A 114455-nucleotide genomic window follows, 5' to 3' on the forward strand; every position below is an offset into this window, starting at 1 on the left:
CGGTTTCAGCTGCTTGCCGAAATGCGCGACTTCCTTGTCGGTTATCGGCACGAAACCCCAGTTGTCGCCCCAGGCGTCATTGAGGATGCTGAGGATGATCGCGGCCTCTTCGTAGAACTTGCTCTTGTCGACCCGGCGGATACGGATGCGGTCATTCTTTTCGCCGGATTGGACAATGCGCTGGATCAGCGGTGGAAAGTCGGTCGTGATATCGAGCTCATAGGTGCGCAGCTCTTTCACCGGCTTATAGTCAACCCCCTCGACCCATGGCTGATACTCCGGCCTATGATGCCCCATCATCACGGTCGGCGGATGGTCGAAGCCCTGCGTCAGCAGCCCTGGCTCCTCCCAGATCGAGAGCGACATCGGCGCGACCACCCGGGTCATGCCTTTCGCCCGCAGCCAGCCCTCGGCGGTGGCGATCAGCGCCTTGCCACTTTCCTCGTCCAGCGCGTCGAAAAAGCCCCAGTTTCCCGTGCCCGGCCCCATGCCTTGCTCGGGCGGCATGGTTAGCGCAAGTTTGTCGAAATGCGCGGAAATCCGCCCCGTCACATTGCCGCCCCGGCGCGCGAGGAAAAACTGCGCCTCGGCATGCTCGAAAAAGGGGTTCCTGCTATCGAGGATGATGCCATAAACCTCCTTCTTGAGCGGCGGCACCCAGTTTGGGTCTTGCCCATACACCTCCCACGCAAAATCGACGAAGGCCTTGAGGTCGGCCTTGCCGGAGACGGGCGAGATCACTAGGTCTGTCTGGGTCACGGCATGGCCCTTTGTTGATTGGGAACAAGGAAACGGTCGCCCGCCCTGTTAAGGCGGCTGTGCGGTGCCGACAATGATTATGTCACGTTGCTGCCATGATCCGCGCGCAATTTGGCTTTAGGAGTTTTCGGTGTCAGCCCTCTCCCCCACCCAACCTCCCGATATTGTATCCTATGGGAGGTCGGGTGGGGGAGAGGGCCGGTGCGGCACTCCACGAAGTGGAAAAGAATAATCATGACGGCACATCAAAAGATCATTGCGGACAAGAAATCCGCCATTCCGGACGACGCGGCGATGTTGCGCGCGGCGGTGGAACTGACCAAGGATATTTCGGCTGCGCGCGCCGTGATTTATTGGCCGGATTGCTTTGTATCCGCTGCCGTGGGGTATGTCGCGCTGGCGGCAGCGATCTTGGTGCGCGAGCCTTGGCTGGCGGTGGTGTGCGGTCTGGTGGCGGCGCTGGCACTCTATCGCGCGCTGCTGTTCATTCACGAACTCACGCATATTCACAAGAACGCGCTGCCCGGCTTCCGCTTTGCCTGGAATGTTGCGGTGGGCATACCGATGCTCACGCCGAGCTTCATGTATGAGAATGTCCACACGCTGCACCATGCGCGTACCCGTTATGGCACGGCGGAAGACCCTGAATATCTGCCGCTTGCCCTGATGAAGCCATGGTCGCTGCCCGCCTTTGTGGCGGTTGCCGCGCTGGCGCCGGTGGCACTCCTGTTCCGTAGCGCGGTGCTGGTGCCGCTGGGCGCGATCTTTCCGCCGCTGCGCACTGTGGTGTGGGAGCGGTTTTCCGCACTCTCCATCAATCCCGGCTTCCGCCGCCGCCCGCCCGAAGGGGCGTTTGCCCGCATGGTCTTGTGGCAGGAGCTCGGCGCATCCGCGTGGGCGCTCACGCTGCTTGCCAGCACGCAGGTCATCGGCTGGCGACCGCTGGTGATCGCGCTGGCGGTCTTCTCGCTCACGGCAGTGTTGAACCAGCTGCGTACGCTGGTCGCGCACCTGTGGGAGAATGACGGCGAGGCGATGACCGTGACCGCGCAGTATCTCGACTCGGTCAACGTGCCGCCGCCCGGCTGGCTCGCGCCGTTGTGGGCGCCGGTGGGGCTGCGCTACCACGCGCTGCATCACCTGTTGCCGAGCCTGCCCTATCATTCCCTCAGCGAGGCACACCGCCGCCTCTCGGCCCACCTGGGTGACGGATCGACCTATGCTGGCGCGCATTATGGCGGGATGATGCCGCTGCTCGCGAAGATCGCGCGCAGCACGATGGTGCGGCGCTAGGGGCTGTGGGGATTCAGTTCAGATGGAGCCGGGGCCGCAGGCGACCGCAGGGCAAAAGGGGGATTTTCGAGCATCGGAGCGCAGCGTACTCAAAGGTACGTGAGCACCGAAGCGCAGAAAATAGCGCTTTGCAGGCCTATATGGACTGAATCCCCGCAGCTCCTAGTCTATTCCTCGGTGCGGATCAGCACCGCTTCACCCAGCAGCAGGAACAGCAGAAACGGCGCCCAGGCCGCGAGCAGCGGCGGATAGGCGCCGATATTGCCCATGGCGAGCGCGAAGTTGTCCGCCACGAAATAGGCGAAGCCCAGCGACATGCCGATCACCGCGCGCACGAACAAATGGCCGGAGCGCGCAAGGCCGAAGGCGGCGACCGAACCGAGTAACGGCATGAGTAGCGACGACAAAGGCCGCGCGATCTTGTGCCACAGGCTCGCCTCCAGCGATCCCGTAGGCCGCCCGGCATCGCGCAGGTCCGCAATCGCCTGTCTCAGCGCCATGAAATCGAGCGCGTCGGCATCTACCTTGGCGAGCGTGAACTGATCGGGCCGGATCCCCTCGCCGTTGCGGATGGTGCCAAGCCTTTGGCTGGCTCCGCTGCGCACGTCGAACCGGCGCGCATCCTCCAGCACCCAGTTCTTGTTCGCGGGATCGTAAGAGCCGCGCGGCGCGCGCACGATATCGACGAGATGGTTGTCCACCCGGTGGAAAATCTCGATCTGGCTGAGCTTCACTGCGGTGCCGCGTCCGGATACCATCCCTGCTGTGATGAGGTTGTTGCCCTCGCGCACCCAGACATTGGTCTTGATGCCGCTGTCCCTTGGAATGTCGCCATAGCCGACGGACTTCCAAGCATCGAAAGCGGAGCTGGCGCGGGTGACGATGCGCTCGTTGAAGGCGAAGCTCAGCACCGCGATTGCCGCCGCAGCAGCGATCAGCGGCGCGAGGATCTGGTGCGCGGATAGGCCCGCTGCCTTCATCATCACGATCTCGCTGTGCTGGTTCATCGTCGCGAGTGTGATGAGTGTGCCCAAGAGCACCGAAAATGGCAGGAATGTGGCGACGATCTGCGGAAGGCGCAGGCCTACATAATGCCACAGCTCCGCCTCGCCATTACCGGGCACGGCGAGGATGTCGCCGCTCTCCCCCAACAGGTCGAGCGTCATCAGCACGATCGCCAGCATCGCCAGCACTGCAAAGCTGCGGACAAGGAAGGCGCGGGCCACATAGATGGCGAGGCGGCGTGAAGGGAAGAACTGAAGCTGCATGACAGTGCGTGCCTATAGCGCGTGGCGCATCTTCTGGCGACCCAGCCGCAGCCATTTGCCGATCCATTTCGATGCCTTGGCGAAGACCATCTCCAGCGCGCCGATCGGCTGGCCGCCGGGCCGGTGCGCGGCGACATGATACATCCAGAAAATCAGCGCCGCGAACAGCAGGAACGGTGTCCATAATGCGAGCAAGGGATCGACCCTGCCGGTCGCACCCATCGCTTCGGCATATTGGTTGATCTTGTGATAGGTCACAATGAACACGATCGAGAGGAACACGCCCAGCGCCGAGGTCGACCTTTTGGGCGGGATCGCGAAGGCCAGTGCTGCGAGCGGCAGCAGAAACATCATTGCAACCTCGACAAGGCGGAAATGCATGTTGGCGCGCACCTCGTTGCGGGTCTTCGGCTCCGTCTCGTCCGCTGCGCCCACGCGCACAAGCTCGGGCAGGGTCAGCTCCCGGTCCGCGCCGCCTCGGTTGCGGAAGGATTCGATGCGCGGCAGGTCGATCGGCAGGTCATGCCCGGAAAAGCTGAGGATGCGCGGGCTGGCGAGCTTCGCCGACCGCTGCACCAGCACTCCGTCAGACAGGCGGAGGATGATCGTGTCGGGATCGTCGGTGCGCAGGAAAGTACCGCGCGCCGCCGTGACGGCGAGCGACTGGCCCTTGTCCTGCTCCACCCGCACGAAGATGCCGCGCAGGTCGCGCCCGCTGTCAAAGCTCTCCTCGATCCTCAGGGTCATGCCCTTGCCGACATTGGCGAATTCTCCGATCTTGATCGAGGCGCCGAGCGCGCCGGAGCGCAGCTCATATTGCAGGCCCTCATAGGCATAGCGAGAATAAGGCTGAATGAAGCCGACGATAGCCAGGTTCACCAGCGCGAGGCCTGCTGCATAAAGATAGGGCACCCGCATCATCCGCCCGGGGGATAGTCCCACGCCGCGCAGCACATCGAGCTCCGACGACAGCGCCAGCCGCCGGAACCCCAGCAATATTCCCAGCATCAGGCCGATGGGAATGCCCAGCGCCAGATATTCGGGCAGCATGTTGGCAAGCATCCGCCACACGACGCTGACCGGCCCGCCCTGGGCAGCGACGAAATCGAACAGGCGCAGCATCTTGTCGAGCACCAGCAGCATCGCCGCAATCACCAGCGTGCTGGTGAGCGGTATGGCGATGAGGCGCGCGATATAGCGATCCGTGGCGGTGAGCATTTTCAATTTATCGTCGTCCCGTCACCATTTTTTGGCCGCAAATGTCTCTCATATCAATGTCGGGGCAACCTAGTGACCCGAATCTGAAGTTCGTCGCGCGTTGGATCGAGATTGAACGAACTTCAGATTCATAAGGGTCACTAGCAACTTTGTGATTCTAGTGTGGTTTAAGGATTTGAAACTCGCTCCGCACCATGCGGTTTAGCATAACGAATTTCAAATCCACCACACTAGGGCCACCTGGGCAGGACGCATATCCTGCACGGGCTATAGCTTCGAGGAGACAGTTGGTCATGCGCAAAATTTCGGGTGCATCGCGCAAGGGAGCGGTCATCGCCGCGCTTGCGGCGCTCGCGATGGCAGGATCGGCGACGGCCCCGGCGCGCGCTTACGCCCAGCGCCAGCATATCGACAATGATCTGGCGCGTTGCCAGGCGAGTGCAGGTCCGGCAATCCTTGTGGAGGTTTCAGGCTTCGAGGCTGCGCGTGGTGTCGTGCGCGTTCAGTCATACCCCGCCACGCGCAACGCCTGGCTGGAAAAGGGTGCGTGGATCAACCGCATTGAAACAGCGGTGAAGCCGGTCAACGGCAAGATGCGCTTCTGCGTGCCGCTGCCCTCTGCGGGCCGCTATGGCATCGCGGTACGCCATGACCTCAATGGTAATGGCAAGACAGACCTTGGGCGGGACGGCGGCGGGTTTTCCAACAACCCCAAGCTGAGCATATTCAATCTCGGCAAGCCGTCGGCAGACAAGGCTGCAGTGCCGGTGGGCAGCGCGCCGGTCTCCATCGCCATTTCGCTTCAGTATATGTGATCCATGGTTCTGGTCGCGCTTCTCTCCAATCCCAGGTCAACCGGCAACCGCCAGCTATTGCCGCGCGTGCGCAGCTATTGCGCGGGCAATCCGGACATCTTCCACTATGAGGTGGAGAGCGTGGACCAGATCGGCCGGGCGATGCAGATGATCGCGCATGTCAAGCCAACGGTCATAGTCATCAACGGCGGGGACGGCACGGTGCAGACCGCGTTGACCGAGCTGTATCAGGGCAGCTATTTCGAGGGCGCGACGCCACCACCGGTCGCGGTGCTACCCAACGGAAAGACCAACCTCATCGCGCTGGACCTCGGCATCAGGGGCGATCCGATCAAGGCGTTGGAGCAGATCGTCGGCATCGCGCGCAACGGGGTGGAAAGCCATGTCGTCGCGCGGGAGCTTATCTCACTGTCGGACGGTGCGCCGTCTACCCGCCCCGTGCTCGGCATGTTCCTCGGCGGGGCGGGGCTGGCCGACTCGATCCTCTATTGCCGCAACCGCATCTATCCACTTGGCCTCTCAAACGGCATCTCGCATTTCATCACCGCGCTGGTGGTCGTTGCGGCGATCTTCTTCGGCATCAAGGGTAGATTTATGCCACCGGCGGCGCGTCCGGTATCGATCTCGATGATGCGCAATGGCCAGCTTGCCGGGCGCTTTGCCGTGCTGGTAGTGACCACGCTGGAAAAGCTGTTGCTCGGAGCGCGCCCGGCTGGGGGGGCTGCGGGCGGCCGGCTCAAGCTTCTCGCGGTCGATCACAGCCCGGCGGCGATGCTGCGCATGATGGCAATGAGCGCGTTGGGGCGGTTTGGGCGTCAGAAGATGGAAGGCATTCATCTCGAACATGGCGATGAAATCCGCATCGAGGGCGAGAACAGCAGCGTGATTCTCGACGGCGAGATTTTCCATGCCGACAAGGGGCGGCCGATCGTGCTCACCTCCACTCCGCCGGTGCCGTTCCTGCGTCTGGCAGCGTGAGCGTCGGTTCAGCGGTTGCGGCACTGGTCAGCGCGGAGCTGGCCCAACCGGTCGATCCGCGCGTCGTTGAAATGGCGGCGGCGGTCGCCGCGCAGCACGGGGCAGCCGCGCGCGCAGTGTTGTTTTACGGCTCCTGCCTGCGGGAGGCCCAGCTCGATGGGCTGATGCTGGATTTCTACCTCATCGTCTCGGATTATCGCGCGGCTTACGAACGGCGCTGGCTCGCCCATGCCAACCGTCTGATTCCGCCCAATGTCTTTCCTTTTGCCTACAAAGGGTTGAGCGCAAAATATGCCGTGCTGTCCGAAATGGATTTTGCGCGGCTGTGCGGCGTGCAGGCAGATAATGTTTCGGTATGGGCGCGGTTCGCACAGCCTGCGCGCCTCGTCTGGGCAGCGGACGATGCGGCGCGGGCCAGCGCTGTTTCGGCTGTCGCCCAGGCGGGGCCGACCCTGCTTGGCCTTGCGCTGCCTGGCGTGGCGGCGGAACGGCGAGGTGACGCGCGAGCGGTTTTCGATTTCGGATTTTCAATGACTTACAAGGCTGAGTTGCGAGCCGAGCGCAAAGGGCGGGGCGGCTCAATCATTGATAGCGCCCCGGACTATTATGACGCGCTGTTCGATGCCGCGAAGGCTGATGGCCTGATAAACCCTGCTGCGCCCGTCAACGCCCGCGAGATGGCGGCGGCGGAGCGACTCTGGCGGCGGCTACAAAGGCGGGGCAAGTGGCTCAGCGTCATTCGGCTGATCAAGGCGAGCTTCACCTTCGCGGGCGGTATCGACTATCTTGCATGGAAGATAAACCGTCACGCCGGTACGCAGATCGTCATCCGGCCGTGGCAGAGGCGGCACCCGCTCATCGCGGCTATAATGCTCCTTCCGCGTTTGATGGCAAGCCGGGCAGTCGGCTGATCGCTTGCCCGATCGTCTTTTCAAGGCTGGCCAGCGTATAGGGCTTGCGCAGCAGCAAATGCCCGTCGAACAAACGGTTGTCGGCGACGTCGCCTGCATAGCCGGTAACGAACATCACCGGGATAGCGCGGAATTTGGCAGGCAGAGAGGCTATCATCTCCGGCCCGGTCATGTCCGGCATCAACACGTCGCTCAGGATGATGTCGATGTCGGGGTTTGCCTCCAGCATCGTCACGGCCTTGGACGGATGGTCGCAGCAGACGGCCTGATGGCCCAGGTCTGCCAGCGCGGATCGAGTCTGTGCCAGCACGCGCGGGTCGTCTTCCACCACCAGCAGCGTGAGCGAGGAGGGCGGCGGGGCCTTGCTCCCCTCTTGGGCGTTGGCGGTGGCGTGGACCAGATCGGGCACATCCACTTCGATGCCGAACGCAGTCATGTGGCGCGGCAGGTAAAGCTGGACCTCGGTGCCCGTGCCGGGCGATGACAGTATATTGACCTCGCCGCCACACTGGCGGACGACACCGAAGACCTGGCTGAGCCCCAACCCGGTGCCCTTGCCGATCGGCTTGGTGGTGTAAAATGGCTCGAACACACGTTGAAGCACTTCGGGCGTCATGCCGCAGCCGGTATCGATGACAGAAAGGCGCACGAACTCGCCCGCCGGGCAATCGCCGACTTCCCGAGCTCGCAGCCGGGCCTGCGCGGTTCGTATAATCAACGTGCCGCGCCCGTCCATCGCGTCGCGCGCATTCACCGCAAGGTTGAGCAGCGCGTTTTCCAGCTGGTGCCGATCCGCAAATATGGGCCAGTCGCCGCTGTCCAGTTCCATCTTGACCGTGATCTGGTCGCCGATCGCGCGATCGATCAGGTCGACCAGGCCGGTGACCACCTCGTCGGGCGATTGTGGTTCGGGCATATTGGGTTCGGATCGGGCAAAGGCAAGCAGGCGGCGGGTGAGGGCGGTGGCGCGGTTCGCCCCGTCGAGCGCATTGTCGATATGGCGGATAGCCTCCGGTTCGTCCGACACTCTGCGCCGCGCCAGCTCAAGCCCGCCGACAACAACGGCCAGCATGTTGTTGAAATCATGCGCAATGCCGCCGGTAAGCTGGCCGACTGCTTCCATTTTCTGCATCTGGCGCAGGCTTTCCTCTGCCTTGCCGCGTTCCTCGCTTTCGCGCTGCAGCTTGGCATAGGCGTGCCGCAGCTCCTCCGTCCGGTCAGCCACGGCAGCTTCAAGCGCCAGCGCGCGGCGATATTCTTCATCAATCTGCCGCTGCTCCTGCCGCCGCTCCTTCATGGCCGCGCGCGCGACCCACGCCATCAGCAGCAGGGCGGTCAGCAAGCCAAGCCCGAACAAACGGTACGTCGTGGTCGCCTGCGCCATCAGGTCTCCCGCGCGCGCCACCGCGATGTTGCGCTCGTCCAGCCGCTTGTTCTCTTCCTCGATCACCTGGTCGAGCAGCGAGTTGATGCGCTTGAGGCTGCGCGCCTTGCTCGCCTGATAGAAGGTACCGAGCGAGGTTTCCTTCTGATCATAGGTGGTGCGCAGCGCGATGTCGCTGAGCGCGGATCCCCGCTCCTTGAAGGCGGCCTCCAGCTGAGAAACCAGCTCTGACTCGACGCGATCGTTCAACGTCACGCGCTTGAGCGTCGCCAGCTCCTGCGCGGCGCGGTCCCACTCGGCCTGATATTGGCGGCCGATATCCTTGTCCATGCTGATGACATAGCGGCCGAGCGAGGACTCCGCCTTCGCCACCGAAGCATCCAGCTGGTGCGCGAGGACCACGATTTCGTAGCTGCGTTGTTGCTGGAGCAGCGCCGTTTGCTGTTCCCGCGCCGCCGTGCCCGCGAAGTAAAGCAGCGCACTTACCGTCAATGCGAGCGAGATGCCGATTACCACCGGCAGCATGCGGTCCACGCGCACCCGCCACAGCGTGCCGTCTTCAGCCATCACCGCGGAATGTTCGTTCATGAGTGAAGGCTATACCATCTGCCGTCCCATGAAAAGTGCGCGCAGTTTGGCTGGCCGCGATCACCCGATGATGCCGGTTGTCCGGCCCGCCCGGGTGAACATGCCGATGATCGTCTGCACCTGCTCCGCGCTATGCTCGGCGCACAGCGAGCAGCGCAGCAGCGTCATGCCCGCAGGGGTCGCAGGCGGGCGGGCGAGGTTTACATACAGCCCCTCGTGCAACAGCGCCTCCCACATCGCCGCGCCGCGTTCCAGATCGGGCATGATGACCGAAATGATCGCGCTCTGCGGTTCCGTGGTGCCGAGCTGAAAGCCCGCATCGCGCAGGCCCTTGTGCAGCGTCCGGCTGTTTTCCCACAGGTGCGCGCGCTTGTTTCCAGCGTGCATCAGCTTGCGGATCGAGGTGGCTGCGGTCGCCACCACGCTGGGCGGCAGGCTCGCCGTGAACACATAAGGCCGGCACACCAGGCGCATGATCTCGAACTTGGGGTGGTTCGACACACAGAACCCGCCCACCGTGCCGACGGACTTTGAGAAGGTGCCGATCACGAAATCGACCTGATCCAGCACGCCCTGATCCTCGGCGACGCCGCGTCCGTTGGGGCCGATGAAGCCCATCGAATGCGCCTCGTCCACCAGCACCATCGCGCCATGCGCCTTGGCGACCGCGATCATTTCCTTCAAGGGCGCGATGTCGCCCAGCATCGAATAGACGCCTTCGAGCACCACGAGCTTGCCTGCGCCCTCGGGAATGCGCTTCAGCCGCTTTTCCATCGCGTCGAGGTCATTGTGCTTGAAGGGGACCACCTCGGCATCGCCCATCTTGCACCCGTCCCAGATGCTGGCATGGCTGTCGATATCGAGCACGATATAGTCGCCCTTGCCCGCGATCGTGCTGATGATGCCGAGATTGGCCTGATAGCCGGTGGAAAAGACCATCGCATGGTCCATCCCGTAAAAATCCTTCAGTGCTTCTTCGACCGCCTTGTGCCCGGCATAGGTGCCGTTGAGCACGCGGCTGCCGGTGGTGCCGGAACCGAACTGGTCGAGCGCATCCTTGCCCGCCTGGATCACGTCCGGGTCGAAGGTCATGCCCATGTAATTGTAGGTGCCGAGCAAAATCGTCTCGCGCCCGTTGCAGATGGCGACGGTGGGTGAAACCACCTTTTCCATCACCAGGCCAAACGGGTCGGTTACGCCTGTTTCCAACAGGTTGGCGCGCATTTCGATAAGCGGATCGAACTTCGAAAACAGATCGGTCATGTAATGCTCTTCACCTTAGTCCCTCGTCACCCTGAACTCGTTTCAGGGTCCATTCCTCCCCGCAACCCGCCGCTCCCGAAGGCGCAATGCGCAGGCGAGTCACGTGCCCCGATTGCGCTGAAACGGGTTCAGCATGACGGGGGAGGATTACCCCCGCAACTTCACCACGGCATCCACCAGCTGGCCGACCGTCTCGATCTCCGCCTGCATGTTCATGCTGATGATGATGTCGAATTCGTCCTCGATCGCGGCGACGAAATCCATCACGGTGAGACTGTCCCACTCCAGATCGCCCGCGAAGGTAGTGCCCTCGCTCAGTTTCACGCCCTTCTTGTTGAACGGCGCGATTTGGGCGACAACCTGATCGTATATTTCGGAGCGGTCAGTCATGCTGGGTCTTTCCTGTAGTCCTGCGCGGCTCATGCCCTCGGTCAAAGGCGTTTGGCAAGGGAATATGGCGGCAATTGGGCGGGATCAATGGCGCAACGTGGCGGCGACTTCCGCCAGACCCTCGTCGGCGGAAATGCGCGGGCGCCACAACTGGCTGGGAGGCCGCTTCGCGGGGTCGATCACCCAGTCGGGATGGCACATATACCGCACCCGGTCTTTGGTTAGCTTGGCTTTGGGGCCACGAACCAGTCTGTCGGCGTGCGCGAACAGCATCAGGAGGGACTGGGGGAGGGGGAGGGGTATCACGCGCCGCTTCAATGCTCGACCGAAGGCAGCGGCCAGTTCGATATGGGAGATGCCATTGGGAGTGCCGTCGTCTACCTCCCAGATTTCGCTATAAAAATCATCTCCCGTTTCGCCGCAAAGCAATACCAGGGCACGGGCGAGGTCGGCGACATGAATGAGCGACTCCCTTCCCTCGGTGGGAACGGGCATGATCCCAAAGCGGGCCACCTTCATGATCTCCACAAATTCCGTATCGTTCGGGCCATAGACGGCAGGCGGACGCACCATCGTCCAATCGAGGCCCGAGGCGCGCACATTCTCCTCGGCGAGATGCTTGGACCAGCAATAATCAGACAGCCATGGATTGCGCGCGGCGAACGACGACACATGGATGAGACGCTTGATGCCCGCCCGGTGCATCGCCGAGATCACATTGGCCGTGCCGATGCCATTTCCCGCTTCGAAGCCTGCGCGGTTGGGCGCGTTCACCACGCCCGCGATGTGAAGCACCACATCCGCACCTTGCATAAGCATATCCAGCGCGCCGACATCATCGAGCGCCCCCGCAATCCATGTCACCGCATCCCGCTCCGGCTGCGCCCGCCGCGCCAGCGCACGCACCGTAAAGCCTGCCGCCAGCAACTGATCCAGCGTCTCGCTGCCGACGAACCCGGTCGCGCCGGTAACGGCAACGGTGCGCATCAGAGCATCACCATATGATCGCGATGGACCAGCGCGGGGCGCACCGCCTCGCCAAGCAACGCCGCGATCTCCTCACTGCGTCTGCCCGCGATGCGTACCGCGTCATCCGCATCATATTCCGCAAGGCCGCGTGCAATGGCCCGGCCTTCCGCATTCAAAACATCGACCACATCGCCACGCGCAAAGCGGCCTTCCACTGCCGTCACGCCTGCAGGAAGAAGGCTGTTGCCGTTCGCGAGCGCCCGCGCCGCGCCCGCGTCCACCGTGATCCGGCCCTTGACGACAAGCCTGCCCGCGAGCCAGTTCTTCCGCGCGCGATTGCCGGTTTGCGCGAGGAATATGGTTCCGTTCGCGCCCTGCTCCCACGCCGAGAGCGGCCGTTCCGGCTCGCCTGAAATGATGGCGAGGTGCGCACCTGCGCTGTTTGCAATCCGCGCCGCCTCGATCTTGCTTGCCATCCCGCCCGATCCCATGCCGCTGCCCGATCCGCCATCGGCCATGGCAAGTATATCGGCGTCGATGCGCTTCACCTCGCGCACCAGCTGCGCATCCGGGTTGCTGTGCGGGTTGGCGGTGTAGAGCCCGTCCACGTCCGACAGCAGCACCACGGCATCCGCGCGCGCTGCCTGCCCGATGCGGGCGGCGAGGCGGTCATTGTCGCCAAAGCGGATCTCGGTGGTGGCGACGCTGTCATTCTCGTTGATGACAGGGATCACACCCAATGACAGCAGCCGCTCCAGCGTGGCGGCGGCATTGAGATAGCGGCGGCGGTTCTCCAGATCGTCGAGCGTCAGCAGCATCTGCGCGGCAGTGAGCGCTTGCTCACCCAAGAGCTGCGCCCAATGGCCGGAAAGCGCGATCTGCCCGACGGCGGCGGCGGCCTGCGCGTCGTCCAGGCTGCCCCGCCCGCCCTTAGGGAGGGAGAGCCTGCGCGCACCCAGCGCAATCGCGCCTGATGATACGACGATGATCTGCTGCCCGGCCTTGGTGCGCGCCGCAATGTCCGCCACAACGCCAGCAAGCCACTCGGAGCGGATCGCGCCCGCCTTGTCCACCAGCAGCGCAGAGCCGATCTTTACGACGAGGCGTTTGATCAGGGCAGGGGGGAAGCCGGTCAGAGTGGTGACCATGGCTTGTCCTCCTGCTCCGGCTCCTCCTCCTCTTCGGCAAGAGCTGCAAGAGCCGCGCCGTCCTCATCCAGCATGGGGAACACGGCATCGAGCAGCGCGGGTACGCCCTCGCCGGTCGCGCCAGAGATGATGAAAACCTCTTCCACTCCCGCCGCGCGAAGCTGCCCAGCGATGTCTTCCATGAGTTCCGGCCCCAACAGGTCGCCCTTGTTCAGCGCGATGATCTGCGGCTTGTCCTCCAGCCCTTCGCCATAGGCTTCCAGCTCGTTTTGCACGATCTCCCACGCCGCGACAGGGTCATCCTGCGTCGCGTCGATCAGGTGGATGAGCACGCGGCACCGCTCGATATGGCCAAGGAAGCGGTCGCCTATGCCCACGCCTTCCGAGGCACCCTCGATCAGGCCGGGGATGTCGGCGATCACGAACTCGCGCTCGCGGTGGGAGACGACGCCCAATTGCGGTTTGGTGGTGGTGAAAGGATAGGCACCGACCTTGGCCTTGGCGTTCGTCACCTGATTGATGAAGGTCGATTTGCCCGCATTGGGAAGGCCGACGAGGCCCACGTCCGCCAGCAGCTTGAGGCGCAGCCAGACCCACATTTCCTCGCCCGGCCAGCCGGTGCCATGCTGGCGCGGCGCGCGGTTGGTGCTGGTCTTGTAGCTCAGGTTGCCGCGTCCGCCGTCGCCGCCGCGCAGGAATACCTGTCGCTGGCCCACCTGCGTGAAGTCGGCCAGCAGCTCGCTATAACCGTCCTCATCCGGCTCGGAAATGATCTGCGTGCCGACCGGCACTTTTATGACGCGGTCTTGGCCGCCCGCGCCCGTGCGGTTCTTGCCGGCGCCGGGCATGCCGCGCTGCGCCTTGAAATGCTGGGTATAGCGAAAGTCGATGAGGGTGTTCAGCCCCGCCACCGCCTCAAAGATGATGTCGCCACCCTTGCCGCCGTTGCCGCCGTCCGGCCCGCCATATTCAATATATTTCTCACGCCGAAAGCTGACCGCGCCGGGGCCACCACTGCCGGATTTGATGAAAATCTTCGCCTGATCGAGAAAGTGCATGGCAAGCGCGTTTATCGCGCTTGCCCCGGTTTAGCCAGCACTGATGCGGATCAGGCTATCTTCAGACGCTCCTTGCGGTTCCGGCGCAGCGCCGCGCCGATGCCGCCAAAGCCGACGAGCATCAGCGCCCAGGTCGTGGGTTCCGGCACAGTGGGGGCCTGATAACCGTCGGTCAGCGTGCCGAGGAAGGCGACAATGTTTTTCTTGTCCCACTTGTTGAGCGGCAGGTTGCCGAGTTCATCAACATTCATTTGTTCGGCAAACTCCGCGCCCGGCCAACATCCGGCGGCCACCGCGGCTGAGGAGCTGAGCATCACGGATGTACATACCGGCTTGGTGTCGCGCGTGGCGTAGAAATCGACCACATCCTCTAGGTTGTCGAACCAGCCATTATGTCCGTATGGCCCGGTGAGGGCGACATTGCGTAGGGTCGATACCTTGAATGCGCCATAAAGGCTCTCGTCGCCGACAATTCCGCCCAGCCCCAGATCCACGAATGAGGTGCCGTCGGGGTTGAACTGCGTAGGCAGGTTCAGGAAGTCGCTTGCGAGGTTCTTGGGGATGCCGATATTGTCATACGTGAAATCGGTGAACAGCGCGGGCGTCCCATCGTCGCTTGGGCTACTGATGTGGCAGGCGGCGCAGTTACCCTTCATCGGGTCATTAAAGGCGGCAAGGCCACGCTGCTCCTTCAGGGTCAGCTTCGCCTGGCCCTTGTTGTAATAATCGAACTTGGAGGTGAACGGCGATACCTCCGACGACCGCTCATAGGCGGCAATCGCGGTAGCCAGCTTTTCATAGGCCTTGGTCGGCGTGTCGAAGATGTTCGCGCCATAGACCTGTTTGAAGGCTGCGGCATTGCTGCCGTTTTTCAGCGTGTTGAGGACATAGGATTTGGACGGATTGCCCATCTCCAGCTTGTTGAGGAACGGTCCCTTGGCCTGCACCTGCAAGGTAGGTGCCCGGCCATCGAGGAACTGCCCGCCAACCCAGAGACCTTCCGTCTCGTCGTAATGGAACTCGGGGCTGAAAGCGGCATAAGCAACGGTCGGAGTGTTGCGGTTGCCGAAGAGCGAGGGATTGTCGCCTTTCGAAGTCGGGTGATTCTTGTCGGGGTCAGTGAAAGCGGCGCTGGGTGCGTGGCAAGAGCCGCAGGCCTGCGTCCCGTTTTTTGAGAGAGTCTTGTCGAAGAACAGCGCCTTGCCAAGGGCCTGCTCTGCCGTCAGGCTGCTGGCAAGCGCAGGCTGCTGGGTGCCGAAGGCAAGAGCGCCGAATGCGGCCAATCCAACGCCACCCAGACGGCCAGATAAAGGAAGCTTGCTGCAAAATGCCATGATATCCCCCTGAAAATCAGCGATATTTTGCGCGATTCCGGGTGAAATTTCAAGGTTGTTAACTAACAATACTTGCAATACTTGATTTGTAGTGTGCCAGTTAGAGACGGTAAAGGAGAAGAGTTTATGCTGTCTCTTCCCCCTTACGTATCAGGCTGCAATGGCAGCGTGGTCGCGGTACAGCTCAAGCGACGGATCTGGCCGTTTCGGGCGCATATCCGCGTCTTCGAACAATGCGCATTCGGCCGCCTCGCCGCGCGCCGCGCTATGGCGCCGTTCCGTGCGGCCGGTTGCGCGAAAGCCGAGCTTGCGCAACACGGCGGCTGAGGCCGGGTTGTCGAGGAAGTGGCTGGCCCGGATGCCTGTCAGTCCGGTCGCACGGGCAATATGCATCACCGCGCTCGCCGCCTCGGTGGCAAAGCCCAAGCCCCAATAGCGGCGCGCGATCCAGTAACCCAGCTCAGGCGTGCCGTCTTCCCGCGCGCTGATGCCACAGCCGCCGATAAGTTGCGGCGCGCCGCGCGTCCGTTTGACGATCAGGAAATCGGGCAGCGGCCCTGGCTGCGGCGCTTCCAGATAGGCGCGCGCATCCTCTTCCGAATAAGGCCACGGTGCGCGGGTCAGATTGCGCACAATCGCCGGGTCGGCAATCGCCGCCGCAAGGGCGGGTGCATCCTCCGCCCAGCCCGGGCGCAGCAGCAAACGCGCTGTTCTTGCAAACATTTCTCTTTCCTCTCGTGCGATGCTGTTATCGCAGACTATGGTGACAGCTTGACGACATTATAGGACAATTCCGCCCCATCTGTTCTCGGTCGTGCAACGCTTGGGTCAAAACGATGTTCCGGCCTGCGCGGGACGACAAAAAGCGGGGCAAACCCTGCCCGGGCGCCCCGCTTTGATGACTCGCTTTTGTTCAAGCGATCCCCGGTCCGGAGCGTCCCAGATGGACGATCCGGTCAAAGGATCGTCCTGTTATTCGGCGGCTTCCGCCATTGCGTCTACCGACACATATTTGCGGCCGAGCTTGCCATCGTGGAATACCACGCGGCCTTCGCCGAGCGCGAACAATGTGTGGTCCTTGCCCATGCCGACATTGCGGCCCGGATAGACGCGGGTGCCGCGCTGGCGGATGATGATGTTGCCGCCGATCACGTGCTGACCGCCGAACTTCTTGACGCCGAGGCGTTTCGACTCTGAGTCGCGGCCGTTGCGCGACGAACCGCCAGCTTTCTTATGTGCCATTTTCTATGACTCCTTAAATCTTGTTCGCGCTTACGCTTCCGTGGCCGGGGCGGCTTCGGCTGCCTCTGCCTTCTTGGCGGCCTTCTTCGGCTTGTCTCCGCCGATCGCCACGATCTTCAGGATCGTGTGGTTCTGGCGGTGGCCGTTGCGGCGGCGGTAATTGTGGCGGCGGCGCTTCTTGAAAACGATGACCTTCTCGCCCTTCGCCTGCGCGATGATCTCTGCAGAGACCGTCAGCCCCTTGGTGTCCTTGAGGTCTGCGCCTTCGCCCGCGAGCAGGACATCGTCCAGCGTTACGGTGTCGCCGGCGTCACCCGCCAGCTTCTCGACGACGATCTTGTCTCCGGCGGCGACGCGATATTGCTTGCCGCCCGTGCGCACAACAGCGAACATGGCTTTATCTCTTCATCCAAAAATGCTTGGCACAATGCCAACGGAGCAGCGCCCCATGACCCTGCGCGGAATGTGGCCCGTTAGTGGATAGGGGTCGCACTGTCAACCGGATTCGGGAAGGGAAGGGCCGGTAAAGGTCGGCCCATCATCGCGGCAGGGATGCCAGCAGTATGGACAGGGTCACCACTGAAATCAGCGTCGTCATGAGGATGGTGCCGGATGTCACTTTGCCGTCGCGCGCATAGAAGCCGGCGACCATGAACGGCCCCGTTCCTGTGGGCAGCGCGGCGATTGCCACCGCCATGAAGGCGGGCAGGCCGCGCATGCCCAGCAGCCCATAGGCCATCAACGCGGTGATGAGCGGGTGCGCCACCAGCTTTGCGCCCGTCAGCGCGAGCACGAACCGGTTGCCGACCGCCTCTGCCAGCGGACGCTCGGCAAGAAAGAGACCGATGGCGACGAGTGCGGCCGGGCTGGCCGCACCCCCCAGCAAATGAGTAAACCGTTCGGCCACGTCAGGCAGCTTCACGCCGGTGAGCCACCAGGCCACGCCCGCCAGCGAAAGCGCCAGCACGGGGTTCTTGATCACACCTGCGCCCGCTTTGGCGAGGGCATGCAGCACGCCCTGGCTGCGGTGATGGCCCAGCTCGATCGTGCCGACCGCCAGCGCGAAAAGGCTCATCAGCGTCAGCGAGGCGGCAACAATGACATAGGGTGCGCTCATCGGACCGATGGCAAGAAGAAAGAGCGGCAGGCCGAGATATGCTGCGTTGGAATAGCTCGCATTGAGGCCATCGACTGCGATATCGGCAATAGGCAGGCCGCGCAGCCGCCCGATACCCAGGCCGATGATGTAAAGGATCACGCTGCCCAGCAGGGAAACCAGAACGAACTCATTATCCCACACTGCCCGCCAGTCGGTCGTGGCGGCGATATGAAACATCAGAACCGGCAGAGCGATCCATGTCACGAAGCGGGTCAGCAGCGCGCCCGAGCCCTCCGGCATGATGCCCAGCCTGCGCGCCGCATAGCCCGCCGCGATCATCAGGAACACCGGGGCAATCGTGGCGAGCGTGGTCAGCATGGTCGCCCGCATAGGCGTTTTGGCCTGCGCGGGCAACGTCAGCCTCGGTTGCGCAGTTGGTCGTACGGCCCTACATGGCAGGAACGATGCAAAAACGCCTTCTCGCCAGTCTTACCCTGCTCCTCTCCGCCTGCGCCAGCATGACGCAGGACGGGCGCGGTTATCCATCGCTCGCCCGCCGCCCGGCCGAAACCGCGCGTGTAGGCGGCGAGGTGGTGCCTGATCCGGCTGCCCAGCCTGTGCAGGCGCAGCCATCCCCAGCCGATTCGGCATTGCTCCAGCAACTGGCTGCGCTTTCAGCGCAGGCGGACAGAGGCAAAGGCGCATTTGACCGGATCTATGCCGAAGTCGCTCCGGGGATCAGCGCTGCGTCAGGCGCCGCGGTATCGAGCGAGGCGTGGGTGGGGGCGCAAGTCGACCTCGCCCGGCTGGAGGAAGCACGCTATGACAGCGTCTACGCACTCGCCAGCCTGGATACGCTCTATGCGGACAGGATGAAGGCTCAGGCGGAGGGGTCTTCACAAGGCGGCATCGCGGAAATATTGGCGGCACGGCGCATGGCGCTGGCCAATGTCGATGCCCAGAATGACCGGATCGACGCGCTGAAGGCCGCGCTCAGGCAGCCTTGAAGCTCATTCCATCAGCCGCGCGGCGTGAAGCGCGTGGTAGGTCAGCACCCCGGTGCAGCCTGCCCGCTTGAAGCTCATCAGCGTTTCCAGCACCAGCGCATCGCGGTCTCCCGCGCCTGCCGCCGCCGCTGCCTCGATCATGGCATATTCCCCGCTCACCTGATAGGCGAACACCGGCACGGCAAACCGTTCCTTCACCGCGCGCACGATGTCGAGATAGGGCAGGCCGGGCTTCACCATCACGCTGTCCGCGCCCTCGGCAAGGTCCAGCGCCACCTCGCGCAGCGCCTCTTGCGCATTGGCGGGGTCCATCTGATAGGTTTTCTTGTCGCCCTTCAGCAGCCCGCGCGAGCCCACGGCATCGCGGAACGGGCCATAAAAGGCGGAGGCATATTTGGCGGCATAGGCCATGATCTGCACGTCCTGATGGCCGTTTTGCTCCAGCGCCGCGCGGATCAGGCCGACGCGCCCGTCCATCATGTCTGATGGTGCGATGATGTCCGCTCCCGCCGCCGCCTGATTGAGCGACTGGCCGATCAGCACGTCGATTGTTGCATCATTCACAATGCGGCCACGGTCATCCACCAGCCCGTCCTGCCCGTGCGCGGTATAGGGATCGAGCGCGACGTCCGTAAGAACGCCTATGTCCGGAACCGCATTCTTGAGCGCGCGGATGGCGCGGCACATCAGATTATCCGGGTTAAGTGCTTCCTTGCCGTCATCGGAGCGACGCTCCGCCTGCGTATTGGGAAACAGCGCGATGCAGGGGATGCCCGCTGCCATCGCCTCCTTTGCGCGGGCGACGATCAGGTCCACAGACCAGCGCGACACACCGGGCAGCGAGGATATCGGTTCCTCCACGCCGCTACCCTCGGTCACGAACAGCGGCCAGATGAGGTCTGACGGGTGGAGGCGGTTCTCGGCGAACATGGCGCGGCTCCACGCATGGGCACGGGTGCGGCGCAGGCGCAGCGCGGGGTAGGGGGCGGTGGGGATCGTCATGGCGCGGGTTTTAGGAGGTTGCCCGCTTCCTCGCAAGCAGGTCAGCGCGAGGCGATCTTGCGCGCCTGCTCGGCCTTGAGCGTGTCTGCTGAAACTACTGCTACGTCGCTGCCGCGCGCCGTCGCCTTCAGGCTGCTCAGCCTGGCGCGAAACGCCTTCAGCTCCCGCCCGCCGAGCAGCGCTGTCTGCTGGAACTTGACCGACAAGGGGTTCACTGTTCTGCCGTTCTGATACACTTCATAATGAAGATGCGGCCCGGTCGAGATGCCGGTGGATCCGACATAGCCAATCACCTGGCCCCGCCGCACACGCTGCCCCGCATAGACGGCGATGCTGCTCATGTGCGCATAGCCTGTGCCGAGGCCGCCGCTGTGGGCGAGCTTCACGAAATTGCCGTGCCCGCCATGCCGCCCGGCATAGCTGACCACGCCGTCCGTCACCGCGTGGATCGGCGTTCCGGTCGAAGCCGCGAAGTCCACGCCCTGATGCATGCGTGAATAGCCGAGGATCGGGTGAAAGCGCATGCCGAAGCCTGACGATATCCGCCGCGCCTCCACGGGCTGGGCGAAACCGTCGCGCTTCTTGCCGACGCCCGATGCCTCGAACCACTGCTCGCGGCCCTCGTGCGTCCATTTCAGCATGTCGAGTTTTTTGCCGCTTGCGGTCGTCAGCCCACCATAAAGCAGCGCGCCCGGCTCGGCCATGCCGTCTGCCGCGCGGCGATGGGCGATGATGATGTCGAAGCGGTCACCCGCTCCGATCCGCTCCAGCGATATCTGCTGCCCGATCACGCGAAGATAGGTCTGCGCCGTCGCCGGGGTGGCCCCTGCGGCGCGCGCCGCCTGATAGAGACTGTCTGACACCACGCCCCTGATGCGCAGCGGCGTATCATCCACGGCAATCGGCGTGCGGTGCAAAGTGAGTGCGCCGTTCTCGCGCTTCAGGTCCACCGCTAGGTCAAGCCGCGCCCTGAACGAGAGCGCATCGAGCGGGCGCATGGCCTTCGGGTTCGGGCGGCGGCCCAGCGTGATGTCGAGCCGCGTGCCGGGGTCGATGCTGCCGGGGCTGATCTCTTCGCCCAGCGTGCGCATCACCTCGCGGCTGTCCGCGCTGGAAACGCCTGCACGCGCAAGCGCGCGAGACAGGCCGCCGCTCTCGCCTACTGACGAGAACAGCTGGATCATCGGGCGTTCCGGCGTGCTGGCGAGCGGCGAAACAAGATCGGTCGGCCCCATGTGCCGCCCGCTGTTGCTGCCATAGGCCAGCGGTGTGATCATCTGCGAGCGAATCTCGTCATAGCTTGCGGCCGTCATCGGCGCTTCGGCCAGGCCGGGCAGCGGCGCGAGATCGGGCGCGAGCTTCACGGTCACGAAACAGAGCGCAGCGCAGGTGGCAAGGCCGCGCCACCATGTCCGGCTGCCGACATCGCGTCCCAGATCGGGAACGAGATCGATCTCTTCGGCCCAGTATTTAAGGCTTTCGCGCCAGTGCTGGGTACGGGCGGGGGCGGGGGATGCACGGCCGAAGCCGCGCGGTGCGCTTGCTCCAGGTCCTGGCACAGGCAGAGGCAATGCCAAGGCCGCAGCGCCTCCTGCCGTGCCATTGTGATCATCGTTCAAAAACAAATCAGGCCCATCCCCGAACCAGAGCGATTTCCAGTCAAATGGCATCATTTGACGATTCAGAAATCGCGGTAAACCCAAACCAGAGCGGTCAGTCTGATCCAGTCAGACTGAAAACCGCTCGCTCCGCGCAGCCCGCTTCCGCGCAGATATGCGGCACTTTTGTGAAGGCTGAGGGTTAATGTCAAATTAAAGCGGCGGATTTCCGCCACACTTCGAGGTGAGACGTGTCCGTTGACCGACCAACCGGCCCGAGTCGCGGTCTTGCATCTCCTGTCCCCATGCACGACAAGGCGACCATGGCCCAATTTTCCCGCGCTCCGGTTACGGCGGTGCTCGGTCCCACCAACACCGGCAAGACGCATCTCGCGGTAGAGCGGTTCTGCGCGCATTCCTCCGGCATGATGGGTTTTCCGCTGCGGCTGCTGGCGCGCGAGGTCTATGACCGGGTGGTGGCGCTCAAAGGCCCCAAGGAAGTTGCGCTCATCACCGGCGAGGAGAAGATCGAACCTCAAGGCGCGCGCTGGTATCTCTGCACGGCGGAGTCGATGCCCCTCAACAAGGATTTCGCGTTCGTCGCGCTCGATGAGGCGCAACTGGGCACCGATCCTGAGCGCGGGCACATCTTCACCGATCGCATCCTGCGCGCGCGTGGGCGGGAGGAGACGATGATCCTCGGCTCGGGCGCGCTTTCCGGCATGGTGCGCGCGCTACTGCCGCAGGCGGAGATCATCTCGCGCCCGCGCTTTTCCACACTGTCCTATGCCGGAGCTAAGAAGCTCTCGCGCCTGCCCAAGCGCTCCGCCATCGTCGCTTTCTCGGCGGAGGAGGTCTATGCAGTGGCGGAGATGCTGCGGCGGCTGCGCGGCGGCGCGGCGGTGGTGATGGGCGCGCTCTCGCCCTCCACCCGCAACGCGCAGGTGAAGATGTTCATGAACGGTGACGTCGATTATCTCGTCGCGACGGACGCGATCGGCATGGGCCTGAACCTCGATGTCGCGCATGTCGCCTTTGCCTCGCTGCGCAAGTTCGACGGGCATCGCACCCGCCGCCTGACCATCGCCGAAATGGCGCAGATTGCCGGGCGGGCAGGAAGGCATCAGAAGGATGGCACCTTCGGCTCGCTCGGCGGGGAGGAGGGCGAAGGCGCGTTCCGGCCCGAGGAGATCGAGGCGATCGAGGCGCACGAATTTCCGCGCATCGAGCATCTCTACTGGCGCGATGGCGCGCCGCCGCTGGATGCGGGAATAGATGCGCTGATCGCCGCGCTGGAAGCCCGGCCAGACCGGCCAGAGCTGCGCCCCGCGCCCCAAGCGGTGGACCTCGCCGTATTGAAGGCGATGGCGGACGACGCGGAGGTGCGTGCCCGCGTCCGCTCCACCGCGCAGCTCCGCCGCTTGTGGGATGTGTCCGGCCTGCCCGATTTTCAGAAGCTGGGGCCAGAGCATCACCGCGCCAGCGTCGCCCGCCTGTGGCGCTTCCTCTCCGAAGGCAACGGCCATATCCCGCAAGACTGGTTCGCGGGACAGGTCGCCCGGCTCGACAATGCGCAGGGCGATGTCGATACCCTCTCCGGGCGCATCGCGGCGGCGCGCACCTGGAGCTATATCGCCCACCGGCCGGACTGGCTGGCCAACCCCGCCGACATGGCCGAACGCACGCGCGCGCTGGAGGAAAAACTCTCTGACGCGCTCCACGCCGCGCTTACCCAGCGGTTCGTTGACCGGCGCACCTCGGTGCTGCTGCGTGACCTGGGCCGCAAAAATGAACATTTGCCGGTCGATATCGATGCGGATGGGTCTGTGCATGTCGATGGCGAGCCGCTAGGAAGCCTGAAGGGATTCCGCTTTCACGTCGATCCGCAGGCGCGGGGCGGGGACAGGAAATTGCTGTTGGCCGCGGCGGAGCGGCGACTGGGAAAGATGTTGACCGTGAAGGCCGAGGAACTGATTGCCGCGCCGGATGGCGAATTCGCGCTGAGCGCCACGCCGGGCGAGACGCCTGGCCTGCTGTGGCGCGAGGAAAAGGTCGCGATGCTGCACGCCGGCCCCGCGCTGCTCCACCCGGAAGTGCGGGTGGACAAGACAATCGTCGCGCTGGGGCAGGATGTCGCCAACCGCGTCACCGCGCGGCTCAACGCCTGGATGCAAGCCCAACACGAACGCCACCTTGCGCCGCTGCTGAAGATTGCGGAGCTTTCGACGCAGGAAGACACCCCGGCGGTCGTGCGGGCGCTGTTGATCCAGCTCGGCGACGCGGGCGGCATCATCGCGCGGGTCGACCTTGACGACGCGCTCAACCGGCTGGACAAGGACCAGCGCCAGATCGTCCGCAAGGCGGGCTTCACCATCGGCGTGCTCGATATTTATCATCATGCGCTGTTGAAACCCGGAGCGGCCCTCTGGCGTTTGGCTCTCATGGCACTTCAACGCAACAAACCGATGCTGCCCCTGCCTCCGGCGGGCGCGGTGGTGCTAACCCTCAAAGCGCGCGAGGAGCAGATGGGCGCCGCGCGCGCGGGCTATCGCAGCTTCAACGACACGCAGATCCGCATCGACATGATAGAGCGCATCGCGCGCGGCGGGCATGAGGCGATCGCCAAGAACGAGCGCTATGACGCGGCATCGCCGTTCATCGTCTCGCTGGGTCTGGCGGAACCTCTGTTCAACCAGATCATGCGTGGCGCGGGCTTCCGTCCTGTGATCCCCAGGCCGGTGGAACCTGTGACGGAACAGGCGGCGGACGACCCTGAAATGCCGAAGGAATTGCCGCCCATCCCGCCTTCCGAAGACGAGCCGGGCGAAACTCCGGCAGAAACGCCTCCGCTGCCCGACGATCCGGCCCCAGCCGCCCCGCCGCAGGAGTTTCCCGCCGGTGAGCCGACAGAAATCCCGCTGTCAGACCCAGCCCCCACTCCGGATTCAGCCCCGGAAGCCGCCAGCCCCGCCGAGGCTCCACCTCCTGCGGGCGCGAACTGGGTGTTTCGCGGGCGCTACAAGCACAAGGACCGGCAAGAACGCCGCTTTGGCGGTGCTCAGGCCAAGGGGGCTCAGCCCGGTCCGGCGCGCAAGCCCCGGCAGGAGGGGCAGGAAAAACGCTCTGGCCCGCCGCGCGAACGGCCAGACCGTCGTTTCGCCCACAAGGATGCCGCGCCTGCCCGCCCGGCTGGCGGCGGCGCTTTCGCCGGTCTTGCCGATTTGCTGGCGGGCAAGGAATAAAAGGCTTTGGCCAGCAGCTCGCCAGCCGCATCTTCCGCTCCCATCCCCCAGCATGGCCCATCCATGCGGATCGACAAATTCCTCTGGTTTTCCCGCCTCTCGAAAAGCCGCAGTACGGCACAGGCAATGACAGAGCAGGGGATCATGCGGCTGAATGGCCGCCGGGTAGACCGCGCGCACAGCCCCATCCGCGTTGGCGATCTCGTGACTCTCGTGCAGGGGGATCGCATCCGCGTGGTGCGCATCCTCGCGCTTCCGGTCCGGCGCGGTCCGGCACCGGAGGCTCAGGCGTGCTATGAGGATCTGACCCTGTCCACGGAGCATACATCCCAGGGAGCGTAACTTGATGTTGACGCGGCCGCAGGGCGGGAATAGCAGGTCTGAACAGCATCATAACTGCGTCTTGCCGACGTGAGTGAACAGGGAAGATAACGATGACCTATGTAGTGACCGAGGCCTGCATCCGCTGCAAATATATGGACTGCGTGGAGGTTTGCCCCGTCGATTGCTTCTACGAGGGCGAGAATATGCTGGTCATCAACCCCAATGAGTGCATCGACTGCGGCGTGTGCGAACCGGAGTGCCCGGCCGAGGCGATCCTGCCCGATACCGAAAACGGCCTGGAAAAGTGGCTGGAGCTGAACACCAAATATTCCGCTGAATGGCCGAATATCACCAGCAAGGGCGCCGCGCCAGATGATGCCGACGATCACAAGGGCGAGGAAGGCAAGTTCGAGAAATATTTCTCGGAGGCGCCCGGCGCAGGCGGCTGAATACCCACCCCATAAACTGGAAATTTTCAGTCTTAACAACCAGCTGGAGCGGATTTCCGCTCCGGGCTGGTAATTTTGTTACGAATCTGTTAAAAGGGCAACGAGGCGGGGAAGTCGCACCTCGTCAGGAGTAAATTCGTAATGCCCCAAGCGTCTCCGCGCGCCGCTCCGGAAACACCGAGGTTCTGGTGCCATGTCGCGGCCTGATGCTCCCTTTGAGATTATGGAAAGGTTTCCAATGGCTGCAAAGGCCCTGTCTTTCGATGTCGGCGATTATGTTGTTTATCCCAAGCACGGTGTTGGTCGGGTGATCGAGCTGCAAAGCCAGCAGATCGCCGGAATGGACCTCGAATTGTATGTATTGCGCTTCGAGAAGGAGCGGATGACCCTGCGTGTCCCCACCAACAAGGCGGAAAGCGTGGGGATGCGCAAGCTCTCCTCCAACAAGACGCTGAGTGAGGCGCTCGATACGCTGAAGGGCAAGCCCAAGGTCAAGCGCACCATGTGGTCGCGCCGCGCGCAGGAGTATGAAGCGAAGATCAACTCCGGTGATCTGGTTTCGATTGCCGAGGTGACGCGCGATCTGTTCCGGCCTGATGACCAGCCGGAGCAGAGCTATTCCGAGCGCCAGATTTTCGAGGCTGCGTCGAGCCGGCTCGCGCGCGAACTGGCGGCGATGGAAGAGACGGACGAGCGCGCAGCGCTCAAGAAGATTCTGGACATCCTCAATGAAGCCGCGCCGAAATATGCGCGCGACAAGGCGGAATAAACTCCACCTCTCATTGTAATCAACAAAAGGGCGCCGCGATTGTGGCGCTCTTTTCTTGTGCCCTCAGCCGGCTAGCCCGCACTATTCATGAGGCCTCCGCTCCGGGTTCGTGCGAGCATGGTTTGTCGGTCGCCGGGTGATCAGAGCAAGCTCCTCCGGCGGTTTTTTCACCGCGTCAGGATCGATGGGCTTTTCGAGGTTGAAGGACGAGGGCTCGGGCTTTGGGCGGCACTGCCGCGCTGGTTATGTGGGTGCCGGCCGGAGGCCGGTGGCAATGGTTCTGAACAGGCTGGCATCGGGACAGGCTGACGCGAAGGCGACGCGGATGCGCGTAGCGGTTTCGATGATGCGGGCGGCGACCTTGAGCAACCGCAGGCGCAGCGTTGCGAACTCGGCGGTGGCGAGCGCGGCAGCCTTCGGGATTTCCTGCTGGATGCGCCACACGAGCCAGTAGGCGGCGGTGTGCAGGATGAGGCGCATCTGGTTAGCATTGGCTGAGCGGCACGAGGTACGATCGCTGGCAAGCTGGGTCTTGTGGCGCTTGATCAGGTTCTCGGCGTTGCCGCGCGCGCAGTAGAGGGTGTCGTAGATATGCTCAGCCGAACCTTCGGCCAGCGAGGTGACGACATAGCGGATGTCCATGCCCAGCGTGCTGGCCTCGATCCGGGCGACGACGCGGCGCTGGCACTTCCAGCTCTTCGCGCCGTAGCGGGTCTCGGCATAGTTGCGCAGGACCGGATATTGGCGCTGAGCCCGCTTAACCGCGCAGGCATCGGCGGCAGCGACGATTTCGGGATCAGCACGCAGCGCGGCGTTGGTCGGCAGGCCGAACACGTAGTCGACGCCGGCCGCCTCGCAGAAGGCCATGACCTCGGGCCGGCCATAGTGCCCGTCGCCGCGGATGGTGATGTGCGTTTCGGGCCAGTGCCGGCGCAGATGGCGCACCAGGCGCCGGATGTGGCCGGCAGCTTCGGCGCCCGACGGTGTCTTGCCGGTGCGCAGCAGCATCGCCACCGGTCGGCCGGTGGCAGTGTCGTAGACATGGATCGGCAGGAAGCAGCGCTCGCCATGATGCCCGTTCCAGAAGGAGAGCTGCTGATAGCCATGAACAACGTCACAGGTGTCATCGATATCCAGCGTCACCGCCGCCGGCGCGGCGGGGTAGCTGGTGCAGTAGATGTCGATCATCGCGGCCATCATCCTGGCCAGCTCGCGTGTGGTCGGCGCATTTTCCCACCGGCTCATCGTCGGTTGGCTGGCCAGCCCCGCGCCCGATCCCGGCAGCTTGCCCAGCGCCAGGCGGAAGCCCGGATCGTCGCGCAGAGCGTCGAGATCATCGGCGTCTTCATAGCCGCAGGCGATCGCGAACACCCGGGCACGCAGGATGTCATCAAGGCGATGGATCACCCGCACAGGGTCCCGCGGATCGGCAATGCAAGCCGCAAGCCGCCGGCAAAGCCCCATCGCGCGCTCGGCCTGTGCCAGCAGCAGAACACCGCCATCCGAGGTGAGCCGACCTCCGTCGAACGCGGCTGTGATCTTCTTGCGCCCGATCGCTGGAAACGAAAATCCCGGCGCGCTATCATCGCTCCCGGCGGGTGTGGCCCGTGGCATAAATTGCCTCGCTGCAGGACTGGTCTAGACACCCATTTTCCTACATCAAAGCAATCGCTTACACCACTCCCGCCAACCCTTCTGACCAAGCCCGATGAATAAGCCGGGCTAGGCTCTTGCTCACCTGCTCGGTCACGTCTTTCGAAAGGCCTGGCTGCGCGAGGATCCGCTCAAGCGCCTCGCGCATCCGTCCCGCGCGCGGCTCGGCAAAGCGGCGGTGCCGGCCCAAGGGGGGCACCATCCGCGCCGCCGTCTGCGGGTTGATGGGATCGAGGGCGAGGATCAGGTCTGCCATCAGGCGATAGCCCGCACCCTCGCCCGAATGAAACGCCCACTGGTTTGCACCGAATGCGCCATAGACTGCGCGCACGCGGTTGGGGTTGGAGAGGGTAAAGTCCGGGTGCTGGCCCAGCTGCGCCACAATATTCACCGTGTCGGGATGGAAGGCCAGCGCCTGAGTCTGGAACCATTTGTCCAGCACCAGTGCGTCCTTGCCATAGCGGGCATAGAAATCGTCGAGCGCCGTCTGGCGTTCCGCGCACTCGATGCTGGCAAGCACGGCGAGCGCGCCTTGCCGCTCGGTCATGTTGTGCGCTTGGCTGTATTGCGCATAGGCCAAGGCCGGGCCATCCTCCGCGCCGGACGCGACGATATAGCCCAGTGCGACGTTCCGCAGCTTGCGCGCGCCCTTGTCAGCGCCCGAAAGCGAAAACGCATCGCGCGCCGTGCGGTCATGCACCTCGCGCCACAGCGGCAACAGGGCTTGCCCGACCTCGCTCAACAACGCCTCGCGCGCCGCGTGGATTGCGTCGGGGTCGACCAGCGCCATCTGGTCTCCCACATAGGCCTCGCCCGGCAGGCGCACCGCCTCGGCAATGAAGGCATCGTCGAGCGCCCTATTGGTGAGAGCTGTGCGGATCGCATCGATCACCGCGCCGCTCTCGGGTTCGCCGTTCGCCATGCCTTCGGTCAGCGCGCCGAGCATCAGCAGCTGCATCGCCTCATAGCGCGCGAAGGGGTCGTCATCGCTCGCCGCGAGAAACGCCAGCTCGTCCGGGCTGCGATGCATGTCGACGATCACCGGCGCGGAAAAGCCACGGTTGATGGACAGCACCGGCGCTGCGCGTACGCCCTCGAACACAAAGCTCTGCTCGGCCTCATTGAGCACCAGCAGCCGTTCCTCAATCCGCCTGCCCGATTGCCGGTCGAACAAAGCGGTGCGCAGCGGCAGCACCATCGGCGCCTTGTTCACCTGCCCCGGCGTGTCGGGCACGGATTGGCTCAGCGTCAGCGTGGCGGATTGGCTTTGCGCATCATGGCTCAGCACGGCGGCGACGCGTGGTGTGCCGGCCTGGGCGTACCACAGGCGAAACTGGGATAGGTCGATAGCCCCGCCTTTCTCCATCGCCTTCACGAAATCCTCGCAGGTCGCCGCCTCGCCATCGTGCCGTTCGAAATAAAGGTCAGTGCCCCGCCGGAACCGCTCATCGCCCAGCAGGGTCGCCATCATGCGGATTATCTCCGCTCCCTTGTTGTAGATGGTGGCCGTGTAGAAGTTACTGATTTCCATGTATGATTCAGGGCGGATAGGGTGGGCGAGCGGCCCCGCATCCTCCGGGAACTGCGCAGCGCGCAGCGTGCGCACATCCTCGATCCGCTTCACCGCTTCGCTACCCATATCGGCGGAAAAGCACTGGTCGCGATAGACGGTGAAGCCTTCCTTGAGGCTCAATTGAAACCAGTCCCGGCACGTAACGCGGTTGCCCGACCAGTTGTGGAAATATTCATGGGCGACCACGCCTTCCACCGCGTCGAAATCGAGGTCGGTCGCGGTTTCGGGGTCGACCAGGATGTAGCGGCTGTTGAAGATGTTCAGCCCCTTGTTCTCCATCGCACCGAAATTGAAATCGGCCACCGCGACGATATTGAACACGTCGAGGTCATATTCCCGGCCATAGACGCGCTCGTCCCACGCCATGCTGTCTTTCAGCGCCTTCATCGCGTGGCTTGTGCGCGGCAGGTCGGCCTCGCGCACCCAGATGCCGAGTTTCACTTCGCGGCCGCTCATCGTGGTAAAGTTGTCGGCGTTGCAGGCAAGGTCGCCCGCCACCAGCGCAAACAGGTAACATGGCTTGGGGAAGGGGTCGTTCCAGCGCGCCCAGTGGCGGCCATTCTCGCTTGTCCCGCTTTCCACCGGGTCGCCATTGCTGAGCAGCACGGGGTACAGCGCCTTGTCCGCCTCCATGCGCACGGCATAGCGAGAGAGGACGTCGGGCCGGTCCGGGAAAAAGGTGATGCGGCGAAAGCCTTCCGCTTCGCATTGGGTACAGAGCAGGCCGCCGCTGGCGTACAGCCCCATCAGTTGGCTGTTCCTGGCGGGAGAGATGGCGACGATTGTTTCTACAACATGCGCCTCGCCGATCAGAGGCACGGTGAGCGGCGCATCGCCCTGCGGCCAGATTTCCCTGGGCAGTGGGGTGCCGTCAACGCTGACCGACATCAGTTCCAGCGCCTCGCCATCGAGCACCAGCGGCCTGTCATGCGCGCCATTGCGGGTAACGGAAAGGCGGGCGGTGACTATCGTGCGCTCGGCATCGAGCGCGAAGTCGAGCGCGATGTCCGGCACCAGCCAGTCCGGCGCGCGATAGTCTTCGCGGCGGATCACGGTCGGGGTGGCGGGGGCTTCGGCAGGGGCGGAGGCGGTCTGGATATCGAGCATGGCCTCTATCTAGGCGCGGGTGCGGCGCTGCACAATCGCCTTGCATCGGATCTGAACTGCTATTCTATGGCAACATGACGCAGGAAATGCTCATTTTTGGCATGGGATACACCGGAACGCGCCTTCGCGACGCACTTTTGGCGCGCGGCTGGCGCGTAACCGGCGTGCGGCGAGAGGCAAGCGAGGGGGTATTGGCATTCGACGATGTCGCGGGCATCCGCGCTGCATTAGCCCGCGCCACCCACATCCTCTCCTCCGTCCCGCCCTATCCAACAGGCCAGGATCCGGTGCTAGAGCATTTCCACGTGGAAATAGCCCTCGACAAGCGCTGGGTCGGCTACCTCTCTTCCACCGGCGTATATGGCGACACCGGCGGTGCCTGGGTCGATGAAAGCGCGCCCATCGGCACCGGCCGCCGCTCCGCGCGCGCTTCGGCAGACCGGGCCTGGCAGGCCTTGCGCGCAGATATACGCGTTTTCCGGCTGCCAGGAATTTACGGCGCGGGACGCAGCGCGCTGGACCGGGTACGGGAGGAAAAAGCCAATCGCATCGACCTGCCGGATCAGATCTTCAGCCGCATTCACGTGGATGACATCATCACCGCCGTCCTTGCCAGCTTCGATGCGCCCCCCGGTGTTTACAACGTCGCGGACGACACGCCTGCCTCGCAGAACGCGGTGATAGAATATGCCTGTGATCTGCTCGGCTTGGCCGTGCCGCCGCTGCTTCCCCTGGAGGAGGCAAAGCTCAGTCCGCAAGCGCGCGCCTTTTATGCCGAGAATCGCCGCGTTGCTAACGGCAAGGCCAAGCGCCTGCTACGGTGGCGTCCGGCCTTTCCCGATTACAGGGCGGGATTGGCGATGTTGTTGGCGGCCGAAAGGTTATCCGCGAGATTTGCCCCCGGCGCATCGCCAGCGAAGCTGTATGCGGAATAGAGCACGCCGGCCGCCCATAACAGCGCGGCCCAGCGACTCCTGAACAGACGAGATAAACCGATCATGCCAACCAAAATACCGTCGCCCGGTTAAAGTGACGTGCCCGCCGATAGTTAACACCTACAGCGCGGGCTTCAGAACGGTACTTCGTCGTCCAGATCATTGCTGAAATTCGGTTCAGGCGAGCGGTCACGCACCGAGCTGCCGCCGGAGCGCCCGCTGCCATAGTCGTCATAATCACCTCCGCCATAGCCGGAGGAGCCTCCAGACCAGTCATTACCGCCTCCGCCGGAGCGTCCGCCGCCACCGCCGGGCGCGCCATCGAGCATCGTCAGGACTGCTCCCGGTCCCTGCAAGACCACCTCGGTCGTGTAGCGGTCATTGCCGGACTGGTCCTGCCATTTGCGGGTGCGCAGCTGCCCTTCGATATACACCTTGCTGCCCTTGCGCAGAAAACGCTCCGCGACTCCCGCCAGCCCTTCGGAGAAGATCGCCACCGTATGCCACTCGGTGCGCTCTTTCTTCTCGCCGCTGTTGCGGTCTTTCCAGCTTTCAGAGGTGGCGATGCGGATGTTGCAGACTTTGCCGCCATTCTGAAAGCTCTTTACCTCGGGGTCCGCGCCCAAATTGCCGACCAGAATGACCTTGTTGACGCTGCCTGCCATGGAATGACTCTCTCTTGGAAATGGGATGGCAGTCCTTATAGCCCCAAGCCGACCGCCGTCCAGTAGGTGAGGCCAGCTGACACGTAGGCGAGCACGAAAAGATACCCCACCATGAAGGCGGGCCACTTCCAGCCGTTTGTTTCGCGGCGTGTGACCGCGATGGTTGAGATGCATTGCGGGGCAAACACGAACCAGGCCAGGAAGGCGAGGGCGGTAGGCAACGACCACTTGCTTTTGAGACGATCGCCGAGGGACTGCTCCAGCCGCGCCTCGTCATCTCCCGCGTCGATGCTGTACGTGGTGGCGAGAGCCGAAACGGCCACCTCACGCGCTGCCATAGCAGGGATGAGGGCGAGGGAGATGTCACGATTGAAGCCGATCGGCGCCAAAACGACATTTAGTCCCTCGGCTATACGCCCGGCAGCGCTATAGGAGACCGGCGAGATACTTGATCCTGCGGGCGGCTTAGGGAAGCTCAGCAATGCCCACAATATGATGGTGGAGGCGAAGATGATCGTGCCCGCGCGCTTCAGGAAGATAATCGCCCGTTGCCACAGACCAAGCGCGATGTCGCTCAACCGCGGCCACTGATATTTCGGCATCTCCATCAGGAACCCGCTGCTCTTGCCCTTCGCCACCGTGCGGCGCAGGAGCAAGGCCGCGACCATCGCGCCCACAATTCCCCCGACATACAGCGCAAACAGCACCAACCCCTGCAATCCTATGCCATAGCCGATGGTGCGCGACGGGATAAACGCGCCGATGATGAGCGCATAAACCGGCAGCCGCGCCGAGCAGGTCATCATGGGCGCGATGAGGATCGTGGTCAGCCGGTCCTTTGGATCCGAGATCGAGCGGGTGGCCATGATACCCGGCACGGCGCAGGCGAAGGAGGAGAGCAATGGAATGAATGCCCGGCCGGATAGGCCAACACGCGCCATCAGCCCATCCATGATGAAGGCCGCACGGGTCATATAGCCGGTAGCTTCGAGCATGAGGATGAAAAAAAACAGGATGAGGATCTGAGGCAGAAAGACGATCACCGATCCGACACCGTTGATCGCGCCGTCTACCAGAAAAGACCTGAGATAACCCGGACCGGTCGCTTCTGTAGCCAGATCGCCCAGCGTTCCAAACCAGCCCTCGATCATCGCGATTGGCGCCTCGGACCAGGCGTAAACACCCTGAAACATCACGAAGAGCAGCGCAAAAAGCAACAGCGGCCCCAACACGGGATGCAGGGCCACACTGTCGACCGCGTGGGTAAGTCGCCGCGAAGGTGTTTCACTCACGATTGTGGCAGCGGCCAGCTTTTTCGCGTAGCTGCGCCGTTCTTCGAAACTCATGCGCGCCGGCTGGGGCCTGAGTTGCACGGCTCCGGGGCCAACCAACAAGGTCAACGAACCGATCAGATGGTCTAAGCCACGCTTGCGCACCGCAACCGTGGGGACAACGGGTACGCCTATTGCCTCGGAGAGAGCGTCAGGGCTGAGCTCAATGCCGTCGCGGGCCGCGAGATCGACCATATTGAGGGCGAGCACGGTTGGCAGTCCAAGCTCCAGCACCTCCAGCGCGAAACGAAGGTTGTTTTCCAGATTACTTGCGTCGGTTACGATGATGAGAGCGTCGGGTAATCGTTCTCCCGCTTGTTTACCCATCAGGACATCGCGCGTCACCTGCTCGTCCGGACTGGCGGGGGTGAGGCTGTAGGTGCCCGGCAGGTCTACTAGTTCAATCGGGCGGCCATCGGCCAGGCTCATACGCCCGGACTTGCGTTCCACGGTTACGCCGGGATAGTTGCCCAACTTTTGCCGAGCACCTGTCAACGCGTTGAACAGCGCGCTCTTGCCGGCATTGGGATTGCCGATCAGTGCGACAAGCGGCGCGGGCGTCATGACGTGGCAGATGCCTCGTTTGATTTCGCCGCGTCCGGGCCTGTACGCACATGGATGGCGGCCGCATGCTCGCGCCGCATTGCGATAGTCATGCGACCGACCTGGCACGCCAACGCACCACGCCCCAGCATGCCGCCTCGATGCAATGTCTCGATGGTGGAGCCTTCGTCCACGCCAAATTCCCGCAGCCGTTGGGCTTCGCCGAGGGAGAGAACGTCCCAATCCACTCGATCTACATAGGCGGCGCGTCTCAGAGGAAGGGTGTCAAGTCGCAAGGGTGTTTCCTGTTTTGCGAACGATTATCAATATCTCTGGAAAAAATCGAGTCCTTTTTGCCGATGCGACGAGTTGAAGCGAATATTCTGTACGGGGGCGAGTTCCACTCTGGCTTTCCAGGCATGCTCGTTCATAAGGCACGGCATCATGATTTCTCCCGATCCACACCCTCCCCACAGTCTGCATCTTCATCTCCCCGGCGCTCTTGGCCTGCGCGAGTTCGTGTTGATGATGTCGGCGCTGATGGCGATGACGGCATTGTCGATCGACACGATGTTGCCGGCTCTGTCCGACATCGGCCGGGATCTCCACGTCTCCAACGCAAACAACCGGCAGTCGGTCATCACGCTGTTCTTCATGGGAATGGCGTTCGGTTCACTTTTTTACGGGCCCTTGGCGGACCATTTCGGGCGCAGGCCAGTGCTCATCGGTGCGCTGGTGCTCATGTTGATTTCGACGCTTTTGTGCACTTTCGCGCCTTCGATGGCACTGTTGCTGGTCGGTCGGTTCATGGCCGGATTCTGCGCGGCAGCCTGCCGAGTCATCGTCTTGAGCGTGGTGCGGGACTGTTATCGGGGTGACATGATGGCCCGCATCATGTCGCTCATCATGTTTACCTTCATGATTGTGCCGATGGCTGCACCTTCGTTGGGCGCGTTGCTCCTGTTTATCGCGCCGTGGCGATTTATCTTCGGCTTATTGGCGATCCTGATCGGCGGGATGCTGGTGTGGCTTGCGCTGAGACTGCCGGAGACGCTCGATCCCGCACACCGGATCCCTGTCCATCCGCGAGAGCTTGCTCATACTTTCGTCCGGGTGATCAGTAACCGAAGCTCGCTGGGCTATATGCTGGCGAGTGGCGTGATGATGGGAGGGCTCTTGGGTTTTCTCGTTTCTGTGCAGCAGATATTCTTCGACGTATTTCACGCGCCTGGGCTGCTTCCCCTGGGATTTGCGCTGATCTCCGCATGGATGGCGGCGGGCAATCTGCTTAACGGAAAGATGGTGCAACGTTTCGGCGCCCGGCGCATGAGCCAGAGCGCGGTGATCGCGGTGATCCTGCTTTCGGCGGTGCATTATTTCATCGCGAAAGCGGAGCTGGAGAATGTGTGGATTTTCATCCTGATCCAGGGGATGACCACATTGTGCTTTTCCTTTGCGGGCGTAAATTTCAGCGCCATCGCCATGGAGCCTTTTGCGCGGGGGGCGGGGTTTGCGTCGTCGTTTCAGGCGTCGTTGACGACGTTTATCTCGGTCATATTGGGTGGGGTGGTGGGAGCCGCGTTTGACGGCACCACATTGCCCATAGCCCTGGGTTTCCTTGGTTTCGGATCCGGCACGCTGCTGCTGATCCTGTGGGCGGAGCGGGGCAAGCTGTTCACGCGGCCCCGCCACGCCCATTTGAGGGTTGGTCAGTAGAGGGCTTTTTCCACGTGGAAAGCATGTTTCGGATCGGCAACGATCAGACGCCGTTTCCGATCAAAATAGCCTTTTTACAATGACTTATGCGTCATTTCCGCCTGGAGTATGCGCTCCTGGCAATGGCGGCACCGGCTGGGGTGGGACATCGGCGTCATCCTCGTGCACGTCGACGATTCCGCGGCCCACGAAGCTGTGGTTGCGGCTGTAGAGGAAGTAGACGAGCAAGCCGATGACGGCCCAGCCGACGAACATCATCTTGGTCTCGTAGCCTAGCGACCAGAACAGATAGACGCAGCCGACTATCGCGACCGGCGCGGTAAACGCGATCCCCGGTGTGCGAAAGGGGCGCCTGCGCGCCGGGTCTGTCCGCCTCAATACCAGCACGGCGATCGAGACGGCGGCAAAGGCGAACAGAGTGCCGCTGTTGGAAATGTCCGCCAGCTTGCCCACCGGGAAAAACGCCGCGAACAGCGCCACGAAAATGCCGGTAAGGATCGTCACCACATGCGGCGTATGAAATTTCGGGTGAATCTTTGAAAACATCTGCGGCAAGAGGCCATCGCGGCTCATCACGAAGAAAATACGCGTCTGGCCGAACATCATCATCAGGATGACCGAGGGAAGGGCCAGACCCGCCGCGAGGCCGATGAGGTTGCCGATCTGCGGCCAGCCAATCGAGCGCAGGGTCCAGGCCAGCGCCTCCTTCGAGCAGACGACGGCTGCATCGCCGATGGCCGCGCACTGCTGGCTCAGCTCCATGCTGCCGGGTGCCAGAGCCGCGCCGCCCGCGCCTGATACCGGTTGCGCGCCCACGCTGCCGATCACGCCTGCCGCCACGAGAATATAAAATACCGTGCAGATGCCGAGCGAGCCGATCAGCCCGATCGGCATGTTGCGCTGAGGGTTTTTCGTTTCCTCCGCCGCCGTGGAGACCGCGTCGAAGCCGACATAGGCGAAGAAGATCGACGCCGCCGCCGCCGAAACGCCTGCGAAGCCGAGCGGCATGAATGGGGTGAAATTGTCCATGTTCATCACAGGCACGGCGAGGACGATGAACAGCGAAAGCGCCGCAACCTTCACACACACCAGTACCGCATTGACGATAGCGCTCTCGCGCGTGCCGATAACCAGCAGCCAGGTGACGAGCAGGGCGATGCCGAAGGCGGGGAGGTTGACGACCCCGCCGTCATAAGGGCCGCGCACCAGCATGTCTGGAATATCTATCGAAAAGGCGTTCTCGATCAGGCCGACGACATAGCCTGACCAGCCGACAGAAACCGCGCCTGCCGCCACCGCATATTCGAGGATCAGCGCCCAGCCCACCATCCAGGCGATCAGTTCGCCCATGACGGCATAGCTGTAAGTATAGGCAGAACCGGAAACCGGCACCATCGCGGACATCTCGGCATAACACAGCGCCGCCACCGCGCAGACAAAACCCGCGATCACGAAGCTGAGCATCATGCCGGGACCTGCCTTTTGGGCGGCCTCGGCAGTCAGCACGAAAATGCCGGTGCCGATCACCGCGCCGATGCCCAGCATGGTGAGCTGGAATGCACCCAAAGACCGGTTGAGAGACTTCTTCTCTGCCGTCGCCAGAATCGAGTCCAGCGGCTTGATACGGCCAAAGATCATAGAGATGTGTCCTTTATGTCCAGCGCACCCACCACGCACATGAAGCGGCGAGACTAGCCGCTTCTGCGCATCGTGCAAGCAAAACGCTCTGACCAAATCTGGCGCCCCGGCGAACATATCCTATTGTCTATTTATTTAGTTGAGATAAGAGTGGTGCTTCGAACAGCCCAGTATGGCGGAGAAGGCGCATGAGCAGAGAATTTTGGCTTGCCGAGGTGGCGCACAGCAAAGTCGGACTGAGGATGCCCCGCCGCATCTCTTCCGGCCTTGGCTGCATCGAGGGGCTGATGGTGGGCCTGCCGCTCAGCCTGCTGTTCTGGGTTGGGGCTTATATGCTGGGCGATATCTGGTTGTGAGCCGAGGGGGGGCGGCTGGGTTGAGGATTGAGGGGTGCTTTGAGCAGCTTGGCTGAAGTGTGTGGTTTGATCGCTGATTTGAGCTGTAGGTTGCTGACTTTCAAGAAGCAAGTGTAGAAAAGCTATTAATGTAACTGCTTATCCATAGCAACAACGCACCATTACCGATTAGATTTACTTCGCGATTACTCTTTATGCCTTGATAACGTCATTTCCTCGTGCCAAGTCCCACGCAGGGCGCGTATCGTAACAGTTCTCATAAACCGATTTAGCCCGCACTATTCATGAGGCCTCCGCTCCGGGTTCGTGCGAGCATGGTTTGTCGGTCGCCGGGTGATCAGAGCAAGCTCCTCCGGCGGTTTTTTCACCGCGTCAGGATCGATGGGCTTTTCGAGGTTGAAGGACGAGGGCTCGGGCTTTGGGCGGCACTGCCGCGCTGGTTATGTGGGTGCCGGCCGGAGGCCGGTGGCAATGGTTCTGAACAGGCTGGCATCGGGACAGGCTGACGCGAAGGCGACGCGGATGCGCGTAGCGGTTTCGATGATGCGGGCGGCGACCTTGAGCAACCGCAGGCGCAGCGTTGCGAACTCGGCGGTGGCGAGCGCGGCAGCCTTCGGGATTTCCTGCTGGATGCGCCACACGAGCCAGTAGGCGGCGGTGTGCAGGATGAGGCGCATCTGGTTAGCATTGGCTGAGCGGCACGAGGTACGATCGCTGGCAAGCTGGGTCTTGTGGCGCTTGATCAGGTTCTCGGCGTTGCCGCGCGCGCAGTAGAGGGTGTCGTAGATATGCTCAGCCGAACCTTCGGCCAGCGAGGTGACGACATAGCGGATGTCCATGCCCAGCGTGCTGGCCTCGATCCGGGCGACGACGCGGCGCTGGCACTTCCAGCTCTTCGCGCCGTAGCGGGTCTCGGCATAGTTGCGCAGGACCGGATATTGGCGCTGAGCCCGCTTAACCGCGCAGGCATCGGCGGCAGCGACGATTTCGGGATCAGCACGCAGCGCGGCGTTGGTCGGCAGGCCGAACACGTAGTCGACGCCGGCCGCCTCGCAGAAGGCCATGACCTCGGGCCGGCCATAGTGCCCGTCGCCGCGGATGGTGATGTGCGTTTCGGGCCAGTGCCGGCGCAGATGGCGCACCAGGCGCCGGATGTGGCCGGCAGCTTCGGCGCCCGACGGTGTCTTGCCGGTGCGCAGCAGCATCGCCACCGGTCGGCCGGTGGCAGTGTCGTAGACATGGATCGGCAGGAAGCAGCGCTCGCCATGATGCCCGTTCCAGAAGGAGAGCTGCTGATAGCCATGAACAACGTCACAGGTGTCATCGATATCCAGCGTCACCGCCGCCGGCGCGGCGGGGTAGCTGGTGCAGTAGATGTCGATCATCGCGGCCATCATCCTGGCCAGCTCGCGTGTGGTCGGCGCATTTTCCCACCGGCTCATCGTCGGTTGGCTGGCCAGCCCCGCGCCCGATCCCGGCAGCTTGCCCAGCGCCAGGCGGAAGCCCGGATCGTCGCGCAGAGCGTCGAGATCATCGGCGTCTTCATAGCCGCAGGCGATCGCGAACACCCGGGCACGCAGGATGTCATCAAGGCGATGGATCACCCGCACAGGGTCCCGCGGATCGGCAATGCAAGCCGCAAGCCGCCGGCAAAGCCCCATCGCGCGCTCGGCCTGTGCCAGCAGCAGAACACCGCCATCCGAGGTGAGCCGACCTCCGTCGAACGCGGCTGTGATCTTCTTGCGCCCGATCGCTGGAAACGAAAATCCCGGCGCGCTATCATCGCTCCCGGCGGGTGTGGCCCGTGGCATAAATTGCCTCGCTGCAGGACTGGTCTAGACACCCATTTTCCTACATCAAAGCAATCGCTTACACCACTCCCGCCAACCCTTCTGACCAAGCCCGATGAATAAGCCGGGCTAGCGTTTTGACAAATAACGGCCAGCGTTTGGATATTGCCGCTGGTTTCTATGCTATTGCTTATGATTGGACAGACAGCACCAACCTTCGAAATACTGTGATCAGCTATCGCGGCACAGACACAACACTTTCCACTGCGTCGTACGATGAATTTTTGCAAAGCCCTCTTATCAAGGATGCATGGAACGGGTGGGCATTAGGTGCAGGGTATGCTGGCGCAAGCCAGGGAGGACTGGCTCTCTCATTCTATCATAGCGTTTTCAATGCCGCGGATGAGAATGGCAATATCATCGTTGATGGAACTCAGGGAATAGTACTGGGTCACTCCCTTGGTGGAGGACTAGCTGGTTTCGTTGCATCGAACGCTTACACAGGAAGCAACCTAATTGCATACGGTTATGATCACATGCCATTCGGCGTGGCGGCATGGGCACAGGCAATAACTGAGGCGTTTGTAGATGCAGTCGATTCCTTATCGCTGGATCTGAATTCTGTAGTCAATATCATGAATGGCAACCCGTCGTTGGTTGATTTTGTGAATGCCTCGCTAACGGTGAGTGACTTTGTCATCGCATTTGCCTCAGCAGTTGTTGATCATGCCCCGCGCTTTTCCAACTTTTACGGCATCCACACGGAGGGAGAGGTGCTAACGTACGTTAGGGATGGTTTAGCCCAAGTGTTGATTGGTGACATCGCGGGAACGGTCCTCTCTGCCTTGCAACAGCCAGGCCTAGCACTGCTTGTTCAAGCAGCTGGCTTAGCATTAGGTGGAGGGACAGTTGCGCTTGAGGCCTTGTTACCCGCCCAGTCTGAACTGAGTACCTTCGGTGCCTTCGATTTGTTCACGGACACCGTTCAATTGCATAGCATGGCATTGCTCACGACGCTGGAATATGCGGATAAGCAATGGCCATCAGAAAGCGGCGCCCATAACACTACAGACTGGCAATACGCTGCCGCAGATGTTCTTCCGGCCATTATGGATGAAGAAGTTGCATCCGGCCTTAATAGGCAAAAAGATGTAACTGGCGCGGCTGAAGCCGGGGATCAGCTTGCTACAATCATTGCCTATTCCGCCATTGATCAGGGGACGATGCCGTTCGGAGATACTGGCATACGTGCCCTCTTCGACGATGCAAGCGACCTCGGCAAAACAATAGACCCCTTGAACACTTTGGCACCTCAGTCGCTAATTGCAGGCCGAACTGGAATTGGCCGTTTCATAGCAGAATACGCAGGCTTCCTGGCCACCAACGGCGTTACTCAATCCTCCAACCCCTTAGCCATAGATGGCGTGCTGCACGCTATTGCGGCGACAGGGAGATTCGCTCATACGCTGGAACTGGATTTTACAAGCACGACATGGTCGATTGATGGGACCGCGCACGAAGTCGTGACACGTGACGACGTCGTGACAAGCCTACTAAACGGCGACGGCAACGGCTCCTCGATTTTGACCTCGATAGATCAATGGTATTCCATAAATGTTGGTGTCGGTCACACGATAGAACAGGATATCGATCGCATCAGCATTGGTCTTTCCGGAACCGGTAAATTGGCGTCGGCTGTCGGCGCAGGCATATTGATGCAGGTCCTCAGCGACTCGGGCAACAAAGCCGTATCAACGACTGGCACAGATTTCATTCTAGGAGGAGAGGCAGACGATACCATCACCGGCGGCGGCGGTAGCGACATCCTGATTGGCGGCGGTGGCAATGACGCACTCAATGGCAGCAGCGCCAGCGATTATCTGTCTGGAGGAAGCGGGGATGATATTCTGCATGCGAATGGTGGCAAGGATTCTCTTTTCAGCGCGAGCGGCTATGACATCCTCTATGGCGATGGCGGAAGGGATATACTGACTTTCGATGGTGGGACAGGAGTAGCAATAGGCGGGCTAGGAAACGATCGGATCGACCCTACAAGGGCATCTGCGTTCATCCGGGTGGAATATTATACGGGCGATGGATTTGATAAGATAGTTCAAGACCTTGAGGGAATAGATGTTAGCTCACTACAGTTTGACGCAGACGGGAACATTCCTGACATGCCTATTACCAAAGCGTATGTTGACTTTATGGATTTGGCAATGGGGGAGGTGAATCTGGTTTGGGATGCAAGTATAACTGATAGTCTTTCAACAACAACTGGAAGGCAGTTCGATCTTTTGACTGGACACATGATCATCGAGTCGCGATCAGGCACTAAGCTGGTTGACATAGGTGAAGCTGTTGGAACGATGTATCATAACGACATGACCACGCTGTCATTCCATAATATTGCAGGCCTTCATTTTATTGATGGTTACTTTGATTATAACGAGGGAGCCAACGGTGGAATTGTCCTGATCTAGGTTGAGACGATTGTACTGATAGGGAAGGTTTGATCTCGGCGCCTGCCAATGTGCGCACCCACCATTTGTAGCCTCAAGACTCCTAATTCAGTCTATCCCTTATTTATTGCCTCCCGAATCCTACCTAGCCGGAGCGTTCAGCAGCGGGACCCCGGGTCAGTGACTTCAGGCGAGAGATCGCAGCGGACATGCGCCTCAGCGCGCCAGCATCGGGCCCAGCGGCGTGTCTGCGAAGAGGTGGACGTGGAGGTGCGGCACTTCCGGAAGGGCGTCCGGGCCGATATGGGCGAGCAGGCGATAGCCGGGCTGAACACGCCCCGCCGCGTTTCTTCGGGCCTTGGCTGCATCGAGCGGCAGCTCATGCTGACACAATATCGCTTGACCGATGGGAACCACTTCGAAAGTAAATGCTTTTGGTGAGGAAACGTGGCACCCAGAGTTCATGGCAAGTTTCCAGGCAAATATCACAGAGGTTCAGTTTCGCGCGCTGGCGAACTCGATGCCAAACCTCGCGTGGATGGCTGACCCCGATGGGTGGATAAACTGGTATAACGACAGGTGGTACGAGTATACGGGTACGACGCCGGAGGAAATGGAAGGCTGGGGGTGGCAAGCCGTTCATCACCCTGACGTGCTTCCGGAGATGCTGGAGCGCTGGACGGCGGCGCTCCATTCGGGCGAGACCTTCGAGATGACCTTTCCGCTCCGACGCGGGTCCGATGGTTCCTTCAGGACATTCATGACCCGGGCCGAGCCATTGCGAGAGAATGGCAGGATCGTCGGCTGGCTCGGGACGAACACGGACATCACCGAGCAAGAACGAACGCGCGAGCGGCTGCAACTGGTCATTCAGGAGCTTAACCACCGCGTGAAAAACATGCTGGCGACGGTTCAATCGATCGCGCACAGCAGCTTCGCATCGGTTGACGGGGCCGCCTATGACACCTTTGAACGCCGGCTGATCTCGCTTGGCAACGTCCACGAATTACTCACCCGGCAACAATGGTCCGGCGCTGATCTGAGAGAGCTGGTCCAGGGGCAGATTGCAAGCTTCGACCAAAGTCGGTTCAAGCTTTCCGGCCCGGACGTGCTGGTCGAGCCAAGGATAGCCGGGCCATTGGCGATGACATTGCACGAACTGGCCACCAATGCAGTCAAATATGGTGCCCTGTCGAACGCCACCGGCACGATCGACATAGGGTGGACAACAGAAACTGACATCAATCGCGAGATGCTCATCCTGAACTGGACAGAGCAAGGGGGGCCGGTTCCCCACCCGCCGGAACGGGATGGCTTTGGCCTGAGAATGATAAAGCGCGTGCTATCGGGCGATCGAGGGTCTGTCATCAACCATCAGTTCGCTCCCGGCGGTGTTCGCTTCATGGCGCGGCTGATACTGAGCAACCTGCCTCACCGATGAGCGGGCTGCGCGTCTTGATCGTCGAAGACGAAGCCGTGATCGCCATGTTGGTGGAGGATGCGGTCGAGGCGGCTGGGCATAGCGTCGTCGCCCAGGCGAGCAATATCAGCGATGCAATGGTCACTGCCGCGAAAGCGGATTTCGACGTGGCCCTGCTGGACCTGAACCTCAATGGTCAGAAGGCGCATGGAGTGGCCATGGTCATCGAGTCACGCGGCAAGCGCTTTGCGTTCGTGACCGGCTACGGCGACGATGGCGTCCTGGCAAAATTTGCGCATGCACCCGTCCTCAGCAAGCCATTCTCCTTCGGGGATGTTGCAGCGATCCTGGACAAGCTTGCGTCTTAGAGGCTGCGGGGATTCAAGGTGGGGGCTGCCACAGGCTTTCGCCTCAGCGCGCCAGCATTGGCCCCAGCGGCTTGCCTGCGAAGAGGTGGACGTGGAGGTGCGGCACTTCCTGATGCGCGTCGAGGCCGATATTGGCGAGCAGGCGGTAGCCCGGCTGGACATGCCCCGCCGCCCGCGCCACTTCGCCAACCGCGCGCACGAAACCGGCAATCTCCTCCGTTGAGGCACTGGCCGAAAAATCGTCCCAGCTCACATAGCGGCCCTTGGGGATGACGAGGATATGGCTCGGCGCCTGCGGGTTGATGTCGTGAAAGGCCAGCGCCCATTCATCCTCATAGACCTTGGTGCACGGGATCTCGCCGCGCAGGATCTTCGCGAAGATGTTGGCATCGTCATAGGGCAGGGTAGGGTCGATAGGCATGTTTGTCTCCATTTCGGCTCCTGCGCGGTCGGGTGGAGGAGCGGGCCGGTGCGGATCAGCTCCCGGATCGTGCCGCTTTTTCGGCGAGGCCGGAAAGCCCCTCGCGCCGCTCAAGCTCCGCGCGGATATCATCGAGCGAGAGGCCCATGTCGGCGAGCAGCACGGCAAGGTGGAAGACGAGGTCCGCGCCTTCCTTGACCACCTCGGCGCGGTCATCCGCCATGGCGGCGATGACGGTCTCGACCGCTTCCTCGCCCAGCTTCTGCGCGATCTTGGCGCGGCCCCTCGCTGTCAGCTTCGCAACATAGCTCGACTCCGGATCGGCCATGCGGCGGGCGCGGATGGTTTCCTCAAGGCGGTCAAGAGCGTCGGTCATGCCTCAAGCTCCTGCCACATCTGCCCCGCGATGGGCAAGCGCGACTATGATGCTGTTGACCGACCGGCGGACGAGCGTCAGTCGACGGCGACCGAGCCCTTGGCCATATAGACGCGGTTGCGGCCATGCTCCTTGGCGAGGTAAAGCGCCTGGTCGGCGGCTTTGAGGGCATCGCGCGGATCGGGATAGGCGAAGGCATCCGCCACGCCGCCCGAGAAGCTGACCTGGTTCATGCGCTCGCCCGAGTTGCGATCAACCAGATTGCGCGAGGCAAGGTCTGCGCGGGTCTGATCCACAATCTCGCAGGCTTCTGCGGCGGTCTTGCCACGGAACACCATCACGAACTCCTCGCCGCCGTGGCGCGCGACATGGCACTTCTCGCCCGAAATCTTGGCGAGCAGCGAGCCGACGAACTTCAGCACCCGGTCGCCGGTGTCGTGGCCGTGGGTGTCGTTGATCTTCTTGAAGTGATCGATGTCGCAGAAGGCGACCGAGAGCGCTTCCCCGCTGGCCTGCGCCAGCGTCACTTCTTCCTTAAGGCGCGCCTCGAACGCGCGGCGGTTGGGTAGGCCGGTGAGGTGATCCTGCTCGGCGGCCTTGCGCGCCTGCTCCAGATTCTGTTGCAGGGCGCGGGTCTTCTTCTGGCTCTCGCGCATCTCCGCCTCGATCTGGCGCGACTTCTCGACCATCGAGCGGGTGAGGCCGATGAGCGCGGACACGACCTTTTCGGGCGAGGTCTCGCCGCCCATGTCCTTGACTTTCGCTTCGAGAGCCTCGCCATAGTCGGTAGCGGATGCCTGGGACTCGTTGGCCAGCTTGGTGAAGCGGGTAAGGTCTTCCTCGACTGTCGACAGCATGGTGCTGAGACCTTCGGCGGTCATCTCTCCGGCATGTCGCTCGGCGACGATCTGCTCAACCACGCCATTGGTGAGCTGGCCCTTTTCGGAAAGGATTGCGCGCACCGCCTTTTCGATCTGGTGATCGTTGCCGGTGAGATAATCGAGGGCAAGGCCAAAGTTGACGACCGTGAGATCTAGGTCATGCGCAAACAGGAAGGAGCCGATATCGTTGTAAAGGTCGCGGCGGCGATCGACCTCACGGCTGGAGCCGTTGCGGGTCGCCTCACGCGCGGTATTGTCAGGTGCCAGGGGAGCGCCGCCCTCCTCAGAGGACTTGCCCTTTGCCCAGCGCGCGATGCGCGTGGTCAAACCCGTCTGTGCGTTCATCTCATTGCCCATCTATATTCTGGTTCGCGTTCGCGCGTTTATCTAAGCAGCAGAGGGCAAATTTTTGGTTAATTCGACCTGGAATTACGCGATTTTCCGCGATTTTTCACACGTCGTGATTCACCAGCCAGTCATGGAAAATCTTGACTGCGCGGTTCTGAAGCGCCTTGGGGCGGCAGACGAAATAGTAGCGATAACTACTCTCAATCTCAAAATTTAGAACCTTTTCAATGCGTTCGTCGTGAGAGTGAGTGAAATGGCTGGCCAGCATGGCGGCAATCCCCAGCCCCTGCGCTGCGGCTTCGAGCATCAGCGGCCCTGAGTCGAACGTGTCGATACTCGCGGGTTCGAGCTGCGGCACCCCCATCGCCTGTTTCCATTCGTCGAAGAGAGTCGGCATGTCCCTGTGGATCAGCAGCGTATGGCTGGCGAGATCCTCTGGCCGGTTTACGGGATGCGCCCGCAAATGATCGCGCCCGCCCACCAGAAAAGCCGACTCGCGGCCGAGATCGTGCACATGGAGCGTGGGGTCGGGATCGCGACTGAGTATGATCGCTGCGTCTATCCCTTCGCCCAGCCGCGTAATGGCAAGCGGCGTTGTCTCGATATCGATGTGCAATTGTGGAAATGCCTGCCGCAATTCGCCCAAAATCGGCAAGAGTCGCTGCGATGCAAAAAGCGGCAAGACCGCAAGCCTGAGCCGAAGTTGGTTCCCGCCGCTGATCAGCTTGTCCACGGATACTGCAATGGAATCGAGCGCGGGGGCAATTTCGTTAAGCAGCGCAGTGCCGTCTGCGTTGATCTCGAGCGCCTGGTGCTTGCGATCGAACAGGGGGCGGCCGACATAGCGCTCAAGGCTTTGAATTCTGCGGCTTAGCGCCGGTGTGGACAGCGCCAGTTCCTCTGCCGCAGCTTTGACCGAACCAAGTCTCGCAACCTGAATAAAGGCCTCAAGGGCCGTCAAAGGGGGCAGTCGCCGCATTTTTCCTCGTTATTGTTTCAAATCTTCCCCAGCGAACATGCCCGAAATGTCTGTCTTCGACAACTTAAGATCCCCGTTAGCCATCAAACTTCATGGATTGTCGGTTGCATATTTTGCAACCGGGGGCATCACATTTCGCACTTGCAAAAATTTTGCTGCGGATGCACAAAGAACCTGCCTTTCAGGCATCCTCTCCTAAAACTTTCCAGGGTCAGCTTCGGCTGGCCCTTTTTTTGTTCCGGTGGTGCCGGGGAACGCGATGGGGAAATTGGGCGTTTATCGCAGCGCTGTCGCGCGCTAGAGTTTTCAGCTATGCGCGGGCCGGATGTCCGCACTCATTGCTACAGGTTTGCCCTCGCACCATGCACAACCTCTCCGAAAAGCTCATATTCCTCACCCAGTTTCTGCGACATCCCAAGATGATCGGCTCCGTAATCCCTACTTCGCCACGGGTGGTGGATGCGTTGCTCTCAAGGGTGGATTGGGACGAAACGCGTCTGTTCGTGGAATATGGGCCGGGGCTGGGAACGTTCACCCGGCCCATCCTGGCTCGCATGCGGCCTGATGCGCGTCTGGTGGCGATCGATACCAATCCCGCTTTCGTGGCGCACCTCCGGCATTCAATCGTCGATTCGCGGCTGGAGGTGGTGCATGGCTCCGCTGCGGATGTCGAGGAGATAGTCGGGACCAAGCGGGGAGGGATGCGAGCGGATCATATCCTCTCTGGCCTGCCTTTCTCCACGCTTCCGTCGGGCGTGGCGGAGCTGATTGCAGAGGCGGCCTCGCGGGCGCTCAAGCCCGGTGGCTCGTTGCTGGTCTATCAATATTCGAGCCAGTTCGCCCGTTTCCTTGAGCCCTGGTTCCCCCAGATAGAGCTTGGGCGGGTGTGGAAGAACGTGCCGCCCTGCGTGATCGCGCAGGCGAACGTCGCGCCCGCGCCCGGATCAGCCAGGCAGGTTGAGGCGGCGGGTGATCTTGTAATCAAGAACTCCCACAAGAAAGTAGCTTAGCCAGCCCTTCAGCAGCCGCAACGGCGAGCGGCGCGCCCGGTGGACAGCGGGTGTGATAGCCTCACTGTCATCTGCACATGTGTCGATAAAGCCGCGCATCCGGTCTGCGAACGCGGCGTCCTGAATGCGGAGCATCAGCTCCAGATTCAGGAACAGGCTGCGCATGTCGAAGTTCGCGGAGCCGATATAGACGGCATCGTCGATGACCAGAAGCTTCATGTGCAGGCGGCAGGGCTGATATTCGTATATCTGGGTGCCGGCGCGAAGCAGCGGGCCATAAAGCAGGCGGGCGGCAGCGATAGTGGTGGTGTTGTCTGACTTTGAGGCCAGAACAAGGCGCACCGCGCCGCGCCGTGCCACACGTTTAAGCCGCGCCAACATGCTGTTTCCGGGGGTGAAATAGGCAGCGACGGTATCTACGCGGCGGGCATGCTCCAGATCGGCGCGCACCGTGCGCGCCCACGGGCTGAGCCGATAGGTCGGCCCGCCGATCAACCAGCGAAACTGGCCTCTCGCGTCACGCCAGGCCATAACCATCGCGCGCAGATGCCGGAATCGCTGGCGCGTGCCGGAGACCCAGTGCCACAGCACATCGTACCAGCGGATCAGCGTGGCCACCTCCGGACCCTGGATGCGAAGGCCCAGATCGTGCCAGCAATCGCCTTCACGCTCGCCGAAATAGCCGTCCTGCACGTTGAAACCGCCGATGATGGCGCGGTCTTCATCAGCGATCGCCATCTTCTGATGATTGCGGATCAGCATCTTGGTCGACCAGCTCGCGCCGAACCAGCCGATCTTGCCCCCTGCGCGTTCGAGCGGCTCAAAAAAGTGCCGGTTTGTCTCGATACTGCCGAAGCGGTCGACCATCAGGGTTACGTTTACACCGCGGCGCGCCGCGCGGATCGCCGCCGCCAACACACGCCGGCCGCTCTCGTCTGAGGCAAACATGTAATAATGAAGGCGCAGCCGGGAGCGGGCGCTGTCGATCAGTTCGATCAGCATTTCGAGGCAGCCCGGACCATCGCCGCGCACATGCAGCCTGTTCTCGCCCACAGCATGATCTATGCGGAACGGCCGCGTCTCGGGATCGACGCATGGGGTGGCGGCGGATGCGTTATCCATGTCCGCACTGTGCGCGCTGAGGCTCGACTGATCCAGATAATTCATTCCGAGCGTCAGAATGCGCGAGGTGCACGGTGGGTTCCGCCCGTGCGATGCAGGCAAATATTGACTCAATGTCACGCGGTTGCTAGGGCGCGCGCTCATCTCATTCGTTCAGGAGGCCCGATGGCCCGCGTTACTGTCGAAGATTGCGTCGACAAGGTTCCCAATCGCTTTGATCTCGTCCTGCTCGCCGCCCAGCGCGCGCGCGAAATTTCTGGCGGAGCCGAGCTGACCGTGGATCGTGACCGCGACAAGAACCCTGTCGTGGCGCTGCGCGAGATCGCCGAAGAAACCGTGCTGCCGCAGGATCTGCATGATGCGCTGGTGGGCGATCTTCAGAAGGTCCGCATCGACGACGATGACATGCCGGATGAAATCGGCAACATCGCCCAGTCGGCAGAGGCGCTGCGCCTCACTGCGGCAGCTCCGCCGCGCAACCAGAACCTCGGTGGCGACTACGACTAAACCATAAAGCCGCCGCTTCCCAAAAAAGGAATAACAGGAGGGGAGGAAGGCCCGGACGCTCGCAAGAGCGCCGGGCCTTTTCCATTGTGGAACTATCCTGTGCCGCCAGCGCTTATGATCTGACCCGCGCAGGAGATGAACATGGGAAGAGGCTGTTTGCTTTGGCTGCTCGGGGTGCCGATCCCCGTGATCATCCTGTTGTATATCTTCTTCTTCAGATAGCTCAGTCCGCGAAGGGATCGGTCACCAGGATGGTGTCGTCCCGCTGCGGGGATGTGGACACCAGCGCCACCGGGCACTCGATGAGCTCCTCCACCCGCTTGATATATTTGATCGCCTGCGCGGGGAGGTCAGCCCAGCTGCGCGCGCCCGCCGTCGTTTCCTGCCAGCCAGGCATGCTCTCGTAGATCGGTTCGACCCTCGCCTGATCCTGCGGGTGGGGCGGCAGATAATCGAAGCGTTTGCCATCCAGCATGTAGCCGGTGCAGATCCGGATTTCCTCGAACCCGTCGAGAATGTCGAGCTTGGTGAGGGCGATGCCGGTAATGCCCGATACGGCCGCCGACTGGCGCACCAGCACGGCATCGAACCAGCCGCAGCGGCGCTGGCGCCCGGTGTTGGTGCCGAACTCGTGGCCGCGAAGCCCAAGCGTCTGGCCGATCTCGTTATCCTGCTCGGTCGGGAAGGGACCGGAGCCGACGCGCGTGGTATATGCCTTGACGATGCCGAGCACGAAGCCCGCGCCCTTGGGGCCGAGCCCGGTACCGGAGCTGGCGGTGCCCGCCACGGTGTTGGAGCTGGTGACGAACGGGTAGGTGCCATGGTCGACATCCAGCAGCACGCCCTGCGCGCCTTCGAACAATATGCGGTCGCCGCGCTTGCGCGCTTCGTTGAGTGTCACCCACACCGGTTTGGCATAGGGCAGCACGAAGGGGGCGATGTCCTTCAGATCCGCCAGCAGGCGGGCGCGGTCGACAGGCGGCTGGCCGAACCCGGCGCGCAGCGCGTCATGATGGGCGCAGAGGCGCTCAATCTGCGGCTCCAGCGCGTCGAGATGCGCAAGATCGCAGATGCGGATGGCGCGGCGGCCAACCTTGTCCTCGTAAGCAGGGCCGATGCCGCGCCGGGTGGTGCCGATCTTGCCCGCGCCGGACGCATCCTCGCGCATGCCGTCAAGGTCCCGGTGGATGGGGAGAATGAGCGGGGCCGTCTCCGCCACATGCAGCACTTGCGGAGTGATCGAGACGCCCTGCTGCGCGATCTTGGTCACCTCGTCGCGGAAGTGCCAGGGATCGAACACCACGCCGTTGCCGATGACCGAGAGCGTGCCGCGCACAACGCCGCTGGGAAGCAGGGCGAGCTTGTAGGTCTTGTCGCCAATGACGAGCGTATGCCCGGCATTATGCCCGCCCTGAAAGCGCACGACACAGCTTGCCCGCTCGGCCAGCCAGTCGACGATCTTGCCTTTGCCCTCATCGCCCCACTGGGCGCCGATCACGGTTACGTTGGCCATTGGATATAGGTCTCCACCCTGCCGGGGAGCACCCGGCGCGCCCTTCGACAGGACTCGGCACGCGGGCTGGATTCAGGCCGGGCGGTAGGCGCCCGAGGATGCGGGCGGCGGATTAGCCGCACAGCATCCCCCCGTCAAGGCTTGGCCGGCACGAACCCGCTGTACCGGAAAAAAGCGGGATCCCGGATCAAGCCTTGCCGCGAAAAGCTGAATGCTTTTCCGGGCAAGGCCAAGTCCGGGATGACGGCAGGAACGAGGTTCCGAATCAAAACACTTCCGAGAAGAAGTCCTGATTCCTTACAGGATTTCCGAGAAGAAATCCTGCGCCTTCATTTAAAGGATTTCCGAGAAGAAATCCTTCATGGCCTGCCAGCTGCGCCGATTGGTGTCGGGCTGGAAGCCGAATGTCTTGGCGTCGTCCATTGGCATATTGTCGGCGGTGAAGGCATGGCCGGTGTGGCCATAGGCGATCAGCTGCCAGTCGACGCCCCCGTCGGTCAGTTCCCTGGCGAGAGCGTTCATCGCTTCAGGCGGGCAGAGCGGGTCGTTCCAGCCGTGGCACACCAGCAGCTTCGCGGTGATCGCCGCATTGGGGAAGGGCGGCGCGTCATAGACGCCGTGGAAGACCACGCCGCCCTTGATGTCCGCGCCAGCGCGCGCGAGATCGAGCACGCATTTGCCGCCGAGGCAAAAGCCGATCGCGCCCAGCCTGTTCGCATCCACGCCCGGCAATTTTTTCAGCTCTTCCAGCGCACCTAGCAGCCGGTCGCGCATGACCGCACGGTCAGCAACCAGTTCCTGCATCAGTTGTCCGGCAGATTCCATGTCCGTGGCGCGCTTGCCCTGGCCATAATAGTCGACCACCAGCACCTTGTAGCCCAGCATCGCCAAGACCTCTGCCTTGTCGAAGTCCCACTCCTTTGTGCCCATGAAATTGGGGAAGAGCAGCAGGCCGGGCTGGCTGCCCGCGTCTGGATCATAGACCGCCATCGATTCAAACGGGCCGCCGGGGCCGCCATGAAGGAGGGTTTTCTGCTGGATTGCCATCACCGAATCTCCTGACACTGTTCCTATATGGCGCGGGGTTTTCCATAATGCTCGCGGTGGCGCAAGTTGCATGTCCCGATTTTCGCGCTATGGAGGCGCCCATCCTTCCCTAGCCCGGAGCGCCCGTCCTCATGCCCACCCTCGTCCTCATCCGCCACGGCCAGTCCGCCTGGAACCTCGAAAACCGCTTCACCGGCTGGTGGGACGTGGATGTGACCGAGAAGGGCGCGGAGGAAGCGCGCGCGGCGGGGAGGCTCATGCGCGACAAGGGGCTGGATTTCGACTGCTGCTTCACGAGCGTGCAGACGCGGGCGATCAAGACGCTCAACCTGGCGCTGGAAGAGATGGGCCGCCTGTGGCTGCCGGTTGAGAAGGACTGGCATCTGAACGAGCGCCATTATGGCGGCCTGACCGGGCTGAACAAGGCGGAGACCGCCGCCAAGCATGGCGACGAACAGGTTCACATCTGGCGCCGCAGCTTTGATATTCCGCCCCCGCCGCTCGATGCTGGTAGCGAGTTTGATCTCAGCAAGGACCGCCGCTATGCGGGCATCGCCATCCCCGCGACCGAGAGCCTCAAGGACACGATTGCCCGCGTGCTGCCCTATTGGGAGGGCAGGATCGCGCCGGAGCTTAAAAGCGGCAAGCGCGTGGTCATCTCCGCTCACGGCAATTCGCTGCGCGCGCTGGTGAAGCACCTCTCCAATATCCCGGACGACGAGATCACCAGCCTTGAAATTCCGACCGGCCAGCCGATCGTCTATCAGCTCGACGAGGCGCTTAATGCCACGGATCGTTATTATCTGAACGAGCGGTAATCGAGCACCGCGGTTAAAATAACTCTCGACTCCGCTCGCCACCCTCGCGATAAGAACAAAAGAGGCACAGGGCGGGGCAAAGGGGGCACAAGCGGCGTGATCGCCACGGTATCGACGGTCGCCTATCTGGGGCTGGAGGCGCGCGCGGTCGAGGTGCAGTGCCAGATGGTCGCCGGGCTGCCCAACCTCATCGTCGTCGGGCTTGCGGACAAGGCGGTGTCCGAGAGCAAGGAGCGGGTGCGCAACGCGATTGCGGCCATTGGCCTTGCGCTGCCGCCCAAGCGCATCACGGTCAACCTATCGCCGGCGGACCTGCCCAAGGAAGGATCGCATTACGATCTGCCAATTGCACTGGCCGTGCTGGGGGCGATGGGCGTGATCGATGCCGAGGCGCTCTCGCATTATGTCGTGGTGGGTGAGCTGGGGCTGGATGGGCGGATCGCGCCTTCGCCCGGAGTGCTGCTCGCCGCGCTGCATGCGGGCGGGCTGGATATGGGGCTGATCTGCCCGGAGGCGCAGGGGGCGGAGGCCGCGTGGGCAGGCAATGTCGAGGTGATCGCCGCGCCGAACCTGCTGGGGCTGATCAATCACCTGAAAGGGCAGGGCGTGCTGCGCTCGCCGGAGCCGGGAGCAGTAGAGGCGCGCGCATCCGGCCCGGACCTGCGACAGGTGAAGGGGCAGGAAAGCGCCAAGCGCGCGCTGGAGATTGCGGCGGCGGGCGGGCATAACCTGCTGATGAGCGGCCCGCCGGGCGCGGGCAAATCCCTGATGGCGGCATGCATGCCCGGGATATTGCCTGAGCTGACGCCCGCCGAGGCGCTGGAAGTTTCGATGGTCGCGAGTGTCGCGGGGACTCTGGAAGGCGGGCGGATGACACGCGCCCGACCGTTTCGCGCGCCGCATCACAGTGCGTCGATGGCGGCGCTGGTCGGCGGCGGGCTGAAGGCGCGGCCGGGCGAGGTCAGCCTCGCGCATCTGGGTGTGTTGTTCCTCGACGAGTTGCCGGAGTTTCAGCGTGCGGTGCTCGATAGCCTGCGCCAGCCGCTGGAGACCGGCACGGTGACGATCGCGCGAGCGAACAGCCATGTCACTTTCCCTGCGCGGGTTCAGCTGGTGGCCGCGATGAACCCGTGCCGTTGCGGTCATCTGGCGGATGCCAGCCAAGCCTGTTCGCGCGCGCCGCGCTGTGCGGCGGACTATCAGGGCAGGCTCTCCGGCCCGCTGCTCGACAGGATCGACCTGCATGTCGATGTCGCGGCGGTGAGCGCGGCGGACCTCACCCTGCCGCCGCCCGCCGAGGGATCGGCCGAGGTCGCGGCGCGGGTGGCGCGGGCGCGGGCGGTGCAGACCCAGCGTTATCAGGATCACGGCATCCGCACCAATGCAGAGGCCGATGGCGAGGTGTTGGAGGCCCATGCCGCGCCGGACAGCGAAGGGCGGGCTCTGCTGGAGCAGGCGGCGACTGCGATGCGGCTTTCCGCACGCGGCTATACGCGGGTGTTGCGGGTGGCGCGCACCATTGCGGATCTTGGCGGCGCGGCGGAGGTGAGCCGACTCCACATTGCCGAGGCTTTAGCTTATCGTCGGGCCGCGCCGATGCGGTAACGGCGCATGACAGGAGGACGCCTATGAACTGGATGACCCTGCCCCTTAAACGCTATGCCCAGTTTTCCGGCCGGGCGCGGCCCAAGGAATATTGGATGTATGCGCTGTTCCTGTTTCTGTGCATGATAGCGATCAGCATCGTGGAAACTATACTCGGCCTCGGCAATACGCGCGAATGGGCCTATCGCAGTGGGTGGAACATGGCAGCCGGCGCGCATCACGAAGGAGGGCCACTGTTCGGCCTGTTCGCGCTCGGCACCTTCATTCCTTCAATCGCCGTGGCAGTACGGCGGCTGCACGACACCGATCGGTCTGCCTGGTGGTTGCTGCTCGCGTTCCTGCCGGTTGTGGGCTGGATCTGGCTGTTCGTGCTGATGGTGATGGGCGGCACGCGGGGGCCGAACCGCTTCGGGCCGGATCCGGTGGAGGCGGGTGAGGGTGCCGCTGATGCGCGAGGTTATGATTAAATTAACCATTTGTCGCAAACGCGGGAACGAGTTTCCAATATTCCAGTTGATGCCGGGACTCATGTGTGAGGAGGACCGCATGGCTGAGTTCCGTACTTACGTTAACGAACCGAGACGCAAGGTTATCTGGGAGCAGGAACCGGAGAATAACGGGAGTGGGGGAGCAGTGATGCTCGTCATGTTGCTGCTGATCCTGGCGATCGGCACCGTCTATTTCCTGTGGGAGGCGAGCAACGCCGAGGCGCGCGCGCATGAGGCTGCGCTGGCGTCGGGTGCGCGAACGGTAGCTGTGGCTGCTGATATGCCAGCAGCCCGGTAAGGCTGCCTCATTGCTCGAAGATGGTCAGGCGGTGGCGCTGCCAGCCGCTTGTGTGCCCTCGCCGCTGACGAGTTTCAGCTCGGTGGCCACGGGAGCAGTCGCTGCGGAGCCTGCGCCCCTGCGATGCGTGAAGCGGCCGTCCACCTGGCTGCCCGGCGCGACGGTGATGCTTTCATAGGTGACGTCGCCCGCTATCCGCGCGCTCGCCTCGATCACAAGCTCGCCCACTGTGATCGCGCCCTCGATATGCCCGGCAAGCCGCGCGGACAGGGCGGTGATACTGCCCTTGATGCGGCTCTCTGCCCCCTGCACGAGCGAAGCGCAGGCGATGTCTCCCTCTACCTGGCCGTCGATATGCAGGTCTGCCCCGGCGCGGATGTCGCCTTTTACCGCTACGTCGGCCCCCAGGATCGAAAAGGTGGCCTTACCCGACATTGCGGCTCTTGGCTGTGACGGAGCGGACGTGGCCGATGCGTTGCTTGGCGATTTGCTGGACTTGGAGAACATCTTGTCGAACCTCCAGAAAGCGGGTGGGGTTGATGGGGTTGCCGTTGACGCGGACTTCGAAGTGCAGATGAGTGCCGGTCGAGCGGCCGGTGGACCCCATGCGGGCTATCGCATCGCCGCGCGCGACCTGAGCGCCGGGACGGACGCCGAAGCGTGAGAGGTGCGCATAGCGGGTGAGAATGCCGTGGCCATGGTCGATTTCCACCACATTGCCATATCCCGGCCGCCCGCCGACATAGACGACGCGGCCATTCGCGGCGGCGAGTATCGGCTGGCCATAGCTGCCGGGGAAATCGACCCCCGCATGGAAAGCTGCGTGGCCGTTGAACGGATCCCGCCGATAGCCATAGGAGCTGGTCAGCACGGGGCTGGCGGTGGGGCGGCCCGAGGGGATGGCGGCGAGGCCCTGCTCCAGCGCATTGAGGCGGTCGAACGAACGGCTGAGCGTTGCGAGCGCGGCGTCGTCGTTGGCGCTGTCGTCCGCCCAGGGCACGAAGGGACCACCACGGCCGGTGCGGGCGCCGTTGGCAATCTGTGCCGGGTTGAGGCCGAAACTGCGGATCGCGGCTTCCGCCTTGGCGGCGCGCTGATCGATCAGCATGGCGAGACGGCGGGCGAACTGGGTCTGCCGATTTTCAATCGCGCGCAGCTTGCCAACGGCGGCGGCAGGATTGGCAGGCGCGGCAGACGCGTCGCTCAGCTTTTTTGCACCGGGCTTGTTGGCGGCGGCAGGCTCTTCCTGCGGGCCGACCACGTCTGCGGGATTGGCGACGGGGCCGAACTGGCTGCGCACCATGTCGTCCAGAGCATTCTGGCGCCGGTCAAGATCGGCCGCGATATCGTTGACGGAGCGCTTGAAGAAGTTGACGCGGCGGGCCTCCGCAGCCACAGCCTTCGCCTTGGCGTCCATCGCCGCCTGTGCGCCCGCGACGCGCGCCTGGTTGAACAGCATGGCCGCGCTGGCGGCGAGCCAGAGCAGTGCCACGGCGACCACGAGCGAAACTATGGTGATCTGGACGGTGCGGCTGATGCGGAAGAAGCGAACTTCGCCTCCGCTGCGGAAGAAAACTTCCTTGTCCGCAAAGATCCTGCTCAGCCACTTTCGCGTGTCCCGAAGGTGGCTCATGCCGATACTGTTCAAGGTGGTCCCGTCCGCTTGCTGCCCCACAGGTAGAGCGGTGCGGGTACCAAAGGACGTGCGACGAATCGAATCCGGGGCGCGGAGTCGGGTCGGGTCGGGTGAATCGTGCGACGAGTCGAGTACAAGAGGTCGGATCGGACCTATTTTCCGTAAAGCATAATGGCGAAGGACAGTTGCGACTCGGGATAGCGCGAGTCGAAAATCACCGCCGCGCGGCGAACCAGGGTGTCATGCGCGCAATAGCGTCCCGCACCTCGGCAGTAGAGACCGCGAAGCTGAAACGCACAAAGCCGCGCCCGTTCACGGGGTCGAAATCGATGCCCGGTGCGGTAGCGACGCCGGTGTCCTCCAGCAGCTGAGCGCAAAAGGCGAGGCTGTCATCCGTCAGGTGCCGGACATCCGCGTAGATATAGAAGGCGCCATCGGGCGGCGCGATGCGCTCCAGGCCCAGATGCGGCAGCGCGTCGAGCATCAGCTGTCGGTTGGTGCGATAGGCTTCGACATGATCCTCCAGTTCTTCTCTGCAGTCGAACGCCACCAGCCCGGCATGTTGCGCGAGCGAGGGCGGCGTGAGGAACAGGTTGCCCATCAATGCGCGGGTCTTCGCGGTATATTCCTCCGGCACGATTAGCCAGCCGAGCCGCCAGCCCGCCATGCTGTAATATTTGGAGAAGCTGTTGATGATGAAAGCTGTGTCGTCCTCCTCGAGCGCGCTGGTGAGCGGGCCGACATAGCTCAGGCCGTGATAAATCTCGTCCGAGATCACCGTGATGTTCCGCTCGCGGCAGAGGCGCATGATCGCCGCCAGTTCGTCGGTGGGGATTACCGAGCCGGTGGGGTTGGCGGGGCTGGAGAGGATCACGCCATCGGGCGCGGGGTCGAGCGCGGCAAGCGCGGCGGCGGAAAGCTGGAAATGGGTGTCTGCGCCGCAGTCCACCTCCACCGGCTCCATGTAGAGCCCGCGCGTGACGTTGCGATAGGCGACATAGCCGGGCCGGGCGAAGGCGATGCGCGCGCCCGGCTCGAACCGGGTCGTGATGGCCAGCACCAGCGCGGGCGAGGCGCCGTTGGTGAGGAAGATGCGCTCCGGGTCGACCGTGCAGCGGTGACGCTCTGCATAGTAGCGCGCGATCCGGTCTTTGAGCGGCTGGCTCTCCCAATAGCCCATCGGGTCCTGATCGAGCACGCGGTGCGCTGCGGCGATGGCGGCAGCTGGTGCACCGGTCGAGGGTTGCCCGAACTCCATGTGGATGATCGAGCGGCCCTGCGCCTTCAGCTCATGCGCCCTGCGGCTGATCGCGATAGCGTGAAAGGGAGCGATCTCCCGGCTCAGCCCTCGTCTCCCATCCGCAATGCGGCGATGAAAGCCTCCTGCGGGATCTGGACCGAGCCATATTCGCGCATCCGCTTCTTGCCCTCTTTCTGCTTTTCCAGCAGCTTTTTCTTGCGGGTGATGTCGCCGCCATAGCATTTGGCGGTCACGTCCTTGCGCAGGGCCGCAATCGTCTCGCGCGCGATCACCTTGCCGCCGATTGCCGCCTGGATGGGGATCTTGAACAGGTGGCGGGGGATGAGATCCTTGAGGCGCTCGCACATGTGCCGCCCGCGCGCTTCCGCCGCGCCGCGATGGACTATCATGCTGAGCGCGTCGACCGGCTCGTTGTTGACGAGGATCTGCATCTTCACAAGGTCACCCTCGCGCGTGCCGATCTGGTGATAGTCGAAGCTGGCATAGCCGCGCGAGATGGATTTCAGGCGGTCGTAGAAGTCGAACACGACCTCGTTCAAGGGCAGCTCATAGGTGATCTGCGCCCGGCCACCGACATATGTGAGGTTCTTCTGGATGCCGCGCCGATCCTGGCAGAGCTTTAGCAGGCTGCCCAAATATTCGTCCGGCACATAGATCGTCGCCTCGATCCACGGCTCCTCGATGAAGTCGATGTGGTTCGGGTCCGGCATGTCGGCGGGGTTGTGCAGCTGGAGGATTTCGCCTTTCTGCATGTGGATGTCATAGACCACGGACGGCGCGGTGGTGATGAGGTCTAGATCGTATTCGCGGCTCAGGCGCTCCTGGATGATTTCCAGATGCAGCAGGCCGAGGAAGCCGCAGCGGAAGCCAAAGCCCAGCGCGGCCGACGTTTCCATCTCGAAGCTGAACGAAGCATCGTTGAGGCGCAGCTTCTGGATGCTGTCACGCAGCTTTTCGAAATCGTTGGCATCGACCGGGAACAGGCCGCAGAACACCACCGGCTGCACTTCCTTGAAGCCGGGGAGGGGCTTGGCCGCGCCGTTCTTGACCGTGGTGATCGTGTCACCCACGCGGGTCTGCGCGATTTCCTTGATCTGCGCGGTGATGAAGCCGATCTCGCCCGCCGCTATTTCCGGCAGCTGCTCGATCTTGGGCCGCATGCAACCGACGCGATCGACCAGATGCTCGGTGCCGCCGATCATGAACTTGATCTGCTGGCCCTTTTTCAGCACGCCGTTGACGACGCGCACGAGGATGACAACGCCGAGATAGGGGTCATACCAGCTGTCGACGAGCATCGCCTCCAGGGGCGCATCGCGATCACCCTTGGGTGCGGGGATCTTGGCGACGATGGCTTCGAGGATCTCGTCGATGCCGATGCCGGACTTCGCGCTGGCCAGCACCGCCTCGGACGCATCGAGGCCGATGACTTCCTCGATTTCGTCCTTCACCTTCTCCGGTTCGGCGGCGGGCAGGTCTATCTTGTTGATGACGGGCACGATCTCATGATCATGCTCGATCGACTGATAGACGTTGGCGAGCGTCTGCGCCTCCACGCCCTGCGCCGCGTCCACTACCAGCAGCGCGCCCTCGCACGCGGCGAGGCTGCGCGAGACTTCATAGGCGAAGTCGACATGGCCGGGCGTGTCCATGAGGTTCAACTCATAGGTCTCGCCGTTGCGCGCGGTATAATCCAGCCGCACGGTCTGCGCCTTGATGGTGATGCCGCGCTCTTTCTCGATATCCATGTTATCGAGCACCTGCGCGGTCATTTCGCGCTCGGTCAGGCCGCCGCAGCGCTGAATCAATCGGTCCGCAAGCGTGGACTTGCCGTGGTCGATATGCGCGATGATGCTGAAATTGCGGATATGGGAAAGGTCAGTCATGGAGCGCGCGAATAGCAGGGGCGGGCCATGCTGTCACGCCCTGCGGCATCATGGTGAACAAGCTTGAGATTTGGCCGCCTTGTGATAGACATCACCGCCGCAAAGGGTCCGCAGGGATAGCACAATTCAAACAGTTTTTGTGTGAAGGGATGGCATGATGCGTAAGGTCAAGGCGCTGGTTGGCGCGCTTTCGGTATTGGGGTTGGTATCCGCGCCGGTAATGGCGGCGGACAAGGGATCGTCCGGGCATCAGGCCCAGGAAAAGAAGCAGATGGAAATTCCCCGCTGCACCAAGAAGCTGGGCACGGTCGCCATTGTTGAGCCGGATACCCAGTGGTGGCGCGAGCTGAGCCTCGGAAGCCCCGAAGCAATCATCAAGTTGTTCGTGCAGCAATCCGGCTGCTTCACCCTCGTCAATCGTGGGCGCTCGATGATGAACCGCAACATGGAGCGGGCGATGGCGGATGCGGGCGAGCTTCAGGCCGGATCGAACCTCGGCAAGGGTCAGGTCAAAGCGGCCGATTATTTCCTCCAGCCCGATATCGTGACGACCAACAACAATAGCGGCGGCAACAGCTTTGGCGGCATGCTCGGCGGCATGCTCGGCGGACGTCTGGGCGGCGCGCTGCTCGGCGGCATCTCGATCAAGAAGAAGGAGGCGAACGTCACGCTCTCGCTGGTAAACGCGCGCACCACCGAAGAAGAGATCATGAGCCAGGGTTATTTCCGCAAGTCCGACCTGAGCTTCGGTGGCGGTGGCGGCCTGGGCTGGATGGGTGGTCTGGCCGCAGCGGGTGGCGGCGGCTATCAGAACACCGACATCGGCCAAGTGATCGTGCTTGCCTATCTCGACAGCTATACCAAGCTGGTGACCCAGATGGGCGGCCTGCCGGAAAACGCCTCGGCAGCCGCGCCCAAGGCGAAGTAACCGCGGTTTATATGTGAATGGAGACGCCCGGCCTTATCCGCCGGGCGTTTTGCTATGCGCAGTTAGCCTGCGAGACGCACCGGCGCGCCGGCTTGCACCTGACGCACGTCTATGGCCTGCGCGAACTGGACGCCCATGCGGTCGTCGACCGACCAGCGGGCAACCGCCTCGATCGAGAGACCTTCGGCAAGGTCGATCTGGAAGTGCGTTTCGGGCGGAACGTTCCACAGACCTTCGATCATCGCGCCGCCGGCGGAGATGTTGCGCACGCGGCCGATATAGCGTTGCCCCAGATGATGGATCGCGACCGAGCGCAGCATCGACTGGCGCGGCGGGCGGCTCGATTTGAAGCCGGAGGCGCGCGCCTCCATCCCGTCCTGGGCAAAGCGCAGGTTCACTTCCTCGCGCGCGCTGCCCTTGCCATAGATGAAGCCCTGTATCTGCGACACGCCGAGCGAGCGCACCAATTCCAGCTCGTCATGCGTTTCCACGCCCTCGGCCGTGGTGTCCATGCCGAGCGCGTTGGCGAGGCTGACGATAGACGTGATGATCGCGGCATTGCGGTTTCCTGCCGTCGCCGCGCCGCGCACGAAGCTCTGGTCGATCTTGATCTTGTCGAACGGCGCCTTCTTCAGATAGCCCAGCGAGGAGTAGCCGGTGCCGAAATCGTCTAGCGCGAGGCGCACGCCCAGAGATTTGAGCTGCGCGAACATCCGATCGGTCTTTTCGCCTTCGTTGATGAAGCAGCTTTCGGTGATCTCCAGCTCCAGCCGATGCGGGGCGAGGCCCGATGACGCAAGCGCGTTCATAACGATGCCTGGCAGGGCCGGGTTGGAAAACTGGAGCGGCGAGACGTTGACTGCGATGCGCGTTGTGCCCGGCCAGTCCGCCGCAGCGGCGCATGCGGTGCGCAGCACCCATTCGCCCAGCGTATTGATGAGCCCGGCATCCTCGGCGATCGGTACGAAAATGGCGGGTGAGACCGGGCCGCGTTCAGGGTGGTTCCAGCGCAAGAGTGTTTCGAATCCGACGATCTGGCCGCTCGTGGCGCTGACGAGCGGCTGATAGACCAGTTCGAGCGCGTCATCTGCGAGCGCCGTGCGCAGATCGTCCTCCAGCTTGCGGCGATCCTCCGCCTCGGCATGCATGACCGATGAATAGAAGCGATGCACGCCCCGGCCCGCATCCTTGGCGGCATAGAGCGCGAGGTCGGCATTGCGCACCAGCGCTTCGGCGGTGGTGCCATCATCCGGGCAGATTGCGATGCCGACGGATGCGCCGATCACCACCTGCGTATTTTCGATGACGTAAGGCTGAGAGAGCGCGGCGATGACCGCATCGGCGAGCACGGCGAGCTTGGCGCGATCGGCCCGACCGGGCAGCACGACCTTGAACGGTGGATGCGCCGGGCCAGCTCGACGTCGTGAGGCCGGTAATAGCGGCGATTGCCCGCGCGCTGGAGTGGGCGCAGCGCCGGAAAGCGCGTTTCCCAATAGCGCAAGACGTGCTGCGGAACATTCAGTTCAGCGGAAAGTTCGCCGATCGTGAGAAAGGCACCGGATTGCTTGGTCATGCCCCCACTTTACCGGGCAGGCCGATCTCGTCAATCGGTCAGCGCGCGCTGCCGCCTATATCAGGCCTTGGCAACGTGCTCGCGCATGATCTGGCTCGGCCGGAAGGTCAGCACCCGGCGTGGCGTGATCGGCACCTCTATTCCGGTTTTTGGATTACGGCCGACCCGCGCAGACTTGTCACGCAGCACAAAGGTGCCGAACCCAGAAATCTTGACGTTCTCGCCGCGCGCGAGCGCCTCGCACATCATGTCAAGTATGGACTCGACAATCCTCGCAGACTCCGCGCGGGACAGCCCCACTCTGCCGTTCAGGCTTTCCGCCAGATCAGCGCGCGTCAGCGTTTCTCTACCCCCCATGATATGGTTCTTTCTCTTCTTCCCACCTAGAATTGCGCACTTGATTCCCCAAGCGGATGCCTTTTGCCCTGCATTCCCCAAGTGGCGTGGCGTTTGAGGTGAAGATCGCCTGTATCCGAGCGCTAGACAAGGATTTTCTGCCGCAAGCGGCACCTGCGGTCGCGCAGACTGCTGGATCTGGACGGATCAGACCGCGAAGCCGCTGTTTCCTTGCCCAGGGGCGGCGTTTTTCAGCGCAGCGGACAGATCTGTCCAGCCGCTTTCGTTCAGTTTGAGCGTGGATCGCGATCATGCGCATAGCGGTGGCGCTCGCAATCGGCGGATAGCGGCGAGGATGGCGCGTACCATCGTGCCGGTGACAGCGACCTCGGCCAGCTGGAAGGTGATGGTGCGGGCGTGACGGACCACACGTGCCCCGATCTTGATCAGCTTCAGTTGCAGGCTGGTCAACGACCAGTCGGCCATGGCCTCGGGCAGCTCGATGCAGCGCAAGAAGGTGGCCAGGTTGTACGCCAGGGCGTGCAGTTGCAGCCGCACCTCATTGTCGCGGAACTTCCGGCACGACAGCCGCGTCCAGCGAAAGGCGTATTTGCCCTCTTTGATGTGCTGCTCGGCGGTGCCGCGCTGGTTGTAGAACCGCACCACCCAGTCCGGCTCCATCGGCAGGTTGGTGACGATGAAGCCGACACGCGGGAACAGTTCGCCCGGATGCCATTCGATCTTGGCGATCACCCGGCGTTCCTTGTCCCAGGACGCCGCCTGATACTCGAATTCCTCGAAGAACCGCTTGACCTTGGTCAGTGACGGCCGCCCGACAGGGCGCGTTAGCCGATGCGCGATCTTGTCCTTGAGGACCGCGTTTGCGGGCAGCCGGATGGCGTAGAAGAACCGCGCTTCTTCCAATCGCTCATAGATCGCCGGGATCGCGTAGGCAGCATCGGCCCGGAAGAACCTGCCACCAAGGTCGCGCTCCGCGTAGCGCGCAATGACGGGGTCGAGAACATCACGCCAGCCATCGGCGCTGTGGACGTTGCCATGGCGCAGGGCGCAGCGTTCCAGCATCCCGAACTGGTTGAACAGAAAGTTGGGGTGATAGCAGCTACAGTCGAAATGGCCATTCCAGGCGGACCCTTCCTGGTCGCCATGGGTCGGGCTGACCGAGCTGTCCATGTCCAGAACGATGTACTTCAGCCCGTTACGGTCATGGAACCGGTCGATCCATTGCCCGTTCAGGTCGGCCAGCGCGGCACGGTTCCCGGCCAGAGCCAGCGTCTCGGTCTCGAACCGTCCCATCTGCGATGCCGAGGCCGCTTGTGCATCGACCGCTCTGCCGCCGACAACTTGGCGCATGACCGGATCGCAGGCGAGACGGTTGGCGTCGTTGACATCCTCGTATCCGGCCAGCCGCCCAAAGACTGATTGCCGGAACAGGCCGTCGAGCCGATGGACCGTGTTCTTGCCAGAGCGAGTATCGCGCAGCGCCGCTGACGCCAAATCGGACAACCCGAGCGCGTCATCAAGCTCGCGCATCACCAGAAGGCCGCCGTCGGAACTGAGCTGCGTGCCGCGAAATTCCAGCCGCACGCGAGGGTCGAAATCCACCCGATCTGCCCGTTGCAAGCCCGCACCCTCTGGGTGATCCATGAAACGCGCCCCTCGCAGCCTTCAACACCATGTTTTATATAGGAAATATAATGGTCAGGACAGCGAAATCAGCGCCTTACTTGGGAAATGTGGGTGAACTCGTCTCCGCCCAGGCGACCGACCATCCCGCGCTCGCCCACGACATGCTTCAGGCGGCGACTGACTTCGCGCAGCAGCGCGTCGCCTGCCGGATGGCCCATCGTGTCGTTGACGTTCTTGAAGCGATCGAGATCGAGCAGGAACAGCGCGCATTCGCCGACGCCACCGCGCGCATCGATGACGGCCTGTTCCAGCGCCCGCTGCATCTGGACACGATTGGCGAGACCGGTGAGCGAATCGAACTGCGCGAGGCGCGTGACTTCGGCCTGGCTGCGCTTCATCTCCGTCAGGTCTGAACCGCTGCCGCGAAAGCCCTGGAACTGGCCATATTCGTTGATGACGGGTTGGCCCGAGAGCGCCCACCAGCGCTCATCGCCCTGGGTCGCGGCGCGCACGGCGACATCGGTGAAGGTGCTGCGCGAGGACAGATGATAGCCGAGCGTGCGGTTGCCTTCATGCTCGTCCACCGCGCCCAGGTTCAGCAGGTCGGTCAGCTTTTTGCCCAACAGCGCCCCATGCTCTGCGCCCAGCGAGCGTTCGAGTGTGGGCGAGATGTAGGTGAGAGCGCCGGCACGGTTGGTCTCCCAGAACCAGCCCCGACCGGCCTCCTCATAGTCGGTCAACAGCCGCTGCGCCCTCTGGCTGCGAACCTCGTTCGCCTGCGCCAAAAGATATCGGTGCCGTTCCGCCCGGGCATGAAGCAGCGTTGATGCGCCCACGCCCAATAGGATAAGGGCCGAAATCAGGTCTCTGCCGGGGGCGCCGAGGCTGACGGTACCGAGCGCCATCCCCAAGGCATATGCGAGCGCTGGGGCGCGGACATGACCGAACAGGCTGACCGCAATCACCGCCAGCGCCACCTGCCCGACGAAAGGCGTGAAGGCTCCGTCGGCCACACTTCTGGGAAGCGCTCCCAGCCACCATGCCGTCAAAAACGCTGTAGCGAGCGACAATGCGCACACGATCGCCATCTGTTGGGTCGGCCTGAGCCGCAGCAGAAGACCACGGGCCGGCAACAGCCACAGGCTGAGGCTGCAGAGCAGTGCCAATCCCAGAGGAAGAAGCACGCCTATGCTCGCCGAATCGATCAAGGCTGCTGGGCGGACCGCGCCCAGAATAACGCACAGCTGCGCCGCGATGAACAGCGGCCAGACCTGTGCGATGGCGCGAAGGTCCCGGGTTGTTAAGGGAGCTGCACCACCGTCCGCCGCCTCAGCCAGCCCTAATGCGGCGAGGAGTTCCGGCCTGCTGGCGGTTGACTCTGAGTCACTTGAGGGGCGGCGCGCGATCGACATGCCCGAATGCATGGCGCGAAACATTTACGATCCGGTTTATAGCGCGTGCGGATCGTCGCAACTCTAGGATTTTACATCCTGTTGCCGCCTCACGCGATTACCGCTTGCGGTGGCGTGAATGCGCTTTAGCATCACGCCAAAGAAGGTGGAGGGCTTGGATGCGGCATATAGCGATCATCGGCTCGGGACCGGCGGGCTATTATACCGCCGAAGCGTGTCGAAATATATTCGGCGATAGCGCGCGCGTGGACATCATCGACAGGCTGCCGGTGCCCTTCGGCCTGATCCGCACCGGCGTCGCGCCCGACCACCAATCGATCAAGGCGGTGGCCAAGCGGTATGAGGCGGTCGCGCTCACTGACACGGTGCGCTTTGTCGGTAATGTATCGATAGGGCGTGATATCAGTATCGCCGAGCTGCAATCGCTGTATGACGCGGTGGTGATCGCGACCGGCGCTCCGCATGACCGCAAGCTGGAGATACCCGGCGCTGACCTGCCCGGAGTGGTTGGCAGCGCGGCGTTCGTGGGCTGGTATAATGGTCATCCGGATTATGCGCGGCTCAATCCCTCGCTGCATGGCGGCCATGCGGTGGTGATCGGCAACGGCAATGTCGCGCTCGATGTCGCGCGCATCCTCTCCAAGACACCGGACGAGTTCGCGGGAAGCGACATTGTCGCCCATGCGCGCGAGGCGCTGGCGCAGTCGCATGTCCGCCATATCACGCTGCTCGGTCGGCGTGGGCCGCATCAGATCGCGATGACGCCAAAGGAGCTGGGCGAGCTGGGCAAGCTGGAGCGCGCCGCTCCCCGCGTCGACCCTGCGGACTTTCCCGAAGCGGGCGCCGACGCGCTGCTGGAGCCGGGCATGCGCAAGTCGGTCACCCTGCTGCGCGAGTTCGCCGCCAATCCGGTGGCGAAACCGGTGACGATCGACTTTGATTTCTTTGCGATGCCGGTCGCGATCGAGGGCGAGGGGCATGTGCAGCGCGTGATCGTGGAGCGCACGGTGCTGGACGACCGCTGCAACAGCCACGGCACCGGCGAGCATTATGCGATCGAGGCGTCGCTGGTGGTGAGTTGCATCGGCTATCAGACGCCCGCGATCGACGGCGTGCCCTATGAACATGGGCGGGGGCGTTTTGCGAGCGACGAGGGGCGCATATTACCCGGCCTTTATTGTGTCGGCTGGGCGCGGCGCGGGCCGACCGGCACGATCGGTACGAACAAGCCGGACGGCGTGATGATCGCCGACAAGATCGCGGCCGACATTGGCGAGGGTGCGGGCAAGGCCGGGCGGCCAGGGCTGGATGCGCTGCTGGCCGAGCGCAACGTCGATGTCGTCACCTTTCGCGATTGGCAGAACATCGACACGGCGGAGATTGCGCGCGCCCTGCCGGGCAATCCGCGCGAAAAGTTCACCGACATCGGCGAGATGGTGCGCGCCGCCACCGGGAGATGACCGGCGCACTTCACGCGCATCTCCCAAGGATTTCCTAAGATTTTCGGGCTATGGGGAGGCATGGACATGGCCTCTGCCCCTGTTGCAAAATGCGTCGCCGCCGCGCCCAGCGCGCAGGAGTGGCGCGCACTGGCCGAGTGCGCGGCGGAGCCTAACCCCTTCTATCATCCGGCAATTCTCGTGCCTGCCCTGCGCCATCTCGACGAGGGTGCACAGGTGCGCATGGTCGATGCGCGCGATGCAGGCGGGAGACTGATCGGCCTGATGCCGGTTATGACGAAGGCGCATCATGCGCGCTATCGCGTGAAACATAGCGCGAACTGGATGCACGGCCAGTGCTTCTTCGGCGCGCCGCTGATGCTGGCCGGGGCAGAGGCGCAGGCATGGTCAGCGATACTGGCCACGCTCGATCAGGCAGGCTGGGCGGGCCATTTCCTCCATTTTGATGGGCTGGATGCGGACGGACCTGTGGCTGCCGCGCTGAAAAGCCTCTGTGCCGCGCAAGGCCGGGGCTGCAAGCGCATCGCCAGCCACGAGCGCGCGCTGCTGCGCTCCTCGCTCGATGCTGACGCTTACTGGCAAACCCATGTGCGGGCGAAGAAGCGCAAGGAGATCCGGCGGCTCATCAACCGGCTGGAGGAACTTGGGCATGTGACGCACCGCCGCTTCGCCGAGGGAGACGGCGCATCGCAATGGGCGGAAGACTTCATCACGCTGGAAGGCGCGGGTTGGAAGGGCGCGGAGGGCACCGCGCTCGGCAACGCGCGCGCGACCCGCGCTTTCTTCCGCGATGCCATCGCCAATGCCGCGCAGGATGGCCTGCTCGACATGCTGCGCATCGATATCGACGGCGCGCCGATTGCGATGCTGGTCAACTTCCGGCTGGGGCGCGGCGCGTTCAGCTACAAGATCGCCTTCGATGAGACATTTGCCCGGTTCTCGCCCGGCATATTGATCGAGATAGACAATCTGCGCGCGGCTCTCTCCGATCCTGATCTCGACTGGATGGACAGCTGCGCCGCGCCCAATCACCCGATGATCGATGGCATTTGGGCGGAGCGGCGGCGCATCGTGCAGTATCGCGTGGCGCTTGGCGGTGGAGGCGCGCGTGGGCTTGCGCGTCGCGCAGCCTTCGCGGGCATCGGCATGGTGGAAGACGGCATCAGTGCGGTGAAAGGAAGACGGACATGAGCCTTCATCAACCGATAAGCGAGGGAAGGGCAGAACCCTTCGCCTTTGACGAAACGGCGCGGGCGGCCTTCGCGAAAGCCTATCCCGACAGGCACACGCATCTGCATCACCGGCTCGCCGAGCATCCGCTGCTCAGCCTCACTGCGCTGGCGCAGCTGGCCGAGCGCATGCCTGCTAACCGGGTGGAATATAACCGTGGCGACCTGCCGCTTGGCATCCGGCCGGAAGATACCCCCGCCAATGGCCTGACGCTCGGCGAAACCATCCGCACGATCGACAGCAACGGCAGCTGGGCGGTGCTCAAGAATGTGGAGCGCGACCCTGCCTACGCCGCGCTGCTCGACGCCGCGCTGGAGGATCTGCGCCCCCTGGTCGAGGCGCAAACCGGGCCGATGCTCCACCGCGAGGCGTTTATCTTCATCACATCGCCGGGCAGCATCACGCCGTTTCACATGGACCCGGAGCATAATATCCTGCTCCAGATCCGGTCCGACAAGACCATGCATGTCTTCCCCACGCATGACGCGGAGACCGTGCCGCCGCAGCAGAGCGAGAGTTTCGCGCGCGGGGGGCATCGCAATCTTGTGTGGGAGGACCGCTTCATGGACCGGGTGAGCGCGGTTCACCTCGCGCCGGGCGAGGGGGTGCTGATGCCGGTGAAGGCGCCGCATTTCGTGAAGAACGGTGAGGGCGTTTCGGTCAGCTTCTCGATCACATGGCGGTCGGAACGCAGCGTGGCCGAGGGAGAGCTGCATAGCCTCAACGCCCGCCTGCGCGCGCGCGGCTTGCCGCTGGTGAAGGTCGGGCGCAGGCCGGAGAAACAATGGATCGGGCGGGCGCTGTTCCGCCTCGTCAACCGGCTGGGCTGGGAAGCGTGAATGCATTGATCCGAAACAGGCCGCGCTGCGGCGTTTCGGACAAGCGGTGCACCGCGGTGCCCAACTAACGCCTGAACAACCTCCGCAGCACCGCTTCGGCCTCAAGCCGCCAATCGAACCGCTCCAGCGCCCACCAGTTCAGCTCCTCCGCGCCGGTGGACAGGCTGTGCTTGTAGCGGTCCTTGCCCGCGAGGAAGGAATAGAGCTTGAAGTCGCGCGCCGCATAATGCGCGACTGCCGTGGCATGGCACATCAGGCCCGGCTTGGACTTGGCGGTGCCCGGCTCGGCAAAGGCGGACTGATAGTTCATGGCGCGGCCCGCCCAGACGAAATTGAGGAGATAGCCGATCGTCGTGCCGTCACTCGCAATACGCATCAGTTCGACCGTACCGTCGGCTAGCCCCGCGCGCGTGAGCCGGCTGACGAAATCGCGAAAGAACGCGCTGTCCCACGCATTGTCGGCATGGCGGCCTGTATTGAGGGTGCGCATGTCGTCCAGCCAGTGATCGAGCGTCCGCTCGTCGCTGGCAATATCGATCGTCAGCTCACCGGGCTCGTCCTTGAGGGAGCGCTTGATCTGCCCCCGCGTGTTGGCGCTGAGTAATGAGAGATAATCCCCGCCTGCCTCGCGCACGGCCTTGAGGTCTGCATGATAGGCAGGCGAGGCATCGCGGATGACGCGGCGGCGCACGCCCGGGACCTCGGTCAAAAGCGATCCGAAACCGAGACCGGAAAGATAGAGCATACGCCAGTCCTCCCGCTCCGCCATTGCCTCGCAGAATGCGTGAACCGCGAACGGCAACTTGTCTTTGGCACACAAGATGCCGTTATATTCGATGAATGGGCGGTCGCCCTCCGTGTCACCCGCCTCGTTCAGCCAGAGTGCCGGCACGGAGCCGAACATGCGGCGTTTCTCGCCTGCGCCGACCAGCGCCATCCCCTCGTCGCGCATCTCGTCACCGATGACAAGCAACTGTGGGAGCGGAATGCCTGCTTGCTGAAGGGCCGCAAGCCAGCTTCCCATCCATGTCCAGCGCAGGAAAAAGGATGCGGGATGCGCCGCGTTTTCCAGCGCGCGCCAGCGCGAACCGAGCATTTGAAGATCGGTAATGTTTTCGAAACGGGCGGACAAATGCATGACACGCGCCTTCGTGATACACGGTGAAGCTTTGCATGATCGCAGTAATTTCTTAACATAGCGCTGATGACCGACACAGACGAGACCGCCACCCGACCCGCGCCGAAGCTGCATGCCGGCTGGGCCACGCCGCTGGCCCCGATGTTCGCCTCGCCGGTGATGGAGAGCCTGCGTGCTTTCCTGCTGGAGCAGAAGGGGCAGGGGAAGCGCATTTTTCCCAAGGGCAGCGAGTATTTCCGCGCGCTCGACCTTACGCCGCTCGACACGGTGCGTGTCGTGATATTGGGGCAGGACCCCTATCATGGCGAGGGGCAGGCGCACGGCCTGTGCTTTTCCGTGCAGCGCGGGGTGCGTCCACCGCCGAGCCTGGTCAATATTTTCAAGGAGATGAAAGCCGATCTTGGCATCGATCCTCCGCGTCATGGGAACCTGACGCACTGGGCGGAGCAGGGCGTGCTGCTGCTGAACAGCGTGCTGACGGTGGAAATGGGGCAGGCCGCCAGCCATCAGGGGCGCGGGTGGGAAAAGTTTACGGATGAGGTGATCGCCCTGGTGGCGCGGCAGGAACGGCCGATCGTCTTCATCCTGTGGGGTGCCTATGCGCAGAAGAAGGCGGCGTTCGTGAAGGATGTGAGCCAGGGCGGGCGGCATCTGGTGATCCGCTCCGCTCACCCCTCGCCGCTTTCAGCGCATAACGGCTTTTTCGGCAGCCGCCCGTTCAGCCGCGCCAATGCTTTTCTGAGAGAACATGGCGAGCAGCCGATAGACTGGAAATTGCCTGAATAGCGCTGCCCGGATTTGGTTCAGACGGAGCCGAGAACGGTGGATTTTGAGAACCGGAGCGCAGCGACCTCAATGGGTCGTGAGCACCGGAAGCGCAGAAAGCTGCCGTTCGCAGGCCCGTATGGAGCAAATCCTAGTTGGCGACGGCGCGGCCGTATTGACCGTCACCCTCAGGCGCGGAGAGGATGTCGCGCGTGGTCGCGCCCTTGTCGACGAGGTTGGTCTGCGGATCGCCGACTGCCGAGCGGATGCCGGGAAGGGCATTGTCGCGCCCGGCGGCGGAGAGCGTTGCGGCTTCGCTGGCCGAACGCGCGGCGGGCGCGCCGAACATCGCCTCCATCGCCTGGCGGTTGGCCTCGGGCGTCACCGTCGGCGCGGCGCCGGGCGCAGGCGGCACCAACGCGAAATCTGGCGGGATGACCAGCGGGGCCTGCCGCGTCACCTGCATCTCGTCCGGCCGGGCGCGATTGAAAATCCCGCGCGATCCGCAGGCGGACAATGTGGCAACGAGGACGGCGGCGACGACAAGTTTACGCATCAGTTTTGACTCTCCGAATTTGCGCCCTTTTCGCGCAGCAGGAGCGCGCGCGCAAGCAGGATCAGCACGCCGATGGTAATCGCGGCGTCCGCCAGGTTGAAAATGAGGAATGGCCGCCACTCGCCAAAGTGCAGATCGGCATAATCGACCACGAAACCGAGGCGCACGCGGTCGATGATATTGCCCAAGGCACCGCCGAGCACGAGGCCCAGGGCGATAACATCCTGGCGGGACCGCTCGCGCCACATCCAGCTAGCGACGAACCCGGCGATGCCCGCCGTCATCGCGACGAGCAGCCAGCGCGCGGTGTCATTATCCGCATGGAAGAACCCCATCGAGATGCCGCGGTTCTCCACCCAGCGCAGCGCGAAGATCGGGATTATCTCCAGCCCCTCATCCCCGCGCGATTGAAGCTGGAGCGGCACGGTGACGATATATTTGATGAGCTGATCGAGGATCAGGATCACGGACGCGATGGCGAGCCCGAGCTTGCGGTGAAGGGGGGGGGGCGTCATTGTGAAAATCCGTCATGCTGAGCCTGGTTCAGCATCCATCGCGCCTTTGGCGAACCCGGGGCGGAAGAAAAGCGGGACCCCGGATCAAGTCCGGGGTGACGAGGTTGGGTGCATAGGCTCACGAGAGGATGTCCTCGCAGCGGTTGCAGAGGTCTCCGTCTTCGGTGACTTCGGGAAGGTGACGCCAGCAGCGGCCGCATTTGTGGTGGGTGGTTTTCGTTACAACCGCCTCGCTTTGTAAATCCAAATTGTCTTTCAGGTCATCCAAGATGACTTCCGCACCCGATGTGATCCATAACTCCGGTAGGTCGTCGCCCACTGAGGACAGGATATTGTAGTCGCAGTTTCCAGCTGTAATTATCGCATTAGCTTCCAAGCTTGATCGAATAGTCTTTTCTCGCCGATGAGGCTCAATAGCTTCGTTTACTTGATCGCGATAATGGCGCAAACGCCCCCATTTTTGCGCCAGCCCCTCATCCAACAACCCGTCATTCCCGCGAAGGCGGGAATCCAGGTCTGTTGTCGATGCTGGATCCCCGCCTGCGCGGGAATGACGGGAGAGAAGGCTGGCGAAGTCCGGCCAATCCAACATGTGCACGCTGTCCGCATCCGGGAAGCGGCTCTTCCATACTTCTTCCGCCGTGAAGGGGATGATCGGCGCGGCGTAGCGGACCAGCGCGTGGAACAGCACATTAAGCACCGTGCGATAGGCGCGGCGTTTGTCGGTCTGCTTGCCCGTCTCCGGGTTCACATCGCAATAGAGGCAGTCCTTGCGGATGTCGAAGAAGAAGGCGCTGAGGTCGATATTGGCAAAATCGTTGAGCGCCCGGGTGTAGCGGCTGAACTCCAGCCAGCTCTCACTCGCGCGGTTTTCGACGACTTCGCGCAGCGTGGCGTCCAGCTCGGCCAGGCGGTGAAGCATGTAGCGCTCCAGCTCCGGCATCTCGCTAACCGGCACTTTCCCGTCTTCGTCAAATCCCTCAAGTGCGCCCAGCAAATAGCGGAAAGTATTGCGTAATTTTCGGTACGCGTCGGACGATCCGGCCAACACTTCCTTGCCGATGCGGACGTCGTCGAAATAGTCGGTGCTCGCCACCCACATGCGCAATATGTCCGCGCCGCTCTCGCTCATGATCTTCAGCGGATCGACGACATTGCCGAGCGACTTGGACATTTTGCGGCCCTGGCCATCGAGCGCGAAGCCGTGGGTGAGGACGGACTTATAGGGCGCGCGCCCACGGGTGCCGCAGCTTTCGAGCAAGCTCGACTGGAACCAGCCGCGATGCTGGTCCGACCCTTCGAGATAGAGGTCCGCACGGTCGTCAGCATCCGTGCCGAATTGCGGTTCGACCACGAAGCTGTGGGTGGAGCCGCTGTCGAACCACACGTCGAGGATGTCGTTCACGACCTCATAGTCATCGAGGCTGTATTCGTTGCCCAGCAGCGCCTGATGGTCCGCGCCGAACCACGCATCCGCGCCGCCTTGCTCGAACGCCGCGCGGATGCGGGCGTTGACTTGCGCGTCGCGCAGGTAGTCGCCGGTTTGTTTGTGGACATACAGCGCGATGGGCACGCCCCAGGCGCGCTGGCGGCTGATGACCCAATCGGGCCGATCGGAGACCATGGCAAAGATGCGGTTGCGCGAGCGGGTGGGCACCCAGCGCGTGTCCTCGATGGCGGCGAGCGCTGTCTGACGCAGCGTGGTGGTGTTGCTGCCCTGCGCTGCGTGGATGCCCGCTTCGGTCTCGCACAGCGGGATGTTGGCGTCGCGCTCTCGATCCATCGGAATGAACCATTGCGGGGTGCAGCGATAGATGATCCGTGCCTTGGAGCGCCACGAGTGCGGGTAGCTGTGGCGGAATTCGCTGGCCGAGAGGAGCGCGCCTGCTTCGCGCAGGTCGGAGCAGATCGGACCGTCGGCCGCGTTGAATTTCGTATTGATTACCGAGCCTTGCCCGCCGAGCCACGCCCAGTCCTCGCGGTAGAAGCCGCTGTCCGTCACTGCGAAGACGGGATCGATGCCGACGGCCTTGCAGGCGAAAAAATCTTCCTCGCCATGATCGGGAGCCATGTGGACGAGGCCGGTGCCCGCGTCGGTGGTGACGTGGGGGGCGGGGAGGAAGGGGCGGGGGCGGAGGAAGAACTCGGCGAGCGGGGAGGCGGGATGGATCGTTTTAAGCCCCTCCCCTTCAGGGGAGGGGTTGGAGTGGGGCGTGTCCTCTGGGCGCGGCGCTTGGAGCGTGCCCCCACCCCCTGCCCCTCCCCTAAAGGGGAGGGGAGTCTGGAGGAGGTTGGCGATGGGGTGGCGGGCGGTGGCTCCGGCTAGGGCGGTGCCGGTGCCGCGCCAACTGACGTCGAGAAAGTGTGAAACGCCCGGTGCAATTCGTGCTGCTAATGCTTCAACAAGATCACCAGCAACAAGATATGGACCCATGCCGTTGATCTTGACGCACCAGTACTCAATCCCCTCCCCATAGGCGATGCCCTGGTTGGTGGGGATGGTCCAGGGGGTGGTCGTCCAGATGACGGCGTAGGCGCCTTCCAGCTCGCGGCAATTCGGCGCATCCACAATCTCGAACGCGACGTCGATCTGGGTGCTCGTCACGTCCTCATATTCGACTTCGGCCTCGGCGAGCGCGGTTTTCTCCACAGGGGACCACATCACCGGCTTCGCGCCGCGATAGAGCTGGCTGCTCTCGGCGAACTTCAGCAGCTCGCCGACGATGGCCGCCTCGGCCTCGAACTTCATCGTCAGGTAGGGATTGTCCCAGTCGCCCATGACGCCGAGGCGCTTGAACTGTTCCTTCTGCACGCCCACCCATGTGTCGGCATAGGCGCGGCACTGGGCGCGGAATTCCTTTGCGGGCACCTCGTCCTTGTTGAGCTTTTTCTTGCGATATTCCTCCTCGATCTTCCACTCGATGGGGAGGCCGTGGCAATCCCAGCCCGGGGTGTAGGGCGCGTCCTTGCCCAGCAGGGTCTGGGACCGGACGATGATGTCTTTCAGCACCTTGTTGAGCGCGTGGCCCATGTGGATGTCGCCGTTCGCATAAGGCGGGCCGTCATGCAGCACGAAGCGCTCGCGCCCTTTTCTGGCGGCGCGGAGCTTTGCATACAGCCCGTCCGCCTCCCACTTCGCGGCGATGGCCGGCTCCTTCTGCGCGAGGCCCGCCTTCATCGGAAAGTCGGTCTTGGGCAGAAAGACGGTGTCTTTATAGTCTTTGGGCTCGGTCATGTGCGGTCCGGTGGAAAAGCGAAATCGGACCCGGCTCTAGGGCCAAAATTCTATGAGGACAAGCGGGGCGTCTGCGCGAGGATGTGTCGCGCCGCCGCGCAATCCCGCGCGATCTGGGCCTTGAGCGCATCGAGCCCGTCATATTTCGCTTCCGGGCGCAGGTGGGCGATCAGCTGTACCTCGATGGTCTCGCCGTAGAGGTCTTCGGCCAAATCGAAGAAATAGGTTTCAAGCAGTTCCTTGGGTGGATCGAACATCGGGCGGATGCCGAGGTTCGCGACACCATCTATCAGGCGACCGTCAGGCAGCCGCCCGCGCACCGCGTAAACCCCATAGGCCGGGCGAAGATAGCTGCCCAGCGTCATGTTGGCGGTCGGGAAATCGAGGGTACGGCCAAGCTTTGCGCCATGCTGAACCACGCCCTCGATCGCGAAGGGGCGGGTGAGCAGGCAGGCGGCGGTGGTGCAGTCGCCCGAACGGAGCGCCTCACGGATGCGGCTGGAGGAGACGGTTGCGCCGGTTTCGTCTGTCACCGGAGCGACCGCCTCCGCGCGCAGGCCATGCACTGCGCCGAGTTCCCTGAGGCGCGTCACGTTGCCGCATCGGCCTTTGCCGAAGGTGAAATCTTCCCCCGTCACCACCCCGGCCGCGGCATATGGCCCGGCGAGCATGGCCACGAATTCCTCCGCGCTTTTTTCCGCCAGCTCTCGCGTGAAGTGGAAGACCATCATCGCGTCTGCCCCGGCCTCGGCGAACAACCGCTCGCGCTGGTTCAGCGAGGTGAGGCGAAATGGCGGTGTGTCGGGCTTGAACAGGCGCACAGGGTGCGGATCGAACGTCGCGACGATGACCGGGCGCCCTTCTGCCCGCGCCCAGGCAATCGCCTTGCCCACAACCGCCTGATGGCCGAGATGAAAGCCGTCGAAATTGCCGAGCGCGATTACGGCCCCGCGCAGATTCGCGCTCACCTCCCCCATGTTGTCCAGCCGCTCCATCCCCGCCGCTATAGCAGCATGAACTGCCTATGCAATTCCGTTGCGGGTGAGGATGGCGTGGTGGGTCAGGCCACGCTTTGGAGAAAGTCGATAATGTCCTGGTTGAGCCGCTGCGGCGTGGTGGCGAACAGGCCGTGCGGTTCGCCATCATATTCGATGAGCCGCGCATTGGCGAGCCGCGCGGCGGCTGCGCGCGCCGTGGGTTCGATGGGTACCGTTTTGTCGCTGGTGCCGTGGATGATCAGCGTGGGCATGGTGACGGCGGCGAGGTCGGGACGGAAATCGGTGCGTGCGAAGGCATCGACGCATTCCAACGTCGCGACCGGGCTGGCCATCAGCGCCAGCGTGAACGTCCAATCCAGCACGCCCTGGCTCACCGGCCGGCTGACGAAGCCGAAGCCGTAGAACTGCTTGGCGAAGGTCTGGAGAAAATCGAAACGATCGGCCCGGATCTGGTCCTGCATGTCGTCGAACACCGATTCGTCAACGCCGTCGGGGTTGCCTTCATCCTTCAGCAGATAAGGGACGACCGACGAAATGAACATGACGCGGCTGACGCGCGTCCCGCCGTGGCGGTGCAGATAGCGCGCAATCTCGCCGCCGCCCATGGAAAAGCCAATGAGGGCAACGGACCGGAGATCCAGCGCCTCGATCACTGCGGCAAGATCATCGGCGAAGCGATCGTAATCATATCCGGTTGCCGGATGGGCCGAGTGCCCGAAACCGCGCCGATCATAGGTGATGACGCGATAGCCGGCTTCGAGCAGGGCGACGACCTGATATTCCCACATGTCGCCGGTCAGCGGCCAGCCATGAATGAGGATGACCGGGCTGCCGCTGCCCATGTCCTTTACGTGAAGAGAGACACCGTCATCCGCGTCGATATACATGGGCAAGCTCCTGCGTGGGAGTTGCCGAGACGCCCAATCAGCTCTTGCGTTCCGTAGGCCGCTTGAGGGTGACGAAACTGTAGGCGGGGCGAGGCCCTTCTGCGTCGAACCGCTGTCGCGAGACTTCATGCCAGTCTGCAGGGTCGGGCCGGTCGATACGGGCATCGCCCTCGATCTCGGCGTGCACCTCGGTCAACTCGATACGGTCGGCGATGGGGAGGAACTGGTTGTAAATTTCTGCCCCGCCGATCACGGAGATATGCGGTGCATTGGCGCGCTGCAGCGCATCTTCGACGGTGTGGGCAACCTCGGCGCCGTCTTCCTGCCATTCCCGGTCCCGCGTCAGCACGATATGCCGCCGCCCATCGAGCAGGCCGGGCAGGCTCTCAAAGGTCTTGCGGCCCATGATCATTGGCCTGCCCTGGGTCAGCGCCTTGAAGTGGCGCAGATCGGCGGGGAGGTGCCATGGAAGGCGCCCATTGTGCCCGATGACGCCATTGTCGGCGCGGGCGAGAATGAGGACGATCTCGGGATGGTTCATGGCCTCGTCCTAGAGTTCCAGCCGCGTGACATGGCCCATCTTGCGACCGGGGCGCGCGCCGTGTTTGCCATAGAGATGGAGATGGTTGGCCGGGTCCGCGAGGATGGCGGCCCACTCATGCGCGTCCTCGCCGATGAGGTTGCGCATCTGCACCCCCCTGGCCGCCAGCGCCGTGTGCCCAAGCGGCAGGCCGCAAATGGCGCGAATATGGTTTTCGAACTGGCTGGTCAGCGCGCCCTCGATGGTCCAGTGACCGCTGTTGTGGACGCGTGGCGCCATCTCGTTGAACACCGGGCCTTGCGCGGTGGCGAAAAATTCAAGCGTGAGAACGCCGACATAATCGAGCGCATCTACCACCTGCCGGGCGAGCGCACGGGCGGTTTCCACCTGCTCCATGATCTGTGCCCCGGCGGGCAGGGTGGAGGTGGACAGGATGCCATCCACATGCACATTGTGCGGGCTGTCCCAAAAGCGGACCTCGCCATCGATACCGCGCACGAGGATGACCGAGAACTCCGCGTCGAAGCTAACGAAACCCTCCAATATGCAGGGCTGGCCTTTCACCGCCTCCCAGGCTGCGGCCGCCTCGCTGGCCGAGCGCAGGCGCACCTGCCCCTTGCCATCATAGCCGAAGCGATTGGTCTTGAGGATGGCGGGTGTTCCGATCCGGCCGAGCGCTGCCTCCAGATCGGCAAGGCTGTCCACCGCCGCGAACGGAGCCGTGGCGCCGCCCAGCCCGGTTACGAACGTCTTCTCCTTGAGGCGATCCTGCGCGATCCGCAGCGCCTCGACATTGGGGCGCACCAGCCCGTGCTGGCTCAGCGTCTCCAGCGTGCCGCCATCGACATTCTCGAACTCGTAGGTCAGCACATCGACAGCGTCGGCAAAGGCGGCGAGGCGGCCTGCGTCTTCATAGGCGCCCTGCGTCCAGTCCGCGCATGTATCCGCAGCCGGGCCGCTTTCCTCTGGCGCATAGACATGCGCGCGATAGCCCAGTTGCGCGGCAGCTACGCCCAGCATGCGGCCGAGCTGCCCGCCGCCGATGATGCCGATAGTGGAGCCGGGCGGTAATGAAGTCATTGTCGGGTTCCCGCACCGGCCCACTCTCCCTCCCAACCTCCCGATATGGTATCCTTTGGGAGGTCGGGAGGGGCGTGGTCGAGGCGCGTGACTCTACCACGGGGCTGGCACCGCATCTCAGAAAAAGCCTTCATTCCGGTTCCTGCGCCACGTCGGCCGTCTGCTTGGCGCGCCATGCCTCCAGCCGCGCGGCGAGTTCGTCATCGGTGTTGGCGAGCATAGCTGTGGCGAGGAGGGCGGCATTGACCGCGCCGGCCCGCCCGATCGCCAGCGTGCCTACCGGTATACCTGCGGGCATCTGGACGATGGACAGGAGGCTGTCCATGCCATTGAGAGCCTTTGACTCCACCGGCACGCCCAGCACCGGCAGGCGTGTCATGCTCGCGGCCATGCCGGGCAGATGCGCCGCGCCGCCTGCGCCCGCGATGATCGCCCTGAGGCCGCGCGAGACGGCGCCCGTGGCATAATCATACAGCCGCTGGGGCGTGCGATGGGCGGAGACGACCTTGCACTCATGCGCCACGCCCAGCGCGGAGAGTGTCTCGCTGACGTGGCGCATCGTTTCCCAGTCCGAGCGGCTGCCCATGATGACGCCGATGATGGGCTTTTCTCCCTCGCTGCTCTGCCCCGTCATGTGATCTGCTTTCTCCCTTTGAGGTTCAGGCCTTAAACAGCCGAGGGGCGAGGGGCAATGCCCAAGATGATTGTGGTCGGGAGATGTCGGTATTCACCTATCGGTAAGGTTGGGCAGGCCATTATGCTGCACCTGCCGATTCAAAGCCGACGTTGTGCGGCCAGGACGCAGGCATAGGGACTTTTCCGGGGATACCAGCGCATGACCGAAGGCGGCCAGAGCGAAACGTCGACGCAGGGGGCAGACTTGTCCGCCGCCATCATTGCCGAGCTCAAGGCAGAGGTGTCTTCGCTGCGGCGCGATGTGCGCCTGCTGCGCATCGCCAATGCCGAGCTGGAGCGTGTGGCGGTCTGCGATACGCTGACCCCGCTCTACAATCGCCGCTATTTCATCGGCGCGCTGAATGAGCGGATCGTGCGTGCCCAGCGCTATCAGGCGAGTTCTGCGGTGCTGTTTCTCGACATCAACCGCATGAAGCATATCAACGACAAGTTTGGCCACAGCGCGGGTGATTTCGCGCTGGTGCACGCGGCCCAGCTGGTGCAGGCGCATATCCGCAAGACGGACGTCGCGGCGCGCCTGGGTGGTGACGAGTTTGCGCTGATCATCGAGGAAGTGAACGAGAAGCAGGCCGCCAAGAAGGCCGATCATATCGATCATGTCTTGCGCAGCACCGAATGCCGGTACGGCGAGGCTGTGCTGCCGGTGTCGGCGTCTATCGGATGGGCGATACTGATGCCGAACGACACGGTCGATTCGCTGATCGAGCGGGCAGATGCCAACATGTATGCACGCAAGCGCGCATGGCATGGAGGAGCGGCCAATGCAGGCGGTCAGGCTGCCTGAACCATCGCCTTGCGCATGATAGCGGCATAAATATCGCGCAGGGTGCCGAGGTCCTGAACCGCCACCGCTTCATCGAGCTTGTGCATCGTCGCATTGCAGAGGCCAAATTCCACCACCGGGCATAGCGCCGAGAGGAAACGGGCATCGGATGTCCCGCCCGTGGTCGAAAGTTCGGGCGCGAGGCCTGTCGCTTCGCTGATCGCCTGGCTGATGAGGGAGGAAAATTCGCCCGGCGGGGTGAGAAACGCCTCGCCGCTGATCTTCGCTTCCAGCGCGCCGCCTTCCGCCTCCACCAGCGAGCGGACGCGCTCGGTCAACCCGGCCCCGGTGTGCATGTCATTGAAGCGGATCGAGATGCGCGCCCGCGCTTCGCCCGGGATCATGTTCGTCGCGTCATTGCCCACGGAAATGTCGGTGATTTCGATGTTGCTGGGCTGAAACCAGTCGTTGCCGCTGTCCAGCTCTATCGCCTCTATCGCAGCGAGGATGCGCACCAGCCGCGGGATCGGGTTGTCGGCCAGATGCGGATAGGCGACATGACCCTGCGTACCCTTCACGCTGATCCACATATTGACCGAGCCGCGCCGTCCGATTTTCACCATGTCGCCCAAGCGGTGAACGGAGGTCGGTTCACCAACCAGGCACAGGTCCGGCTTTATTCCCTGCTCCGCCATCCTTTCCATGATCGCGCGGGTGCCATAGGTCGCCGCGCCCTCTTCATCACCGGTGATGAGCAGCGAGATGGTGCCGGGAAGGTCGAGGCAGGCGGGCAGGGCGGCGACGAAGCTCGCGATGCTGCCCTTCATATCCACCGCGCCGCGCCCATGCAGCAGGTCTCCGCGCCGCTCGGGCGTGAAGGGATCACTCGCCCAACCATGGCCAGGCGGCACGACATCGAGGTGCCCGGCGAAGGCGAAATGCCTGCCCGGCCCATTGCTGCGCAGGGCGATGAGGTTTTCCACCGGCCCGTCGGGCGCATCGCCCGTTATCCAGCGATCCACGGTGAAACCCAGCGGCGTGAGCATGGCTTCGAGCGCAGCGAACACCGGGCCGGTCGCAGGTGTGACCGAAGGGCAGGCGATCAATTGCTCGGCCAGCGGCACAGGATCGGTAAAGGTGGGATTGGACATCGGCATGGCGCTGCGATAGCGAATGATTGCCATCAGCGCCAGATGAGGGATGCGCCCATGCCGAAGATCGACCTCGCCTCCATCCCAGCCACCAACAGCACAGGCTATCCGGCGGAGTATAAGGGCGTGGTCGATGGGCGCTGGGTGCGGCGGCTGGCGCCGCTGTTCGGCCTTGCCGATTTCGGTGTGAGCCATGTGACGCTCAAGCCCGGCGCGGCGTCATCGCAACGGCACTGGCATGAGGACGAGGATGAGCTGGTGGTGATGCTGTCCGGCGAAGCGGTGCTGATCGACGACAGCGGGCGCAGCCCGCTTGCGCCGGGAGACATAGCCATATTCCCCAAGAATGACGGCAATGGCCACCATATCGTCAACGAAGGGGCGCAGGACTGCATTTTTGTGGCGATCGGCAGGCCGCCGGTCGGCGACTGTCACTATCCCGATATCGACATGGCGTTTTCGGCGGCGACGGGATTTGTGCGCAAGGATGGTGGGGCTTTCTAGGGGGATATCAGATGCTGGATCAAATCGATGCCAATGCCGATCTTGCTGCCTTAGTGCGCACGATCCCGGATTTTCCAAAGCCTGGCATACTCTTTCGCGATGTTTCGACACTGCTGCTGGATGGGCCGGGATTTCGCGCGGCGATCGACCGGCTGATCGCGACCTTCGACACGGGAGAGGTGGACCTGATCGCGGGGATCGAGGCGCGTGGGTTCATCGTGGCCTCGGCGCTGAGCTATGCACTGGGAAAGGGCAAGATCATGCTACGCAAATCGGGGAAGCTGCCCGGCGCCGCCGTTGGGGTCGACTACGCACTGGAATATGGCACGGACCGGATCGAGATGCATGTCGGCGCGGTGAAGGCAGGATCGCGGGTGCTGCTGGTCGATGATCTGATCGCGACCGGCGGGACGGCGCTTGCGGGCGTGCAGTTGCTGCGGGGCGAAGGCGCTGTGGTGACGCAGGCGCGGTTTTTAGTGGACCTGCCCGATCTGGGTGGTGCGGCGCGGTTGGCGAACGCGGGCGTGAGGAGCGGCGCGCTGCTCGCCTTTCCGGGGCACTGAACCGTGAGAGTAGCATTGATCACAGGGGTGGAGCAGGAAGCGGACGCGTTTCTGCCGGGGCGGCACGACAGGCTGGAACAACACGGGCATTTGTCGGTGCGGTTCGTGAGGCACGGCGCGCATGAAATTGCAGTAACCTGTTGTGGCGTCGGCAAGGTCAATGCCGCGATCGCCGCGACGTTGCTGGCGGGTCTGCATCATGCCGAGCTGTTGATGATCATCGGCACGGCGGGTAAGCTATCGGACATCGCGGGCGACTGTTTCGTCATCCACGAGGCTGTGCAGGGTGACTATGGCGCGCAGCGGCCCGAGGGGTTTGCGCATTTCACGGCAGGCAGTTGGCCGATAGGCGTTGCGCAAGTCGAGGCCTTTCGCGCGCAGCCACTGCCGGACATTGGATTGCCGCAAGCGCGGATCGTCACGGGGGACAGCTTTGTCGAGTGCCCGGATCACAGCATGCGCCTGCGCGATGGCCTCAGCGGCGACCTCGTCGATATGGAGACCGGCGCGCTGGCGCAGGTGGCGCAGCGGCTCGGCCTGCCCTGGGCCGGGATCAAGGCGACCACCGACGACGCCAACGGAGAAAGTGCGGGCGACTTCCAGACCAATCTGCTGTTGGCGGCGCGCCGCGCGGCGGAAGCGGCAGAGTGGGCTATCAGCCTCTTGCGATAGGCGCCATTGCGCTGCAGCGCAAAATAGGCTAGGGGCCGCGCCGATACGCCTCCTCTAAAACGAGCAGATATTTCATGAGCCTCCGCAATGTGGCCATCATCGCGCACGTCGATCATGGCAAGACCACCCTCGTTGACCAGCTTTTCCGCCAGTCCGGCACCTTCCGCGACAATCAGCGCGTCGAAGAGCGGGCGATGGACTCGAACGACCTCGAGAAAGAGCGGGGCATCACCATCCTCGCCAAGCCGACCTCGGTGGAGTGGGCGCCTCCGGGCGGCGGAGAGCCGGTGCGCATCAACATCGTCGATACGCCGGGCCACGCCGACTTCGGCGGCGAGGTGGAGCGCATCCTCTCGATGGTCGATGGCGTGATCCTGCTCGTCGACAGCTCCGAAGGCGCGATGCCGCAGACCAAGTTCGTCACCGGCAAGGCGCTGGCGCTTGGCCTGCGTCCTATCGTGGTCGTCAACAAGGTAGACCGGCCCGACCAGCGCATCCAGGAGGTGCTGGACGAGGTGTTCGACCTGTTCGTCTCGCTCGATGCAACCGACGAGCAGCTCGACTTCCCCGTGCTCTACGCCTCAGGCCGCAACGGCTATGCCAGCGAGGACCCGGATCGGCGCGAGGGCGACCTGATCCCGCTGTTCGAGAAGATCGTCGAGCATGTGCCGCCGCCGGCGCTGGATATCGATGCGCCGTTCACCTTTCTCGTGACGCTGCTCGATCGTGACAATTTCCTCGGCCGTATTCTCACCGGCCGCGTGACCTCAGGCACGGTGAAGGTCAACCAGGCGATCCACGCGCTCGATATGGACGGCAAGGTGATCGAAACCGGCCGCGCCTCGAAGCTGATGGCGTTTCGCGGGCTGGACCGGGTGCCGGTCGAAACCGCTCAGGCGGGCGACATTATCAGCCTTGCGGGCCTTACGGTTGCGACCGTGGCGAACACGATTGCCGACACCTCCGTCAGTACGCCGATTCAGGCTCAGCCCATCGACCCGCCGACCCTGTCCATGCGCTTTGCCGTGAATGACTCACCCATGGCGGGCCGGGAAGGCGACAAGGTGACGAGCCGCATGATCCGCGACCGTCTGTTCCGCGAGGGCGAGAGCAATGTCGCGATTCGCGTGACCGAGGCAGAGGACAAGGACAGCTTCGAGGTCGCGGGGCGCGGCGAACTTCAGCTCGGCGTGTTGATCGAGACGATGCGCCGGGAAGGCTTCGAGCTGGGCATTTCCCGCCCGCGCGTGCTGTTCCGCGAAGGACCGGACGGCCGCGAGGAACCCTATGAAACCGTCATCATCGACGTGGACGACGAGCATGCTGGCACCGTCGTCGAGAAGATGGCGATCCGCAAGGCAGAGATGACCGACATGCGCCCCTCCGGCGGCGGCAAGACGCGGATCATCTTTTCCGCCCCGTCGCGCGGGATGATCGGCTATCATGGCGAGTTCCTGAGCGACACACGTGGCACCGGCATCATGAACCGTCTGTTCGAGAAATATGGCCCCTACAAGGGCGCGATCGAGGGTCGCAAGAACGGTGTGCTGATCTCCAACGGCACGGGCGAGGCCGTTGCCTATGCGCTTGGGCCGCTCGAGGAGCGCGGCGTGCTGTTCGTCTCGCCCGGCGAGGCGCTGTACGAGGGGATGATCATCGGCGAGAATGCGAAGCCGGAAGACCTTGAGGTCAACCCGATGAAGAGCAAGCAGCTCACCAACTTCCGCTCCAGCGGCAAGGACGACCAGATCCGCCTCACGCCGCCGCGGCGGATGACGCTGGAGCAGGCGATCGCCTATATCGACGAGGACGAGATGGTGGAGGTGACGCCCAAGTCCATCCGCATCCGCAAGCGCCACCTCGATCCGCACGAGCGCAAGCGCGCGAACCGCGCCAAGGCGGCTTAAATCCCGTTACCGGACCACGCCGCCGGGTGGCGTGGTTCAGTCGGCGATAAGACGTCGCCCGTTCAGCGGCTGGACCGGTCGCGCGTTTTCGCCAAGTATCGCGTGTAGCGCGCCGATCTGCTCCTTGCTGGCGTGGGCGGGCTGGACCGCCACATGCCAGGTCACGCCCTCGCTACACGGTGGCGTGGTGAGCGAGCCTGCGTACCGGTACACATGCAGATCATGGGGCAGCAGGGCGGCGGGGTTCAGCGCCACGCCTGCCACCTCGTGTGCCGGGGTCATGCTCTTGGGTGCGTGGGAAATCAGGTTGGCCAGTTCGGCATTGGGTGCGCCCTCCTCGAACATGACGCCGAGCACGGCAAGCTTGCCGGCGGCATCCTTGTGCACGAAGTGCGCGACCATGGGATAGTGCTTGCCGTTGAACGCCTCTTCCGATGGTGTGTGGAAATGCACCTGCACGAGATTGTAGCTGTGCCCGCCACTCTCCAGGGTGGAGCCGGGCGAGAAGTTCGCCTGCACCGTGTGGCCGTTGTGCAGCAGGCTGAGCGCCCCGGCATGATAGTCTGCGCGGACCGGAACGGCCTGTTTGGCGTCGAACGCGGCGTGGTCGATCGGTGATTGCGTCTTGCCAGTGGCGCAGGTTGCAAAGTCCGGCGCGAGCGCGCCCCAATGCTCCGGCCCCTCCGCTCCCTCATAGCTCCAGTGGGGCGCATGGCCCGTCGCGGCGGCCATCGTCATCGATATGGCGGACGCCAATGTAAGTAATGCTTGCACGAAATGTCTCCCGGATAGCGAAATATAGTTTCCCCATTGTAGGATGGAGAATGGCAGTCCGGGTGTTGGGGGGAGGCAGGGGTTCGGCCGGGGGTCAGCTCAGAGCGTCCCAGACGAGTTTTGCGCCGATGGCGACAAGCATAATATTGGCGAAGACATAGAAGCGAGGGCCGTTCATACGGTTCACCAACCTTGCCCCGGCCAGCGTCGCCAGCGTGGCGACCGGGATGAACAGTGCGGCCAGCAGGAGAGAGTCGCGGCTAAAAGCGCCCAGCGCCACGAAAGCGGGAACCTTTGCCCAGTTGATGGCGGCAAACAGAACTGCCCCGGTGCCTACGAAAACCCGGTGGGGCAGCCTTTTCGGGATCAGCCACATTTGCAGTGGCGGGGCGCCTGCATGGCCGATCTGGCTCGTGAAGCCACAGAAGAAGCCGAAGATGATGCCGGGCCATTGCCGGGTCGACGGCTGGCTGATCGCAACGGCATGATAAGCCATCCACAAGCGCCACAAGCCAAAGGCCATCGAGATCATGCCCAGCAACGCCAAAATCGCGGAGGGCGAGACGGAGGCGGCAAAAATGGCCGCCGCGGCGATCCCCACCAAAGCGCCGGGGAGCATCCACGCAACGATGGCCTTGTCCCAGCTGTCGCGATAGAGCCACACGCTGAATGCGTCCTGTGCGATCAGCACGGGCAGGAGGATTGCGGCAGCCTCCACCGGGGGAAACACCATCGCCATCAACGGCATCCCCAATATGCCCAGACCAGCAAGGCCGCCCTTGGCAAAGCCGATGCTGCACAGGCTCAGTAGGATCAGCAGGAGAGACATCGGCTCGGTCGGCATGGCCGCGCGATATAGGGGGGAGTTGAAGTGAGGGCCAGACAATATGATAAGCGGCTGATGAGACACCGGCTTGCCACATCGGACAGTGAACTTCTGTTCGTTTACGGCACCTTGCGGCGCGGTTGCGACAACCAACAGGCGCATCGCCTGCATTCGGAGAGCAGCTGGCTCGGGACGGGGCTTGCACGCGGTCGTCTTTACAGGGTGGACTGGTATCCGGCACTGGTAGCCGATCAAGAGGCAGGATGGGTGGCGGGCGATATCCTGCGGATGGCGGACCCGGATGCGACTCTGGCATGGCTCGATGCCTATGAGGAGTGCGGCCCCGCCTTTCCGCAGCCGCAGGAGTATCGGCGGGAGCCAATCGACATTGTGTTCGCCGGTGCGCAGGTGCGGGCTTGGGCCTATCTTTATAACCGCCCGCTCGATGGGCTGAAGCCGGTACCGGACGGCGACTGGCTAAGTGGACAGAGTTCTTCTGCCGATCCTGTCGATCAGCCAGATTGCCGAGAGTGATAGCGCGAACAGCGGCAGCGTGAGGAAGAAAAATCCGCCGATCGCCAGCACAGCCGCGCTGCGTGCCGGAGCGCGCGGGGCGGGCGGTACGCCAAGGCCGCCCTGCGGCTTGCGCCGCCGCCACTGGATAAAGCCGGTAACGCTGAGCGCCACCAAAGCGAAGGCGGTGAGCAGCCCGATGAGCTGATTGACCCAGCCGAACAGCGCCCCCTCGTGCCATGCGATGCCATAGCCCACCACCCGGTCGATCACATGCTTGTCGGCAAAGGTGTCGCGGCTGACTTCCTGCGCGCCGGCGGCATCGTAACGGATGGTGATGCGCCGGGGGCGGTCCTGCGTGTCGGAGCGAACCGTCCAAGTAGGGCCAGCCTTTGCGCCGAAAGCCTGCGGTGCGCCGGGTGGCGTGACGATGACGGGGAAGGGCAGATGCTCCGCCTGCGCCTTGTCGACGATGGCATTCAACCGGTCTGGCGCGGGATGTGCGTGATGGTGCGATGCGCCTGTCATCATGGCGCTGTGGTCATGCTCGGCGTGAAGCGCATGCTCGCCCGCATCTTCTGACGCTCCCGGCGCGCGACCGCCGATCGTCCAATCCTGCGCGCCCTTTACCCAGCCCATCTGTTCGCGCACCGTCTTGAAGCTGCTGCCCCACACGCCCGCCCATGGCAGCCCGGTGACCAGCAGCACGAGGGCAAGCCCCGAGACCCAGAAACCGGTGACTGCGTGCAGATCCCGCCAGAGCACGCGCGGCTCCTGCTTGAGCCGCGGCCAGAGCACGCCCGCCGCGCCCCGCCCGCGCGGCCACCAGAGATAAAGGCCGGTGGCAATCATCACGATGGCCCAGCTCGCCGCCAGCTCGACCAGCCAGCTTCCCCTTGGGCCGAGCAGCAGCTGGCCGTGAATATCATGGGCGATCTGCATGATCCGCCATTCCGGGTCGATCGAGCCGACTACGTCGCCCTGCGGCGAGACGAATACGTCGCGCATGCCCTTGTCGCCCGGTAAGGCGATGTGGATCAGCGCGGCGTCGCCGCTGCGCCCGGGCAGGCGATAGCTGTGGAAGGCGGCGCCCGGAAAGGCCGCGAGCGCCGCGTCGCGCTGTGCCGAGGGAGCAACCGCGCCAGCAACCGCCAGCCCCTGAAAAGCGCGCTCTTCCCAGCGTTCGATCTGCGGCTTGAACAGATAGAGCGCGCCCGTGAGCGATAGGACCAGCACCATCGGCATGACGAACAGCCCGGCATAGAAATGCCAGCGCCACAGCATGCGATAGAGCGCGGTTTTTTCGGAAGAACTCGCCATCGTCAGAGTCTCCATCCGGCTTCGACCAGGAAGGCGCGTTGCGGATAGGGGTGGAAGACCCAGGCGCGATTATTGGTGATATTGTCGACCCCTGCGGACAGGCGGAAATGCGCCGACATGTCCCAGTTCACGCGCGCATCCAGCGCGAACAGCTCTGATGTGTAGCCGAACGTGTCGCCGCGCTGGAGGCCGAACATGTCGGTATTGGGGCGGCTCGCATATCGTAGCCCGAGCGAGGTCTGCACGTCATGGGTGAGCGAATAGCGCAGGTTTGCGTTGACGCGCCAGCGCGGAATGCGCGGAAACTGCACGCCTTCCGCCGCCGGGTTGGCGCGATTGCGCACGGTCTTGCTGTCTATCCACGCGGCATTCGCCTCCAGGCCCAAGCCCGGCACCGGCCAGTCCTTCGTCTCGGCGATGGCCTCGATGCCCCACTGGCGGGTGCGGTCTATGTTCTTGAAGTTGTTGCGCGGATTATTCGGCCCTTGCAGATAATCGGTGAAAGAGAAGATGGTGTTCTTCACCCGTTGGTAGAATATCGATCCGGTGAGCGTAACCGGCCCAAGCGCGCGGCGGACAAGCAGATTGGCATCGCGGCTCTTTTCCGGCTTGAGATTCGGATCGAAGCTCGAATTGAATGTGCCGTTGTTGAGCACGGAGCCCTGAAACAGCTCTCCCACGGTCGGGAAGCGGGTCGCCGTTGCGAGGCTGAGTTGTACCAGCGTACCATTGAGCTCGATCTGGCCCGATATGGTGGGCGAGAGCGCATCATCGTGGCGGGAGGGGTAGGGGGTGAAGCGGAGAGTACTCGCACCCGGAGTTCCGATGCCTCCATCATAGGCTCGCCAATCATCATAGCGCAGGCCTGCGCTGATCTGCGCATCGGGCGTAATGTGCCAGACATCCTCTGCCCAGAGCGAAAGGACGCGCGTCTTGCCCAGGGTTTCGGTCGTGAGCCCCTTGATCGTGGCCCTGCTGCGCCAGTTGTTGAGCGTATAGTTGCGGGTATCAGTGCGATAAAAGCTCGCGGTTCCACCCACGGCCAGCTCGTGCGCGCCGCCCTTGCGCTCGATCGCGATGTCGCCGGTCCACCAGCCGGTCGGCCCGGCTTCGCTCAACCGCCCGGTCTTGTTGTCCCTTCCCGCGAAATAACCGTTGGACGTGAAGCCTTTGCTGGTCACGATCTGGTAGGTGGAGAGAGAGGCCTTTGCCGTCCATTGTCCCCACAGCGGAGCGGCAAGTTTGAGGCCGAGCAGAAACTCGTCGCGCTTGGTGAGCGACCAGTTGGCGCCTGAAGCGGTGTAGGGCACTCCGCTCACGCTCACTGCACCTTCACACACCGGATTGCCGGTCGCAGCAACACGCAGATAGCAATCGGGCGCAAGTTGATCGTCGCGGTTGTTCCACCAGGCGAACAGGAGCTGTGCCTTGATTGCGCCATCGTCATAGCCGATTTTGACCTTGCCCTGTTTTTGGGTGATGAGCGCGGGCGATTGCGCGGCAAAGATGGGGGTGGCTGCGGTTCCCGGCGATCCGGCGATGTTCTGTCTGGGGTCGATGATCGCGCCGGTCACCGGCGTGGTGCCTGCGCCGCCAAGCGTCAGCCCATAAAAGCTCATCGGCTGGCCTTCGTTCCTGAAGTATCGCGCCGTCACGCGGAGCGACCACGGCCCATCCTTTTGTTTCAAGCCAAAGCCGGCCTCGGCCGATCCGCCCCAATAGCTGTCATCAGTGCCGAACTGGCTGTAGGGCTGGACCATGCCCTGCACCTTGGCGAACGCCTCGGTCTCCTTAGGGTCGCGCGTGGTGATGTTGACGATGCCGCCCATCGAATTGCCGACATAGCGGGAGGAATAGGGGCCGTAGACTATGTCGAACTGCTGCACCTCGCCGGGGCCGACCACGCCCCATTTCGGCGCGAAGCTGAAGGAATTGCCAAGGAAGTTCGAGACGACGAAGCCATCGACCATCGCCAGCGTGCGCGCGCTCTGCGTGGAGTGGGTGCCGCGAAAGCCGGGGACGCCGTTGCTGTCTCCCGCATAGCGTTTGCGCACGAAAAAGTTCGGCGCGTATTTCATCAGGTCTTCGGTGTTGGCGGCGTTGACGGCGCTGAACTGCTCCCCGCCCAGCGAGACGGCGAGGCCGCGCGGGGCGATTTCTATCGGGGCGTCGCGCTGACCGACAACGAGGATGGTATCGGGCGCGTCTGCTGGTGCGTCATCGGCAAGCGCGGGAGTGGAAAGGCAAAGGGTGGCCGCGAGGGCGACATAAGAGGGTTTCATTAGACATGATCCTGAACAGGGGAATGGCCTGCCGAAGGGAGCGCGCAAGGTCGCGCATGCCCGTCAGAGTGGCGGTTGGGCGTTCAGGCGGTGAGTGGCGGCCCGCGCAACGGCGGGCGCAGATGGGGCGTGCTGCCCCGGAGTGTCAGGATGCGCGGGGCAAAGCCGGTCGCCAGAATGAAGAGCAGAGCCAGCGCCAGCAACGGCCCATCCGCGCCCGAAAGCGCTCCCATCGTCAGCGACGCAAAGGCGCAAGGCTCGTCAACAGAGGATTTTGCGGGTCCCTGTTCGCCCTTCACCGGCACGGCGACGGTAACGCTTTTGTGGGTGATGCCATCAAGGCAGAGCTGGACCGACAGAAACTTCTGCCCACCGCCCGCCATATAGCCCTGCGGGATCAATGCCTTCACGGCGAGCGCGCACGCCAGCAGCAGCAGGGCGAAGGCGCGTTGATCGCGAATCAGGGCGCGAAGCGGGTTCACGGACCGGGCCTTTAGGGTGCGATCGGGGGCCTGTCACCCCTTAAGCGCAGGTGCGGCTAGTGCCGATACCGCGGACGCAGCGTGTACTTGCCGTCCTGATAGGTGCCGAACAGCCCAGAGATCGCGGGATGCTCTACCGGCTCGTCGCTATCATCCGCCACCAGATTTTGCTGGCTGACATAGGCGATATAGCTGCCCTCGTTATTCTCCGCGAGCAGATGATAGAATGGCTGGTCCTTCGCGGGGCGCATACCCTCCGGGATCGCCTCGTACCATTCGTCGCTATTGGCGAATACCGGATCGATATCGAACACCACGCCGCGAAAGCCGAACATCCGGTGCTGCACCACATCGCCAATGCTAAAGCGCGCGTGGGCAACAGACGGGGCGGGGAGGGGGCGGGCGGCGCCCATCGCAAAATGGCTGAATGTCCGTTCCATACAGCCAATGTAGGCATTGCCGCGCAGCATACAAGGCAATTCGGGTTGCGAGACGCGGAGTGGGTGACGCGCGGCGCGGACGCGGGCCCTTAGACCCGCCGGAGCCGGGGGGGCGGGGGGATAAGAAAAAGTGCGGCGTGCGGCTTGGCAAATACGCCGCGCTCGGTTAAGTGCCGCCGCTCGACCCGCTATGGATGATGGCGGGACAGGCGGACGAGGGCGCGCTTTTGCTCCTCCCTCCGCCCGCCCCGGCCCGGAGAGGTGGCAGAGTGGTCGAATGCGCCGCACTCGAAATGCGGTTTACGGGCAACCGTAACGTGGGTTCGAATCCCACCCTCTCCGCCAGTTTCCTGTCAGCATAAGTCCGAAGGTGTCAATAAGACACTTACAAATGACGCGATTTTGCGGTAAAATATCCCCATCAATGTATCGCGCAGTCTGCGGTCTTCTTCCCCAAGCTCATTCATGTGGGGGCATCGTTGCGGCACTGGTAGCGGAATCTGGGGGCATGGATGCTGACCGAACTCAAAGTGAAGGCCGCTAAAGCAGCGGAGCGGGATTACAAGCTGAGCGATGATCGCGGGCTTTACCTCTATGTGACCACCAAAGGCTATAAAAGCTGGCGCCTCAAATATCGCTTCAAAGGTAAGGAAGGCAGGCTGGTGTTCGGACCATGGCCAGAGGTGTCGTTGTCAGAGGCCCGCGACAAGCGAGATCATGCACGGCGGGAACTGCGTGAAGGCCGTGATCCAGCTATCGCACAGAGGAAACGCAAACTTTTGGGCGACGCCGGAGATGATTCATTCGAGAACGTTGCGCGCCGTTGGCACGAAACGCAGAAGGATCGCTGGGCACCTATCCACGCCGATGACGTGATCCGCAGTCTTGAACGAGACATCTTTCCGCAGCTTGGAAAGCTTCCAGTTGGCGAGATAGACGTGCCCACAACTCTGGCAGTTCTTCGTGAGGTGGAGAACCGAGGGTCTCTTGAGACAGCCAAACGGCTGCGCCAGCGTATGTCGGCGGTTTTTTCGTTCGGGATCGCTGAGGGCATTTGCGAGAATGATCCGGCTGCCGTCGTCACTAAAGCGTTGAAGCCGGTCAACAAGAAGAAGCGACAACCCGCACTCACCGATCTTGAACAATTGCAGGGGCTGCTTGTCAAAGCAGAAGAGTCTGGCGCCAGCCCGGTAACGAAGCTGGCTTCTCGTCTATTGGCACTTACCGCCGTGCGCCCGGGCGTTGTTCGAGGTATGTCATGGGGAGAAATCGAAGGTGTCGACTTGGATGGTGATCCGTTCGACTATCCTGATGACGCGGTATGGCGCATCCCCGCGCAGCGCATGAAATTGGTGCTTGATCGAAAGGACGATGAGGCTTTTGAGCTTATTGTTCCTCTATCTCGCCAGGCCATAGAGGTTCTCCATGCAATGAGGCCGCTGACAAAGCGTGCTAGATATATTTTTCCTGGTGTTCGCCATGGCCATCGCTCGATCAGCGAGAATGCAATCGGCTATTTGTACAATCGTGTCGGTTATCATGGGCGGCATGTCCCTCACGGATGGCGTGCTGCATTCTCGACCATCATGAACGAGAAGGCTGAACGGGAAGGTCGTGCATCAGACCGGGCCGTCATTGATCTCATGCTTGCCCATGTTCCTCCCAACATCGAAGGTCGCTATAACAGGGCTGCCTATATGGAACGCCGTCGCGAACTGGCGCAGGAATGGGCCAGCCTCTTGTGCAAGCCTTTGATTGCGCCGGCCGAGCTGTTAAAGTTGCCCAGGCGATGAGCGAGCGACAACGCCTTGGATTTACAGGGATCATTGAAAGGGTCCCCGTTAGGTTGAGTCCCGACCAGCGTTGTTTTGTTAAGGGTACTGTCTCAGCGGAAGGCATACCGAATTTCGATTTGGGCCGCTTCGTGACGCTATATGAAGACGCGATCGCCCTTTATCTTGGAACTCGCCAACTGAATCAGGCATGCTCTCCTCGGTCAATTCGCTCAAATCTTGAAAATGCTCTGAGGGTTATCGTTGCCGGACAAGAAACCAACCTCGACGTGCTGGATGGTATTAGCAGGCAGCTGGTACAGGTTCACCTCGCAAAGACTTCACCTGGGCCGGACCGACTTAGGAAGGCAGTGGAAAGCGCCGCCAAGCATGCTCAAATCCATCTTTCGCGCAAAGGTAGAAATCCCGAGCCAGAACGTTATTATCTGGTTGCGGCAATTGATCGGGCGTTGACCGACTGTGGCGCACCCGGATCGCGACCTACGAGAGTGGGAGGATATTTTGAGCGGCTCATCTCTTTTGCGTTTGATGTTGCGGGGGTAGGGCGTTCAAGGGGTGAAGGCAGTCGCTATTCGCTGGTCAGCAAAGCGATGGCTCAGCAGATCGTTTTTGAGGAACCCGGTATTATCAGATATGAATCTCCGGGTATAACCAACTAAATTCAATTAAAAATATCCGACTCTCCCAATCTCCTGCCAGCTCCTGACGTCGCAATTTGACTCAAGGAGATTTTCTGTGAACTTTCTGAAGATGAAGGAGCTGCGTGAGCGCGGCTGGCGCCAATCGCGCGCTACGACCTATCGCGATATTTCCGAGGGGACATTCCCCAAGCCCATCAAGATCGGTGCAGCCTCATACTGGGGTGACAGCGAGGTCGACCGCGTGATTGCAGCCTATACTCGCGGTGCTTCCGAGGTGGAACTGAAGGACGTTGTTGCTCAGATCCATGCCGAGAGGCTGAGCTAATGGCGCGCTATCACAATCCGCGCCGCATCAAGAGCCATCGCTCCTATACCCGCAAAGAGATAGCAGAGCTTTTTGATGTGTCCCTCCTCACCGTACACAAATGGCGCCATGAGGGACTTGAGCCAGATAATGATGGCAAGCCGGAGATATTCTCCCCCGCGACATTGAGCGCGTTCATCGAGAACCGCAACAGACCGCATGTGCCGCTTCAGCCAGGAAAGTTTTTCTGCGTCTGCTGCAAGAAGAGCGTCCGCGCTGAAGGCAACACGGCTGATTTCGTTCCGCTGAACGAAAAGGTCGGCGATCTTCAGGTGTCAATCGGCGTGCAAACGGGACCCCCTATCGGCGCGCAAAAGGGACCCCCTTTCACGATGGCGCAAGGTTGATCGGACACGCGCCTTTGCGCTGCGCGCGGCGTAGGGAGGGCGGAGCCCGACCGGAGGCGCGCGCAGCGCAAAGCATCTTTTAATCGGAGGTCGGTGGGGGCGATCAGCTGCGGTTTTTGAAGCGCCAGCTGTCATTGCCGGTCTCGACGATGTCGCAATGGTGGGTGACGCGATCAAGGAGCGCGGTGGTCATCTTGGGATCGCCGAACACGGTGGGCCATTCGCCGAACGCGAGGTTGGTGGTGATGATGACGCTGGTCTGCTCGTAGAGCTTGCTGATCAGGTGGAACAGCAACTGGCCGCCCGAGCGGGCGAACGGCAGATATCCCAGTTCGTCGAGCACGATCAGGTCGAGGCGGGATAGCTGGGCGGCGAGAGCGCCGCTCTTGCCGATCCTGGCCTCCTCTTCGAGGCGGGTCACCAGATCGACGGTGTTGAAGTAGCGGCCTCGCGCACCCGAGCGAACGACATTGGCGGCGATGGCGATGGCCAGGTGGGTTTTGCCGGTGCCCGTGCCGCCGACCAGGACGATGTTGCGCCGAGCGGGCAGGAACGCGCCACTGTGCAGCGAACGCACCAGCCCCTCGTTGATCGGCGTGCCCTCGAACCGGAACGCATCGATATCCTTCACGACCGGCAGCCGGGCGGCCGCCATCCGGTATCGGATCGAGGCAGCATGGCGATGTGTTGCTTCCGCGCGCAGAAGGTCGGTCAGTATCTCCATCGTGGTGCGCTGGCGCTGAAGGCCGGTGGTGACCGCATCGTCGAACGCGCCCGCCATGCCCTTGAGCCCAAGCCCGCGCATCGCCTCGATCATGTCATGCCGCTGCATCGAAGGTCCTCAGCTGGTCGTAACGGGCGCAGTCGGCGATCGGCGGATGGCGCAAGGCGCTGTCTTCGGAGGTGATGATGGTGAGCGGTCGCGGCGGTTCGCGGCGCCGCGCCAGGATGTTGAGGATCAGGTCGTCGCTCGCCGTGCCGGTCGCCAATGCCTCGCGGACGGCCGCTTCGACCGGCTCCAGACCATCGGTCAGCACGGCCGACAGCACACGGACGAACCGGCGGTCGGCATCGTCGCCATTGCCAAGCTTGCGGCGCAGGCGCGCCAGCGCCGGCGGCAGATCCCAGTCCTGGAAGGGCGCGCCGTTCCGCAGCGCTCCGGGCTTGCGGGCCAGTACCGGCAGATAATGCCAGGGGTCATAGATCGTGCGGTTGCGCCCGAAGTAGCGGGGATGCTCGGCGACAACCTCCTCGCCGCAGCGCACGACAATGCGGTCGGCATAGGCCCGGACCTGCACCGTCCGCCGCGCCACCGTCGAGAGAACCGAGTAGCGGTTGCGATCGAAGCTGATCAGGCAGGTGCCCGTCACCGCATGCTCGCTCTCGTTAAAGCCGTCGAACGGTCCCAGCATCGGCTGCAGTGCCGATCGCTCGATCTCCAGCGCCTGCGCCACGGTCAGCTCGCCCTGTTCCGGGTGTGCCTGTCGTTCCGCCCAGCGCTGGCACTCGGCCTCCAGCCAGCCATTGAGCTCGTCGAGGCTGGCGAACCGCAACCGGGGTTGGAAGAAGCGGCCCCGGATCGTCTGCACCTGGTTCTCGACCTGGCCCTTCTCCCATCCCGCCGCCGGCGAGCAGGCGGTGGGCTCGACCATATAATGGTCGGTCATGATCAGGAACCGCCGGTTGAAGACCCGCTCCTTCCCCGTGAACACGCTCGTCACCGCCGTCTTCATATTATCGTAGATGCCGCGGCCCGGCACGCCGCCGAAGAAAGCAAAGCCGCGCGCATGCGCGTCGAACAGCATCTCCTGACTCTCGCGCGGATAGGCCCGGACATAGACCGCCCGCGATGCACACAGCCGCATATGCGCAACCTTCACGCGCATCGGCTTGCCGGCGATCTCCACATCCTCATGGCTCCAGTCGAACTGGTAGGCCTCGCCCGGCTTGAACATCAGCGGGATGAAGGCGGTGACACCATCGCCGGCATCCTTGCGCCGGTCGGCCTTCCAGCGCGCCGCGTAGCGCCGAACGGCATCGTAGGAACCCTCAAAACCTTCGCGCTCCAGCAGATCATGTATCCGCGTCATCCGCAGTCGCTCGCGCCTGCCGCGCACCTCGTTCTCTTCCAGCAGTGTGTTCAGGCGATCCTGAAACGGCCCGATCCTAGGCAGTGGCTGAACCTTGCGCTGATAGTCGAATGCGCCTTCCGGCGCCCGGATCGCCTTGCGGATCACCTTCCGCGACACATGCAAATCCCGCGCGATCGCCTTGATCGCCTTGCCGCCGGCATACTCGCGCCGAATCCGAACCACTGTCTCCAAAATCAACATCCCGATCTCGCCGCCTGAAAATCCAGCCGGCTGCTTAAACCATCGAAATGAGGGGTCCCTTTTAGACGCCGATCACCCCGCTAACGGGGTCCTTTTTGCACGCCGATCCACAATCTTCAGGGCGATTGCGAGACCTGCGGGCGCCGCCTCTTCCGCCGCACTCGTACGGCAGAGATCGCCGAGAAAGCGGGCGAGCTCATCGTCGTCATGAAGACGGCGAAGCACCTGTAGGCGAATCTCGTCATCCTCCACCAATCTTAACTTTGAAAGCTATTCTCTATGAACCCCAAGGACCGTTCCAATTTCTGTGCTGCAAATGCGCTGATCATCAGGCAGTATGAGCACTTCTTGCGCGAGGCGCAGGGGCTTGCAGAAACGACTATTGTACTCAATCTGCGCGCGATCGCCGATTACGAGAAGTTCACCAGTCACGCCAACTTCAAGAGTTTCAGCGCTGACAATGCGGTCGCCTATAAGCGCGGCCTTCTGAAAAAGGGCGGCCGTCATGCCGCAGAGAAATCGAGCCGTGCCACTGTCTACTCAAAGCTCCGCGCCGTTGAACGCTTTTTCCGCTGGCTCTCCGATAAGCCGACCTACAAGTCACGCATCCAAATTAGTGATACGGCATACTTCCGCCTTTCTAACCGCGATGTCGCGCTGACTCGCGGTCACACCTTCAAGGACGCCGCCTCTCTCGAGCAGTTGCGCCATGTCATCTCGCTAATGCCGAGTTCCAGCGCGATCGAAAAACGCAACCGCGCCTTGCTGGCATGCACTCTCCTGACAGGCGTACGCATAAAGGCGCTTATCACCCTCAAGCTCAAGCACATGCGCGCTGACAATCTCGGTATCAATCAGGACGCTGAAGAGGTCGGCACCAAATTTGCGAAGACTATCCCTACGGCATTCTTTCCCGTGGGTGATGACATTCGCGCCATCCTACTGGATTATGTTCAGTTTCTGAAATCAGAGCTTCATTTCGGCAACAATGACCCGCTGTTCCCGAGTACCCGTAAAGAGGTGGGGGAAGATCGCATATTTCACTGGGTTGGTCTCACCCGCGAGCACTGGGAGACACCTGAACCAGTCCGCAGGATTTTCCGCGAGGCGTTCGCTGCTGCCAGTATTCCCTATTTCTCGCCCCATACGGTGCGCAACACACTCGTGCTGCTGGGGCAGGAGATTTGCGTGGGGCCAGCAGATTTCAAAGCCTGGTCACAGAATCTGGGCCACGAAAGTACACTCACAACCTTCAACTCTTATGGGCACCTCCCTGAGCGCCAGCAAATCTCTCTGATCCAATCTCTTGCTAACAAGAAAACGCGCTGACCGACGCGCGGAAGGAACAGGGAATGAGCGAAGAAATTGTCATCTCTCATGCGGGCATCATCAATTTGTGCTTGGATGCTGAAACGCTAATGCAGCTGGAGGTCGGCTCTATCTCAGCAGCAGAACTCATGGACAAAGGCGCTGCTGTCGAGCGAATATCGAGTATCGGGAAGTTGGCATGTCCCATCGTAAGCTGGCACGAATGTGAATTTGAGATTCTTGAGAACGGCGATGCGGTAAGCACCGTCAAATTTGTCGGCTATTTTGCATGTAATTTGATTGATCCGGACCACGTTCTTCAGGTGGTTTCGTGCCCGGATGAGATCGAAGGACAGGACGCATTCCACCCTCTTTCATGGAAAAAGGGCAAACTGGTCATCTATTATTCCCTTGCGGGTGCCACCATGAAAGACGCCCGCAAGGAGTTTGAGAGCGTCATCACCGCCTATCGGAAAAGCGTGGATCACCTCTGCCATCTCGTTCAGCTGTACAATTCGGCACTTCCTTATCTGGCGACCAAACTGATCGAACTCAGGGCTATGGTAGGAGTGCCTCCCAATGAGTATGGAAGAACGTTCCATTAGTTTGTAGCGGATGCGACAGTCGGCTTCGACATTTGACAGCACCTGCGCGTTGGTTGGACGGAAGAAATAAGTCGGTTTGGGCTGGGCGTCGCTCCAACCTATGTCACGTTACAACTGGAACCGTGCGGGCATCCTTGGCGAGCAACGACAATGACTTCAGTTGGCCGTGTCTGCGAAAACTGGTGTGGCGGGTGAGACAGCAACCGCATTGATCCTCTGATCAAGGCGTTTTTGGTGTTTCTTTCAGGCTTAACATAAATTGTGCCCCCTTCAGTGCCCTTCACTACACGGATAAATGCACTGCGACCTAGTCCACGGCGTAGCAGTTTCCGAGTAGCAAATTACAGACGAAAGATGAGTCAGGCAGCGATTGAATTTTCGTACCATGTTGCATTACGCCCGCGCGTCCGGCCCTCTAGCAGAATGCCAGCCATGAGAACATCGGGATTGGGCTACCGGCGGCCGTTCTCTTATCGTACCATCTACCAAGTTAATCATTGTGCCAGGCGCACCACCAGCGACATATGTTTGTGCTTCGGATTCGTAAGAAGAAGTAATCGCCAACAACGCTGTGAGCGCCAATGACAATGGTGACCTGATCATGGATTTCATTGGCCGACATATTGCCCGTTTTGAACCGCCCCGGGATTGCCGGAGGCCATTTGGTTTAAGTTACGCTGCCATGGGGACGTCGTCCAGCGTTGCGTAATAGCGATGCTCGGCTTCGGCGGGCGGGATGTTGCCGATGGGCGCGAGCAGCCGCCGGTTGTTGAACCAGTCGACCCATTCTAGCGTTGCGAACTCGACGGCTTCAAAGGATCGCCATGGTCCGCGCCGGTGGATCACCTCGGCCTTGTAAAGGCCATTGATCGTCTCGGCCAAGGCATTGTCATAACTGTCGCCGACGCTGCCGACCGATGGTTCGATGCCGGCCTCGGCAAGGCGCTCGGTGTATTTGATCGAGACATACTGGCTGCCGCGATCGCTGTGGTGGACGAGCCCGCCGCGATGAACTGGCCGCCGATCGTGCAAAGCCTGCTCCAGGGCATCGAGAACGAAGCTGGCATGCGCGGTCCTGCTGACCCGCCAGCCCACGATATAGCGCGCGTAGACGTCGATCACGAACGCGACATAAACGAAGCCACCCCAGGTCGAGACATAAGTGAAGTCCGAGACCCACAGCCGGTTGGGTGCCGGTGCGTGGAACTGGCGGTTGACGTGATCCAGTGGGCAAGGTGCGGCCTTGTCGCTGATCGTGGTGCGCACCGGCTTGCCACGGATCACCCCTGCCAAGCCCAGATCGCGCATCAGCCGCTCCACCGTGCAGCGGGCAATGTCGTGCCCTTCGCGCTGCATCTGCCGCCAGACCTTGCGGACGCCGTAAACCGCGAAGTTCTCGGCGAACACGCGGGTATCCGCCAACGCCTCGCCGCCAATCTGCGCCGCCTCAGAAATGAGAAGGGCTGGAGCCAGGAGGACTATGCCGACCGCGCCGGGATCCACCGGACCTATGTCTCGGACATCGAGCGCGGTGCCCGCAATCCCACGATCACTGTGGTCGAGAAGCTCGCCAAGCCGTTCGCCATCACAGCTGGGTCGCTGCTCGACTAAGCATCATGCGCGATGGCAGTAGAACGCCGCTTGGCGCGAAGCAGCACCGCGCAAGGCGCATGTGCGCTGCGGCGAATGCTTCACGGAGAGGGGGCTATCGAAATTTGCGGAGAGCTGTGTTCAGTATACCTGATCATTATAGCGTCTGTGCGTTAGCAGCAGCCTCGACCGCTGCCTTCAATTTCTCTCCAGCATCTGCTGTTACGGTTTGCACCGTGCACTTGCCGGTATTGGGATCGGTCTGGTGAAACCGGAACTCTTTGCCGTTCAAGGGTCCGGTGATGAGGTCCGCGATCATGATTTCGCGCTGCTTGTTTTCTGCATCGGCAAACGGTGCGATAAGATCGACGAGCCAGATCTGATCGCCATTGGTCCATTCCTATAGAGTGAGGCGGTTTTCCGGCTAGATCTTGCTCTGGGTTGGAGCATCATCCGTAAGCGTGGCGAGGACGCCGCCTTGTCAGCGTGATTTTTTGGCCTGAGCGGCTTTGCCGGCGGCGCGGCGTTTGGCGATAGCGCCGATCCTGAGCTTTGCACCGCGTTCGTCGATTTCGTCGGGATCGAAAGGTTTCCCGTAGCAGCCCTGATGCCATTCGGTGGCATCCTCGTGCTCGGGGTGACTGGGATCGGTGACGGCTTCAAGGAAGGCTTCGAAGCCGGGCGTACCGCCGCAGTCCTCGGGCGGGGCGCGATGCTCGCCCTCGACATAGCGCGGATATTTGGTTCCGGCTTCGCTATCCTCGAGCGCTTCGAGCGTGACGATATGGTCCCAGTTGTCGCCCATGTCGTAAGTATAGAGGATCTGGCGAACACCCCGGTCGATTAGGGTTTTGAGCTTCGCATTTTTGGCCGCGGACAGCGCGTCGTCAGGCCAGTCCGGATCGGGAAGGCCGTATCGCCTGTCGCCCGCTTCGAACTCCCACAGGTGATAGTCGAGCCAGCCCATTGCGCCCTGGATGACATCGTGCAGCATCTTGAGGTTGGCATCGACCGGAACCTCGACCCGCCGCCAGATCGAGGGATCTGTATCGACAAGCGCGATGTGCAGGCGGGCGATGGTCTCGGTCATGCCGCCCTTCTAACTGCAATGGGGCTGACAGGCACGGGGTCTGCGGTCCAGTTCCAGGGCATGAGCTCATCCCATCGCGAGGCGGGCCAACCGCTGGCGATCTTCTCGATCACATCGGCGATATAGGCTTGCGGCTCGATACCATTGAGCTTGCATGTCTCGATAACGGAATAGATCGCGGCAGCGCGCTCCCCGCCCGCCTTCGAACCGGCGAACAGCCAGTTCTTGCGGCCGATGGCGACACTGCGCATGGCGCGCTCGGCGATATTGTTATCGATCTCGGCGCTTCCCTCATCGAGAAAGCAGGTAAGCGCGTGCCAGCGCTTGCGGCCATAGACGAGCGCCTTTGCCATCGCCGACTTGGGAGACAGGCGGTGCAGGGCATCGTCAATGGCAGCGCGAAGCGCGTCAATTTGCGGCTTGCTCCGTTCCTGACGACATCGTCGGCGCACATCTGGGGGCTCGCCCCGTATCTCCGCCTCGATTTTATAAAGCCCGGCGATCCGATCGAGCAGGTCGGTGGTCAGCGGTGTTGGATGGCCCAAGTGGTTCTCGAATATCTTGCGCCGGAAATGCGCCCAGCAGGCGACTTCGCGGATCCGGCCATTGGCATAGAGCTTCTCATATCCGGCATAGCCATCGGCTTGGAGCAGGCCGGTAAAACCCTTGAGCTCGGTCTGCGGATGGATACCGCTGCGATCTGATGTGAACCGGTACCAGACCAGCGCCGGTCGGCTCGCGCCCGATGCACGGTCGTCGATAACATAGGTCCAGAGCCTCGCCTGCGCGGTCTTGCCTTTGCCCGGCACCAGCATTGGCACCGGCGTATCGTCGGTATGGAGCTTGCTGGCCTTGAGACCCTCCTCGCGAATGCGGCTGACGATCGGATCGAGCAGCGCGGCTGCCTGTCCTGCCCAACCGGCCAGCGTGGATCGGTCGATCTCGATGCCCTGTGCGGCCATCATCTCGGCCTGGCGGTAGAGCGGCAGATGATGATCGAACTTGTTCACGACAATATGGGCGAGCGTCGCGAAACTGGCCTTGCCCCGGGCAATAGCCTTCACCGGCGCAGGTGCCTGCACAATCTTCTCGCACGAGCGGCAAGTGTAGTTGGGGCGCACGGTGCGAATGACGCGCCACTGCACCGGCGCTACGTCGAGCATCTCGTCGCTGGCCTGTGCAAGCGGACGCAGCGCGCCGCCGCAATCGGGACAGGTGCAGTTGCCCGTCTCCGGTTCGATCCGGCGTTCGATGCGTGGCAGATGGTCCGGCAGGCGGCGTACCGGTGCGGCGCGAACGGGCTGGACAGCATCAGGCTGGTCTGCTGCATCTTTGCCGGTATCGGCGATCTCGGCTTCGCTTTCCAGTTCCTCAAGTGTCAGCTCGAGCTGTCCGATCTGGGTAATCAGCTTCTCCGAGGACTGCCCGAAACTCATCCGCTTGAGCTGGGCAAGCTGGAGGCGCAGCGTCTCGATCAGGGTGTCACGGGCTGCCAGAGCAGCTTCCAGCTCGGCGATCCGGGCGTCTTTATCGATGCGGGAAATGGCTTGATCTGACACCCTGACCCATTAGCGAATCAGGGTGTCCAATGCCAGAAAAACCTGAGCAAACTGGTCACTTTTTACCCTGCCAGAAGGGGCATTACGGTCCGTTCCGGACGCCGCCAGTCGATGCCTTCCAGCAGCATTGAAAGCTGCGCCGATGTGAGGCTGACCTTGCCCGTCTGCGTCACTGGCCAGACGAACTTGCCCCGGTCCATCCGCTTGGAAAACAGGCACATGCCCTGGCCATCGTACCACAGCAGCTTGACCAGATCCCCGCGCTTGCCCCGAAAGGCGAACAGTGCCCCTGAATGCGGGTTCTTGTGCAATACTTGCTGCGCCAGTACCGCCAGACCATTAAAACCCTTGCGGTTATGTGGTGCACCACATAACCGCAACTATGCGGCGTCCATGATTATGCGGAGTAGATGGCGGAGACGGGCTGTTTTTGGCACATTTTCAGATGCTTGAGTGATCCGCAAACACGTTTCACTCCACATAACTATGCTCCTCGCGATGGTTCAACATCGTGAGGAGAGTAAATATGGATGCCAATAATCGTGATCGCTGGTTCCTCGATCCGGGGCCATTGTTGCCATGGATCGATAAGTTCGCGGCCGACCTTGCCGCTCAGAGATATACGTCGCTGACCATTGAAGGCTACACAGCTTCAGCGCGCCATTTCGCAACCTGGCTGGGTAGCGCAGGCATCCCGATCGATGCCATCGATGACAATGTTGTTCGCCGTTTTGCCGAACATCGGTGTCGGTGTCCCGGTGGGCGGCAATGGCAAAGCATCTCGTCCAACTATTGGCGCCGCGCCAAGCGGTTCTGCACCTTCCTCCAACGGGCTGGTGTCGCGCGAGCCCCCTTGAAGGTCGCTTCGCCACATCCTCTTCTTGACGACTACCAGAGCTGGTTACGCGTTCATCGGGGTCTGTCGGAGCGGACGATCACCCGCCATCGTCGCGATTTGCATAGATTGCTGCCAGCGTTTGGCACGGCGACCCACGACTATGACGCAACCCTCGTCCGTAAGGTTGTCCGCGAGTGGCGTGAGCGGACCGGTCCCGCCAACATGCGGACCATAACCAGTGCCTTGCGCAGCTATCTGCGTTTCCTTGCCGGTGCCGGGCTTTGCCGTCCCAACCTCGACCATGCCATCCCGACGGTTGTGCAATGGCGCCTTTCATCGTTGCCGCGCTACCTGTCCGCCGGAGACGTCGACCGCGTCATTGCTTCCTGCGATCAGCTCACCACGGGACGCTTGCGCAGCCGGGCGATCCTGCTCTTGTTATGGCGCCTCGCTCTCCGGGCCGGGGATGTCGCTGGGCTCAGACTCAGCGATCTCGACTGGCCGTCGGGTATGCTGCATCTCAGAGGCAAAGCACGCCGTGAGGTTCGATTGCCACTCCCGCAGGACGTCGGCGATGCCATTATAGCCTATATCGAGCAGGAACGCCCCCGCGTGGATCAAGCTGCAGTGTTTGTCACGATGGTCGCGCCCTACCGGTCATTCTCTCAGTCCAGCCACGTCTCCACTACCGTGGCACTGGCGCTGAAGCGGGCTGGTATTTCCGATCCGCCGTCGAGAGGAGCAAGCTTGCTGCGCCACTCCGCCGCAACTTCGATGCTGCGATCGGGCGCCACGCTCGAGGCCGTCGGCACGATGCTACGTCACCGTTCGCTCGATATGACCGCGCATTACGCCAAGGTTGATATTCCGATGTTGGAGCAGATTGCCCAGCCCTGGCCGGGAGAGCTGCAATGCTGAGTCAGCTCCTTGCCGATCATGCCGCGCTTCATTGCGCGCTGGGATTCAAATTCCGGACACCGGGCATCCTCCTGCGCAACTTTGTCAACTTCGCCGAGCTTCGCGGCGAGCATATCATCACGACGGGGTCCGTGCGCGAGTGGGCGCTGCAGGCACCATCGCCAGAGCAACGACGTAACCGTCTACTGACGGTGCGCCGCTTCGCGCTCGCACTGCATGCCGAAGATCCGCGTCATGAAGTGCCCGCGGCTGACCTTTTCGGCCGCGCCAGTCACAAGCGCCGCACACCTTATATCTACAGCCCAGGCGACATCAGGCGGCTGATCGACGCCGCGCATCACCTTGGCCCCAATGGTTCGATCCGACCGGTCACATACGCCACGCTGTTCGGGCTGATCGCGGCGACCGGCATGCGCATTTCGGAGGCGCTCGCCATCCGGCTGTCGGACGTGACCGGCGATGGGCTGATTATTGCCATGACCAAGTTCAAGAAGAGCAGGCTGCTGCCGCTCCATCCGACGACGAGGCGCGCTTTGGACGGGTATCTCGCCAACCGCCTGAAGGTACCGAGTCTAAGCGACGTACTCTTCATTTCGCATCAGGGTGCGCCGCTCGCCTATCCAACGGTGGTAACAGTATTCCTGCAGATTGCTCGATCGATCGGACTGCGCGGTGATCCAGGATTACGAGGAGCCCGGATCCACGATTTGCGCCACACATTCGCTGTTCGTTCCCTCGAGCGCTGTGCGCACGATGCCCAAGCAGTTGCCCGTCACATCACCGCCCTGAGCACCTATCTGGGCCATGCCCATGTGACCGATACGTATTGGTATCTCCAGGCAACGCCCGAGCTGATGGCGCACATGGCAGCGGCCGGCGAGGCTTTGCACCGGGGAGATTTGGCATGACCCAACTTGCCCCACATCTCACTGCATTCCTGCGCGGACACCTTCCTAACGAACGGCGTGCCAGCGTTCATACCTGCGATGCCTATGCCTACAGCTTTCAGCTGCTGGTGACATTTGCCGCGCAGCGATTGCGCAAACGACCCTGCCTGCTGCAGATCGAGGATATCGACGTGCCAATGATCCTTTCCTTCCTGCAACATGTCGAAGAGGTGCGCGGCAACAAGGCCCGTTCGCGTAACGCACGGTTGGCGGCCGTGAAGTCCTTCTTCCGCTATCTTGAGCATCGCGTGCCCGCCGTTCTCGACCAGGCTCTTCGGGTGCACTCCATTCCGATGAAGAAAATCGACGAGGCACTGGTCGCTTCGTTATCGCGCGCCGAAGTTCAAGCGCTGCTTGATGCTCCGGATCGGCGTACAATGTCCGGCATCCGCGATCGGGCCATGCTGCATCTGGCCTTTGCGGGCGGATTGCGCGTTTCTGAGCTTGTCGGTCTCGCCCTTAGCCAGTTCGACGGACGGTTGCCCGCCAGCATCCATATCATCGGCAAAGGGCGACGAGAGCGCGTGCTGCCGCTCTGGCAGGAGACCGCCGCCGCGATCCGTGCCTGGATCGCGGTCAGGCCGAAGGACAGCGACACGACGCTATTCCTGAACAACGCCGGCCGGGCGATGACGCGTGCCGGGTTTGAATATATCCTGGCAAAGCACGCCGCGGCGGCGGCGCATGTCGTGCCCTCGCTTGGCACCAAGCCGATATCACCTCATGTGCTGCGGCATAGCTGCGCGATGCACATGCTGCAGGCGACGCGCGACATCCGCAAGGTCGCACTGTGGCTCGGCCACGCCACCCTCCAAAGTACCGAGATTTACCTGCGCGCTGACCCGGCCGAAAAACTCGAGATGCTTGGCGCCCTCGCGCCGCTCGGCATCAAGCCGGGGAAATTCCGACCGCCGGACAAGTTGATCGCGATGCTCGCAACTGGATAGCGCTCGGTTATGTGGAGTCGAAAGCGCGGTGAAGACTGAAAAACCAGCCCGTCTCCGCCATCTACTCCGCATAATCATGGACGCCGCATAGTTGCGCATGTCGGTCGCACCGCAGGCAAGGTAAATGCGCGTCGAAGGAGATAGCGGGATCATCGGTCTAGTACGCCGATTACCCGTGCCAGCGCATCGGTATCGATCCCGGCGTCCACCGTCAGCTTCACACCCGAAGGAAGCTCGATCCCGATCTGGCCGGACGCCTGCGTGGGGGCTGAAATAACCGGAAGCGAAGACTCCGATACCTCGACCTCGGCAAATGACGGTAATGCCGTCCGCTTGGTCCCCGTCAACTCGCCCGACATCGCCAGGCGCCGCCAGGTATAAAGCTGCCCGCTGCCAATCTCATGCCGCTCGCAGGCGGTACGCACCGAGCCTTCGCAGCCAAACGCATCACGCAGGATCGCCAGCTTCTGCTCCACCGTCCAGCGCCGACGGCCCGACACGCGGTCAACAACCTCGATCCGAGTGGTCATACGATCACTCATATGACCACTCGTAGGACTACTTGTATCCTGATCGTCGAAATCGTCCATCATCACCGCTCCAAAAAGAACGGCAATCAGCCTATATCGACGCCATCATGCAAGGCGGCCTCCATGCCACGCTTACCATCATCCGTACTGCTCGCTCGCCGATATCCCGCACCAACTTGTTCGTGCCATGCTGATCGTAGCCCTAGCGATGAATAAGCGGAACCTTCGGCGACCACGTAACGATCCAGTTTCAAAATGAGGCAGAACGAAAAGAACAACGTTCTTAATCGCCTTGACATAAGGAACCTAAAATGGCCATATTTTGCAAGAGCGAAGATACCATTGTCCAATTTTGGCGCCGTGCAGAACTCATCACGTTCCCATTTTTTTGAGAGAGCTACCATGCCGGATCCCGAGTCTACTAGCAGCGCAGCCGTATCACCGAGGCTAACTGACAGTGGTCCATTTTCAACTGTGGAGAACGCTCTTTCAATTGTCATGCTCGGTGCGGCAGACGATCAGGACACAGTAGGTAACGGCCTGACTTTTCAGATAGTAGGCGGTGTGGATGCAGCATCATTCGCGCTGGATGGGGCAACCGGCGGGCTGCGGTTTTTCACTGCGCCCGATTTCGAGAAGCCCGGCGATAACAACCATGACAATGTTTATGACCTGATGGTGCGGGTCAGGGACAGTCAGGGGCTGTATAGTGATACTGCACTTTCGGTCAGGGTAACTGACCAACCCAATTTGCAGCTCGTGTTCACCAGCGGTCAGTCGCTCTCGGTAGGTGCATCTCACAATCATTACACGTTATCCTCCACGCCACCATATCCAAACGAGGTTTTGGGATTGAATTTTGGTAGTACTATTCCACCTAGCTTCGGCTGGGGTGGAAAAGCAGTTAACCCGTCTACCTTCAGTGGGTTCAAGCCTCTGGCCGAAACCATAACCGAATCGCATGTCAGTGGCATGATGAACATGCTGGAATTTCAATATCAGTCACATGGACTGACAGCACCTACTTTTGTACATATCAACACAGGCGCCGGCGGTAGGTCCGTACTCCAGTTGATGACATCGAAGAGTGACATATTCGCGTCCTTTGCCGAGGGCTTACAGCACAAAACGTCAGGTGAGATTTTTGCTGTCGATCTTCAGAATGGAACATATGATTTCTATGTTCGCACGGATACGGGGGCGTTGTTTTATAACAACGACGCCGGGGCACCGGTATTCTACGATAATCTGGTAACCCAGATGCAGCTTGCGGCGAATTACGGTCGGGCGCAGGGATATGAACTTGATGACAATTTATTATTGAACTGGATTCAGGGCCAGTCGGATACCTATCTCAATTCCACGGCAGCAGGCCGGGCCGGTTATGGATATGAATATGTGCTCGGACGAATGTTCGATCAAGTCGAAGCGGCAGCTAAGGGAATTGTCGGAACGAACGCGGATGTTTTTGGGGTCGTGTCGCAGGTTCGGGGCTTTGGTGATAAATCGGTCGCGATTGATCAATTAGATTATGTACTGAGCAACCCCAACGTCACACTTGGCGCTACGGAATTTCAGTTCGAAGCAGAATTTCCCTCGTGGGTGACTCAAGATTATACCCATCTCTCTCCTGAGGGCTATTACATGATGGGCCAGACTATCGGATCAAGGATGTTCGACCTAGTCAACGGCCAGGAAAATGCACCTATCGTTATGGACGCAGTCACCCGAGTTTCGCCTACCTCAGTGATTGTGCATTTCTCTGGTGTCGACACCTATCTAGTTAACGATCCCTCGCCCTATCGCGCGGAGAACTTCATCAGCCCGCCACCTAATATGGGCTTTTCCTTGGCGAATTCATCGGGCGGCGGAACGGTAGGAGGACTTGCAATCTCGAATGTTGCGATCGTGGGGCCAGACACCGTTCAAATCGATTTCAACAAGGCTTTGACGATTCCGATCCGTATATATCTTGGCGCGAGCAAGGCTTCACTCGGCACGTATGCGAATGGCGCGCTGTCAGGATTTGGTGGCACCACGCTGAGGGACGCCAGCGTAACGGCGGCGATGCTTGCACCTAATGGCTATGCTCTCTCTGATCCTTACATCTACGAATACGCTCCTGTTCAGTATTTTTCGATCTCTGTGAATACCGCCCCGGTAGTCACAAGCAGCATGACTGTAAATGCGGCAGAGAATGGCACATTTGCTGTCGATTTAGCTGTAATGGATGATAGTGACGCTGAAGGATCAGGCATCAGCTATTCCATCACAGGTGGCACAGACGCCGCGCGTTTCCTGATTGATGCGACCACGGGTGTATTGGTCTTCTCGGCTGCGCCAGACTTTGAAAACCCCGCTGATTCAAACCAGGACAACATCTATGTCGTCAACATAGCGGTGTCCGATGCCATCGGCGCGATCACCAATATCGTTCAGACAATAATGGTGACCAACATTAATGAAGCGCCCACTTCGATCGCGGACCCCGGTTTTACTGTGGCGACAAATGCAGCTGTCGGCACGGTTGTAGGAACGGCGACAGGAAATGACCCAGACGCTGGCGACATGTTGACCTATGCATTGGTTGACACTCTGAGCGGCACGTTCGTGATCGACCCGGTCACAGGAGTAATCTCCATCGCGTCCTCAGCTGCATTGGCGGGCTATCAAGGCCAGATAGTCGCTCTGCCAGTCACAGCCACGGACACCATGGGGCTCTCGGTGCAAGGGGTCATTCATGTAACCGTCAGTGCTCAACCGGCTCTTGTTGGTGATTTCGTAGGCACCTCCGGCGACGACTTGCTCACAGGTTCGTCAGGTGGCGAATCGTTTACAGGATTGGCTGGAAACGATAAAATTTCCGGCCAGGGGGGCAACGACATACTTAACGGTGGCGCTGGCAACGACCTTCTCGACGGTGGAACCGGCAATGACACCGTCAGCTATGTGGACGCGACCTCGGCCGTGGCATTGTCACTCGCCGTCACCAAGGCGCAGAACACGGGCGGCGCGGGATCCGACACGTTGATTGCCATCGAAAACATTGAAGGATCCGCATTTGCGGACAAACTAACGGGTAATGCCGGAGTCAATACACTTACTGGTAACGCGGGCAATGATTTACTCGATGGCGGCGCGGGCGGTGATGTGCTCGTTGGCGGAACGGAGAATGACACCTATATGGTCGACAATGTTGCCGACCAGGTGATTGAGAATGCAGGGGAGGGGACCGATACGGTGAAGTCTTCCGTAACTTACGGCCTGTCAGCAAATGTCGATAAACTTGTGTTGACCGGCACCGCGAACATTGATGCGACGGGTAACGACCTTGCCAATACCTTGACCGGTAACGCTGGCGATAATCTGCTGCTAGGAGGACTCGGCAAGGATTTCCTTTCTGGCGGCGCGGGTAACGACACACTGAACGGCGGACAGAGCGCCGATAAGCTGACCGGCGGCCTCGGTCTCGATACGTTTTTGCTGGATATCTTTGAAAGCAGCGTCAACAAAGACACTATCACAGATTTCACCGTGGGCGAGGACCACATCGCCCTCACCCGCTCGGCCTTCGCGGCATTCGCCGGAGACCCTACTGGTGTTCTCGACCCTACAGCCTTCGCGATTGGTACGACCGCCACAACAGCCGGTCAGCATCTGGTCTATAACCAGATTACGGGCATACTCTATTATGACGCAGACGGTCTAGGCGGTGCGGCACAGATCCAGATAGCCCAACTGGCCGGACTACCCAATCTATCCGCGAGCGATTTCATTTTGATTTAGTCTCATGACACGATGAGGCGGTCTCCTGCCGAACCGAAGTTCGACAGGGGACGAGGTTTGTGCGAGGGAACGGAAACTCAGATAACGAAATCGCCGACAGAAAGTTTCGTGACGTTGTCGATCACGATCGTGAAGTCTGCCTTGCCGTCGCCGTTCATGTCTCCCTCGACCACCGCGCTGCCGTTGACCACGGTATAGTGCAGTTCGCCGACCTTGTTGTGGAAACCCTGCGTGCCGATGAAGGTGAAGCGCCCACCGCCCGGATAGATTTGCCTCAGGTCGATCTTGTCGGCACCGCTGGCGAAGTCGGTTATCTCGTCAACCGAATATGTTGCAACGTCTGCGGCGTAAAAGCGAAAGATATCCGCGCCGGCACCTCCGGTCATGACATCGTTGCCAGCACCGCCAAGCATCAGATCGTTACCGTCGCCGCCATCGAGCTTGTCGTTACCCGCGCCGCCATCGAGCTTGTCGTCACCCAGGTCACCGAACAGGGTGTCATTGCCGTTCTCGCCGCGCAGCGTATCGATCCCGAGGCCACCCCAGATCGAGTCATCTCCGTCGCGCGCCTGGATATTGTCGTTGCCATCCATGCCATAGATTTTGTCGACGCCGGCGGATCCGATAATCGTGTTGTTCATGCTATTGCCAGTGCCCGTCAAACCGCCGGTTTCGAGCCGCAGATTTTCGACCTCGCTGGTTAGCGTATAGTCGACGAAGGTACGCACGCTGTCATATCCCTGGCCCGCAACTTCCACCACAGTCGCGGTCTGCGAGCGGATGAAATAGGTGTCATCGCCGTTGCCGCCCTTAAGCTGATGGCTGAAATATTTACCACCATCGATCGAGTCGTTGCCATCGCCGGCATCAACGATGGAGTCGCAGGTACCGGAGGCAAACAGACGGTTGTCTCCTGCTGTGCCGTTGATCGTCGTGGCCTGCGCACGGAGCGCCGTCGCGTTTGCAAGCGATACTGCCGTCAACCCCAGGGTTTGCAGCAAGGTCGCATCCGAGCTCGCCCAGTGCCCGGAAAATCCGCCATGGGTCGAGAGCCATGCCGTCACAGCGCTGGTGCCGAGATCCATCACCGGCGTAATCTGAACATTGCCGTTAACACCAGGCATATTCTGCTGCTGCGCGACGAATGCGGTCGACTGGTTGTTGGCGACCGTCACGTTGGTGGAGTTGTTTGTGCGGATCCAGCTTTGCTCGCCCACATAGCCCGCCACTGTGTTGTTGGCGATGGTCGCGCCGTCTGCACCATCGACAGAGATGCCGTTATAGCGCGCACCGACGATCATGTTGCCGGTGATGTTGAGGTTCTTGAACGGCAGGTTACCGCCGATATCGCGAATGAAGATGCCCTGGATCGGCGCACCATTGCCCCGCACGATCAGGTTATCGGTTATATTGATGTTGGTCGCCGAAGTGCTGGTGTTGTTCGTCCAGAGCTGGATGGCATCGGGGTGATCCAGCGGCGCGGGGTGGAAATTGGTGAAGGTATTCTGCGTGACGGTGAGGTTCGAGTTGCCGCCGCCGCGTACCCCATCCAGGCGCATGTCATGGACATAGTTGTTGGTGACGGTCAAACCGTTGTTGTTCAGCATGGAGAGACCGCTGAAGCCGTTGAAAAACTCGGAGTCCTTCACCGTCACGTTGCTGCTGCTGCGCACCATCATCAGCGAGACTTCGTTGCCCGAGCCGATATTGTTAGGACCATGAACCTTGAGGTGATCCAGCACAATGTTGGAGGAACCGAGCACCTGAAACGCGAAGTCCTTGCCGGCAACCGGGTTGCTGAGATCGAGATTTTTGAGAGTGATGCCGCTGCTGCCCTTGACGATCAGATCGCTGAGAACAGCTTGGTGTAGAGGATCGGCAGAAGTAATGGTTACGTTGCCATTAATCTTGATGTTACTGAGCATTACATTGGAATAATTACCAGATGCGAGCTGTATAACATCGCCGTTTTGTGCCTTTGACAAAGCACTCGTGAGTTGGCTCACCGAATTTACTGAGATAACTGCCACTAATTTAGCCTCCAGCCGATTGCGACCACATCAGCTTGGCGATGTGCGCAGAGGATTAATCGAATGAAGGTGTTTTTAACGATTAGCTATTTCGTGCTGACTACAGCCAATGGTTAAGCGGCCAAACACTATAGAAAAGTTGGGCGGCACGCACAAAGCGCCCCGCCCAAGTCATAACATACTGAATTTAATTGATAATTCTATTTATAAATGCCGCTGGTGCATCATGCAATCGCTCAGAGTAGGAAGTCGTTCACCGTCAGCGTATGCACATCGCGTAAGAAAAATTCGGCATCCACCGTGCCATCGCCGTCGATATCAGCCTGCACCATCACGCCGAGTTGAGCGTCGGAATAGCGTACCTCGCCCGCCTTGCCTGTGAAGGAGGCTGTGTCGATGAAGGTAAATGTCTGCGCGTTTTGCGCCGTAGCGCCAGCGCGGGCATCTGTGAGAATGATCTTGTCGACGCCCACCTCAAAATCGATGACGACGATGTCATTATCGATCGGCTTCTCGGTTACCGCGATCTGGATATGATCAACACCGATCATGGCTTCAACAACGCCGCCTGCTCTCGTATCAATGAGATTTACGGTAGCATCGTCTGCTTCATCGGTAGCCACCGTAGTATCAATGATTATGGCCTCATCATCAGCAGCACTGTCTTCATCGGCCGGGGTTGCCTGGCTCGCGTCGTCCACTGTGGCCGCTGCCTGATCGACCGGAATTGTATCGTCGATGTCTTCGTCCGCCGGGACCGGGCCAGGCCCGGCCGCCGGAAGAACGCCACCATCATCCGCAGCTGCTGTGGGCGTGTTGGCGTTGCCGGGCTGAGTGGTATCGGTGATCGACGTGTCCTGCGCCACGGCAGCTACAGCGGTCGATACCGCCGCAAGTGCGGAAATGCCGCCACTGGCATCCAGCGCCATCGCTTT

The 114455-nt window shown here is 62.1% G+C and carries 104 protein-coding genes, 1 tRNA gene and 5 pseudogenes (2 of these 110 running past the window's edge); 44 read left to right on the forward strand and 66 right to left on the reverse strand.

All coding sequences use genetic code 11. From position 1 onward, the window contains the following. Window positions 1–759 carry the 5' portion of an N-acetyltransferase gene (locus OOT33_RS01680; protein WP_307748243.1) on the reverse strand. It extends 399 nt beyond the left edge of the window, so the window shows 759 of its 1158 coding nt (coding positions 1–759); it begins with the start codon at window positions 757–759; its stop codon lies beyond the left edge, outside the window. Between the two features lie 234 nt (window positions 760–993). On the opposite strand from OOT33_RS01680, the gene OOT33_RS01685 reads away from it, so the two are divergent. Then, the gene (locus OOT33_RS01685) at window positions 994–2052 is read left to right on the forward strand and encodes a fatty acid desaturase (RefSeq protein WP_307748244.1); all 1059 of its coding nucleotides are present in this window, start codon (window positions 994–996) and stop codon (window positions 2050–2052) included. A gap of 167 nt (window positions 2053–2219) precedes the next feature. Here OOT33_RS01685 and lptG read toward each other — a convergent pair whose 3' ends face one another. Together lptG and lptF are read right to left on the reverse strand one after the other, a co-directional pair. Further along, complete coding sequence (gene lptG, locus OOT33_RS01690) at window positions 2220–3320, reverse strand: LPS export ABC transporter permease LptG (RefSeq protein WP_307748245.1); 1101 nt, start codon at window positions 3318–3320, stop codon at window positions 2220–2222. Window positions 3321–3332: 12 nt separating this feature from the next. Further along, entirely contained in the window at window positions 3333–4538 is a 1206-nt protein-coding gene (lptF, locus tag OOT33_RS01695) for an LPS export ABC transporter permease LptF (protein ID WP_307748246.1), read from the reverse strand. Window positions 4539–4894: 356 nt separating this feature from the next. Here lptF and OOT33_RS01700 point away from each other — a divergent pair, with 356 nt between their 5' ends. The 3 genes from OOT33_RS01700 to OOT33_RS01710 are packed head-to-tail and all read left to right on the forward strand — an operon-like array spanning window position 4895 to window position 7242. Further along, entirely contained in the window at window positions 4895–5353 is a 459-nt protein-coding gene (locus OOT33_RS01700; RefSeq protein WP_373690513.1) for a DUF2141 domain-containing protein, read from the forward strand. A gap of 3 nt (window positions 5354–5356) precedes the next feature. Continuing rightward, complete coding sequence (locus OOT33_RS01705; protein WP_307748248.1) at window positions 5357–6331, forward strand: diacylglycerol kinase family protein; 975 nt, start codon at window positions 5357–5359, stop codon at window positions 6329–6331. After that, on the forward strand, window positions 6328–7242 hold the full coding sequence (locus OOT33_RS01710) for a hypothetical protein (protein ID WP_307748249.1): 915 nt from the start codon (window positions 6328–6330) through the stop codon (window positions 7240–7242). Before OOT33_RS01705 ends, OOT33_RS01710 begins: the two co-directional genes overlap by 4 nt. Here the strand turns inward: OOT33_RS01710 and OOT33_RS01715 are convergent. From OOT33_RS01715 to OOT33_RS01765, 11 genes are all read right to left on the reverse strand, one after another. Further along, window positions 7196–9214 (reverse strand): ATP-binding protein, encoded by a 2019-nt coding sequence (locus tag OOT33_RS01715; protein ID WP_307748250.1) that lies wholly within the window; start codon window positions 9212–9214, stop codon window positions 7196–7198. The genes OOT33_RS01710 and OOT33_RS01715 overlap by 47 nt on opposite strands. Window positions 9215–9274: 60 nt before the next feature. Next, window positions 9275–10477, reverse strand: a complete 1203-nt coding sequence (locus OOT33_RS01720; protein WP_307748251.1) for an aminotransferase class I/II-fold pyridoxal phosphate-dependent enzyme — start codon at window positions 10475–10477, stop codon at window positions 9275–9277. A gap of 147 nt (window positions 10478–10624) precedes the next feature. After that, window positions 10625–10867, reverse strand: coding sequence for a phosphopantetheine-binding protein (locus tag OOT33_RS01725; protein WP_307748252.1), 243 nt, complete (start codon window positions 10865–10867; stop codon window positions 10625–10627). A gap of 84 nt (window positions 10868–10951) precedes the next feature. After that, entirely contained in the window at window positions 10952–11854 is a 903-nt protein-coding gene (locus OOT33_RS01730; protein WP_307748253.1) for an NAD(P)H-binding protein, read from the reverse strand. Then, window positions 11854–12984 carry a glutamate 5-kinase gene (gene proB, locus OOT33_RS01735; protein ID WP_307748254.1) on the reverse strand — a complete coding sequence of 377 codons (1131 nt, stop codon included), beginning with the start codon at window positions 12982–12984 and terminating at the stop codon, window positions 11854–11856. Before proB ends, OOT33_RS01730 begins: the two co-directional genes overlap by 1 nt. Beyond that, a complete protein-coding gene (gene obgE / locus OOT33_RS01740; protein WP_307748256.1) occupies window positions 12969–14042 on the reverse strand; it encodes a GTPase ObgE in 1074 nt (357 codons plus the stop codon). Before obgE ends, proB begins: the two co-directional genes overlap by 16 nt. Before the next feature lie 50 nt (window positions 14043–14092). After that, window positions 14093–15376, reverse strand: a complete 1284-nt coding sequence (locus OOT33_RS01745; RefSeq protein WP_307748258.1) for a cytochrome c peroxidase — start codon at window positions 15374–15376, stop codon at window positions 14093–14095. Window positions 15377–15526: 150 nt separating this feature from the next. Then, on the reverse strand, window positions 15527–16099 hold the full coding sequence (locus OOT33_RS01750) for a GNAT family N-acetyltransferase (protein ID WP_307748259.1): 573 nt from the start codon (window positions 16097–16099) through the stop codon (window positions 15527–15529). 249 nt (window positions 16100–16348) lie between these two features. Beyond that, entirely contained in the window at window positions 16349–16618 is a 270-nt protein-coding gene (gene rpmA, locus OOT33_RS01755; RefSeq protein WP_129404065.1) for a 50S ribosomal protein L27, read from the reverse strand. A 30-nt stretch (window positions 16619–16648) separates the two neighbouring features. Next, window positions 16649–17011: a 50S ribosomal protein L21 gene (gene rplU, locus OOT33_RS01760; RefSeq protein WP_307748260.1), complete on the reverse strand. Its 363-nt coding sequence runs from the start codon at window positions 17009–17011 to the stop codon at window positions 16649–16651. A 145-nt stretch (window positions 17012–17156) separates the two neighbouring features. After that, the gene (locus OOT33_RS01765; RefSeq protein ID WP_307748261.1) at window positions 17157–18107 is read right to left on the reverse strand and encodes an AEC family transporter; all 951 of its coding nucleotides are present in this window, start codon (window positions 18105–18107) and stop codon (window positions 17157–17159) included. 74 nt (window positions 18108–18181) lie between these two features. Between OOT33_RS01765 and OOT33_RS01770 the strand changes: the two genes are divergently transcribed. Next, window positions 18182–18724 carry a hypothetical protein gene (locus tag OOT33_RS01770; protein WP_307748262.1) on the forward strand — a complete coding sequence of 181 codons (543 nt, stop codon included), beginning with the start codon at window positions 18182–18184 and terminating at the stop codon, window positions 18722–18724. Window positions 18725–18727: 3 nt separating this feature from the next. Here OOT33_RS01770 and hemB read toward each other — a convergent pair whose 3' ends face one another. Beyond that, window positions 18728–19726 carry a porphobilinogen synthase gene (gene hemB, locus OOT33_RS01775; RefSeq protein ID WP_307748263.1) on the reverse strand — a complete coding sequence of 333 codons (999 nt, stop codon included), beginning with the start codon at window positions 19724–19726 and terminating at the stop codon, window positions 18728–18730. A 41-nt stretch (window positions 19727–19767) separates the two neighbouring features. Further along, complete coding sequence (locus OOT33_RS01780) at window positions 19768–21396, reverse strand: peptidoglycan DD-metalloendopeptidase family protein (protein WP_307749267.1); 1629 nt, start codon at window positions 21394–21396, stop codon at window positions 19768–19770. A gap of 251 nt (window positions 21397–21647) precedes the next feature. Here OOT33_RS01780 and OOT33_RS01785 point away from each other — a divergent pair, with 251 nt between their 5' ends. From OOT33_RS01785 to OOT33_RS01800, 4 genes are all read left to right on the forward strand, one after another. Continuing rightward, window positions 21648–24566, forward strand: a complete 2919-nt coding sequence (locus OOT33_RS01785; RefSeq protein ID WP_307748264.1) for a helicase-related protein — start codon at window positions 21648–21650, stop codon at window positions 24564–24566. 63 nt (window positions 24567–24629) lie between these two features. Continuing rightward, entirely contained in the window at window positions 24630–24908 is a 279-nt protein-coding gene (locus OOT33_RS01790; protein ID WP_307748266.1) for a S4 domain-containing protein, read from the forward strand. Between the two features lie 92 nt (window positions 24909–25000). Continuing rightward, the gene (fdxA, locus tag OOT33_RS01795; RefSeq protein WP_307748267.1) at window positions 25001–25339 is read left to right on the forward strand and encodes a ferredoxin FdxA; all 339 of its coding nucleotides are present in this window, start codon (window positions 25001–25003) and stop codon (window positions 25337–25339) included. Window positions 25340–25577: 238 nt separating this feature from the next. Then, a complete protein-coding gene (locus OOT33_RS01800) occupies window positions 25578–26108 on the forward strand; it encodes a CarD family transcriptional regulator (RefSeq protein ID WP_307748268.1) in 531 nt (176 codons plus the stop codon). Between the two features lie 243 nt (window positions 26109–26351). On the opposite strand, the gene OOT33_RS01805 is transcribed toward OOT33_RS01800, so the two are convergent. Next, entirely contained in the window at window positions 26352–27722 is a 1371-nt protein-coding gene (locus tag OOT33_RS01805) for an IS1380 family transposase (protein WP_307748129.1), read from the reverse strand. A 58-nt stretch (window positions 27723–27780) separates the two neighbouring features. Further along, on the reverse strand, window positions 27781–30441 hold the full coding sequence (pepN, locus tag OOT33_RS01810) for an aminopeptidase N (protein ID WP_307748269.1): 2661 nt from the start codon (window positions 30439–30441) through the stop codon (window positions 27781–27783). A 74-nt stretch (window positions 30442–30515) separates the two neighbouring features. Here pepN and OOT33_RS01815 point away from each other — a divergent pair, with 74 nt between their 5' ends. Then, a complete protein-coding gene (locus tag OOT33_RS01815; protein WP_307748270.1) occupies window positions 30516–31376 on the forward strand; it encodes an SDR family NAD(P)-dependent oxidoreductase in 861 nt (286 codons plus the stop codon). 134 nt (window positions 31377–31510) lie between these two features. On the opposite strand, the gene ssb is transcribed toward OOT33_RS01815, so the two are convergent. The 3 genes from ssb to OOT33_RS01830 are packed head-to-tail and all read right to left on the reverse strand — an operon-like array spanning window position 31511 to window position 34211. Further along, the gene (ssb, locus tag OOT33_RS01820; RefSeq protein WP_307748271.1) at window positions 31511–32041 is read right to left on the reverse strand and encodes a single-stranded DNA-binding protein; all 531 of its coding nucleotides are present in this window, start codon (window positions 32039–32041) and stop codon (window positions 31511–31513) included. Between the two features lie 35 nt (window positions 32042–32076). Beyond that, window positions 32077–33936 (reverse strand): FeoB small GTPase domain-containing protein, encoded by a 1860-nt coding sequence (locus OOT33_RS01825; protein ID WP_307748272.1) that lies wholly within the window; start codon window positions 33934–33936, stop codon window positions 32077–32079. After that, on the reverse strand, window positions 33933–34211 hold the full coding sequence (locus tag OOT33_RS01830; protein ID WP_307748273.1) for a FeoA domain-containing protein: 279 nt from the start codon (window positions 34209–34211) through the stop codon (window positions 33933–33935). The genes OOT33_RS01825 and OOT33_RS01830 overlap by 4 nt, the downstream gene beginning before the upstream one ends. Window positions 34212–34359: 148 nt before the next feature. Here OOT33_RS01830 and OOT33_RS01835 point away from each other — a divergent pair, with 148 nt between their 5' ends. Then, window positions 34360–35631: a Bcr/CflA family efflux MFS transporter gene (locus OOT33_RS01835; protein WP_307748274.1), complete on the forward strand. Its 1272-nt coding sequence runs from the start codon at window positions 34360–34362 to the stop codon at window positions 35629–35631. Window positions 35632–35715: 84 nt separating this feature from the next. Here the strand turns inward: OOT33_RS01835 and OOT33_RS01840 are convergent, their stop codons facing one another. Then, the gene (locus OOT33_RS01840; RefSeq protein ID WP_307748275.1) at window positions 35716–37269 is read right to left on the reverse strand and encodes an amino acid permease; all 1554 of its coding nucleotides are present in this window, start codon (window positions 37267–37269) and stop codon (window positions 35716–35718) included. A gap of 188 nt (window positions 37270–37457) precedes the next feature. Here OOT33_RS01840 and OOT33_RS01845 point away from each other — a divergent pair, with 188 nt between their 5' ends. Next, window positions 37458–37625: a hypothetical protein gene (locus OOT33_RS01845; protein ID WP_307748276.1), complete on the forward strand. Its 168-nt coding sequence runs from the start codon at window positions 37458–37460 to the stop codon at window positions 37623–37625. Window positions 37626–38065: 440 nt separating this feature from the next. On the opposite strand, the gene OOT33_RS01850 is transcribed toward OOT33_RS01845, so the two are convergent. Next, window positions 38066–39436 carry an IS1380 family transposase gene (locus OOT33_RS01850; protein ID WP_307748129.1) on the reverse strand — a complete coding sequence of 457 codons (1371 nt, stop codon included), beginning with the start codon at window positions 39434–39436 and terminating at the stop codon, window positions 38066–38068. 116 nt (window positions 39437–39552) lie between these two features. Here OOT33_RS01850 and OOT33_RS01855 point away from each other — a divergent pair, with 116 nt between their 5' ends. Beyond that, window positions 39553–41898, forward strand: a complete 2346-nt coding sequence (locus tag OOT33_RS01855; RefSeq protein WP_307748277.1) for a hypothetical protein — start codon at window positions 39553–39555, stop codon at window positions 41896–41898. A gap of 195 nt (window positions 41899–42093) precedes the next feature. On the opposite strand, the pseudogene OOT33_RS17840 reads toward OOT33_RS01855, so the two are convergent. Further along, window positions 42094–42219: pseudogene (locus OOT33_RS17840) on the reverse strand (HIT domain-containing protein); the annotation flags it as partial. 121 nt (window positions 42220–42340) lie between these two features. Between OOT33_RS17840 and OOT33_RS01865 the strand changes: the two are divergent. Together OOT33_RS01865 and OOT33_RS01870 are read left to right on the forward strand one after the other, a co-directional pair. Next, a complete protein-coding gene (locus tag OOT33_RS01865) occupies window positions 42341–43318 on the forward strand; it encodes an HWE histidine kinase domain-containing protein (RefSeq protein ID WP_307748280.1) in 978 nt (325 codons plus the stop codon). 14 nt (window positions 43319–43332) lie between these two features. Next, a complete protein-coding gene (locus OOT33_RS01870; protein WP_307748281.1) occupies window positions 43333–43665 on the forward strand; it encodes a response regulator in 333 nt (110 codons plus the stop codon). A 43-nt stretch (window positions 43666–43708) separates the two neighbouring features. Here the strand turns inward: OOT33_RS01870 and OOT33_RS01875 are convergent, their stop codons facing one another. From OOT33_RS01875 to OOT33_RS01890, 4 genes are all read right to left on the reverse strand, one after another. After that, entirely contained in the window at window positions 43709–44086 is a 378-nt protein-coding gene (locus tag OOT33_RS01875; RefSeq protein ID WP_307748282.1) for an HIT domain-containing protein, read from the reverse strand. Window positions 44087–44141: 55 nt separating this feature from the next. After that, window positions 44142–44462, reverse strand: a complete 321-nt coding sequence (locus OOT33_RS01880; protein ID WP_307748283.1) for a phosphoribosyl-ATP diphosphatase — start codon at window positions 44460–44462, stop codon at window positions 44142–44144. Window positions 44463–44539: 77 nt separating this feature from the next. Then, entirely contained in the window at window positions 44540–45688 is a 1149-nt protein-coding gene (locus OOT33_RS01885) for a diguanylate cyclase (protein ID WP_307748284.1), read from the reverse strand. Window positions 45689–45794: 106 nt separating this feature from the next. Further along, window positions 45795–46670 carry a LysR substrate-binding domain-containing protein gene (locus tag OOT33_RS01890; protein WP_307748285.1) on the reverse strand — a complete coding sequence of 292 codons (876 nt, stop codon included), beginning with the start codon at window positions 46668–46670 and terminating at the stop codon, window positions 45795–45797. A gap of 362 nt (window positions 46671–47032) precedes the next feature. On the opposite strand from OOT33_RS01890, the gene OOT33_RS01895 reads away from it, so the two are divergent. Further along, window positions 47033–47680: a methyltransferase domain-containing protein gene (locus tag OOT33_RS01895; protein WP_307748286.1), complete on the forward strand. Its 648-nt coding sequence runs from the start codon at window positions 47033–47035 to the stop codon at window positions 47678–47680. On the opposite strand, the gene OOT33_RS01900 is transcribed toward OOT33_RS01895, so the two are convergent. Beyond that, a complete protein-coding gene (locus OOT33_RS01900; RefSeq protein WP_373690514.1) occupies window positions 47615–48838 on the reverse strand; it encodes a phosphatidylserine/phosphatidylglycerophosphate/cardiolipin synthase family protein in 1224 nt (407 codons plus the stop codon). The two genes, OOT33_RS01895 and OOT33_RS01900, sit on opposite strands and share 66 nt — an antisense overlap. A 129-nt stretch (window positions 48839–48967) precedes the next feature. Between OOT33_RS01900 and rpoZ the strand changes: the two genes are divergently transcribed. After that, window positions 48968–49309 (forward strand): DNA-directed RNA polymerase subunit omega, encoded by a 342-nt coding sequence (gene rpoZ, locus OOT33_RS01905; RefSeq protein WP_307748288.1) that lies wholly within the window; start codon window positions 48968–48970, stop codon window positions 49307–49309. Between the two features lie 223 nt (window positions 49310–49532). On the opposite strand, the gene OOT33_RS01910 is transcribed toward rpoZ, so the two are convergent. Next, the gene (locus OOT33_RS01910) at window positions 49533–50822 is read right to left on the reverse strand and encodes an adenylosuccinate synthase (RefSeq protein WP_307748289.1); all 1290 of its coding nucleotides are present in this window, start codon (window positions 50820–50822) and stop codon (window positions 49533–49535) included. Between the two features lie 333 nt (window positions 50823–51155). Then, a complete protein-coding gene (locus OOT33_RS01915) occupies window positions 51156–51869 on the reverse strand; it encodes a dienelactone hydrolase family protein (RefSeq protein WP_307748290.1) in 714 nt (237 codons plus the stop codon). 131 nt (window positions 51870–52000) lie between these two features. Between OOT33_RS01915 and gpmA the strand changes: the two genes are divergently transcribed. The 4 genes from gpmA to OOT33_RS01935 all read left to right on the forward strand — a co-directional run bounded on the left by gpmA (window position 52001) and on the right by OOT33_RS01935 (window position 55078). Continuing rightward, entirely contained in the window at window positions 52001–52687 is a 687-nt protein-coding gene (gene gpmA / locus OOT33_RS01920; protein ID WP_307748291.1) for a 2,3-diphosphoglycerate-dependent phosphoglycerate mutase, read from the forward strand. Between the two features lie 96 nt (window positions 52688–52783). Then, window positions 52784–54292 carry a YifB family Mg chelatase-like AAA ATPase gene (locus tag OOT33_RS01925; RefSeq protein WP_307748292.1) on the forward strand — a complete coding sequence of 503 codons (1509 nt, stop codon included), beginning with the start codon at window positions 52784–52786 and terminating at the stop codon, window positions 54290–54292. A gap of 23 nt (window positions 54293–54315) precedes the next feature. Continuing rightward, window positions 54316–54759: a DUF805 domain-containing protein gene (locus OOT33_RS01930; protein WP_307748293.1), complete on the forward strand. Its 444-nt coding sequence runs from the start codon at window positions 54316–54318 to the stop codon at window positions 54757–54759. A gap of 79 nt (window positions 54760–54838) precedes the next feature. After that, window positions 54839–55078: a hypothetical protein gene (locus tag OOT33_RS01935; RefSeq protein ID WP_307748294.1), complete on the forward strand. Its 240-nt coding sequence runs from the start codon at window positions 54839–54841 to the stop codon at window positions 55076–55078. A 24-nt stretch (window positions 55079–55102) separates the two neighbouring features. Here OOT33_RS01935 and OOT33_RS01940 read toward each other — a convergent pair whose 3' ends face one another. From OOT33_RS01940 to lepA, 4 genes are all read right to left on the reverse strand, one after another. Further along, entirely contained in the window at window positions 55103–55513 is a 411-nt protein-coding gene (locus OOT33_RS01940; protein WP_307748295.1) for a polymer-forming cytoskeletal protein, read from the reverse strand. Continuing rightward, window positions 55503–56711 carry a peptidoglycan DD-metalloendopeptidase family protein gene (locus tag OOT33_RS01945; protein ID WP_307748296.1) on the reverse strand — a complete coding sequence of 403 codons (1209 nt, stop codon included), beginning with the start codon at window positions 56709–56711 and terminating at the stop codon, window positions 55503–55505. Before OOT33_RS01945 ends, OOT33_RS01940 begins: the two co-directional genes overlap by 11 nt. 217 nt (window positions 56712–56928) lie before the next feature. Next, complete coding sequence (locus tag OOT33_RS01950; protein ID WP_307749269.1) at window positions 56929–58059, reverse strand: aminotransferase class I/II-fold pyridoxal phosphate-dependent enzyme; 1131 nt, start codon at window positions 58057–58059, stop codon at window positions 56929–56931. Then, the gene (gene lepA / locus OOT33_RS01955) at window positions 58056–59861 is read right to left on the reverse strand and encodes a translation elongation factor 4 (RefSeq protein ID WP_307748297.1); all 1806 of its coding nucleotides are present in this window, start codon (window positions 59859–59861) and stop codon (window positions 58056–58058) included. The genes OOT33_RS01950 and lepA overlap by 4 nt, the downstream gene beginning before the upstream one ends. Before the next feature lie 157 nt (window positions 59862–60018). On the opposite strand from lepA, the gene OOT33_RS01960 reads away from it, so the two are divergent. Continuing rightward, on the forward strand, window positions 60019–60789 hold the full coding sequence (locus tag OOT33_RS01960) for a penicillin-binding protein activator LpoB (protein WP_373690478.1): 771 nt from the start codon (window positions 60019–60021) through the stop codon (window positions 60787–60789). Between the two features lie 62 nt (window positions 60790–60851). Here the strand turns inward: OOT33_RS01960 and OOT33_RS01965 are convergent. The 5 genes and pseudogenes from OOT33_RS01965 to OOT33_RS01985 all read right to left on the reverse strand — a co-directional run. After that, a pseudogene (locus OOT33_RS01965) lies at window positions 60852–62183 on the reverse strand (EAL domain-containing protein); the annotation flags it as partial. Window positions 62184–62185: 2 nt separating this feature from the next. Beyond that, window positions 62186–62362: pseudogene (locus OOT33_RS17845) on the reverse strand (MerR family transcriptional regulator); the annotation flags it as partial. 60 nt (window positions 62363–62422) lie between these two features. Further along, window positions 62423–62719 (reverse strand): integration host factor subunit alpha, encoded by a 297-nt coding sequence (locus OOT33_RS01975; RefSeq protein WP_307747996.1) that lies wholly within the window; start codon window positions 62717–62719, stop codon window positions 62423–62425. Between the two features lie 288 nt (window positions 62720–63007). Further along, a complete protein-coding gene (locus tag OOT33_RS01980; protein WP_006473457.1) occupies window positions 63008–64363 on the reverse strand; it encodes an IS1380-like element IS1247 family transposase in 1356 nt (451 codons plus the stop codon). A 68-nt stretch (window positions 64364–64431) separates the two neighbouring features. Beyond that, window positions 64432–65781 carry a diguanylate cyclase domain-containing protein gene (locus OOT33_RS01985; protein ID WP_307748300.1) on the reverse strand — a complete coding sequence of 450 codons (1350 nt, stop codon included), beginning with the start codon at window positions 65779–65781 and terminating at the stop codon, window positions 64432–64434. Window positions 65782–65915: 134 nt separating this feature from the next. On the opposite strand from OOT33_RS01985, the gene OOT33_RS01990 reads away from it, so the two are divergent. The 3 genes from OOT33_RS01990 to OOT33_RS02000 all read left to right on the forward strand — a co-directional run bounded on the left by OOT33_RS01990 (window position 65916) and on the right by OOT33_RS02000 (window position 69286). After that, on the forward strand, window positions 65916–67217 hold the full coding sequence (locus OOT33_RS01990) for an FAD-dependent oxidoreductase (RefSeq protein WP_307748301.1): 1302 nt from the start codon (window positions 65916–65918) through the stop codon (window positions 67215–67217). 66 nt (window positions 67218–67283) lie between these two features. Beyond that, a complete protein-coding gene (locus tag OOT33_RS01995) occupies window positions 67284–68408 on the forward strand; it encodes a GNAT family N-acetyltransferase (protein ID WP_307748302.1) in 1125 nt (374 codons plus the stop codon). Beyond that, entirely contained in the window at window positions 68405–69286 is an 882-nt protein-coding gene (locus OOT33_RS02000; RefSeq protein WP_307748303.1) for a cupin-like domain-containing protein, read from the forward strand. Before OOT33_RS01995 ends, OOT33_RS02000 begins: the two co-directional genes overlap by 4 nt. Before the next feature lie 64 nt (window positions 69287–69350). Here the strand turns inward: OOT33_RS02000 and OOT33_RS02005 are convergent, their stop codons facing one another. Then, complete coding sequence (locus tag OOT33_RS02005) at window positions 69351–70424, reverse strand: GNAT family N-acetyltransferase (RefSeq protein WP_307748304.1); 1074 nt, start codon at window positions 70422–70424, stop codon at window positions 69351–69353. Between the two features lie 66 nt (window positions 70425–70490). Between OOT33_RS02005 and ung the strand changes: the two genes are divergently transcribed. Continuing rightward, window positions 70491–71210, forward strand: coding sequence for a uracil-DNA glycosylase (gene ung, locus OOT33_RS02010; RefSeq protein ID WP_307748305.1), 720 nt, complete (start codon window positions 70491–70493; stop codon window positions 71208–71210). Between the two features lie 130 nt (window positions 71211–71340). On the opposite strand, the gene OOT33_RS02015 is transcribed toward ung, so the two are convergent. The 8 genes from OOT33_RS02015 to purE all read right to left on the reverse strand — a co-directional run bounded on the left by OOT33_RS02015 (window position 71341) and on the right by purE (window position 79635). Continuing rightward, window positions 71341–71745: a DUF3035 domain-containing protein gene (locus OOT33_RS02015; protein WP_307748307.1), complete on the reverse strand. Its 405-nt coding sequence runs from the start codon at window positions 71743–71745 to the stop codon at window positions 71341–71343. After that, the gene (gene lspA / locus OOT33_RS02020; RefSeq protein WP_307748308.1) at window positions 71745–72260 is read right to left on the reverse strand and encodes a signal peptidase II; all 516 of its coding nucleotides are present in this window, start codon (window positions 72258–72260) and stop codon (window positions 71745–71747) included. Before lspA ends, OOT33_RS02015 begins: the two co-directional genes overlap by 1 nt. 118 nt (window positions 72261–72378) lie before the next feature. Then, on the reverse strand, window positions 72379–75495 hold the full coding sequence (gene ileS / locus OOT33_RS02025) for an isoleucine--tRNA ligase (protein ID WP_307748310.1): 3117 nt from the start codon (window positions 75493–75495) through the stop codon (window positions 72379–72381). Between the two features lie 50 nt (window positions 75496–75545). Continuing rightward, window positions 75546–76490 (reverse strand): bifunctional riboflavin kinase/FAD synthetase, encoded by a 945-nt coding sequence (locus tag OOT33_RS02030; RefSeq protein WP_307748311.1) that lies wholly within the window; start codon window positions 76488–76490, stop codon window positions 75546–75548. A 65-nt stretch (window positions 76491–76555) separates the two neighbouring features. After that, a complete protein-coding gene (locus tag OOT33_RS02035) occupies window positions 76556–77380 on the reverse strand; it encodes an alpha/beta fold hydrolase (protein WP_307748312.1) in 825 nt (274 codons plus the stop codon). Between the two features lie 37 nt (window positions 77381–77417). Further along, window positions 77418–77921 carry a dihydrofolate reductase gene (locus tag OOT33_RS02040; protein ID WP_307748313.1) on the reverse strand — a complete coding sequence of 168 codons (504 nt, stop codon included), beginning with the start codon at window positions 77919–77921 and terminating at the stop codon, window positions 77418–77420. A gap of 9 nt (window positions 77922–77930) precedes the next feature. Beyond that, window positions 77931–79001: a 5-(carboxyamino)imidazole ribonucleotide synthase gene (locus tag OOT33_RS02045; protein ID WP_307748314.1), complete on the reverse strand. Its 1071-nt coding sequence runs from the start codon at window positions 78999–79001 to the stop codon at window positions 77931–77933. 130 nt (window positions 79002–79131) lie between these two features. Continuing rightward, window positions 79132–79635: a 5-(carboxyamino)imidazole ribonucleotide mutase gene (gene purE / locus OOT33_RS02050; protein ID WP_307748315.1), complete on the reverse strand. Its 504-nt coding sequence runs from the start codon at window positions 79633–79635 to the stop codon at window positions 79132–79134. A 201-nt stretch (window positions 79636–79836) separates the two neighbouring features. Between purE and OOT33_RS02055 the strand changes: the two genes are divergently transcribed. Further along, complete coding sequence (locus OOT33_RS02055; RefSeq protein ID WP_307748316.1) at window positions 79837–80481, forward strand: diguanylate cyclase; 645 nt, start codon at window positions 79837–79839, stop codon at window positions 80479–80481. Here the strand turns inward: OOT33_RS02055 and dapE are convergent. Further along, window positions 80469–81644, reverse strand: coding sequence for a succinyl-diaminopimelate desuccinylase (gene dapE, locus OOT33_RS02060; RefSeq protein WP_373690479.1), 1176 nt, complete (start codon window positions 81642–81644; stop codon window positions 80469–80471). The two genes, OOT33_RS02055 and dapE, sit on opposite strands and share 13 nt — an antisense overlap. Before the next feature lie 24 nt (window positions 81645–81668). Here dapE and OOT33_RS02065 point away from each other — a divergent pair, with 24 nt between their 5' ends. From OOT33_RS02065 to typA, 4 genes are all read left to right on the forward strand, one after another. Further along, window positions 81669–82115, forward strand: a complete 447-nt coding sequence (locus OOT33_RS02065) for a cupin domain-containing protein (RefSeq protein WP_307748317.1) — start codon at window positions 81669–81671, stop codon at window positions 82113–82115. Window positions 82116–82126: 11 nt separating this feature from the next. Beyond that, on the forward strand, window positions 82127–82678 hold the full coding sequence (locus tag OOT33_RS02070) for an adenine phosphoribosyltransferase (RefSeq protein ID WP_307748318.1): 552 nt from the start codon (window positions 82127–82129) through the stop codon (window positions 82676–82678). 3 nt (window positions 82679–82681) lie between these two features. After that, on the forward strand, window positions 82682–83350 hold the full coding sequence (locus OOT33_RS02075; RefSeq protein WP_307748319.1) for a 5'-methylthioadenosine/S-adenosylhomocysteine nucleosidase: 669 nt from the start codon (window positions 82682–82684) through the stop codon (window positions 83348–83350). Between the two features lie 74 nt (window positions 83351–83424). Further along, a complete protein-coding gene (gene typA / locus OOT33_RS02080) occupies window positions 83425–85257 on the forward strand; it encodes a translational GTPase TypA (protein WP_307748320.1) in 1833 nt (610 codons plus the stop codon). A 36-nt stretch (window positions 85258–85293) separates the two neighbouring features. Here typA and OOT33_RS02085 read toward each other — a convergent pair whose 3' ends face one another. Together OOT33_RS02085 and OOT33_RS02090 are read right to left on the reverse strand one after the other, a co-directional pair. Further along, window positions 85294–86031: a carbonic anhydrase family protein gene (locus tag OOT33_RS02085; protein ID WP_307748321.1), complete on the reverse strand. Its 738-nt coding sequence runs from the start codon at window positions 86029–86031 to the stop codon at window positions 85294–85296. Window positions 86032–86125: 94 nt separating this feature from the next. After that, window positions 86126–86875 (reverse strand): TSUP family transporter, encoded by a 750-nt coding sequence (locus OOT33_RS02090; protein WP_307748322.1) that lies wholly within the window; start codon window positions 86873–86875, stop codon window positions 86126–86128. 57 nt (window positions 86876–86932) lie between these two features. On the opposite strand from OOT33_RS02090, the gene OOT33_RS02095 reads away from it, so the two are divergent. After that, a complete protein-coding gene (locus tag OOT33_RS02095; protein WP_307748323.1) occupies window positions 86933–87391 on the forward strand; it encodes a gamma-glutamylcyclotransferase in 459 nt (152 codons plus the stop codon). Here the strand turns inward: OOT33_RS02095 and OOT33_RS02100 are convergent. From OOT33_RS02100 to hspQ, 4 genes are all read right to left on the reverse strand, one after another. Then, window positions 87335–88690 (reverse strand): PepSY domain-containing protein, encoded by a 1356-nt coding sequence (locus OOT33_RS02100; RefSeq protein ID WP_307748324.1) that lies wholly within the window; start codon window positions 88688–88690, stop codon window positions 87335–87337. The two genes, OOT33_RS02095 and OOT33_RS02100, sit on opposite strands and share 57 nt — an antisense overlap. Before the next feature lie 2 nt (window positions 88691–88692). After that, window positions 88693–90972, reverse strand: a complete 2280-nt coding sequence (locus tag OOT33_RS02105; RefSeq protein ID WP_307748325.1) for a TonB-dependent receptor domain-containing protein — start codon at window positions 90970–90972, stop codon at window positions 88693–88695. Between the two features lie 83 nt (window positions 90973–91055). Further along, window positions 91056–91454, reverse strand: coding sequence for a hypothetical protein (locus tag OOT33_RS02110; RefSeq protein ID WP_307748326.1), 399 nt, complete (start codon window positions 91452–91454; stop codon window positions 91056–91058). A 56-nt stretch (window positions 91455–91510) separates the two neighbouring features. Next, window positions 91511–91894 (reverse strand): heat shock protein HspQ, encoded by a 384-nt coding sequence (hspQ, locus tag OOT33_RS02115; protein ID WP_307748327.1) that lies wholly within the window; start codon window positions 91892–91894, stop codon window positions 91511–91513. 255 nt (window positions 91895–92149) lie between these two features. Between hspQ and OOT33_RS02120 the strand changes: the two genes are divergently transcribed. The 5 genes from OOT33_RS02120 to OOT33_RS02140 all read left to right on the forward strand — a co-directional run bounded on the left by OOT33_RS02120 (window position 92150) and on the right by OOT33_RS02140 (window position 95039). Beyond that, window positions 92150–92239: transfer RNA gene (locus OOT33_RS02120), tRNA-Ser, on the forward strand. 167 nt (window positions 92240–92406) lie between these two features. Beyond that, a complete protein-coding gene (locus tag OOT33_RS02125; protein ID WP_307748328.1) occupies window positions 92407–93687 on the forward strand; it encodes an integrase arm-type DNA-binding domain-containing protein in 1281 nt (426 codons plus the stop codon). Then, entirely contained in the window at window positions 93621–94346 is a 726-nt protein-coding gene (locus OOT33_RS02130; RefSeq protein ID WP_307748329.1) for a hypothetical protein, read from the forward strand. The genes OOT33_RS02125 and OOT33_RS02130 overlap by 67 nt, the downstream gene beginning before the upstream one ends. Before the next feature lie 76 nt (window positions 94347–94422). Further along, window positions 94423–94653, forward strand: a complete 231-nt coding sequence (locus OOT33_RS02135; RefSeq protein WP_307748330.1) for an AlpA family phage regulatory protein — start codon at window positions 94423–94425, stop codon at window positions 94651–94653. Continuing rightward, window positions 94653–95039, forward strand: a complete 387-nt coding sequence (locus OOT33_RS02140) for a hypothetical protein (protein ID WP_307748331.1) — start codon at window positions 94653–94655, stop codon at window positions 95037–95039. The genes OOT33_RS02135 and OOT33_RS02140 overlap by 1 nt, the downstream gene beginning before the upstream one ends. A 103-nt stretch (window positions 95040–95142) precedes the next feature. Here the strand turns inward: OOT33_RS02140 and istB are convergent, their stop codons facing one another. Continuing rightward, on the reverse strand, window positions 95143–95871 hold the full coding sequence (istB, locus tag OOT33_RS02145) for an IS21-like element helper ATPase IstB (RefSeq protein ID WP_011950403.1): 729 nt from the start codon (window positions 95869–95871) through the stop codon (window positions 95143–95145). Continuing rightward, complete coding sequence (gene istA, locus OOT33_RS02150; protein ID WP_041378971.1) at window positions 95858–97372, reverse strand: IS21 family transposase; 1515 nt, start codon at window positions 97370–97372, stop codon at window positions 95858–95860. Before istA ends, istB begins: the two co-directional genes overlap by 14 nt. A 279-nt stretch (window positions 97373–97651) precedes the next feature. On the opposite strand from istA, the gene OOT33_RS02155 reads away from it, so the two are divergent. Then, entirely contained in the window at window positions 97652–98701 is a 1050-nt protein-coding gene (locus OOT33_RS02155) for a tyrosine-type recombinase/integrase (RefSeq protein ID WP_307748334.1), read from the forward strand. A 23-nt stretch (window positions 98702–98724) separates the two neighbouring features. Further along, entirely contained in the window at window positions 98725–99285 is a 561-nt protein-coding gene (locus OOT33_RS02160) for a hypothetical protein (protein ID WP_307748335.1), read from the forward strand. 672 nt (window positions 99286–99957) lie between these two features. Here OOT33_RS02160 and OOT33_RS02165 read toward each other — a convergent pair. Next, a pseudogene (locus OOT33_RS02165) lies at window positions 99958–100695 on the reverse strand (IS3 family transposase); the annotation flags it as partial. On the opposite strand from OOT33_RS02165, the gene OOT33_RS02170 reads away from it, so the two are divergent. Then, on the forward strand, window positions 100624–100896 hold the full coding sequence (locus OOT33_RS02170; protein WP_307748336.1) for a helix-turn-helix domain-containing protein: 273 nt from the start codon (window positions 100624–100626) through the stop codon (window positions 100894–100896). The pseudogene OOT33_RS02165 and the gene OOT33_RS02170 sit on opposite strands and share 72 nt — an antisense overlap. A 136-nt stretch (window positions 100897–101032) precedes the next feature. On the opposite strand, the pseudogene OOT33_RS02175 reads toward OOT33_RS02170, so the two are convergent. The 4 genes and pseudogenes from OOT33_RS02175 to tnpB form a co-directional block, all read right to left on the reverse strand. After that, window positions 101033–101263, reverse strand: a pseudogene (locus OOT33_RS02175) (toxin-activating lysine-acyltransferase); the annotation flags it as partial. A 93-nt stretch (window positions 101264–101356) separates the two neighbouring features. Beyond that, window positions 101357–101965, reverse strand: coding sequence for a plasmid pRiA4b ORF-3 family protein (locus OOT33_RS02180; protein WP_307748337.1), 609 nt, complete (start codon window positions 101963–101965; stop codon window positions 101357–101359). Further along, window positions 101962–103524, reverse strand: a complete 1563-nt coding sequence (locus OOT33_RS02185) for an IS66 family transposase (protein ID WP_373690480.1) — start codon at window positions 103522–103524, stop codon at window positions 101962–101964. Before OOT33_RS02185 ends, OOT33_RS02180 begins: the two co-directional genes overlap by 4 nt. A 62-nt stretch (window positions 103525–103586) precedes the next feature. Then, window positions 103587–103904 carry an IS66 family insertion sequence element accessory protein TnpB gene (tnpB, locus tag OOT33_RS02190; RefSeq protein WP_307748338.1) on the reverse strand — a complete coding sequence of 106 codons (318 nt, stop codon included), beginning with the start codon at window positions 103902–103904 and terminating at the stop codon, window positions 103587–103589. Window positions 103905–104050: 146 nt separating this feature from the next. Between tnpB and OOT33_RS02195 the strand changes: the two genes are divergently transcribed. From OOT33_RS02195 to OOT33_RS02205, 3 genes are read left to right on the forward strand one after another with little or no spacing between them, the layout of a single operon-like run. Further along, window positions 104051–105280: a tyrosine-type recombinase/integrase gene (locus OOT33_RS02195; RefSeq protein WP_307748339.1), complete on the forward strand. Its 1230-nt coding sequence runs from the start codon at window positions 104051–104053 to the stop codon at window positions 105278–105280. Continuing rightward, entirely contained in the window at window positions 105274–106188 is a 915-nt protein-coding gene (locus OOT33_RS02200; RefSeq protein ID WP_307748340.1) for a tyrosine-type recombinase/integrase, read from the forward strand. The genes OOT33_RS02195 and OOT33_RS02200 overlap by 7 nt, the downstream gene beginning before the upstream one ends. Then, window positions 106185–107174 (forward strand): tyrosine-type recombinase/integrase, encoded by a 990-nt coding sequence (locus OOT33_RS02205; RefSeq protein WP_307748341.1) that lies wholly within the window; start codon window positions 106185–106187, stop codon window positions 107172–107174. The genes OOT33_RS02200 and OOT33_RS02205 overlap by 4 nt, the downstream gene beginning before the upstream one ends. Before the next feature lie 149 nt (window positions 107175–107323). Here OOT33_RS02205 and OOT33_RS02210 read toward each other — a convergent pair whose 3' ends face one another. After that, the gene (locus OOT33_RS02210) at window positions 107324–107716 is read right to left on the reverse strand and encodes a transposase (RefSeq protein ID WP_307748342.1); all 393 of its coding nucleotides are present in this window, start codon (window positions 107714–107716) and stop codon (window positions 107324–107326) included. 390 nt (window positions 107717–108106) lie between these two features. Here OOT33_RS02210 and OOT33_RS02215 point away from each other — a divergent pair, with 390 nt between their 5' ends. After that, on the forward strand, window positions 108107–111490 hold the full coding sequence (locus tag OOT33_RS02215; RefSeq protein ID WP_307748343.1) for a hypothetical protein: 3384 nt from the start codon (window positions 108107–108109) through the stop codon (window positions 111488–111490). 77 nt (window positions 111491–111567) lie between these two features. On the opposite strand, the gene OOT33_RS02220 is transcribed toward OOT33_RS02215, so the two are convergent. Further along, a complete protein-coding gene (locus OOT33_RS02220; RefSeq protein ID WP_307748344.1) occupies window positions 111568–113415 on the reverse strand; it encodes a right-handed parallel beta-helix repeat-containing protein in 1848 nt (615 codons plus the stop codon). 341 nt (window positions 113416–113756) lie between these two features. After that, window positions 113757–114455: the final stretch of a right-handed parallel beta-helix repeat-containing protein gene (locus tag OOT33_RS02225; protein WP_307748346.1), read on the reverse strand. 1134 nt of this gene lie beyond the right edge of the window; the window shows 699 of its 1833 coding nt (coding positions 1135–1833); its start codon lies beyond the right edge, outside the window — the gene reads right to left on this strand; it ends in the stop codon at window positions 113757–113759.

The organism is Sphingobium sp. DEHP117 (assembly GCF_030867385.1).
In the GTDB taxonomy this organism is placed as follows: Bacteria; Pseudomonadota; Alphaproteobacteria; order Sphingomonadales; family Sphingomonadaceae; genus Sphingobium.

Bases quoted from the DNA above. Each gene is read 5' to 3' on its own strand.
- hspQ (WP_307748327.1), bottom strand. From the start codon at position 91,894: ATGGAACGGACATTCAGCCATTTTGCGATGGGCGCCGCCCGCCCCCTC.
- hemB (WP_307748263.1), bottom strand. From the start codon at position 19,726: ATGACGATCCCCACCGCCCCCTACCCCGCGCTGCGCCTGCGCCGCACC.
- purE (WP_307748315.1), bottom strand. From the start codon at position 79,635: ATGACGGGGCAGAGCAGCGAGGGAGAAAAGCCCATCATCGGCGTCATC.
- OOT33_RS01890 (WP_307748285.1), bottom strand. From the start codon at position 46,670: ATGCGGCGACTGCCCCCTTTGACGGCCCTTGAGGCCTTTATTCAGGTT.
- OOT33_RS01885 (WP_307748284.1), bottom strand. From the start codon at position 45,688: ATGAACGCACAGACGGGTTTGACCACGCGCATCGCGCGCTGGGCAAAG.
- OOT33_RS02045 (WP_307748314.1), bottom strand. From the start codon at position 79,001: ATGACTTCATTACCGCCCGGCTCCACTATCGGCATCATCGGCGGCGGG.
- rpmA (WP_129404065.1), bottom strand. From the start codon at position 16,618: ATGGCACATAAGAAAGCTGGCGGTTCGTCGCGCAACGGCCGCGACTCA.
- OOT33_RS02155 (WP_307748334.1), top strand. From the start codon at position 97,652: ATGAACCCCAAGGACCGTTCCAATTTCTGTGCTGCAAATGCGCTGATC.
- OOT33_RS02070 (WP_307748318.1), top strand. From the start codon at position 82,127: ATGCTGGATCAAATCGATGCCAATGCCGATCTTGCTGCCTTAGTGCGC.
- OOT33_RS01980 (WP_006473457.1), bottom strand. From the start codon at position 64,363: ATGGATCACCCAGAGGGTGCGGGCTTGCAACGGGCAGATCGGGTGGAT.
- OOT33_RS01940 (WP_307748295.1), bottom strand. From the start codon at position 55,513: ATGTCGGGTAAGGCCACCTTTTCGATCCTGGGGGCCGACGTAGCGGTA.
- OOT33_RS02035 (WP_307748312.1), bottom strand. From the start codon at position 77,380: ATGTATATCGACGCGGATGACGGTGTCTCTCTTCACGTAAAGGACATG.
- obgE (WP_307748256.1), bottom strand. From the start codon at position 14,042: ATGCACTTTCTCGATCAGGCGAAGATTTTCATCAAATCCGGCAGTGGT.
- istA (WP_041378971.1), bottom strand. From the start codon at position 97,372: ATGTTGATTTTGGAGACAGTGGTTCGGATTCGGCGCGAGTATGCCGGC.
- OOT33_RS01845 (WP_307748276.1), top strand. From the start codon at position 37,458: ATGAGCAGAGAATTTTGGCTTGCCGAGGTGGCGCACAGCAAAGTCGGA.
- dapE (WP_373690479.1), bottom strand. From the start codon at position 81,644: ATGGCAATCATTCGCTATCGCAGCGCCATGCCGATGTCCAATCCCACC.
- OOT33_RS02160 (WP_307748335.1), top strand. From the start codon at position 98,725: ATGAGCGAAGAAATTGTCATCTCTCATGCGGGCATCATCAATTTGTGC.
- OOT33_RS01750 (WP_307748259.1), bottom strand. From the start codon at position 16,099: ATGTTTGCAAGAACAGCGCGTTTGCTGCTGCGCCCGGGCTGGGCGGAG.
- OOT33_RS01825 (WP_307748272.1), bottom strand. From the start codon at position 33,936: ATGACGCCCGCGCCGCTTGTCGCACTGATCGGCAATCCCAATGCCGGC.
- OOT33_RS01770 (WP_307748262.1), top strand. From the start codon at position 18,182: ATGCAAAAACGCCTTCTCGCCAGTCTTACCCTGCTCCTCTCCGCCTGC.
- OOT33_RS01865 (WP_307748280.1), top strand. From the start codon at position 42,341: ATGGCAAGTTTCCAGGCAAATATCACAGAGGTTCAGTTTCGCGCGCTG.
- OOT33_RS01930 (WP_307748293.1), top strand. From the start codon at position 54,316: ATGAACTGGATGACCCTGCCCCTTAAACGCTATGCCCAGTTTTCCGGC.
- OOT33_RS02140 (WP_307748331.1), top strand. From the start codon at position 94,653: ATGGCGCGCTATCACAATCCGCGCCGCATCAAGAGCCATCGCTCCTAT.
- OOT33_RS02005 (WP_307748304.1), bottom strand. From the start codon at position 70,424: ATGCATTTGTCCGCCCGTTTCGAAAACATTACCGATCTTCAAATGCTC.
- ung (WP_307748305.1), top strand. From the start codon at position 70,491: ATGACCGACACAGACGAGACCGCCACCCGACCCGCGCCGAAGCTGCAT.
- OOT33_RS02105 (WP_307748325.1), bottom strand. From the start codon at position 90,972: ATGAAACCCTCTTATGTCGCCCTCGCGGCCACCCTTTGCCTTTCCACT.
- OOT33_RS02125 (WP_307748328.1), top strand. From the start codon at position 92,407: ATGCTGACCGAACTCAAAGTGAAGGCCGCTAAAGCAGCGGAGCGGGAT.
- OOT33_RS02195 (WP_307748339.1), top strand. From the start codon at position 104,051: ATGGATGCCAATAATCGTGATCGCTGGTTCCTCGATCCGGGGCCATTG.
- rplU (WP_307748260.1), bottom strand. From the start codon at position 17,011: ATGTTCGCTGTTGTGCGCACGGGCGGCAAGCAATATCGCGTCGCCGCC.
- istB (WP_011950403.1), bottom strand. From the start codon at position 95,871: ATGCAGCGGCATGACATGATCGAGGCGATGCGCGGGCTTGGGCTCAAG.
- OOT33_RS02180 (WP_307748337.1), bottom strand. From the start codon at position 101,965: ATGACCGAGACCATCGCCCGCCTGCACATCGCGCTTGTCGATACAGAT.
- OOT33_RS01725 (WP_307748252.1), bottom strand. From the start codon at position 10,867: ATGACTGACCGCTCCGAAATATACGATCAGGTTGTCGCCCAAATCGCG.
- OOT33_RS01730 (WP_307748253.1), bottom strand. From the start codon at position 11,854: ATGCGCACCGTTGCCGTTACCGGCGCGACCGGGTTCGTCGGCAGCGAG.
- OOT33_RS01705 (WP_307748248.1), top strand. From the start codon at position 5,357: ATGGTTCTGGTCGCGCTTCTCTCCAATCCCAGGTCAACCGGCAACCGC.
- rpoZ (WP_307748288.1), top strand. From the start codon at position 48,968: ATGGCCCGCGTTACTGTCGAAGATTGCGTCGACAAGGTTCCCAATCGC.
- OOT33_RS01720 (WP_307748251.1), bottom strand. From the start codon at position 10,477: ATGACCGATCTGTTTTCGAAGTTCGATCCGCTTATCGAAATGCGCGCC.
- OOT33_RS02220 (WP_307748344.1), bottom strand. From the start codon at position 113,415: ATGCTCAGTAACATCAAGATTAATGGCAACGTAACCATTACTTCTGCC.
- ssb (WP_307748271.1), bottom strand. From the start codon at position 32,041: ATGGCAGGCAGCGTCAACAAGGTCATTCTGGTCGGCAATTTGGGCGCG.
- OOT33_RS02090 (WP_307748322.1), bottom strand. From the start codon at position 86,875: ATGCCGACCGAGCCGATGTCTCTCCTGCTGATCCTACTGAGCCTGTGC.
- fdxA (WP_307748267.1), top strand. From the start codon at position 25,001: ATGACCTATGTAGTGACCGAGGCCTGCATCCGCTGCAAATATATGGAC.
- OOT33_RS01715 (WP_307748250.1), bottom strand. From the start codon at position 9,214: ATGAACGAACATTCCGCGGTGATGGCTGAAGACGGCACGCTGTGGCGG.
- OOT33_RS01995 (WP_307748302.1), top strand. From the start codon at position 67,284: ATGGCCTCTGCCCCTGTTGCAAAATGCGTCGCCGCCGCGCCCAGCGCG.
- lptF (WP_307748246.1), bottom strand. From the start codon at position 4,538: ATGCTCACCGCCACGGATCGCTATATCGCGCGCCTCATCGCCATACCG.
- OOT33_RS01840 (WP_307748275.1), bottom strand. From the start codon at position 37,269: ATGATCTTTGGCCGTATCAAGCCGCTGGACTCGATTCTGGCGACGGCA.
- OOT33_RS01910 (WP_307748289.1), bottom strand. From the start codon at position 50,822: ATGGCCAACGTAACCGTGATCGGCGCCCAGTGGGGCGATGAGGGCAAA.
- OOT33_RS02210 (WP_307748342.1), bottom strand. From the start codon at position 107,716: ATGAGTGATCGTATGACCACTCGGATCGAGGTTGTTGACCGCGTGTCG.
- OOT33_RS02205 (WP_307748341.1), top strand. From the start codon at position 106,185: ATGACCCAACTTGCCCCACATCTCACTGCATTCCTGCGCGGACACCTT.
- OOT33_RS01745 (WP_307748258.1), bottom strand. From the start codon at position 15,376: ATGGCATTTTGCAGCAAGCTTCCTTTATCTGGCCGTCTGGGTGGCGTT.
- OOT33_RS02200 (WP_307748340.1), top strand. From the start codon at position 105,274: ATGCTGAGTCAGCTCCTTGCCGATCATGCCGCGCTTCATTGCGCGCTG.
- OOT33_RS02000 (WP_307748303.1), top strand. From the start codon at position 68,405: ATGAGCCTTCATCAACCGATAAGCGAGGGAAGGGCAGAACCCTTCGCC.
- OOT33_RS01790 (WP_307748266.1), top strand. From the start codon at position 24,630: ATGCGGATCGACAAATTCCTCTGGTTTTCCCGCCTCTCGAAAAGCCGC.
- OOT33_RS02030 (WP_307748311.1), bottom strand. From the start codon at position 76,490: ATGGAGCGGCTGGACAACATGGGGGAGGTGAGCGCGAATCTGCGCGGG.
- OOT33_RS01945 (WP_307748296.1), bottom strand. From the start codon at position 56,711: ATGAGCCACCTTCGGGACACGCGAAAGTGGCTGAGCAGGATCTTTGCG.
- OOT33_RS01815 (WP_307748270.1), top strand. From the start codon at position 30,516: ATGACGCAGGAAATGCTCATTTTTGGCATGGGATACACCGGAACGCGC.
- OOT33_RS01975 (WP_307747996.1), bottom strand. From the start codon at position 62,719: ATGGGGGGTAGAGAAACGCTGACGCGCGCTGATCTGGCGGAAAGCCTG.
- lepA (WP_307748297.1), bottom strand. From the start codon at position 59,861: ATGACTGACCTTTCCCATATCCGCAATTTCAGCATCATCGCGCATATC.
- OOT33_RS02095 (WP_307748323.1), top strand. From the start codon at position 86,933: ATGAGACACCGGCTTGCCACATCGGACAGTGAACTTCTGTTCGTTTAC.
- lptG (WP_307748245.1), bottom strand. From the start codon at position 3,320: ATGCAGCTTCAGTTCTTCCCTTCACGCCGCCTCGCCATCTATGTGGCC.
- OOT33_RS02130 (WP_307748329.1), top strand. From the start codon at position 93,621: ATGGGCCAGCCTCTTGTGCAAGCCTTTGATTGCGCCGGCCGAGCTGTT.
- OOT33_RS01990 (WP_307748301.1), top strand. From the start codon at position 65,916: ATGCGGCATATAGCGATCATCGGCTCGGGACCGGCGGGCTATTATACC.
- OOT33_RS01880 (WP_307748283.1), bottom strand. From the start codon at position 44,462: ATGACCGACGCTCTTGACCGCCTTGAGGAAACCATCCGCGCCCGCCGC.
- OOT33_RS02215 (WP_307748343.1), top strand. From the start codon at position 108,107: ATGCCGGATCCCGAGTCTACTAGCAGCGCAGCCGTATCACCGAGGCTA.
- OOT33_RS02040 (WP_307748313.1), bottom strand. From the start codon at position 77,921: ATGAACCATCCCGAGATCGTCCTCATTCTCGCCCGCGCCGACAATGGC.
- OOT33_RS01700 (WP_373690513.1), top strand. From the start codon at position 4,895: ATGGCAGGATCGGCGACGGCCCCGGCGCGCGCTTACGCCCAGCGCCAG.
- OOT33_RS02015 (WP_307748307.1), bottom strand. From the start codon at position 71,745: ATGCGTAAACTTGTCGTCGCCGCCGTCCTCGTTGCCACATTGTCCGCC.
- OOT33_RS01800 (WP_307748268.1), top strand. From the start codon at position 25,578: ATGGCTGCAAAGGCCCTGTCTTTCGATGTCGGCGATTATGTTGTTTAT.
- OOT33_RS01835 (WP_307748274.1), top strand. From the start codon at position 34,360: ATGATTTCTCCCGATCCACACCCTCCCCACAGTCTGCATCTTCATCTC.
- OOT33_RS01960 (WP_373690478.1), top strand. From the start codon at position 60,019: ATGCGTAAGGTCAAGGCGCTGGTTGGCGCGCTTTCGGTATTGGGGTTG.
- OOT33_RS01985 (WP_307748300.1), bottom strand. From the start codon at position 65,781: ATGTTTCGCGCCATGCATTCGGGCATGTCGATCGCGCGCCGCCCCTCA.
- OOT33_RS01850 (WP_307748129.1), bottom strand. From the start codon at position 39,436: ATGCCACGGGCCACACCCGCCGGGAGCGATGATAGCGCGCCGGGATTT.
- OOT33_RS01780 (WP_307749267.1), bottom strand. From the start codon at position 21,396: ATGCCATTTGACTGGAAATCGCTCTGGTTCGGGGATGGGCCTGATTTG.
- pepN (WP_307748269.1), bottom strand. From the start codon at position 30,441: ATGCTCGATATCCAGACCGCCTCCGCCCCTGCCGAAGCCCCCGCCACC.
- lspA (WP_307748308.1), bottom strand. From the start codon at position 72,260: ATGACGCCCCCCCCCCTTCACCGCAAGCTCGGGCTCGCCATCGCGTCC.
- OOT33_RS01765 (WP_307748261.1), bottom strand. From the start codon at position 18,107: ATGCGGGCGACCATGCTGACCACGCTCGCCACGATTGCCCCGGTGTTC.
- OOT33_RS02100 (WP_307748324.1), bottom strand. From the start codon at position 88,690: ATGGCGAGTTCTTCCGAAAAAACCGCGCTCTATCGCATGCTGTGGCGC.
- proB (WP_307748254.1), bottom strand. From the start codon at position 12,984: ATGGTCACCACTCTGACCGGCTTCCCCCCTGCCCTGATCAAACGCCTC.
- OOT33_RS02065 (WP_307748317.1), top strand. From the start codon at position 81,669: ATGCCGAAGATCGACCTCGCCTCCATCCCAGCCACCAACAGCACAGGC.
- OOT33_RS01805 (WP_307748129.1), bottom strand. From the start codon at position 27,722: ATGCCACGGGCCACACCCGCCGGGAGCGATGATAGCGCGCCGGGATTT.
- OOT33_RS01685 (WP_307748244.1), top strand. From the start codon at position 994: ATGACGGCACATCAAAAGATCATTGCGGACAAGAAATCCGCCATTCCG.
- typA (WP_307748320.1), top strand. From the start codon at position 83,425: ATGAGCCTCCGCAATGTGGCCATCATCGCGCACGTCGATCATGGCAAG.
- OOT33_RS01875 (WP_307748282.1), bottom strand. From the start codon at position 44,086: ATGCCTATCGACCCTACCCTGCCCTATGACGATGCCAACATCTTCGCG.
- OOT33_RS01895 (WP_307748286.1), top strand. From the start codon at position 47,033: ATGCACAACCTCTCCGAAAAGCTCATATTCCTCACCCAGTTTCTGCGA.
- OOT33_RS01915 (WP_307748290.1), bottom strand. From the start codon at position 51,869: ATGGCAATCCAGCAGAAAACCCTCCTTCATGGCGGCCCCGGCGGCCCG.
- OOT33_RS01785 (WP_307748264.1), top strand. From the start codon at position 21,648: ATGGCCCAATTTTCCCGCGCTCCGGTTACGGCGGTGCTCGGTCCCACC.
- gpmA (WP_307748291.1), top strand. From the start codon at position 52,001: ATGCCCACCCTCGTCCTCATCCGCCACGGCCAGTCCGCCTGGAACCTC.
- OOT33_RS01935 (WP_307748294.1), top strand. From the start codon at position 54,839: ATGGCTGAGTTCCGTACTTACGTTAACGAACCGAGACGCAAGGTTATC.
- OOT33_RS02055 (WP_307748316.1), top strand. From the start codon at position 79,837: ATGACCGAAGGCGGCCAGAGCGAAACGTCGACGCAGGGGGCAGACTTG.
- ileS (WP_307748310.1), bottom strand. From the start codon at position 75,495: ATGACCGAGCCCAAAGACTATAAAGACACCGTCTTTCTGCCCAAGACC.